Origin of the sequence: Actinoplanes sp. NPDC020271, from assembly GCF_044388125.1 — a bacterium.
In the GTDB taxonomy this organism is placed as follows: Bacteria; Actinomycetota; Actinomycetes; order Mycobacteriales; family Micromonosporaceae; genus Actinoplanes.
Window position 1 is genome coordinate 530,885 of the sequence record NZ_JBIRWQ010000001.1, and the last position, 115,343, is coordinate 646,227.

Below are 115,343 nucleotides of genomic sequence, written 5' to 3' on the forward strand. Positions count from 1 at the left end.
GCACCTGTGTCCGGGATGGCTAATCCTGGGGCCGCTAGTCCTGGGATCGCGCCCGTGTCCGGGATCGCCGGTCCTGGGATCGCGCCCGTGTCCGGGATCGCCGGACGTGGGGGTCCTCAGGGTGGTGACCCGCGGCGCGGTGAGCATCTCTCCGGGCCCTACGGGCCGGACAACCGGACTCAAGCAGTGGACATGCAGCGGATGGGGCCCGGGGCGGCGCTGCCGCGGCGTGGGGTGCCGTTCCCGCCCGAGGAACGGACTCAGGCGATCGACCCTCGGCGGGTCGGCCCGGGGGAACCGTTCGTCGGTGGCGTTCCGGGGCAGCGTGCCGTTCCCGGCCAAGGTGCCGTTCCCGGCCAAGGTGCCGTTCCCGGCCAAGGTGCCGTTCCCGGCCAAGGTGCCGTTCCCGGCCAAGGTGCCGTTCCTGCGCAGGGCGCCGTTCCTGGGCAACGGCCTGGGGATGAGCATGTTGCCGGGGTCGGTGGGACCGCCTACTCGGAGGCGCCCGGATCGCCGTTCAGCGGGCCGGAGACTACGGCTCCGCGCGCGGCCTTCGCGGGCCCGCCTGCTGTCGAGGTCCCGGTCGTGGAACCGGAGCCGATCACCGCGGCAGAGCCGATCGCCGCGGCAGAGGAACCGCGCGGGCTGGGCTGGCTGCTGTCGCTGAGCGGGCTCGGGGCGGAGACGCCCGTGCCCGGCACCTCACCGCTGGCACCGGAACCCGTGGTCGAGGAAGAGGCCGTCAAGCCGGCCGGATGGTTCGCGGCGGACGCCGACGCGGAGAACGAGACCGCACCGGAGACGGACGCGACCGAGGCGACCGTCGTGGACGCCGAGATCACGCAGACCCGCCTGACCACAGAGACCGCCGAGCCCGAGATCACGCAGACCCGCCTGACCACGGACACCGCCGAGCCCGAGATCACGCAGACCCGGCTGGGCGCAGAGGCGGCCGAGCCGGAGAACACGCGGCCTCCGCTGGGCGCAGACGCGTCCGAGGCAGAGACTACGCAGGCCCGGCTGGGGACGGACGCCGGCGAGCTCGTTCAGACCGGCGTGGGCGAGGCTGAGATCACCCAGGCGCGCCTGGGTGAGGATGTCGCTGAGGTCAGCGATGTCGAGGTCACGCAGCCTCGGTTGACGTTGGACAGCGTCGCGGAGCCGGTTGCTGCTGAGGTTCGGCGCGGGCTCTCCCGGGACGAGGACGTTCCCGGCGGGGATGTTCCGGAGTGGATCGCTGCGGTGCAGGCCGGGTACGGGCGGCACGAGCGGGCTGACCCGGACGACCGGCCCGGACGTCACGAGCAGGCCTCGGCTGAGCCTCTGGCGGCCGCGCACCTTGCCGCCGAAAAGATCGCGGCGGAACCGGTCCAGGTCGACGAGCCTGCCGTCGAGACTTACGTTCCGGGCTTCCCCGACAGGGAGCCCGTCTTTGAGGCCGACGTTCCGGCATCTGAGCTCGAAGAGCCGGTCGTGGAGGACGACGCTCGGGCCGTTGCTGCCAGCGAGCCGGTCGTCGAGGTGGACGAGCCGGCCTTCGCCGCCGGCGAGCCGGTGGTCGAGGTCGCCGAGCCGGTTCTCGAGGCTGAGGAACCCGTCTTCACCGTTGTCACGGACCTCGCGGAGGCGGTCGCCGAGGACGTGGCGCCGATGACGTTCGGGGCGGTTGACGCTCCGGTCAGCATCGCGCCCGTCATCGCGGACGAACCGGTCGGCGTGAGTGCCTTCCTCGACGACCAGCCCAGCGTGGATGCCGTCCCGGGCGAGCCGGACAGTGGGATTGACTTCCCCGACGAGCAGCCCAGCGTGGATGCCTTCCCTGACGAGCAGCCCAGCGTGAGTGCTCTCCCCGACGAGCAGCCCAGCGTGAATGCTCTCCTGGGCGAGCCGGACAGCGCGGTTGCCGAGCGGGATGAGCCGACCAGCGCGGTTGCTTCGCCGGACGAGCCGGTTGACTCGTGGGCCGGGTTCGGTGTGGGCGGGCGGCCCGTCGGCGGTGGTGCCTCTGAGGCGGATGTGCTGGCTGGGCCGGCCATTCCGGCCTGGCCGCCGATCGACAGGGTGGCTACGCCTGCGGTTGAGGGTGAGGCGGTCGCCGGAGAAGCGGCGGCTGTCGCCGAGAGCGAGCCGGTCATCGAGAGCGAGCCGGTCGCGGTGGTCACGACGGGCGAGTCGGAGCTGTTCAGCACTGTGGCGACGCCTGCTGCCGAGGTCGAGCCGGTCGCCGCAAGCGCGACGGACGCCGTGAGCGCGACGGGCGAGTCGGAGCTGGGTGGTGCGGTAGCGACGCCTGCTGGTGGGATCGCGCCGGGTGCTCCGGGGGACGAGGTCCTCGAGAACTCGGACAGGGAGCGAGACGGCGGCGCCTCGGCCGACACGGTGAGTGCTGGTGCGGGACCGGCGTCCGGGGACGCCCACGACACGTCCGAACCGGGGTCGACCGTCGCGCACCACCACGACGGGACCGGGCCGGCCTTCGCACTCACCGACAACACCGCGACCGAGGCGTCCGCCGCCGTCCCGACCATGGTGGAGGTGCCGGCGGACGGCGGGACGGACAGTGAGTCCGCAGCCGTCGATCACGTCGCTGATCTTCCGGCCGTCGACGCGGCCGAGATCGCTGAGACTGCTGGAGGCGTCGGCTCTGCGGCGATCGAGGCGGCCGGGGTCGCCGGCGCGACGGACACGGAGACGGCCTGGACCGCGCCGGCTGCGGCTGCTGGAGGCGTCGGCTCTGCGGCGATCGAGGCGGCCGGGGCTGTCGGCGCGACGGACACCGAGACGGCCTGGACCGCGCCGGCTGCGGAGGAGGCCGGGGACGCTCCGGTGGCCGACGTGGGCGGGGACGCCACGGCTTCGGGTGTGGCCGAGAGTGCGACGGCGGGGGTCGGCGCGGGGGCGGTTGCCGCGGCGGACGGTGCTCACGACGTACCTGGGAATGGGTCCGGGTCTGAGGCGGAGGAGACTGTCGCGCCGATCAGGCAGCGGCGGGACCAGCGGGCTCCGGCGGACCGGCGCCGGGCCGACCCGGAGCAGATCCTTGCGGCGTATCCGTGGATGTTCGATCCGGAGACGCTGCGGGAGCAGGTCGACGAGCCGGACCGGCTGTGGGATCTCGTGGACCGGCTCAGCGACCGGCTGGAGTTCGCCGAGCGGGACGCCGTCCGGGCCGGGCTGCTCAGCCTGCGCGCGGTCGTGTCGCGGGTGCTCGGGGAGCTGGACGAGGCGCTGGCCGACGGGCGGGAAGGGCTGCGGCACGCCGAGTCCGCCGGTGACCCGCGGATGGTGTCGGTGGCGCAGACGCGGCTCGCGCACGTGCTGCAGTGGCGGGGCGAGTTCGAGGAGGCGGACCGGCTCTACGCGAAGGCCGACTCGCCGGAGCTGCCGGCTCGGCTGCGCGGCGAGATCTACGAGCTGGCCGGGCGGTCGGCGTTCGAGCAGGGGCGGTTCCTGGAGGCGGTGAACCGCTTCGAGCGGGCCCTGGACCTCTGCCAGGACCGTGACCCGGAGCTGGTGGAACGCATCGAGCTGGCGCTCGACGTGATCGCCCGGCGGTCCGGGGACGGCTGGGGGCCCTACCCGCGGCGGCGGGAGGAACTGCTGGAGCTGCCGGCCGCGCCGATGCCGCTGCCGGACGAGGGTGCCGGGCTGTGGGGCTACGCGGCGGCGGTCGAGCCGAAGTATGCCCAGGCGCAGGCGTTCGCCGAGGGGGTCGCGTGGGTGCGCCGCCCGGACTCGACGGCGTGGGAGCTGATCGACCCGTCCGGTGCGGTGCTGATCGGCGCCGACTCGGGTTATCTGGCCGCCGACCGGTTCTCGGAGGGGCTGGCCTGGGTGAGCCGGGAGGCCGAGGGCGGCTGGTCGGCGATCGACCGGGAGAACCGGCTCATCGTGCCGGGGAGCTTCGAGGAGGTACGGCCGTTCCGCCGTGGCCTGGCGTTGTTCCGGCGCGCCGGCGGCTGGGGCGCGGTCGACCGGCACGGCCGGATCGTCGTGCAGCCGAAGTGGCGGCAGGTCGCGACGGTGCTCAGCGTGGGCGGCCCGATCGACGGTTTCAGCGACGAGGGTTTCCTGGTGGTCGACGGCGGTACCGGGTTCGGGGTGATCGACCAGACCGGGCAGCAGGTGATCCCGCCGGTGCACAAGGCCGTGGTGATCCACCCGTCGGCGTTCCTGATCGCCGACGAGGCCGGGCGCTGGGGTGCGGTGGACCGGCAGGGACAGCCGCTCGTCGAGACGCGGTACGTGGAGCGCGCCGAGGCGATCGAGGAGGTCGTCCGGCTGAGACCGGACGCGCGGCCGGTTCTCTAGTGAGTCGATAGGGTTCGAGATATGAAGTTCCGTCATCTCGGCCGTTCCGGCCTGCTGGTCAGCGAGATCGCCTACGGCAACTGGATCACCCACGGGTCCCAGGTGGAGGAGGAGGCCGCGCTCGCGTGCGTGCGCGCGGCCCTCGAGTCCGGGATCACCACGTTCGACACCGCCGACGTCTACGCCGGCACCCGCGCCGAGGAGGTGCTGGGCCGGGCGCTCAAGGACGAGCGGCGTGACGGTCTGGAGATCCTCACCAAGGTCTACTGGCGGACCGGGCCGGGCGCCAACGACAGCGGCCTGTCCCGCAAGCACATCATGACGTCGATCGACGGGTCGCTGCGCCGGCTCGGCACCGACTACGTCGACGTCTACCAGGCCCATCGGTACGACCACAACACGCCGCTGGAGGAGACCATGGAGGCGTTCGCCGACGTGGTCCACTCCGGGAAGGCGCACTACATCGGCGTGTCCGAGTGGGACGCGTCGCAGATCCGCGCGGCGAAAGCCCTCGCCGACGAACTGAGGATCCGTCTGGTGTCGAGCCAGCCGCAGTACTCGATCCTGTGGCGGGTCATCGAGGCCGAGGTGGTGCCGGCCTCGATGGAGCTCGGGCTCGGGCAGATCGTCTGGTCGCCGCTCGCGCAGGGAGTGCTGACCGGTAAGTACAAGGCGGGTGAGCAGCCGCCGGCCGGGTCACGGGCCACCGACGAGAAGTCCGGGGCCGGGTTCATCGCCCGCTGGCTGGAGGACGACGTGCTGAACACGGTCGCCCGGTTGCAGCCGCTCGCCGACGAGGCCGGGCTGACCATGGGCCAGCTCGCGATCGCGTGGGTGCTCAGCAACCCGAACGTCTCCGCGGCGATCATCGGGGCGTCCCGGCCGGAACAGGTCCGGGACAACGTGAAGGCGTCCGGCGTGAAACTGGAGGACGGGCTGCTGAAGGCGATCGACGAGATCGTCGAGCCGATCGTGACGCGGGACCCCGCGCTGACGACCAGCCCGGCCCAGCGGCCGTAACCCGTGAGGGGTGGCCGGCCCGTGACCGGGCCGGCCACCCGTCAACTCCAGAAGCGCATCAGGTCGAGGCCGCGCGCGATCAGATCCGGATAGAGCTGCAGCCCCTCGGCGATCCAGGTCACCAGCCGGGAGAAGTAGTCGCCGAGGCTGGTCTGCCACAGCGCCACGAACAGCAGCAGGAAACCGAACGGGGCGAACGTGTCCCAGGCCCGCCGGTACGCCGGGCTCAGCCACGGCCGCAGGATGCTGCCGCCGTCCAGCCCCGGGATCGGCAGCAGGTTCAGCACGCTCGCGGTGATCTGCAGGAACGCGACCACGGAGAGCCCCTGCCAGAACTCCGGGTGATCGGTGGTGATGAACGCCCGGCTGCCGACCTCGACGATGTCCGGCCCCAGGCCCACGATGAACGGGAGGGCCGCCACCACCGCCAGGATGACGTTGGTGAGCGGCCCGCTCGCGCTGATCAGCGAATCCTTCAGCTTGCTGTTGATGTAACGGTGATCGATCCACACCGCGCCGCCGGGCAGGCCGATGCCGCCGAGGATCACCACGACCACCGGCAGCACGATGGAGAGCAGCGGGCTCGTGTACTTCAACGGGTTCAGCCGCAGGTAGCCCCGGTCGGCCACGGTCAGATCACCGGAGAAGTACGCCGCGACGGCGTGCGCGTACTCGTGCAGGCAGAGTGAGACCAGCCAGCCCGAGACGACGAACAGGAACGCGTCGAACCCGACGTTGCCGTACCTCGTCCAGAGCAGCACGCCGCTCACCGCGAAGATCGCGACGATGCCGACGAAGACCGGACTGGGGACGAACGCGTTCCGCGGGGTGCGCGTGTAGACCGGTTCGTAGGTCACGTCACTCCGCCGGCTGCAGACTCATCTGATAGTCGACCCGGTCGTCCTCGACCAGCGTGACCGTGCTGACCCCGGCGGCCTGCAACTGCCGCCACTCCTGGCCGATCCAGGACTCGGCATCCGCCTGACTGCTGAACGTCTCGGCCGGTCCGTCGACCGCTTTGCCGTCGACGTCCTCATACCGCCAACTCCACGGCATTCAGCTGCCCCCTCATGTCGTACGTCGGTGGCCTTCCACCCTACGGCGTGCGCGTGTGCGACCCGGCTCTAAGGTACGGGGCATGTCCGAAGATCGGTGGAACACGGTCCTGGTGCTCGGTGGGATCCGCTCCGGCAAATCCGCGTTCGCCGAATCGCTGGTGGCGGACGCGCCCGCGGTGCGGTACGTCGCCACCGCGGTCGGCGGTGAGGACGACCCGGAGTGGCGCGGCCGGATCGAGGAGCATCAACGACGCAGGCCGCAGTCCTGGTCGACCGAGGAGACCGGGGCCGACCCGGCCCGGCTCACCGAGCTGCTGTCCGAGGCGAAGCCCGACGACACGCTGCTCGTCGACGACCTCGGCGGCTGGGTGGCCGCGGTGCTCGACCCGGCCCGCCAGCCCAACGACGACGAGGCCGACGTGGCCGCGCTGGCCGCCGCGGTGCGCGCCTGCGAGGCACGGGTGGTGCTGGTCAGCCCCGAGGTGGGGCTGTCGCTGGTGCCGGTCACACCGGTCGGGCGGGCCTTCGCCGACGCGCTCGGGACCACGAACCAGGCGCTGGCCGAGGCCTGCGACGGCGTGGTGCTGGTCGTCGCCGGGCAGCCCAGCTGGCTGAAGCGCCTGCCGGCCGCCGACGGGCCCGCGGTGGCCGCGGTGCCCGTTCCGACCTCCGCGTCGGGGCCTCGGCCGACGCCGGTCGCCGCGGCGACACCCGCGCCGCCCCCGCCGCCCGCGGTCTTCGTCACGCCACCGGCCGACCCGGTGTTCGTCGCCGCGCCGGTCGAGGCGACCGTCGTCGCGCCGCCGGCCGCCGAGGACCCGCTGCCGCCGGTCGCCGACGCGCTGGGTGGCATGACGATGAGCCTGCCGCTCGTCGCCTCCGGCCTCACCAGGATCCAGCCGGGCATGGACCTGCCGCTGCCGGACAGCGACGCCGGGCCCGACGCCCGCGAGCGACTGGAGCGCATCGACCTGCCCGGCGCCGGGCTGGGCCGGGTCAGCGAGGCCGTCGAGTTCGCCGCCGGCACCCAGGACAGCATCACCCCGCAGCCGTGGTCGTCGGTCCGGGTCGTGGTCATCTCCGGCCGGCACGGCGGTGACGCCGCGGCCGGCGCCGACCCGCTCGACGTCGAACGCCGGGTGGCCGAGACCGAACTCGGCACCGGCCTCCTCGGCCGCCTCGCCGGGCAGGCCGGTGCGGACATCGCCGTGCTGCGCGTCCGGTCCTCCGGCGCGATGGAGGACGGCCCGGTCACCGAGGCCCACGCCGTCGACGCCGCGCTGCGCCAGGGCTGGCAGCTCGCCGACGAGGCCGCCGACGCCGGGCGCGACGCGCTGCTGCTGGCCGGCATCGGCGTCGGCGTGGAAGCGGTCGCCACCGCGGTGCTGGCCGCGACCACCGGCGCCGAGGCGGCCGCGGCCCTGCCCCGGGTGCTGCAGCCCGGTGGGCGGTTCGACGACCACGCCTGGATGCTGCGCTGCGCCGCGGTCCGGGACGCGCTGCACCGCATCCGGCAGGAACCACGCGGGGCGCACGACATCCTGCGCGAGATCGGCGGGCTCGACCTGGCCGTGGCGACCGGGGTGCTGCTCGGGGCGACCGCCCGGCGGATCCCGGTGCTGCTGGACGGGCCGCTCGGCATCGCGGCCGGACTGATCGCCCGGGACCTGGCCGGGCAGACCCGGCACTGGTGCCTGCTGCCCGAGGCGGGGACGCTGGCGCTGGTCAAGCAGGGTGCGGACGTGCTCGGCCTGACGCCCGTCCTGGAGCTCGGCCTCGACCTCGGCGAAGGGGCGAACGCGCTGGCGGCGCTGCCGCTGCTGCGGACGGTGCTGGGGCTGGCGGCGGCGCTGCCGGTGCATCCGGCACTGCTCGACGAGCCGGGCGACGGCGGGCTCTCCGACGACCTGGACGAGTATGCGCCGGGCCTCGACGACAGCTACGACGACGGGATCGACGAGGAGGAGCCGACGACGGTGCTGCCGAGCGGCTTCGGCAACCCCTCCGGCGGTACGGGTGTGGACGGTGCCGAGGACGGCGCGGCCGGGCGCTCGTGATCACCCCGCCGGTCGGTGAGCGGCCGTTCGTGACGGCTGCGCCGGCCGGTGGCCGATCGTGATCACTCCGCCGGTCGGTGACGTGGTCGCTCCGCGAGCTGGTGAAGTGATCGCTCCGCCGGTCGGTGAAGTGATCGCTCCGCCGGTCGGTGAAGGTGGCCGCTCCGCCGGTCGGTGGCCGCTCGTGACCACATCGCCGGCCGGCCGCTGGTGACCGGGGAGCCGGGGAACCGGGTGTTCGACGGGGTACGGCTGGCGGTCACCACGTTGACCGTGCTGCCGTTGCGGGCGGGGCGGGTGGACCGGTCCACCGCGGCCGTCGCCATGGGCGTGGCGCCGATGGTGGGGGCGGTGCTGGGGCTGGTGCTGGCGGGCGTCTCCGAGGGGCTGGGAGCGTTGGGTGCTCCCGGGCTGGTCGCCGGTGGGGTCACGGTGGCACTGGGTGCGTTGCTGACCCGTGGGCTGCATCTGGACGGGCTGGCGGACACGGTGGACGCGCTGGGCTCCTACCGGTCCGGCCCGGCCGCCCTGGAAATCATGAAAAAGCCCGACATCGGGCCGTTCGGCGTGGTGGCTCTCGCGGCGACCGTGCTGGTGCAGGCCGCCGCGATCGCGACTGTCCCCTGGTGGGCGATCGTCGTGGCGTGGGCCACCGGACGGCTGGCCATCTCACTGGCCTGCCGCCGGGGTGTCCCGCCGGCCCGCCCGGAGGGCCTGGGGGCGATGGTGGCGTCCACGGTTCCCTCCCCCGTCGTGCTGGGCGCCACGCTGCTCGTCGCGGCCGCCGCCGTTCCGGCGATCACCGGCCGCCCGTGGCAGGGACCGGTGGCGATGATCGTCGCGCTCGGGGCCGTGCTGTTGCTGCTCCGGCACTGTGTGCGGCGGCTCGGTGGGATCACCGGCGATGTGCTGGGCGCCTGCGCCGAGGTGGCCACGACGCTCGCGCTGGTGGCACTCACCCTTCACTGAACGTCCACGGTTCGTCGCTCTGACCGTGCCCACCCACGGACGTCGCCCTTGGGGGTCTCGCGTTCTGGGCCGGCCACGGCCCTGCGAGGCCCGCAAGGGTCCCCGCGGGAGCGACGGCCTGGACCACAGACCGGAGGGGACATGAAGATCTTGAACTTGATCTTGCCGGGTCAGCGGACGGAGGTCTCCACGAAAGGCGGCTTGACCAGGCGGGCCTCGATCCGCCGGCCGCGGATGTCGATCTCCAGCAGTTCGCCGTCCGGGAGGGCCGGATCGGTGTCGATCAGCGCGAGCGCGATGCCGGCCTTCTTCGTCGGCGAGAACGTGCCGCTGGTCGTCTCGCCGACGCGGCGGTCGCCGGCGAAGACCGGCATGTGGCCGCGCGGGACGCCGCGACCGGTCAACTCCAGGCCGCGGAGGGTGCGGCGCGGGCCGGCGGCCTTCTCGGCGAGGAGCGCGTCGCGGCCCCAGAACGCCGGCTTGGACCAGCCGACGGCCCAGCCGGCGCGGGCCTGGACCGGGCTGATGTCGAGGGACAACTCCTGGCCGTGCAACGGGTAGCCCATCTCGGTGCGCAGCGTGTCGCGGGCGCCGAGGCCGCACGGGCGGACGCCGGCCTCGATCAGCGTGTCCCACACGGTGGCCGCGGCGTCCCACGGGATGACCAGCTCGTAGCCGTGCTCGCCGGTGTACCCGGTGCGGCAGACGACCAGCGGTACCCCGCTGAGGGTGGCGTTGGCGAACGACATGTAGTCGTGGTCGGCGGGCAGGCCGAGCGTGCCGAGGATCGAGGCGGAGGCCGGGCCCTGGACGGCGAGGATCGCGAAGTCGCGGTGCAGGTCGGTGACCGTGATCCCGGCGGGCGCCGCGGCGGCGAGACGGCGGACGACCTCGGCGGTGTTCGCGGCGTTGGGGATCAGGAACACGTCGTCGGGGCCGTAGAGGTACGCGATCAGGTCGTCCACGACCCCACCGGACGGATCACAGCAGAGCGTGTACTGCGCCTTGCCGGGGGCGATCCGGCCCAGGTCGTTGGTGAGGCAGGAGTTCACGAAGCCGGCCGCGCCGGGCCCGAGGACACGGGCTTTGCCCAGGTGGGACACGTCGAAGACGCCGGCCGACGAGCGGACCGCGGCGTGCTCCTTGAGGACGCCACCGCCCGCGTACTCCAACGGCATCTCCCACCCGCCGAAGGGTGCGAGTTTCGCGCCCAGCGCGACGTGGCGTTCGTGCAGCGGGGAGCGGAGAAACTCGGCAGACATGAGACTCAACTTACCGGTGACCTTGGGGGTGGTTAGAGTCGCGGGGAATACCAAGTGTTTCCCACCAGCCGGGAGCACCGCCCACCGGCGGAACCGGCCCAGAACGTCGCGGAGAGCCCGAGTGACCCAGCCCAGCCTGAGCCTGGTCGACACCGACCCGGCCGAATTGGCGGTCGATGCCATCGTCATCGGCCTGCACAGCCAGCCCGACCAGGACGGCGCCCTGCTTCCCGCGCCCGGGGCGGAGAGCATCACCGCCGCGTTCGACGGAAAGCTGACCTCGACGCTCGCCCTGCTCGGCGCGACCGGAGCGCCCGGCGAGGTGACCAAGCTGGCCACGCTCGGCACGATCGCCGCGCCGCTGGTGGTCGCGGTGGGCCTCGGCGACGAGCCGTCCGGCGCGTCACCTGAGCTGGAGACGCTGCGGCGGGGCACCGGTGCGGCGGTCCGTTCGCTGGCCGGCAGTGCCACGGTCGCGCTGGCGCTGCCGCTGCCCGACGACGAGGACGCGCCGCGCGTGCTGCGCGCGGTCCTGGAGGGTGCGCTGCTGGGCGGTTACCGGTTCGCCGGCTACAAGACCAAGCCGCAGAAGGGCCGCCGTGAGCCGGTCACCGCGCTCCAGGTGCACGTGCCGGACGCCGCCGACGAGGCCGCCCGGGCCGAGCTGACCCGGGCCGAGGTGGTCGGGCGCGCGGTGCGTCAGGCCCGCGACTGGGTGAACATGGCGCCGAACCTGCTGCAGCCGGCGCCCTTCGCCGACCTGGTGCAGGCCGCCGCCACCGAGGTCGGGCTGGCCGTCGAGGTGCTCGACTTCGAGCAGCTCAAGGCCGGAGGGTACGGCGGGATCGTGGCGGTCGGCCAGGGTTCCGAGGCGCCACCGCGGCTGGTCAAGCTGACCTACACCCCGGAGGGCGTGACCGAGCCGAAGCGGGTCGCGCTGGTCGGCAAGGGCATCACGTTCGACACCGGTGGCGTGAGCATCAAGCCGGCCGCCGGCATGTGGGAGATGAAGTCGGACATGGCCGGTGCGGCCGCCGTCGCCGCCACCATGCTGGCGGTCGCCGCGGTCAAGCCGGGGGTGGCCGTCTCCGGCTACCTGGCGATCGCGGAGAACATGCCGTCCGGGTCGGCGTACCGGCCGGGTGACGTGATCACCATGTACAACGGCAAGCGGGTCGAGGTCTTCAACACCGATGCCGAGGGCCGCATGGTGCTCGGCGACGCGATCGCCCGGGCCTGCGAGGACGGGGCGGACTACCTGTTCGAGACGTCCACGCTGACCGGCGGCCAGGTGATCTCGCTGGGCAAGCGGATCGCCGGCCTGATGGGCTCGGAGGAGGCGACCGGGCTGGTCAAGACGGCCGGGGACGCGGTCGGCGAGCCGGCCTGGCCGATGCCGCTGCCGGACGACGTGCGCAAGGGCATGGAGTCGGAGATCGCCGACATCTGCCAGACGAACGCGAACCTGGACCGGGCCGGGCACATGCTGCAGGGCGGCGTGTTCCTGCGCGAGTTCGTCGAGCCGGGCGTGGAGTGGGCGCACATCGACATCGCCGGACCGGGTTACCACTCCGGCGAGGCCACCGGTTACTGGACCAAGGGCGGGACCGGCGTGCCGATCCGCACCCTCCTCCACCTGGTGGAAAACCTTTGATCCAGGGTTGGGGGGGGGGGGGGGGGGGGCGGGGGGGGGGGGGGGGGGGGCCCCCCCCCCGCCCCCGCCCCCCCCCCCCCCCCCCCCCCAACCCTGCGCACGCCGCCCGGCTCGTTCAGGCCGTGCGGCGTTTCTGCCGGGCGTTGTAATCGCGCATCCGCTGCGGATAACCGAGCAACCGGACGTCATAGATGGGCAGCGAGAGTTGGTGCGCGAAACGGCGCGCCACCTCCGGCGACTCGATGCGCCGCCGGGTCCATTCGCCGTCGTGTGCCACAAGCAACACGGTGGTTTCGGTCACCGTCGTCCGGGGCTCGACGAACGCCTCGACACCCCGGCGGGAGCGGACGAAATCCGTGAGGTGCTCCAGATCGGCCTGATCCACCCGCCGCCCGCCGGGACCACCGGTACGGGGTCGACGCCGAAACCACGCCACTGCTCCTCCTCGCGCTGAATGCCGCAAGGGTACGACGAGCCGACGTGTCTTGGGGCACCTGGCTGCATTGAGCGGGTCTCCAAGTGACAAGATGTCCGAGACGGGACTGTGACCGTTTCCATTGTGTGACCCACATGGCGACGACTCGACTACTGGAGTCAACGTGAGCCAGCCGAACGGCGGAACCTTCGACATCGTCATTCTCGGCGCGGGCAGCGGCGGGTACGCGGCCGCGCTGCGGGCCGCCGAACTGGACCTCTCCGTAGCGCTGATCGACAAGGCCGAACTGGGCGGCACCTGCCTGCACCGCGGCTGCGTTCCGACCAAGGCGCTCCTGCACGCGGCCGAGATCGCCGACCAGACGCGCGAGAGCGAGCAGTTCGGCGTCAAGGCCGACCTGGTCGGCATCGACATGGCCGGGGTGAACAGCTACAAGGACGGCGTCGTCAGCCGCCTGTACAAGGGCCTGACCGGCCTGCTGACCCACAACAAGAACATCACCGTGGTGGCCGGCGCCGGCAAGCTGGTCAGCAAGGACACCGTCGAGGTCGACGGGCAGCGCTACACCGGCCGCAACGTCATCCTGGCGACCGGCTCCTACTCGCGCTCGCTGCCCGGCCTGGAGGTCGACGGCACCCGGGTGCTGGCCAGTGAGCACGCGCTGAAGCTGGACCGGGTCCCGTCCTCGGCGATCGTGCTGGGCGGCGGCGTGATCGGCGTCGAGTTCGCCAGCGTCTGGAAGTCGTTCGGCGCCGACGTGACCATCATCGAGGCCCTCCCCCGGCTGGTCGCCGCGGAGGACGAGGACATCTCGAAGCAGGTCGAGCGCGCCTTCCGGAAGCGGAAGATCAACTTCAAGGTCGGCAAGCCGTTCGAGAAGGTCGAGAAGACCGCGGACGGTGTGAAGGTCACCATCGCCGGCGGCGAGACCCTCGAGGCCGAGGTGCTGCTGGTCGCGGTCGGCCGTGGCCCGTCCACCGCGAACCTGGGGTACGAGGAGCAGGGCATCACCCTGGACCGCGGCTTCGTGATCACCAACGAGCGCCTGCACACCGGGGTCGGCAACATCTACGCCGTCGGCGACATCGTGCCCGGCCTGCAGCTCGCGCACCGCGGCTTCGCCCAGGGCATCTTCGTGGCCGAGGAGATCGCCGGCAAGAACCCGGCGGTCATCGACGAGGCCGGCATCCCGCGGGTCACCTACTCCGACCCCGAGGTCGCGTCGGTGGGCCTGACCGAGGCCAAGGCCAAGGAGAAGTACGGCGCCGACAAGGTCACGTCGTACAACTACAACCTGGGCGGCAACGGCAAGAGCCAGATCCTCAAGACCGCCGGCTTCGTCAAGCTGGTCCGGGTGGAGGACGGCCCCGTGGTCGGCGTCCACATGGTCGGCGCCCGCATGGGCGAGCAGGTCGGCGAAGCCCAGCTGATCTACAACTGGGAGGCCTTCCCGGAAGAGGTCGCCCAGCTCGTACACGCCCACCCGACGCAGAACGAGGCGCTGGGCGAGGCTTTCCTGGCGCTGGCGGGCAAGCCCCTGCACGCGCACAGCTGAATCCATCGCTTCGAGAAGCAGCGTTAAGGAGTTTGGGGAAAAATGCCGACATCGGTAACCATGCCGCGGCTGGGCGAGAGTGTCACCGAGGGCACCGTCACGCGCTGGCTCAAGCAGGAGGGCGAGCGCGTCGAGGTCGACGAGCCGCTGCTCGAGGTCTCCACCGACAAGGTCGACACGGAGATCCCGTCGCCGGCCGCGGGCGTGCTGACCCGGATCGTGGTCGCTGAGGACGAGACCGCGGAGGTCGGCAGCGAGCTGGCCGTCATCGCGGGAGAGGGCGAGGACGCCCCGGCCGCCGCCGAGCCCGAGCTCGCGCAGGAGGACACCACGCCGTCGACCGAGAAGCCGGTCGAGGAAGAGGCGCCCGCGCCGCAGGCCGAGGCCGCGCCGGCCGCCGCCGCCCCGGCCGCCGGTTCCGCCGAGGGCACCGAGGTGAAGCTGCCGGCGCTCGGCGAGAGCGTCACCGAGGGCACCGTCACGCGCTGGCTCAAGGCCGTCGGCGACACCGTCGAGGTGGACGAGCCGCTGGTCGAGGTCTCCACCGACAAGGTCGACACCGAGATCCCGTCGCCGGTCGCCGGCACGCTGCTGGAGATCCGGGTCGGTGAGGACGAGACCGCCGAGGTCGGTGGCGTCCTGGCGATCGTCGGCTCGGCGTCGTCCGCGCCGGCCGCCGCTCCGGCTCCGGCCCCCGCGCCGCAGCAGCCGAAGGCCGAGCCCAAGCCGGAGCCGAAGGCCGAGGCTCCGATCATCGAGTCGAAGCCGGCTCCGTCCGTTCCGGCGCAGCCGGTCGGCGAGTCCTACGCGACGCCGTCGCCCGCGGCCGAGACCAAGCAGCCGGCCGCCGCGGCCGAGACCAAGCAGCCGGCCGCGCCGGCCGCCGAGACGGTCAAGGCGAACGGGGCCGGTGACGCCGGTTACGTGACCCCGCTGGTCCGCAAGCTGGCGGCCGAGAAGGGCGTCGACCTGTCCGCGCTGACGGGGACCGGCGTCGGAGGCCGGATCCGCAAGCAGGACGTGCTCGACGCCGCCGAGAAGGCCGCTGCCGCCAAGGCCGCGCCGGCTCCCGCGGCCGCTGCTCCGGCCGCCGCCCCGGCGCAGGACACCAAGGCCAAGCCGGAGCCGAGCCCGCTGCGGGGCCGCACCGAGAAGCTGACCCGCATCCGGGCGACCATCGCCCGCCGGATGGTCGAGTCGCTGCAGATCTCGGCGCAGCTCACCACGGTCGTCGAGGTGGACGTCACCAAGATCGCGACGCTGCGGAACAAGGCGAAGGCCGACTTCCAGGCCAAGCACGGCGTGAAGCTCACCTTCCTGCCGTTCTTCGCACTGGCCACGGTCGAGGCGCTGCAGCAGCACCCGGTGGTCAACTCCTCGATCGACGTCGAGGCGGGCACGGTCACCTACCACGGCGCCGAGCACCTGGGCATCGCCGTGGACGCGCCGAAGGGCCTGGTCGTCCCGGTCATCAAGGACGCCGGTGACCTGAACCTGGGTGGTCTGGCCAAGCGGATCGCGGACGTCGCCGACCGCACCCGGAACAACAAGATCGGGCCGGACGAGCTCGGTGGCGGCACGTTCACGCTGACCAACACGGGCAGCCGGGGTGCGCTCTTCGACACGCCGATCATCAACCAGCCGCAGGTCGGCATCCTCGGTCTCGGCGCGGTCGTCAAGCGCCCGGTGATCGTGAACGACCCCGAGCTGGGCGAGATCATCGTGCCGCGGTCGATGGTCTACCTGGCGCTCAGCTACGACCACCGGATCGTGGACGGTGCTGACGCGGCCCGCTTCCTGGGCACGCTGAAGGAGCGTCTCGAGGGCGGGCACTTCGAGGCCGACCTCGGGCTGTAACACGGCCTCGCTCCGCTCGGCGGGCATCGCGCCCCTAGGGGTCGATGTCGAGGGTGCTGGAAACGACCACGGCTTCGCCTAGTCGCTTCCGGCACCCTCGACATCGACGGGCGCGATGCGGACCGGGCGGGGTCAAGACCTGAAGATTTGGGGGGTACGCCGTTATGGCGTACCCCCCAAGTCGTTTTGGTTTGAATCTTTTCCGGGAAAGAATCGAGTTCATGCGGATCGTGATGGCCGGCGCCTCCGGCTTCCTGGGTGCCCGTCTCACCGAACGGTTGCGTCAGAGCGGCCACGACGTGGATCGGCTGGTTCGCCGGCCGCCCACCGGCCCGGGTGAGATCACCTGGACTCCGTCGCAGGGCCGGCTGGATCCGGCCGAGCTGGCCGGCGCCGACGTGGTGATCAACCTGGCCGGGGCGAACGTCGGCGGGCGCCGCTGGACGACGGGTTACAAGAACGTGCTGCGATCGAGCCGGTTGGACACCACCGACACGATCGCCCGGGCGCTGGCGAAGCTGCCCGAGACCGATCGTCCGCGCACGCTGCTGCAGTCCTCCGCGGTGGGGTGGTACGGCGACACCGGCAACCGCGAGGCGAGCGAGGAGTCCCCGGCCGGCAGCACGTTCCTGGCCGACCTGTGCCGGGTGTGGGAGGCGGCCGCCCGCCCGGCCGAGGACGCCGGGGTCCGGGTCGTGCTGCTGCGCACCGCGCCGGTGCTGGATCGGCAGGGTTCGCTGCTGAAACCGCTGCTGCCGGTCTTCAAGCTGGGCGGCGGCGCACGGATCGGCGGGGGCCGGCAGTGGATGTCGTGGATCGCGCTGGCCGACTGGCTGGGCGCCGCCGAGTTCCTGATGGAGCGCGAGGACCTGGCCGGCCCGGTCAACCTGGTCTCCGCCGCGCAGTGCACGAATCTCGACTTCACGCGGGCGCTGGCCCGCCAGGTGCGGCGCCCGGCGCTGCTGGCCGTGCCGGGTCCGGTGCTCGATCTGGCGCTGGGTGAACTGGCCGGTGAGGCGCAGCGGAGCCAGCGGGTGATACCCGGCGTTCTGCGCAACGCCGGGTTCTCCTGGACGTATCCGGACATCGAGACCGCTCTGGTGGCGGCTCTGAAACCGCAACCGGGGATGACCCACTGAACTACAGGTGGCGCTGCTAACCTGCGCGTGATGTCCGTCGCCGCCCCCGCCCCCGCCGCGTCCGCCGATCCTCCCTCGGAGTCCGCCACCACGCCCGGCGCCAAGCCGCGTGAATGGCCCGTGCACCTGAGTTTCGCCATCGTGGCGCTCTCGTTCGCGGTGTACGTCACGAGCGGTCTCTGGCGTGACCCGTTCACGCACGTCCTCGCCGACAACGTCGGAGACCAGGCGTTCTTCGAGTGGCTCATGGGGTACGGGTACTACACCGTCACCCAGGGCTCCGATCCGTTCTTCGCCCAGTTGCTGAACGCGCCGCTCGGCGTGAATCTGGCCGCGAACACGTCGATCACCGTCTACACGGTGCTGATGACGCCGGTGACGCACTTCGCCGGCCCGCAGATCAGCTTCGTGACGGTGCTGACGCTGAACCTGGCCGGCTCGGCCTTCGCGTGGTACATGTTCCTGCGCCGCTGGCTGGTCGGCAACGCGATCGCGGCCGCGGTCGCCGGGCTGTTCTGCGCGTTCGCGCCCGGGTTCATCTCGCACGCCAACGGCCACCTGAACTGGACCGCCGGCTGGGTCGCCCCGGTCGTCATCTGGCAGGTGCTGAAGCTGCGGGAGCAGGGCCGCCTGCGCTGGCTGCGCAACGGCCTGGTGCTCGGCCTGCTGCTCGCGGTCGGCTTCTCGATCGCCGCCGAGGGGCTGTTCTTCACCGCCCTGGGCTGCGCCGTCTTCGTGGTGATGTGGTCGATCGCGAAAGCGGTCCGCGACGAGGCCGAGGCCGCGTTCAAGACCGTCATGGCCGCGCTCGGCGTGACCGCGGTGGTCGCCGGCGCGCTGCTGGCCTACCCGCTCTACATGCACTTCGCCGGCCCGCAGACGTTCTCCGGGACCGGCTTCAACCAGGAGTACTTCGCCGAGGACACCGCGGCGTACCTGTCGTTCGCGAGCCGCTCGCTGGGCGGGTTCTTCGGCTGGCACGCCGACGTGGCGCCGAACCGGACCGAGGAGACGTCGTTCTTCGGCGTGCCCCTGGTGCTCCTGATGATCGCCGCGTTCGTGCTGCTGCGGCGGCAGGCGGATCCCGGGCGCCGGGCCACGCTGCGCGCCGTCGGGATCGTCGGGCTGTTCTTTTTCGTGCTCTCGCTCGGCCCCGTGCTGCACTTCAACAAGCACTCGTACAGCGGGGTGCCGCTGCCGTACAAGGCGCTGAAGGAACTGCCGCTCTTCGACTCGGCCCTCCCGAGCCGGTTCGCGCTCGGCGTGGTCGGGGTGTTCGGCATCCTGCTCGCGCTGCTGATCGACCACCTGCTGGCCAAGCGCCCGTCCCAGGGACTGCTGAACACCGCGCTCGCCTCGGCCGTCGTGGTCAGCCTGCTGCCGATCATTCCCCTGCCGCTCCGCATCCAGCACCGCGCGCCCGAGCCGGCGTTCATCGCCGACGGGCTGTGGAAGAAGTACGTGCCCGAGGGCGGTGCGCTCTCGGCCCTGCCGTTCGCGATGAACGTGACCGCGGACGGGCAGCGGTGGCAGGCGTACACGATGGCCCGGGGCGGTCAGCAGTTCAAGATCCCGGACGGTTACTTCCTCGGCCCGCAGACCACCGGCGAGGACGGCAAGAAGCAGAGCGGCCGGATCGGCTCCCCGCCGCTGGCCACCGACTGGCTGTTCCTGCGCGCCGGTTGGTACGGCTACGTCGCCCGCCTCAGCAACGCCGATCGCGCCCAGGCCCGGGCCGACTTCCAGTACTGGGGGCTGGACGCGGTCTTCCTCGCGCCGGAGATCACCGGCTCGGACCACCAGACGCTGAACCGGGCCGCGGTCGAGGAGACCGCCCGGGACCTGCTCGGCGAGCCGGAAGAGGTCGGCGGCGTGCTGCTGTGGCGCATCCGGCGGGGAGTCGACCCCGTCGACCGTTAGATACCGGTGAGTACGGAGCTAGGCTGGCCGTCGTGACAGCATCCGTACTCACCGTTCTGCGCCCCGGGCTGGTCGATTACCGCGACGCGTGGGACGAGCAGAAGCGACTGCACGAGGCCGTGGCCGACGGCACCCGTCCGGACACGATCCTCCTGCTGGAACACCCCAGCGTCTTCACCGCCGGCAAGCGCACCGAGCCCGCCGACCTGCCGTGGGACGGCACTCCCGTCGTCCAGGTCGATCGCGGCGGCAAGCTCACCTGGCACGGGCCGGGTCAGCTCGTCGGCTACCCGATCATCAAGCTGCCCGACCCGGTCGACGTGGTGGCCTACGTGCGCCGCACCGAGCAGATGCTGATCGACGTGTGCGCCGAGTTCGGCGTGACCGCCGAGCGCGTCGAGGGTCGCAGCGGCGCCTGGGTCCGGGCCACCGACGGCGGGCTCGACCGCAAGATCGCCCAGATCGGCATCCGGGTGTCGCGCGGGGTGACCCAGCACGGCTTCGCGATCAACGCCGACTGCGACCTGGCGAACTTCGACCGGTTCGTCCCGTGCGGCATCCGGGACGCCGGCGTGACGTCCCTCAGCGCCGAGCTGGGCCGCCCGGTGACCGTCGCCGAGGTGATGCCGGTCGTCGAGCGGCACCTCACGACCCTGTTCTGACGATCTTCCAGACCGTGATCCCGCCGTGCTTGCGGCAGGCCAGGAAGTCTCCGGCCGCCGTGCAGCCGTACGGCGCGACCTCGGTCAGCGTGCCGTAAAGGCGGCCGGTGCGCAGGTCGGTGACCTGCGTCCGGTCGCCGTCGAGGCGCAGCATCAGGTCCCCGGCGACCCGGCCCCGCCCGAGGAGACGCACGACCCCGCCGGTCGCCGGGTCGAGAACGGCGTTGCTCCCGTCGGACCGCTGGGCGATGCCACCCGCCAGTCCGGCCGAGCTGCTGTCACTCGACCAGCCCACCCAGCCGGGCCCGGTCCAGCGCAGCGCCCCGGTCGCCGGGTCGAGCCCGCTGACCCCGGACCGGGCGCGGACGCAGATCAGGTCACCGCAGGCCGCGACCACGGTCGGGGTCAGCACCAGCGGCTTCCCGGTCCACGCCGTCGTCAGGTCGTCCAGCCGCAGCGCGATGACCGTGGACGCGCCGAGCAGGTAGACCCGGTCACCGACGATCGTCGGCCCGAGGGTCTCCGACAGGTCGACCAGGGTCCGCTGAGCCAGCAGCCGCCCGTCCGTCACCGAGCGCACCTGAAGGGTCGAGTCGATGTCGAACAGGCACAGGAAACGCCCGCTCGAATCCAGGGCGGCCTCGGCCGGGGAGGTCTGCTGCCGCCACCGCACCCGGCCCGTCTCCAGATCGGCGAACCGGACCCCGCCCTCCTCGCCGGTGATCAGCACGTGATCGCCGAGGACCGTGGTCAGCTCCTGCTGAACGGCCCAGCGCTCCTGGCCGGTCGCCACGTCGAGAACCCGCAGGGTGTCGCCGTCCCGCACGACCAGCACCGAGCCGGACCGGGACAGCTCCACGCCGTCCGAGGCCACCCCCCGGGCCTCGGCCTGCCAGGACGGGCCTCCCGCGACCAGCGGCCGCGCGACGACCGTCACGCCGTCGTCCTCCTCGCGCGCGGTGAAGAGTGCCTCCGGAGTCAGCGTCGAGCTCACCACCGACTCCGCACCGGTCGCGGCCACCTGCGGGAACACCACCGGGCGGGGAGCCACGGCCGCGCCGTCGAGCAGGAGCAGCACGGCGGCGGCGACCACGACCCGGATCGTGCGCCACGGCGGACGCCGGCTCCGCACGGGAACCGGTGGCGGCGCGACGTCCAGATCGATCAGCACCCGGCCAACTTACGGCTAGGGCGCCACCCGGTGCGGATCACGCGGGAACGCCGTGACCTCGCGGACGTTCGCGGCGCCGATCAGCCGGGCGACCAGGCGCTCCAGGCCGATCGCCCAGCCGCCGTGCGGGGGCATGCCGTACCGGAAAGCCTCCAGATAGCCCCGATAGGGCTCCAACGGCTCGCCGGCCGCCCGCAGCGCGGCCACACAGTCGGCGTGCCGATGCAGCCGCTGACCTCCCGTGACGATCTCCAAACCCCGGAAAAGCAGGTCGAAGCCATTGGCGTACGCGGGGTCGGCCGGGTCCGGGTGGGTGTAGAACGGGCGCTTGCGCATCGGGTAGCCGGTCACGTAGACGAGCTCCGAACGGTGCTCCCGCCACGCCCAGTCGCCCAGCGCCCGCTCGTGCGCCGGGGCCAGGTCGGGTTCGTCGTCGGGCGCGCCGGCGATCCGCAACGCCTCGGTGAAGTGGACCGCCGGGATCTCGGACGGGACGGCCGGAACCTCGTACCCACATCGGTCCTGGACCTCGGCGAACATCCCGGCGATCGTGGCCGTCAACGTGACCATCACGTCGCGGTGGCCGGCGATGAAGCCCATCTCGGCGTCGAGCGACGTGTACTGCGTCAGGTGCCGCGCGGTGTCGCTGTTCTCGGCGCGGAACACCGGCCCGACCTCGAAGACCCGCTCCAGGACGCCGACCATCATCTGCTTGTAGAACTGCGGCGACTGCGCCAGATAGGCCGGCCGCCCGAAGTAGTCGAGCTCGAAGACGCTCGCGCCGGACTCGGTCGCCGACTCGACGATCTTCGGCGTGTGGATCTCGACGAACCGCTGTTCCTCCAGCGTTCGGCGGAAACCGGCGGTCGCGGCCGCGGAGATCCGCAACGCCGCCCGGCGCGACGGATGCCGCAACGCCAGCGCCGCATGGTCCAGCTGCGTGGGCAGACTCGCGGCGAGCGTCGGCCGATGCAGCTCGAACGGTGGTGGGTCCGCCTCGGCGAGCACGTGGATCACCGGCTCGGTCAGCTCCACGCCGCCCGGCGCCTGCGCGTTCGGCGTGACCACGGCCTCGACCGCGACGACACTCTCCTCGCCGGCCCGGATCAGGGCCGGGTCGGTGACCACCACCTGGGCCAGCCCGGCGGCGTCGCGGACGATCAGGAAGCTCACCGATTTGAGACGGCGGATCCGATGGACCCAGCCCTCGACCCGGATTTTCTCGTACGGGTGAGTGGCCAATTCGGTGGAGAGGACGCGTTGCACGGCTCGGTACCTCCTCTGGTGCGGCAACGCGGCCCCAGACAGGTGCGGGCGAGCGGGATCCTCGCGGTACCACCGCACCTTCGCGCCCGAACTCACGGGGCGCCTCTTGCACTGCCCGGCTCCGGGGTGTCTTCGCGCCCCGGCGCTCGGGCCACCATCACAGCTGCCGGTGGCTCTCTCGGCCGGCGGATCGGGGCGTTACTCGGTCCCATCACTGCCGTAGGTCCGGACGTTAAACCCGTACTCGACGAGTGTTCAACGGGTTTTCCGCGCTGCATTTCCATACCGGCCGTTATGGGTGACAGCGGTCACAGGTAAGGTCACGTGAGCCTCGTCGCCCATGCGTCGCGACGGGCCGTCGCGGGCGTAATCTCGGGGGCGTGACTATTGCTCCCGAGGGCCGCCGCATGCTGCGCATCGAGGCGCGCAACGCCGAAACTCCCATCGAGCGGAAGCCGCCGTGGATCAAGGTCAAGGCGAAGATGGGTCCTGAATACACCCAGATGCGCGGGCTGGTCCAGAAAGAGGGCCTGCACACGGTCTGTCAGGAAGCCGGTTGCCCCAACATCTACGAGTGCTGGGAAGACCGCGAGGCAACCTTCCTCATCGGTGGTGATCAGTGCACCCGCCGCTGCGACTTCTGTCAGATCGACACCGGCAAGCCGGCCGAGTTCGACGCCGACGAGCCCCGGCGCGTCGGTGAGTCCGTCGCCACCATGGGCCTGCGCTACGCGACCGTCACCGGCGTGGCCCGCGACGACCTGCCCGACGGCGGCGCCTGGCTCTACGCGGAAACCGTCCGCCAGATCCACAAGCTGCAGCCCGGCTGCGGCGTCGAGCTGCTGATCCCCGACTTCAACGCCGACCCGGCCCAGCTCGCCGAGGTCTTCGGCGCGACGCCCGAGGTCCTCGCGCACAACGTCGAAACCGTCCCGCGGATCTTCAAGCGGATCCGGCCCGGTTTCCGTTACGAGCGCTCCCTCGACGTGATCACCCAGGCGCGGGCCGCCGGCCTGGTCACCAAGAGCAACCTGATCCTCGGTATGGGCGAGGAACGGTCCGAGATCTCCGCCGCCCTGCGCGACCTGCACGCGGCCGGCTGCGAGCTGATCACCATCACGCAGTACCTGCGGCCGACGCCGCGGCACCACCCGGTCGAGCGCTGGGTCAAGCCGGAAGAGTTCGTCTCCCTGCGCGAAGAGGCCGAGGCGATCGGCTTCGCCGGGGTGATGAGCGGGCCCCTGGTCCGGTCGTCCTACCGGGCGGGGCGGCTCTACAAGCAGGCGCTCGACGCTCGGGGCTGATCCTCGCCCCTGATTCGTTGCCCGGCCCCGGTCCTTTCGACCGGGGCCGGTAGCGCATCGCCGGGGCGGCGAGCCGGTAAGCGGGCGATCACTTCTTGCCCTTCTTGCCTTTCTTGTCCTTCGCCTTGCCCTTGCTCTTGCCCTTGTCGTCGTCCTTGCCGCGGTCATCGCGTTCCCGGCGGAACTCGGCGAGCCGGCGATCCGTCTCCGCCTCGGCCGCGGCCGCCTCGGGGAACATCACCGGATACATCAGTCGGGCGAACACGATGAGGATCGGCGCGAGCCAGGCCCACCACGGTATTCCGGCGCCCGGCCCGAACAACGCCTCGACCATCCGATAGGCCATGTCAACGGCGTCATCCATCATCGACCCCCCAGGGACGAACGGAACTTGTCGTGCATGACTGCTCCCTAGGCTGTTTGGACGGCCACCCATATCGGGCACCCGCCAAGCCGGATTAGCCTTCGCCGTCGTGCCCCCGGCCGCCCGCTCCCCGCCCAGCGCTGAGCTGCCGTTTTGCCCCCGGGCGGCAACTCCCTGCACCCACCGGGCAACGAAGAACCCGGCCGCCCGGACCGGCCCTGCCACGCCGGCTCAGCACCCCGACACGCCCCGCACGCACTCGCGCCCAACAGCCCGCCCGGACCGGCCCTGCCACGCCGGCTCAGCACCCCGCACGCACTCGCGCCCAACGGCCCCACCCAGCGCACTCGCCACCTCGAGCAGCCCGGCCACTCCGGCTCGCCGCCCGAAGCAGCCCGCCGCGCACACTCGCCGGCCGCGATCGTCCGCCCGTGGGGGCTCAGGTCGTCAGCGCGCGAACCCGAGGCACGGTTCGACGGGCATCCCAGGAGACGGCGGCCGGGGTGCGGCGCGGACCGGCTCGGCGTAGGCGTCCAGGTCGGCGAGGGCCGCGCGGGTCAGGCTCGGCGCCCGCCGCATCTCACCGGAGCGGATCGCGGCGAGCGCGGTCTCCGCCAGCAGGTCCAGGTGACCGGTTGCCGAGCAGCTCGGCGGCGGCCGGCACCAGGTCCCACGGCTCCAGGACGCGGTCGAGGAGTCGCGCATTCTCCCCGTACGCAAATCGCCGGCAGGCCTCGTCGGCCGCGAGTTTCGCAGTGACCAGGGCTTTCGCATGGTTGTTGGCGGCGAATCAGTGGTGGGCGAGCTCAGCCGGCGCGGCCCGGCGGGAGCAGCCGCGGGCCGGCCTCGATCGCCTCCGCGTAGCGCGTGTGCAGGCGGGTGTGCTCGCCGGGGAGCAGGTCATCTTTCGCACTCCTCGACTCGTCGTCGAGGTCGACTCTTCGCCCGACGGCAGGCCCGGGGCATGGGCCGGCGCCTCGTCCCGGGGCCCGGCCCTGCCTTACGAGGACGCGCCCGGGTGCCCGGGACGCCGTAAGGTACCTGAGGCTGACTACACTTTCCGGCTATGGCAAAACCCCAGGAGAAGGTGTCGTTCTTCGAGCGCCTGAAGCAGATCGGCCAGGTGTTCAGTTTCACCGCGAAACAGGACAAGTGGTTCGTGCCACTGGTCATCGCGGCGGTGCTGATCCCGGTCGCGCTGACCGTGGTCGCGGCACTGAACCTGGGCTGGCTCTGGATCCCGGTCGGGGTGCTGGTCACCCTGCTGGCCGTGCTGATCGTGCTGAATCTGCGGTCGAACACCGCGATGATGAACGTGGCCGAGGGCCAGCCCGGCGCGGCGGCCTCGCTGATGGAGAACATGCGCGGTGACTGGCGGGTCCGCCCGGCGGCCAGCTCGACCACGCAGTTCGACATGGTGCACGTGGTGATCGGCCGGCCCGGCGTGATCCTGCTCGCCGAGGGCAACCCGCAGCGGGTCAAGGCCCTGCTCGGCCAGGAGCGCAAGCGTCTGTCGAAGGTGATCGGCAACGCGCCGCTCTACGACTACGTGATCGGCAGCGAGGAGGGCCAGCTCCCGGTCCGCAAGCTGCGCACCACGATGCTGCGACTGCCCCGCAACCTCACCGGCAAGGACGTCAATGCGCTGGACAAGCGTCTCGGCGCCCTGATGGCCCGCCCGCAGATGCCGAAGGGCGCGATCCCGAAGAACATGCGGCCGAGCAAGGGCGCGTTCCGGCAGCAGCGCCCGCGCTAAGCTTCGCGCTCCTGCCGGTGGCTCCCCTCCGCCACCGGGACGCGAACGAAGACGGAGACGAGATGCCCACCGCTGGCTCTTACCGCCTGGAGCACCAGCTGTCGAGTTGCACGGTCGGCGAGGTCTGGTCGGGTGCCGACGAGCAGGGGCGACCGGTGACGGTCGCCCGGCTCAACGAGTTGGCGTCGGCTGACAGCCGGTGGCGCGACGCCTTCGCGGCGGCCACCGAGACGCTCGCCGCGTCCGAGACCGATCGGCTGGCCGTGACCGGCTCCGATCTTGCCGGCGAGCGCCCCTGGGTCGCTTCCGACGGTGACGCGGGCGCGATCTTCACGGTCCTCGGGCAGGATCTGACCCCGGTGGGTGCGGTGCCGGCGACGCTGTCGGCCGCCGGCATGGCGACCGATCACCAACCCGATTCGGTACGTACGGAGTCGCGCCCGTCCGTGGAGGGCGAGCCGCCCACCGAGCCGCTCCGGCCGGTGCTGACCGATCCGGCTCAGCCGGTGTCCGCGGCGCCGGTGTCCGGCCTGCCGACGTCGGGACTGCCCTCGTTCGACCAGCCGGTCTCGGCCGTGCCGGTTTCCGGGGCTCCTGCGCCGTACCGGGGAATGGGCAGCCCACCGCGACCCGGCCGCCTCCTGTTGCTGATCGTCGGCCTGGTGTCGCTGCTCGTCGGCGCCGCCGGCGGCGCGGCGATCGTGGCCGCCGCGAGCGTCGGCGACGACGAGCCGGCGCCGGTGGCGAGCAGCGGGCCGGTGACCTTCACCGATGCCCAGTTGCTGCTGCCGAGCACGCAACCGGCCGCGCCCGGTCAGTCACCGGAGCCGGACGAGTGGCCCGACAACAACTGGCCCACCTTCGGGGATCAGGCCGGCGCGACCGAGGTCAGCGGGCTGGAGGGTCTCGGTTTCAGCTTCCAGACGCCGGAGGGCTGGAAGTGCGTGCTGGCCGAGAAGGCGGACGCCGCCGTGCACTACCGCTGCGGCGCGTTCGACGGCGACACGATCACCGCCGGGGGCGACATCTTCTACCGCACCTGCCCGGCCGTCTGCGACAACACCACCCGTGTGGCCCTGCGCGCCCGGGAAGAGGCCTGGGGTCTACGGTGGACCGGCGGTACCACGGTGCAGTCCTGGGTGGAGAACCCTTCGGTGAACGGCAAGCCGGAGTTCGGGCTGGTCTACGTCGGCTTCACCCGCACCGCCGTCGAGCAGGTGCTGAACCGGGAGGTCGTGCTCCGGATGACCGCACCCGCCGACCGGGCCGATGACGTGAAGAAAGTCGCCGCCAGCGTCCTCGACCACACGTACGCGCAGTAAGGAGCACCCCGTGGCCAGCACCTTGGCGGTCCCCGGCACCTATCCGACGATCCGTGACGCGCTCGAGGTGGCCCCGGACGACGCGGTGATCAGCATCGCGCCCGGCACCTACCGGGAGCGGATCGAGCTGTCCGGGCGGCGGCTCACGCTGCGCGGCACCGGGGAGGAGGGCACGGTCGTCGTCGACGCGTCCACGCTGGAGGGCCCGGCCCTGGCCGTGCTCAGTGGCGAGGTGACCGTCGAGGGGCTGGACCTGACCTCCGGGGACTATCCGGCGGTCGCGGCGACGAGCGCGCGGCTGACCGTACGCAAATGTCGTCTTTCCGCGGGTTACGGGGCGGGTCTCCAGGCCACCGATCTCTCCACCGTGGAGGCCGCCGAGGTGCGCGTGCTCGCGGGGCAGAACGGCCTGGTCTTCTCGGACTCCGGCGGCACGGTCGACTCGTGCGAGGTCCGCGGGGTGAACGACGACGGCATCATCGTGCGGCTCGGCGCCGACCCGGTGATCCGGAACACCACGGTCGCCGAGTGCGGTTACCGGGGGATCTACGTCTACCAGTCCGGCCGGCCGGTGATCGAGCGCTGCGACGTCTCCGGCACCGGGGACGCCGGGATCGTGGTCGCCAACAGCAGCTCCCCCACGATCCGGGAGACCTGGGTGCACCAGACCCGGGGTTCCGGCTTCGTGTTCGGCGCGGGCTGCTCCGGGGCGGTCGAGCAGTGCCGCGTCGAGGGCACCGCCGAGCCGAAGGTCGCGGTCGACCCGCGCGCCCAGGTGACCGTGTCGCTCTCCGAGGGCGGCCCGGCCCCGCGCGCCGGGATCGCCGCCGACGCCGGTGGCGGGCAGGACGCGGCCGAGGTCGACCGGCTGCTCACCGAGCTCGACTCGATGATCGGCCTGGCCGGGGTGAAGGACGAGGTCCGCGCCCTGATCGACGAGATCCAGGTGAACGAGTGGCGGCGCAACGCCGGGCTGTCGGTCGGCGCGGCCAGCCACCACCTGATCTTCACCGGCGCCCCGGGCACCGGTAAGACGACGGTAGCCCGCATCTACGGTCAGCTGCTCAAGGCGCTCGCCGTCCTGCCGAACGGGCGGTTCCGTGAGGTGTCCCGGCGCGACCTGGTCGGGCAGTACATCGGGCACACCGCGGAGAAGACCACCTCGGTGTTCGAGGAGGCGATGGGCGGGGTGCTGTTCATCGACGAGGCGTACACCCTGTCCCGGGCCGGTGGGGCCAGCGCCGACTTCGGCCAGGAGGCGATCGACACCCTGGTCAAGCTGATGGAGGACCACCGCGACCAGGTCGCCGTGATCGTCGCCGGTTACACCCAGGAGATGCTCGACTTCCTCGACGCGAACTCCGGTCTCGCCTCCCGGTTCGCCAAGACCCTGGAATTCGAGAACTACGGTCCCGACGAGCTGGTCATGATCGCCACCCGGATCGCCGAGAACGACGACTACGCGTTCGCGCCGGGGCTGGCCGAGGCGCTCTACGAGCACTTCTCGCAGATCGAGCGGGACCGGAACTTCGGTAACGCGCGTGAGGCCCGCAAACTGCTGGAGGGCATGCGCAAGGCGCAGTCCGGCCGGCTGCGGTCGCTGGGTCGCATGCCGAGCCGCGACGACCTCACCACACTCGTCCTCGACGACCTGCTCACGGCCATCCGCTGACGCATAGAATGGGCTCTCTATCGCCGGGAGGTGACGCGGTGAATCCAGGTGACGGTCACCCGGGGCAGGCGTTCGGCGCCGCCGCGCCATCACCGGCCGCGCCACCCGCAGCCCAGCCGCTCCCGCCACCACCGGCGGTGAGCGCACCCCCGCAGGCACACGCCGCCGCGGCCGCCACCCCGCTGCGCCGGGCCGGCACCCAGGCCCGGGGCAGCGTCCCGGTTCCGGCCCCCGGCCCGCCCCAGCCGGCCGGCGTCGCGCCGCGACCGGTCGCCGCGCCCGGCCCGGCCGACGCGACCGCCGACGCCGGGGTCCGGGCGATCCCGCGCCGCGGCCAGGTCGGGCCGGTCAGCCTCACCCAGATCGTCGTCGCCGAGCTCGCCGTCCTCGCCACCGTCGCCGCCGCGATCCAGGGGCCGATCCCGGGGCTGGTCACCGGTGTGCTCGGCGTGCTCCTGATCGTGATCTTCTTCGCCCGGCAGCGTGGCCGCTGGTGGCTGGAACACCGCCGGATCGCGCGGGACCACGCCCGCCGTCGCGCCGCGGCCCTGGAGACCGGGGCCGGCCCGGTGCTCGCCGCGCTGCGCACCATCGCCCCCGGCCTGGCCGTGCGGGACATGACCGCGCAGGACGGGGCACGCGCCGGCGTCGCCAAGGACGACGCCGGCTGGTTCAGCGTCGTCGCGCTCACCCCGACCGCGCCGGTCCACCACGACGCGGCGCCGATCCCGCTGGACGCGCTGGTCAGCGTGCTCGCCGCGACCGAGCAGCCGGGCGTGGTGCTGGAGCTGGTCACGCACACCGTGCCCGCGCCGAGTCCGGATGTGCACGCGTCGTCGCCGGCCGGGTCGTCGTACCGTCAGCTGGTCGAGTCGCTCAGCCCGGAGCCGGTCCCCGCGCACCGGGAGTCGACGATCAGCGTCCGGGTCGACGCCCGGGTGCTCGCCGAGGCACTGCACGACCACACCGCCGACCTGGAAGCGGCCGCCGCCCTCGTCGCCGGCCTCGGGCGGAAGGTCGCGACCAGCCTCCGCCGGATCGGGATCGGCTGCCGCGTGCTCGACGCCGCGGAACTTGTCGCGGTGCTCGCCCGCTCCTGCGACGTCGAGGCCGGGTCGCTGGCCGAGGGCTCCCAGGTCGACGAGGAGTGGACACACTGGCGGTCGGCGCGGCTGATCCACCGGACGTACTGGTTGAAGACCTGGCCCACGTCGGCCGGCGAGATCGGGTCACTGTTCGCCTGGGCCGCCACCGCCCCGGCCGCGCAGACCAACGTGGCGCTGGTGCTGAACGCGGCGGCCGACGGCGACGACGTGGCCGTGCGGGCCTTCATCCGGCTCGCCACCCGGCCCGACGCCGACCTCGCCGCGCTGGACCGGGTGCTGATCGAAGGCGTGCGGCGGGTCGGCGCCGAACTGTCGCCGCTGGACGGGGAGCACGGGCCGGCCGCATATGCGACGGCACCGACGGGAGGTGGCGCGGGATGACACATCCGGATCGTGACGGGTCGTGGCGGCCCCACCCGCCGGCCGCTGAGGAGCAGTCCTCCTCGGAGCTTCCGGCTCCGCCGGTCTTCCCGCCGCCGGCGGTAGCGCGGGCCCAGGTGCGGCCGCCGCAGCTGCCTCCGCCGCCGGCGCAGTATCCACCGGGCCAGGATCAGCAGGCGCAGTATCCACCGGGCCAGAATCCCCAGGCGCAGTATCCACCGGGCCAGAATCCCCAGGCGCAGTATGCGCAGCGTCAGAATCCGGCGGCCCCTTACTCGCAGGCTCAGTTCCAGCAGATTCAAGACCCGCAGACTCAGTACGCCCAGCAGGCCCAGCCGGCACCGCAGCAGGTCATGCCGTTCGCCCAGCAGCAGGCCGTGCCGTTCGCGCCGCAGCCGCAGGAAGCGGTGCCGTTCGCGCCGCAGCAGCAGGTCCAGGCGGCTGCCGACGCGACCGGTCGTGGCCTGGCCGCCCCGCAGCTCACCAGCGCACCGCTGGCCGGGCCGCAGGGCCGCGCGCTCGCCGCCGCGCAGGCCGCCCTCGCCGCCGAGAACGACAACCCGCCCGACGAGCACTCCACCGATGACGACGAGGCGCGCACCGGCCCGTCCGGGAAGACGTCACCGCTGCACATCGGCTGGCACGCGATCTCCCGGAAAACGTTGCGCCGGGTGACGGTCGCGCCGTCCGCCGGGGCGGGGCTGGTCCTCGGGCGCGACCGGCAGCACGCGCCCGTGCCACTGCACCTCTTCGCGCCCGAGCCGGTCAGAATCGCCCTGGTCGGCGGGGTGTGGGCCGCCCAATTGCTGATCTTCCGGGCGTTCGCGCTGGGCGCCCGGGTCGTCGTCGTGACGACCGAGCCGCGGGCGTGGGCCGGGTTCGGCGAGCGGGCGACCGGGCAGTACAACCGGCTGACCGTGCACAGCAGTGACCAGGGCGTGGCGCTGACCGGCAGTGCGCAGATGCCGACGCTCGCCGTTTACGACCTGGGCATGACCGGGCCGGCCACGACACCACCGCTCGGGCCGTGGCGCACCCAGTTGACCATTCTGCGTCAGCTCGACCGGCCCGGCCTGGCCGCGCTCCAGGAGTCCCAGCTGGCGCTGCTCCAGCGGCTCGGCGGGGACGAGGCGGCGCTGGCCGCGTCCGCGTTGAAGCTGCGTCCGCACAGCAGCCAGTTCCTGCAGTTCATGGCCGATGACATGCTGGCCCTGATCGGGGACGGCACCGACCGTTACCTGTTCCTCGGCCAGACCCCGACCGAGCAGCAGTTCGTCGGTCTCCCCCGCCGCTGAGACGACGCGGGGCACGCCGGCGACGCCTGGTCCGGCCGGTGGGACAGAACCCAGTCCCGCAAACCCATGCCGCGACGGATCGGAGCCGTCGTGCCCGGGTTCGGCAGGGTCAGGACGCTGAGACATCCGTCCCAGGTCGTCGCACCGATGAGCAACCGCTCGTCCAGCGACATCATCACGAACCCCGGGCGTCCCGGCGGGCCGCCGAGCACACAACGACATCGACGCCCGGCACTTCGCCTTCTCCGGCGTCGTCAGCGCGCAATCCGGCAGCTCCACCAGCTTCAGACGCGAGCCGTGGTTGCCGCCGTACGCCTGGGCCGTCCCGAGGTCGACCTGGCCCGGCTTCTCGGCCGGCGGCGTGACCTCAGCAGCGGGCCGAAGACGCCGGCGCGCTCGGCCGCCGACCGTCCAGCACGTGCACCTCGGCGGCGCCCTCCGCCCGGGATCGGGCCCACCCGGGTGCCCACGGCCCGCGCCGTCCCGGATGTCCCGGCCGGCGAGAGCATGGTCCTCGCGGCCGAGGGCAGCTTCGTCGACCGCACCCGGTAGTTGTTCTCGGCGCCGCCGGGTGGCGTGGCGGACCCCATCGCGGATGCCTTCACCCCGGTCACGGCCCGGTCGGGGCTCGGATCGGGTGGTTACGCGGCCAGGGCAGGCACCCGAGACGACCCCGCCGTCCACTCAGCGGACGGGCGGTGTCCAGGCGAGCTGGACCAGCCGGGCGCCGTGTTTGCGGGTGATCATCCAGGCGCGGCCCGGCGGCAGGATCTGCGGTTTGATCGTGCCGAACAGGGGGCCTTCCTCGCGCGGGCCGGACATCATGATGCCGGGTGAGGCGAGTTCGCGGATGCGGCCGATGACCGGGTCGAACATGGCGCGCGCGGCGCCGCCGATCCGGCGGGTGATCACCAGGTGGAGGCCGATGTCGCGGGCCTGCGGGAGGAACTCCAGCAGGGGTAGGAGCGGGTTCTGCGCGGCGGCGGCGACCAGGTCGTAGTCGTCGACGAGCACGTAGAGTTGCGGGCCTTTCCACCAGCTGCGGTTCGCCAGCATCTCGGGGGTGACGTCGGGACCGGGGAGACGTTCGCGCATGGCGACCGCGACCTGGTTGATCAGATCGGCGGTGACCTGGTGGGACGTGCCGTAGCCGATGGTGTTCTCGTTCGGGATGATGCCGAGCAGGCTGCGGCGCAGGTCGACCAGGAGGATGCGGGCCTCCGCCGGGCTGTTCCCGGCGACGATCGACTTCGCCAGGCTGCGCAGGAACGAGCTCTTGCCGCTCTCGATGTCGCCGAAGAGCAGCGCGTGCGGTTCGGCGTCGAAGTCGAGCCAGACCGGTTGCAGGTCGGCTTCGGCGATGCCGATCGGGGCGAGCGGGCCTCGGGCTGGGGGCAGCGCCTCGAACGGCAGCTCGGCGGGGAGCAGCCGGACGCGCGGCGCGGGCGGCCCGGTCCAGTGCTCGGTGGCGTGTTTGACCAGTTCGGCGACGGCTTCGGCGAGGTCGTCGGCGCGCTGTTCGCGGTCGATGCGGGGCAGCGCGGCGAGGAAGTGGTGACCGTCGGGGGTGAGGCCGTGACCGGGTGACTGGTCGGGCACGTTGACCGCCTCACGACGATTGATCACCGAGTCGGAGGGTTCGCCGAGGCGCAGCTCGACGCGGGTGCCGAAGACGTCGCGGATCTGCGGGCGGACGTCCATCCAGCGGTTCGCCGCGGCGACCACGTGGATGCCGAAGCCGAGACCGCGATTGGCCAGCTCGTTGACCATGGTTTCGAGGTCCTCGAACTCGGCGCGCAGCGTCGACCAGCCGTCGACGATCAGGAAGACGTCGCCGAACGGGTCCTCGGCGAAGCGGCCCTGCTGCTTGGCCCGCCGGTACGCCGCCATGCCCTCCACGTTCTGCTGGGCGAACAGGTCCTCACGGCCGCGCATCAGGCCGTGCACCTCGGCGATCGTGCGCCGGACCCGGTCCACGTCACGGCGGGTGGCGATGCCGCCGACGTGCGGCAGGTCGGTGAGACCGCTCAGCGGGCCGCCGCCGAAGTCCAGCCCGTAGAACTGCACCTCACGCGGAGTGTGGGTGAGGGCGAGGCTGGTGATCAACGTACGCAGGAGGTTGGATTTTCCGGATTGTGAGCCGCCGACCACGAGCAGGTTGCCCGCGGCGCCGGAGAGGTCCAGCCACATCGGGTCGCGGCGCTGGTCGAACGGCTTGTCGATGATGCCGACGAGGGCGTGCAGGCCGGCGAAGCGTTCCGCCGCGTCGACCTGGAGGCCGCGGTCGGGCATGGAGATGACCGGGGGCAGCATCTGACCGAGCGTGGGTGCCTTGTCCAGCGGCGGCAGCCACACCTCGTGGGCGGGGGTGCCGCGGCCCTCCATCTGGCGGGCGAGGACGTCCATCAGCGTGTCGCCCTGGACCTTCTCCTCCACCTCCTGGCTCGCCGCCTCGGGCTCGGACCGCTCTTCCTGCAGGGGCGCCGCATAGTACGTGCTGAACTCCCGGATCGGGCTGCCGGCGCGGGTGCTGCCGGCGGCGACGATGCCCTCCCGGCGGACGGCACCCGACACGTAGGCGGCCTTGAGCCGGACCAGCCCGTCGGTGCCGGCCCGCAGATAGCCGTGGCCGGGGTGATGCGGCAGCTCGTAGGCGTCGGGCACCCCGAGGACGGCCCGGCTCTCCATCGAGGAGAAGGTGCGCAGACCGATCCGGTACGACAGGTGCGACTCCAGCCCCCGCAGGCGTCCCTCCTCCAGTTTCTGCGAGGCGAGCAGCAGGTGGATGCCGAGCGACCGGCCGACCCGTCCGATCTGGACGAACATGTCGATGAAGTCGGGCCGGTCGGCGAGCAGCTCGGAGAACTCGTCGACGATCAGGATCAGACTGGGCAGCGGGGCGAGCGGCACCCCGGCCGCGCGGGCCCGCTCGTAGTCCCGCGCCGAGGCGTAGTTGCCGGCCTTGCGCAGCAGCTCCTGCCGCCGGGTCAGCTCACCGGAGATGGCGCCGAGCATGCGGTCGACCAGGGACTGCTCGTCCTGCAGGTTGGTGATCATCGCGGCGGTGTGCGGGAGCCGGTCGAGCGAGGCGAAGGTCGCGCCGCCCTTGTAGTCGACCAGCACGAAGTTGAGAATCTCCGGGTCGTGGGTCATCGCCAGCGCCACCACCAGCGTGCGCAGCAGCTCGGACTTGCCGGAACCGGTCGCGCCGATCAGCAGGCCGTGCGGGCCCATCCCGTCCTGGGCGGACTCCTTGAGGTCGAGCTCGACCGGACGGCCGTCGACACCGATGCCGATCGGCACGCGCAGACGGTCCCGGTTCGGCCGGTTCGCCCACATGTCGGCCAATTCGATCTGGTACGGATCGTCCACCTCGAGCAGCTCGGCCAGCCCCATGTCCTGCGAGATCGCGGGCTGGTCGCCGTAGGTCGCCGCGGACAGCCGCAGCGGCGCCAGCTCGCGCGCGAGCACCTCGACCTCCGCCTGCCCGAGCGTGTCGGCCTTACCCACCTCGGTCGAGCCGTCCATCGTCGTGCCGGTGATCGTCCCGTCGGCGGCGATCTCCAGCACCACCGAGCTGTCGTCGAGCAGCCGGGGCGGCGGCACCGACAGGTCGAGGATGGTGACGCCGGCGACCCCGCCCTCGGTCATCAGGTGGTCGGAGCCGGCCGTCGAGCCACCGTCGATGATCACCATCACGTGCGGGCCGGCCGGGGCCACCGCCATCGGGTCGAACCGGGGCCGGTTGACCAGCACGTCGTCGAGCATCGCCTCGAGCGCGGGCACGCTCGGCGCGACCAGCCGGAGCGGTCCGACCGCGTCGGTCTTGTCCGGGTGCTGGGCGTGCGGCAACCACTTCGCCCACTCCCACCGGGGGCGCTGATGGTCGGGCACGCAGACGCCGAGCCGCAGGTCGTCGGGCGCGTGGAAGGTGGCGATCTGCGCGGTCAGCGCGCGACAGAAGCCCTGCACCGCCTCTTCCGGCCCGCGCACGTAGATGTGCGAGAAGTCACGCAGAGCGACGGAGACCGGCAGGTCCGGCACGACCGAGTAGGTGTTGACGAACTTGCGCAGCGCCATCGCGCAGAGCGGCTCCAGTTCGTCGACCGGTTTGGTCTGCGGCGGGATCAGGCGGGTCGCCACCTCCTGCACGCCGACCGCGATCCGGACGACGGTGAAGTCGGCGTCGTTGCGCCGCCGCTCCCAGAGGCGGCCGCTGTCCGCGAACGTCCAGAGGGTGGCCGGGTCGGGATTGCGATAGTAGAGCGCCTCCCGCTGCTGACGGATCGTGGTGCGCAACTGGGCCCGCAATTGCGACAAATGCCGCAGGTACTGCCGGCGGGACTCGATCATCTCGCGCTTGCCGGGGCCCGAGGTGTTCGTGGCCATCATCGCGATCATGCCGAGGATGGAGACGCCATACATCGCGCCGGCCACATACGTCAACGGGCCGCCGCGCTGAACGCCCATCATCAGGCCCATCGCGGCCGCACCGGCACCCATCGGCAGCACCATCAGCATCCGCGTCCAGCCCTTGCCGGCCGGCGGCGGAACCTCGGGCGGCGGATCGAGCAGCACCTCGCCCGAGGGCATCACCGGCGCGGGCCGGCGGGGCGGACGCTTCACGATGCTGACGGTCACGCTTCGCATCCTAACCAGCCATTCGCCGGGGCGAATCCTCACCGACTCCGCCTGCTAGTTTGTGGGCTGACAAGGCTCAGCTGGAGGTGACCGCGTGACCGCACCGGGTGGCCCGAGTCTGGCCCGGGTGACGATCGCCGCGCCGACCCGCCGGATGGACATCGCCCTGCCGGACAACATGCTCGTCGGCGAACTGCTGCCGCACCTGCTGCGGCACGCCGAGGGTGCGCTGGGCGAGCCGGCCGAGCGGCACGGCGGCTGGGTGCTGCGCCGGGCCACCGGCTCGGCACTCGAGCCCGGTCGCAACCTGGCCGCCCAGGGCGTGCGCGACGGCGAGCTGCTGCACCTGAAACCGGCCCGGGAGGACTGGCCCGAACTGGCCTACGACGACGTGGTCGAGGTGATCGCCAGCGGCGCCCGCCGGGCCGGCCGTTCCTGGGGCGCCGCCGCGACCCGTCGCGCCGGTCTGACCGTCTTCGCCGTCGCGCTGCTCGTCGGGCTCTTCGGCCTGGCCGCCGGCGGCCCGTCCCGGCAGGCCTCGGCGATCATCGCGCTCGGTGTGGCGCTCGGCCTGTCCGTGGTCGGCATCCTGCTGTCCCGCGCGTTCACCGACTCCGGCGCGGGCGCCGTGGTCGCCGCCAGCGGCCTGCCCTACGCGTTCCTCGGCGGCGCCTGGCTGATCGCCGACTCCGGTTCCCGGTTCCTCGGCATCGGCGCCCCGGCGCTGCTGCTGGGCTCGGCAGTGCTGCTGGTCGTCAGCATGATCGGGCACGCCGCGGTGGCCGGGCTGCCCCGGCTCTTCGTGGCCGGCATCGCGGTCGCGCTGACCGGCCTGCTCGCCGCACTGCTCACGCTGGCCGGGGTGCCGGCCAGTGGCGGCGCCGCGGTGGCCCTGACCGCCGCGATCGGCCTGCTCCCGGGCTATCCGGTGCTGGCCAGCTGGATCGGCCGGCTGCCCTTCCCGGAACTGCCCAGCCGCGCCGAGGAGATCCTCAAGGACAAGCCGATGCCTCGCCGGGCGGACGTGTTCGCCGCCGTGGTCCGGGCCGACGAGGTGCTCTCCGGGCTGCTGCTGGCCGCCGCGTTCAGCAGCATCGTCGCGATTCTCTACCTGGCCTGGTCCGGCCCCGGCACGGCCGCGGTGCTGCTGATCGTCGCCGCCGTGACCGCCCTGCTGCTGCGCGCCCGGCTGCTGGCCACCCCGCAGCAGCGCGGTCCGCTGCTCGTCGCCGGGGTCGCCGGTCTGGCCGTGCTCGGCATCGGCGCGGTCGCCACCGACGCCGTCCCGGGGCTGCTGGTGCTGGCCGGCGCGGTGATCGCCGGCGCGGTCGCGCTGCCGGCCGCGGTGATCTACAGCCAGCGGCAGCCCTCGCCCTACCTGGGCCGGGCCGCCGACCTGCTGGACGTCATCGCGATCATGGCGCTGATCCCGCTGGCGTGCGCGGTGATGGGCGTCTTCGACGACATCCGCGGGCTGTTCTCCTCGATCGGAGGGTGACGCGATGGCCTCCCGCCGCGATCAGCTCCAGTCGTACCAGTTCCTGAATCAACGGGTCATCTCCGCGTTCGTGATGCGCGAGACCGACCCGGCGCAGTCCCCGCTGCGGCGCGGCATCGGCGCGCTCTTCGGCGGGCTGATGGTGGCGATCCTGATCGGCGCGGGCTTCGGCGTCTACGGCATCCTCACCAAGGTCGGCGGCGACCAGTGGCAGAGCGAGGGCTCGGTGGTGGTCGAGCGGGAGTCCGGCGCCAGTTTCGTCTACTCGGCGGGCCGGCTCAGCCCGGCGCTGAACTTCACCTCGGCCAAGCTCGCGGCCGGTCGGCCGAATCCGACGGTCTACCGGATCGCGGCCAAGGCCCTGGCCAAGGTCCCGCGCGGGGTCACCATCGGCATTCCGAACGCGCCGGCGTCGCTGCCCGAGGCCGGCCAGCAGGTCGGCCTGCCTTGGGCCATGTGCCTGGTGCCGGGCGAGAATCCGGCCGCCACGCTGCTGGTCGGGCAGTCCGGGCCGGCCGGTGCCGACCTCGCCGAGCGCGGTCTGCTGGTCAGTGACAGCAACACCAACATTCAGCTGGTCTGGCACGGCTTCAAGCACAAGATCCAGGACGCGCAGACCACCCTTCCCGGCTTGTACGGCGCGGTCGACCCGACCGTGGTCAGCACCGCGTGGCTGAACGCGCTGCCGGCCGGTGGCGACATCGCAGCCATCCGGGTGCAGAATCGCGGCGCCGCGTCGAAGCGGGTGCCGTCGCTGACCAACGGCACCGTGCTGGCGGTCACCGTCGGCGTCGACGCCACCCAGTTCTACCTGGTTCTGGACGACGGGATCCTGCCCATCACCGCGCTGCAGAAAGCGGTGTTGAACGCCAGCTTCCCGGCCGAGCCGAAGAACGTGCCGGTCGCCGTGGTGACCGGCGGCGCCGGCCCGGTGCTCAAGCCGGAGACCGGCAACGCCGACGCGCAGCCGCCGGCCAGCCCGCCGACCCTGGCCACGGTTGCCGCCGGCACCACCGCCTGCGCGGTCACCCGGTCGGCGGCCAAGGCACCGTCGATCATCGTGGGCGGGCCGGTCGGCGCGCTCTTGTCGGCCGTGCCGACGATCGGCTCGTCCGGCGGGCGGGCACTGGCCGACGCGGTGGGTGTCCCGGCCGGCCGGTTCGCGCTCGTCCGAGTGCCCGGCTCGGCCGGCTACCAGCTGGTGACGGATCTCGGCCTGCGGCACCCGGTGCCGGACGCGGACGCGCTGGGCCGGCTCGGTTACTCCGCCGACTCGGCCACCGAGATCCCGACCGCGCTGGTCAGCAGCATCCCGGCCGGGGTCACGTTGGACCCGGCGGCGGCCGGCAAGCCGCCTAAGAGCTAGGTTCCGAGGACCGGTCGAGGAGCATGACCGGCGGCCCGGGCTCGATCGGCTCCTCGTACTCGGCCAGAGGCGGCGCCGTGGCCGGCCGCCAGTGCTGCCGCCGGCTGCGCCGGATCGCCGCGGTCACCATAAGCACCGCCACCACCGCGACGGCCGCGATCGCGGCGCCGGTGAACGCCGCCCGGCGCCGCTCGTTCTCCGCCCCGCTGCGGGTAGCGGCCGACGGCACCAGGGCCGGCAGGGCTCGTTCCTTCTTCGCGGTGAGCCGCCCGGTGACGGCCGCGTACGGATTGACCACACCCGCCCCGAACCCGTCCCCCGTCATCGCCGGGCTGGCCGAGGCGGTCAGCAGCCGGGTCAGATCGGCCACCGGCATCTTCCCGGACCGGCCGCGCACCAGTGCCGCCGCCGCGCCCACGTAGCCGGCGGCCAGCGCCGTCCCGTCCGCCTCGACCAGGGCCTGGGCCGCACCGTCGCCGCCCTGCAGGGTGGGCACCGCCACACCCGGCGCGACAAGGTCCACATAGGTGCCGTGCTGCGACTTGCCGTACGTCTTCCCGTCCTCGCCGATCGCGCCGACCCCGATCACATCGGGGTACGACGCCGGGAACGGGGCCGGATTGCCATCCTGCGCCGAGCCGAGGTCACCGGCCGCGGCGATCACCGGCACGTCCTTCTGGACCGCGGACGCCACGGCTTGCCGCAGCGCTGTGGTGTCCTGATAAGCCGGGACGGCCACCACGATCACGTCGGCGCCGCCCTGCAGGGCGAAGTCGATGCCGCGGGCCAGTTGCGCGGGGTCCGCGGCGCTCGGCGCGGAGCCGGTGTCCGGCACCACGCGCACCGGAAGAACGGTGGTCTGCGGGGCGAGGCCAGTGACCGGCCCGTTCGCCGTGGCGGCGGCCGCGATCACGCCGGCGACCTGGGTGCCGGCGCCGGTGCAGTCGGTGTCGGCCGGACCGTTGCCGGTGACCGCGTCACGGCCGGTCAGCACCCGGCCGGTCAGCTGGCGGTGACCGGCTCGGACGCCGGTGGAGAGCACCGCGACCTCGACGCCGTCGCCCCGGCTGAACGAGGTGACCGCGTCTATCGACAGCATCGCGCGGGCCCACGACGTGCCGGCGCTGAGGCGGCCGGGCGCGGCGCAGTCGGCGGCGAGCGCCGGAGCGGGCCCGAGCGCGACCGGTGCCGCGACGCCGAGCAGCGCGGCCGCGAGCAGGGACGCTGCCCCGCGCCTCAGGATCGGTAACACCCGCCGATGATATGCCCGCCGGTGTGACATGCAGGTACCGTGTGGCGTCCCCACCCACCCAGCCATCGGGAATGATTGATGCGAAAGTGGATCTACGGCGCGGTCGCTCTCGTGCTCGCCGGCCTCTTCTGGTACTCGACCGGCAACGTCGACAAGGACACTCCCGAGGCCGCCTACAAGGAGCTGTCCAAGGTCCGGGAGAAGCTGGAGAAGGCCGGCACCGCGCGGGTCGAGTTCACCGCGTCGCTGCGCGGCGGTAAGCCGTTCGGTGAGTGGCAGGGCACCAGCGTGGTGCGGCTCAAGGAGCCGAGCTGGGACACCTCGTACACCAAGATGGCCGGCACCGGCACGGACGGCATCACGGCGCGGCGCGTGCACGTCGGCGGCGCCGATTACTACACCTCGCCGGACCTGGTCGCACCGGACGGACGCCCCTGGTGGGACGCGAGCCGGACCGTGCAGATCTGGGGCGATCAGCTCTCCGACCCGCAGCTGGACGTCGCCGACATCACCACCTGGCTGCCGTTCTTCGGCGGCCTCGACATCCACCTCGCCGACAGCGCGAAGGAAGGCGACCACAAGTACCGGCTGGAGTGCATGAGCGGCCGCAGTGTCTGCCCGCCGCCGTTCGGCACCCGGCTCGACCGGCACTTCGACCAGACGTCCCCGCCGATCCTGACCGCCGAGCTGGACGACGACGGCCGGCTGGTGAAGCTCGACGTCGAGTGTGTCCTCACCAACTCCGGAAAGGTGGAGCAGGACGACGTGGCGCTGCGCCCGAAGGATGCCTATTACGTGAAGGCCAGCTTCAAGCTCAGCGGCTTCGGCGACGAGGCGACGATCCAGGCGCCAGCCGACGCCGAGATCACGGCCTCGGATCGGGTGGTTCTGAAGGGGCGAAGCTGAAGAGCCAGGGCACCTGGTCGGGGCCGAATTCCAGCGGGTTCGCCCCGTCCGGGTCGATCGACATCGAGTAGCCCTCCGGCCAGCACGCCACCACGAAGGAGAAATTCACTTCGACGTACGGCGTGGGCTCGGTGTGACTGGCGGCGAGCGACTCCGCACTGGTGAACACCTCGACGGTTTGTTCCGGGGCGAACCTCCACGGGAAGCCGGGCTCGGCGATCTCCTCGAGCTCGGCGGGCCGGGTGGTGGGCACCAGCACCTGGGTGTCGAGGAGGCGCTCCATGAAGCCGTACACGTCACCGGCCGCGGCGGCGGCGTGCAGCGCGACCACCGGATCCTCCTCCGGGTAGTCGCCGGCCGCCTGCACGGCCCGCAGCTCCGCCTCCACGGCGTCGTCAGCGGTCTCCTCGGCGACGATCTCCTCCAGGGTGGGGACGGTCACGTCGCCGACCGCGGCGTCGGCCAGCGTCTCCACCGGCACGTACGCGTCGATCGGTGTGCCCGGGTTGATGGCGAGCCGCCACTCCGGATCCGGCCACTTGCGCCGCAGCTCCGCGTAGTTGGTCACGGTGTAGCCGTCGATCACGTGCCCGAACGTCCGCGCCAGCGCCGGCACCGAGGTGAAGACCGGCAGGAACACGTGGTCGAAGGCGTGCACGGTGAGGAACCGCTGATGGTCCGACGGGTCGGCGGTGAGCTGCGGCAGGAACAGGTCGGCGACCGCCGCCAGCTGGAAGTAGGTGTGCCGCTCGTCGGCCAGGGCGGCCAGCGCCATCGCGTGCTCGACCTCGTTGGCCGGGGTCCACTCGGGAGGCTGCTCGGTCACGTCGTCCTCCGATGCGACCCGGGCAGCAGGCTCCCGAGACCGTCCGGCCGGGCCACCCCGGCCCCGGCGGCCACGGTAACCGCCAATTCCTCAAGATCAGCCGGTACGGCCCGGAGGGCCAGCCAGAACGACGCGAAGTCCCCGGCCAGCCGGTGCATCAGCCGCGCGCACACGTCCTCGGCGGTGAAGTGGTCCCGATCGCGCGGATCGTCGTCGTCGAGGTAGCCGACCGCGCCCGCGTCCTCGCCGCGGACCCGCAGCGCGAGCAGGCCGCCCTGCACCAGCCCGACGGCCAGCCAGTCGGTGGTCAGCCGGTCGGTGAAGAACGCGTTCAGGTAGCCCAGGTCGTGGGTGCGGTCCTCGCGGAACCCGAAGAGCGGCTGGTCCAGCACGAACCCGTGACCCGGATGCACGGCCGGGAAGCTCGGGGCGCCCCCGTTGGTGCGGCCCAGGAAATCCCGGTAGTGGGGCGGAAGACGTACGCCGAATCGATCGTCGGCGGCGTCGAGCGCGGCCGCCGAGAGCCGTTCGGTGACCAGGATGCCCGGGGGTTCCTCGTCGCCCGCGGCGAGACCGTGCCCGGCCAGCGCCCGCGCCCCGACGCTGACGCCGCCCAGATGACGGAAGCTCGCGTGCAACTCGGCCGGGACCAGCGCGAGATGCCTGGTCCGCGCGGTGTGCGCCCAGGTCCAGCCGCTCGGGGTGCCGACCGCGTCGGTCCAGAGCGGGTCGCCGTCGGCGCGTGCCACCCGGTCGGCGGCGCGCACGTCGACGACGCGCGACTCCTCGACGGTGAGGTCGGCGATCGCCGGTGGCAGCGCGACCAGGATGCGGGCGTAAGGCGTCCAGTCCGGGAAGCCCCAGGGGTCGACCGGCACGCCGTGCCGATACCGCACCCGGAGCATCGGGCTGGCCGGATGCGCGGCCCGGAACGCGTAACGGGCGCCGGCTATCCGCTCTTTCATCCGTGTCACTCTACCGATTCGCGGGCCCGGCCCGGCCCCGAGCTTTCGTACGATGCCTGGATGCTGATTCGCTGGACCGGCCTGGGGTTCCTGGCCTTCCTCATCGCCTGCGGAGCCGTTCCGGCGGCGTACTACACCACGCAGGCCACGTATCGCCTGACCGGAAGCGACAACGTTCAGCTGGCCGAGCTCGCCGTGGCCGTCATCATGCTGCCGATCGCCGCCCTGATGTGGGGCGTCGGCCGGTGGCTGAACCGGGACGACGAGGAACGCCACACGGTCATGGACCAGCCGATGGAGTACGTCGCCGGCCTGTTCCTGTTCCTCGCTTGGCTGCTGCCCTGCGTCGCGCTCGGGCAGGTCACCGCCACCTGGCTGGGCTGGGTGGCGTTCTTCGCCCCGCTCCCGCTGACGGCGATCGGCTACTTCGTTTACATCATGGTGAAAGGCTGGCCAGAGGCCAGGGCCGAGGCGCTGGCGAAACGAGCCGACAGCGACACCCCACCGGCCCCACCGGTCTGAGCCGATTAGGATGGCCCGGTGACCGAACCGGAGGCGGAACGCGATCCCGCCCAGCATCTGATGCTGTGGGCGGACATCCGGCGACAGCCCGACGGCAGCCAGCGGCACATCCCGATCCCGCTCGACGACGCCGCCGCCCAGTTCGCCGCGATGATCGAGGCGGGCCGCACCGTCGAGTCGCGCCTCGACCGTGACGATCCGGACGACGCGGTCGCCTTCTCGCGCAACCGCGGCCGGGTCATCGCCACCCTGCTGAACGAGATGGCCCTGCGCCTGGCCCCCGGCCGCAGCAGCGGCGCCATCCAGGGCGAAGGCTCGATGAGTGAGGTCGCCGCCGAGATCGCCGCCTACCTGCGCGCCGGATACTGAGCGGAGGAGCCGCCGTGACCCCGCCCGACTTGACCCTGCCGCAGCCGGAGCTCGACCCGGCCCGGCATTGGCTGCTCTACGCCGCCGCTGAGCGCGACCCGGACCGGCTCCGCCCGATCCCGCTGGACGAGGCGGCCACCCGGCTCGGCCCGGCCGCCGCCGGTGGCGAGGCCGATCGGCGCACCCCGGGCGACCGGAATCTCGTGGTGATCTCCCGGCAGCGCGCCACCGCCATCGCGGACCTGCTGGACGAACTCGCCCTGCGCCTCGCGCCGGGCGTCGAGGTCCCGGCCGTGCAGTCGGACGGGTCGCTCAGCCGGCTCGCCAAGGAACTGGCCGACGACATGCTGCGCCGCAGCGCCTGACCTCGGACGCCGTCAGAGGTCGGTGCGCTCGCCGGTCTCCGGGTCCAGTCCCATGATCTCGCGGGCCCGGGCGGTGTACTCCCGCTCGGCGTCCGGCGACGCCTCGACGTCGACGTAGTTCGCGGCGTAATCCGGGTCACCGGGATGGTTCTCCGGCCGGAACGGCGTGCTCGGCGCATGCTTCGCGGTCCACTCGGCATGCCAGGCGCTCAACGCCCGCTGCCGCTCCTCCCGCGTCGGCGGGGGCTCCTGGCCAGGCACGTTCGCCTCCCGCACCCGCCCGTCCGGCCCCGCGACGGCCTCCAGCAGCGCCCGCGCCCGCTCGATCACGCTGGGCGCGACCTCCCCCGGGAACAGGAAGGCGCGCGCCCGCATGTGGTAGAAGAACTCGTCCTCGGGCGGGTCGCCGGTCTCCAGTACCTGTTGGGCGATCGTCTCCGGCCAGACCCACATTCCGTCCGTACGGACATTGCCCCGTTCGCCGAAAGCAACCAGTGGCGCCCTCCGCAGGAACCGCGCCGTCTCGGCCCGCGCCTCGTCGTCGAGCCGCCCATACGCCGAGCCGGTGCCCGGCACCGCCAGCCGCAGGGTGAACTCGCCCGCCTGCTGGCGCTCGATCGCCCGCCAAACCGCCCGGAACCGCCGCTGCACGAGCTTCACCAGGACACCCGGCAGCACCGGGCCCAGCGGCTCCAGTGTTCCGGGCAGCTCACCACGCTCGGCCCGGGCCAGCATGTCCGAGCGGCGCCACCGCCCGTCCCGGCCGAGGATCTCGTCGCCGGTGCTCGCCCGGCGCAACACCCAGGACGGGTCGGAGATCGCATCCCCCGCCCGCAGACGTCCGAAGTAGACCGCGCCGTCATCTGCCGATGCGCTCATACCGCCTCCACGAAGTCTCCGGTCACCGAGTCCTGCCCGGCCGCCGCCCGGGCCGCGCGGACCATCGCCCACGCCGACTCCGCCCGGGGCAGCCGATCGTCCGGGATCTTGAACACGTCGTCGTCGATGTCCCAGACGGCGCAACCGGTCTCGGCGCACCACCGGGCCCGGACGCTCTCGGCCGCCGCCGTCCGGCGGTCCCGCTCGGCCGACCCCGTCGGGAATGCGAGACGGATCGCCAGAAGGATCGAGTCGAAGGCGCTGAGCGCGCTCTGGGCGCCGTGCATGCTCGCCCCCGTCGCCACGTCCAGCCCGAGCAGCGCCCGCTCGGCGCGTCGTAGCTCCAGACGCTGGGCCTCGGTCGACTGCCGGTCGTCGTAGACGTCGGTGATCCCGTGCCGCTCGGCCCACTCCTGTCGCAGCTGTGCCAGACGCCGCCGGTACTCCGCGTCCTCCGGCGTTTCCCGGCTCCGCGCCTCGTCGTACCGCGAGCCGGTCTGCTCGAGCCGGGACTCGTAATGGCTGCGCAGGTCGGCCAGCGTGTAACGGTGGAAGCGGTCCTGGCCGGCCGCGGACATCTCCCGCCCCAGCGCCGACCAGAACGCCGACTCGGGCATCTCGTCCGAATCGTCGGTCAGGAACCGCTCCGCTTCATACACCGCCGAGACCGCCGCGTTCAACCTGGTACGAGCAATCCGACGCGCGTCCCCGGTCAGCCCGGTGGCCGGATCCGGCACCATCGCCGCGTAGCGCGCCGCCGCCGCGACCCACTGGCCCGCGTCGAGCAGCTCGGACCGATCCAGCATCCCGAAGTAGACCTGGTCCGGCGGCTGGCGCACCTCCTGCTCCGGCAGACGGAACTCGAACACCCGGCTCCGGCCGCAGGACGGGCACACACCGCTGTACCGAACCCCGAGCGATCCGTCCGGCAGCGTGATCGTGACACCGGACCGGGGCAGCTTCGACTCACCACACACACATGGCGTGAGGTCGATGAAGAGATGCGCCTCCAGGCTGGTACGCGCGAGCGGAACAGTCATTCCCGGAACCCTCTCCCACTGTCGACGCCGGCCACCGCGGCCCTAGCCGTCCGAACCATCTCCCAGACCGTGGCCGCCTCGGGCACCGCGGCCCGCGGCGCCTGCCACACCTGGTCGTTCCAAAGCTGGTCACGCCAGCCGTCATCGGACATCCCAGCTGCGACCAGCCACCCGTGACAGGCCGCCCGCGCCAGCGCGATCCGCAGGTCACGCCCCGCGATGTCATGCGCCCAGCGACTCTCCACCTCGCCGATCAGCTGCCGGAACGCGGCCAGCCCGGCCAGCGGATCGGCCAGCGACAGCCCGGTCACCACATCCTGCCCGGCGGCCTCGCGCAACGCCCGGGTCAGCTCGGCCTTCTGCTCCCCGGTCGGCGAGCGCCGGTTCACGCCGGTCGCGCCACCCTCGACCCACTCCTCGTCGTCGATGTTGTACCGCTCCGCCCACGCCCGCCGAATCCGGTTCTCCCCCGCCACCCGAGCGATCCGCGCCCTGCTCATCCGCGCCGGCTTCTCGTCCCGCAACGCCCGCAGCCGCCGCTCGTAGCCTCGGCGCAGGTCAGTCAGCCGGCCGGTCTGAAAGGCGTACGGCTCCCGCTCGTACCACGCCCGCCCGGGCCCGGTCCAGAACGCCTCCGGCGGGATCCCGTCCCGCCCCTGGAACTTCTCGACCTCGCCGATCGCCGCCACGGCCGCCATCAGCCACCCCCGCGCCGTGATCCGGTCCTTATCGGACAAAAGATCAATTTCCGGCGGTACGGCCGCAGCGTACCTCTCCGCCACCCACAACCACTGCGCCGGGTCGAGCAGCTCCGAGGCCCGCTCGCCCAGCCCGTAGACCACCCGGTCCCGGCCGGGCCCGTCCTGCGCGATCGCCGGCACCCGGAAGACGAGCTCTCGTTCCCGCCCGCAGGCCTCGCACCGCGCGGCATACCGCCGCCCGGCCGTCCCGTCCTCGAACCGGACCGCCTCACTCCGCGCCGTCAGTCCCAGTCCCCCACACTCACACGACACCAGGTCGAGGTAGAGCTGAGCCTCCCGCCCGGTCCGCGCCAGCCTCATGACCGGGGCTCGATGACCCAGGTCGCACCCGGCTCGTCCGGTGCCCGGTACCGCGGCGAGTCCACGATGAAGGTAACCGCTCCCGACTCGGCGAACACACTCATCCGGAACTCGTCACGGGCCGCTTCGACCCGCAGCTTGTCCGGGCTCCCCTCGGCGGCTCCGGCCGTCCAGCCCCGGCGTTGCAGAACCGGCACGACGGCCCTCACCTCGTCGGGCGGCGGCACGTCGTCCCCCGCCCCGGGAAAAACCATGACGTTGAAGCGGAAGCCCCACAGCTCCTCGTGCTTGTACACCGAGGCGGGCGAGAACCGCATCGGCCCGTCGAGCGAGTTCACCTGCGTCGGAGCGCCCGGGAAAGCCTCCTCGAAGGTGTCTTCCAGCTCGGCCAGCATCGCCCGGCCCACCCGCAGGATCTCCGCTCTCATCTCGTCCCAGCCCGGCGGGTCCTGCTGCCCCGGCGGCACGGGCCGCACCGGCAGCGGAGCCCCCTCGACGAAATGCCGCTGCCGGAACTCCTCCCACGTGGGCAACCCGGCAACGGAGCGGTCGGCCGAACCCTCGAACCCGGCAATCGACGAGATGAACCCGCGCTCGGCGAGAGCCGCCGACGCCTCCGAGTGCGCCGCCTCAGCCAGCCACGGCCGCGAATACGCCCGGTCAGCGATGCGGAACACCGGTCGCACGGCATCCGGGGCCTCACCGATGCGGTACAGCGTCACCCAGTCCGGCATCGCCGCCCGGAACGAACTGTCCCACCACCAGTGCGACACCGGCACGAACGCCGGCACATCCTCCGCGTCGGCCGGACCATACTGCTCGAGCTTCGCCCTGACCGCCTCGTCGGCGTCGGCGAAGGTCTCCGCTTCCACCATCCCCGCCACCGCCGTGCCAGCGAAATCATCATTCACGTACTGAAGGGCCGAACGGGCTCGCAGCGCGTCCTCGTGCCGATCCCACCCGGCCTGTTCGATCGCGTCCACCAGATACTCGGCGGCGATGCCCGCGTCACGCCGCAACCGGTTCAACTCAGTGACAACGCTGGGGACGAAGTCACCGGCGGGAAGACCACCGCCAGGGGTCAAGGCATGCAGGTCGACCAGGTAGTCGAAGAATTCCGAAAGATGCGAGTCCACCCTCGGCGTGCCCGGCTCAGCACTCTGAAGAGCCCGCACCGCGAACCTGGTCAGTTCCTCCACGCTGAAAAGACGGCTCGCCATCTCAGGCTTTTACCTTCCCGTAGGTGGCTACGACGAATGAGCCATCGGCGCCACGATATGCCCGGACCACCGCCACGTAGGCACTGTCCGGAATCGGCCTGGTGTAGATGATCGCTGCCCGGCCCCTCGGAAGTGGCTCGACGGCGACGTCCCCGATGAGCATCGTCTTCACGAGGCTACGGCTGTAGACATCGATCGGGTGGCCGTCGAATTGGTCCTCGAGTGGAATGTCGTCCAGATGCTTGTGCGCGTGGTAGGCCTCTGCCTCGGGCATCTCCCATGGCGGATAGCCGATCTCGGAGATCCGCGCCTCGACCAGATCCGGGTGGACGGCTCCCGGAAGCTCGGACATGTGCAAAAGGCTCCTGGCGTATCGGATATCGGCGTCCAGATCGGCGCTCAGCCGGGAAAGACCCTCCGTGGAGGACAACGTCTCAGCGGCCAGCTTCTGCGAGGACTTCTTGGACATCCCGGTCGCCGGGGCCCCACCTCCTTCCTGAGGATGCTCACTCGCGGCCGGCTTTTGATAGGCCTTGGCCAGGTCCTTCAGCTTCTGAACGGCGAACTCGACATCGTTCGCGAAACGACGAGCATTGCCGTCGGCGGCGTCGATGGCCCAATCGAGGATCTGCTTCCGCTGCTCCGCAGCCACACCGCCCGGCCAGTTGCCCAACGCGGTGACGACTTTCCCCTTGGTCGCACCATCGAGGCCGGAGAACATCGAATTGGCCTGCAGAGCATCCTTCGCAACGGCGCCCTCGAATGCCTTCTCTCCCCCAAGCTCCCGGGCGTCACGCTCCTCCTGTCGCTTGGCGGCGTCGGCGTCGGCGCGGGATTCCACATCCGTGAGAGTCTCGGCGCGGGACTCCATCTGGTCGAGGGCGGCGGCCTCCCGGGCCATCTGGTCGGCCAGGCGGATCTGCTCCTGCGGTGCCGCATCACCGAAGGCGGACCTGAGGTCGGCGGCGACTGCCGCCCGCTCAGTCATCAGCCGGATCTCGTACGTGTGCGACAGCCCGTCGGCTTCACCCTTGACGATCAGCGAGATAGCCCGCTCGGCCGGCGCGCGGAGGCCAGGCCGCGGATGCGCGTACGTGTTGTCGACGTTCAGGATGCGGCCGTTGTCGCCGGTACCGAAATGTTCCCGAATGTGGTCGTAGGTGCTGTGCAGGGTGGCCATGTCCGGCGCAGTGACACGGATCCGGACCACGTCGTGGACGTCACCGACACGTGTGCCGGGACGGCCGGGTTCCGTCCAACTGCCCTCGGCGATCCGCTTCACCTCAGCATGAATAGCGGCCGCGTCCCGGGTCTCGTAGGACAGCCGCACACGCTCGCCGGTCCGCCGGGCGACGTCACCGGCGATCTCCCGCGCCTCGGCCCGGGCGACGGGCAGAACGTCGCTCCGCATCCGGGCGGCATAGCCGTCCACCAGCGCACGCCCGGCACCCTCGGGACGGACGCCGACGTCGCGGGCCGGGTCCTCGCCTCGTACCGCGTCGGCGAACTCATGCGTGCGGGGTCGGCCGCCGCTGGTGTGATTGACCTCGGGATCCGTCGGCCGGAACAGCTCGCCCTCGCCCGGGTTGAGCTGGTTGAACTTCTCCAGCCAGCCGTTACTGAGGTGAAGGGCGTCGCCGGACGCGAGCTCGGCCAGCACCCGGCCGGCCCGGTCGATCGCCTCGGGGCTGTTCAAGGTGCGGGCCAGGTCGTGGCCGGTCGCGGGATCGTCGACGAGTCGGCTGATGCGGTCGGCCAAGTCGTCGCCGAGGTGGGACCGCAGAAGATCGGCGATCTCAGGGCCGGCGAGCGGGGCCGGGGCGTCACCGCGCGGATGCTGGACGCCGGTGTCGGTGATCGGCTTGACGCCGGTCCACTCCTGGCCGTGCAGGGTCTCCTTGCCCAGCCAGGTCTCGTGTCCATCGCGGGCGCCGGCCGTCGCGATGTCGTCCGGCGTCGGATAGTCGGCGGTGCCGAAGCCGGCCTCGGCCCGGTTCAGGATGTTCTGGCCGGCGTCGCGCTCGTGGCGCATGTTGGCGGCGATCTCCTGGGGGGTCTCGCCGCCGAACCGGGCCGCGAGCTCGCCGAGATCGGCTGTGCCGTCGTGGAGCCGGTCGAGCGCCTGGTCGATGCCTTCGACCCGGACGCGCAGCTCACCGAGGATCGGCTCGACGTGGTCGGGGCCGCTGTCCGGGTGCCAGTCGTAACCGGCGCGAGCCTGGACGTACGCGTCCCGGCCGACCGCATGCACCTCGATCTGGCTGACTCCGGACTCGTGGTACCAGTCCTCCATGTGCCGGTTGAACTCGGGCGCGAAGCCGGGCGCCTCGGTGTGCAGGTCCAGGCCTGTGTGGCGGACGATCAGGCAGCCGTCCTCCTCGCGGATGAACTGACGTTCCACGCTGCCGGCCGGGTTGCCCTCAGCGTCGTGGATCCGCAGCCGGACGACCACCTCACCGCGGTGCGCGCTGATCGCGGTGCCCGACTCGTCCAGCCGGATCCGCAGGCCGCCGAAGTCGCGTCCCTCCAGGGTGCGGGCGAACTCGTCGTGGATGGCGCCCGACCAGCGGCCGGCTTCGGTGTCGGTCTCGGGGATGAGCTCGTCGAACGACGGGCGGCGGCCCTCCTGCTCCCAGCGGCGTTCGGTCCAGTGCGCGTCCCGGCCCGGATCGCCGGGCTCCGGCGCGACCCCGGAGTCATGGCCACCGTCCACCGGAGGCACGTCCGACCCCGAGGCCGAGTCATGGCCCCTGTCTGCCGGGGGGACGTCTGGCGCCGGATTCTGGTGCGCGCCGTCAGAGGACGGCGCCTCGCCGGAGCCGGCCGGGGCAGACGGCGGCTCGTCCGCGGGCGGGCGCGGAGGTTCAGGTCCCAGGGCGTGCGGGTCCTCCGGCCGTACCGTAATCGGATTCTGGGCCGCGGCGGCCACCCGGGCCGGCGCGGCGGCCTCGTCCACAGCGGACCTGGCGACCTCCGGACCGTGCAGCGTCAGGCCGATCGGGGCCTCCGGCACGGGCTCGCCCCGCAGGATCTGCAGGACGCCGCGCGCCGCGCTGCCGACCTCGAAGCGCCGGTGCAGGTGGTCGCGGAGCGCCGCGGCCCGGTCGTGCTGCTGGTCGAGGCCGTCGAGGACCGTGCGCAGGTGGCCCAGCCAGGCGTCCCGGCGCGCCCCGTTGACCCCGGCCACAATCTCCTTGACCTGCTTGTGGGTGATCGTGTCGGCGTCACCGACCTTGGCGTGCACCGCGTCGAGCAGCGCCTGGACGGTGTTGTGGTCGCGGACCGTGGCGAGACCGCCCAACTCGGCCGGCACGTAGTGGGGATCGCCGAAGAACATGCCGGCGCCGGTGCCCTCGCCCGCGACGACCGGGATCCCGGCCCGGGCCGCCTCGCTGGCGACAAGGCCGAACCCGTCCTGGACGGACGGCATCATCACCAGGTCTGCCTGGTGCAGGTCGTTGAGCAGTTCGGCCTTGCCCTCGGGGGTGCCGGACTTGACGAACGGCCGTACCTCGACCGGGTGGCCGGCGATCTTGGACAGCCGGTCCGTCATGCCCGCCAGCTCGGCTTCCTTGGCGCCGCGCACCACGAGGCGTACGTCGTGGCCTTCCGCCCGTAGCTCCTTGACCACCCCGGCGGCGAACTCGACACCCTTGATCGGGTCGCCGGCCCGGCCCTGCACGTAGACGGTGTACCCGTCCCGGGGGCCGCGCACCGGTGGATCGCCCGGCATGCGCGGCATGTCGGAGATGATGGTGTGCGCCGGCGGGTGGCCGGGCTGCCCGGAGCCGGCCAGCCGCGCCGCCTCCGCGCCGAGCAGCGGGCCGATCCCGGTGACCAGGTCGGCGCCGTCCATCAGGGCACGCTCGGTGTCGGCGTGAGCGCGACCCTCGGCCGGGTTGCCGCGGACCGCGTCCAGCACCTCGGGCGAGGTGTGCAGCACGTGGACGTACTTGGCGTCGGGATAGATGTGCTGCTGCAGGATCCGGGCCGCGCCGCCGCCGAACCGCGAGTTGCCGACCAGCACGTCGACGTGCGGCGGCAGGTTCTCCAGCAGCATCGACATGGCGCGGGTGTCCGGGCCACCCTTGTGGTCGGTGACACCCCAGACCTCGGTCACGCCCCGGACGTGGATGCCCTCGGCCGTCTCGGCCCGGGTCAGCGCGAAGTCACCCTCGTCGACCCGGGTGACCCGGCCGTACACGTCGGCGCCGGCCGCGGCGAAGCTCTCGCTCAGCTCCCGGTTCGCGGTGATCACGCCACCGGCCGTCGAGTTGTACTCGGTGCAGACCGTCATCACCGTGGTGACGTCCTCGGCCGGCCGCGCGCCGTCGTCGTTGCGCAGCACCACCTCGCGCGGATCCAGGGTGCGGTTCCAGGTGGCGTCGTCGACCCGGGCCACCCGGTCACCCAGCCCGCTGATCGCGTCGTGCACCGCGTGGGCCGCGGTGTCCGCGTTGTACCGCCCGATCAGGTCGAGGCGCAGGCTTGCGGCGCGGTCGCGGGCGGCGGGCAGATCATCGATCGTACGGCGCAGATGGTCGGCGAAGCCGGCACGATCGGCGACCGATCCTGATCCGTCGGTCGCCCGCAGCGGATCGGACAGCAGACGCCCGGCGCCGCTCTCCGCGTGCGCCACCACCGGCACGCCGTGCCCGGCCGCCGACGTCACCGCAGGGTCGAGCGCGTCGGTGCCGCGCGGGTCGAAGAGCACGTCGGCGCCGTGCCACAACTCACGTCGCCCGGCCGGATCGTCCGGCAGGCGCACGATGTCCACCTCGGCCCCGGCGATGTCGGACAGCGCCAGCCGGTGCCAGCTGACAGCGGTGTCGTCGGCGTCGCGCATGGCGATCCGCAGACGGGCGTCGACACCCTGGTTCCGCAGCTCACGGATGGTCTCGGCGGCCTCGGCATGCGCACCGAAGTCGTCGTTGGCGACCAGTACCCGGTAGCCGCCCGAGCCCGGGTCGCGGACCGGCGGGGGCGGGCCACCGTCGATCGGCGGGATCACCTCGTGCACCGGCGGGACCGGCTGCCGGCCGTGCGCGTCCAGCGCGGTCCGCAGGCCCTGCGCGACCTCCGGGCCCACCGCGATCACCACGTCGGCCTTGGCGATCACGTCCAGATGCGCCTGGTCGATCGGCATCGCGTCGAGGATCTGCACCACCCGGGCGTCCGGGAAGGCGTCCCGCCGGGCCTCGGCGACACCGGCTGTCTGTCCGTAACCGATCAGCGCGTCGGTGTCCGCGGGCAGGTGGTCGGGGCGCAGCAAGGGGCTGATCCGGCCGGTGATGCCGGGGATCGGGTCGGCCGGGATGCCCCGCACACCCGGGCTCAGCTCGCCGCCCTCGATGCCGGGGATCCGCAGCCCGACGTGGTCGCCGGAGGCGCCGAGTGCGGCCGCCAGCTGCCGCAGCGTGCCATGCTGCATCGGGCCGTCGGCGGTGTCGTCGAAGGCCAGCAGGTGCAGCGGCTCGGTGCTCCGCGGCCGTGCCGTCCCCGGGCCGGCGTCGCCGATCAACTCCCGTCTCGCCGCCGCGCCCGGATCGTCCCCGGCCAGCCCGAGGTGCCGGTCGAGGGCGTCGAGCTCACTTCGCGCGTACGCCGCGTGCTCCGGATCCCGCGCGAGCTCCGACAAGTAGTCGCGTTCGGCGAGCCGGCCCATGTCGTGCGGGCTGAGCTCACGCCCGGGAGCGGCCTCGCCGGGCCGCAACACGTCCGGGCCGGTCAGGTCGAGACCGTCGTGGGCGCGCTGCTCGATCGCGCCGAGCTCGGCCACCTCGTGTGAGATCGCGCGGGGCACGGCGAGGTCGCCGGCCCGGTCCGACACCTCGATCCGGTAGCCGCCGTCGGACGGTGGCAGGTGCCCGTCCGGCAGATCCCGACCGGCGGCGTCGACCGGCACCGAACGGGCGACCGCGCCGTCCGGCAGGCTGTCGGCCGGCACCACGTCGACCGTGTAGCGGGCGTCGATCGGCATGCGGTTCCGCAGGGCGGGCTCGGCCAGGGCGCGGACGGCCTCGGGGTCGGCGGTGTCACGGGCGTGGCCGTGGAAGTCGCTGTCCACCTTGGACGCAGTGATCGGGCCGCGAAGATCCTTGTGGCCGTACCAGTCACCGCCGTTGAGCAAGGCATCCTTGCCCACCCAGTGCGCGTCGGCGCCCTTCTGGTCGCGGAAGCCGACGCGGCGTACCTCTTCCGCGCTCGGGTAGTCCCGGGCCGGCCCGGTCCCCAGCCGCACCTGTTCGGCACGATCGATCAACTTCAGAGCTTCCCGGCGCTGCACGCGCATCTGATCGGCGAGTTGCTCCCGGTCGCTCGCGCCGAACTTCTCGTAGAGCCGGTCCAGCGCGGCGTCACTGAGCCGGTCCAGCCGCGAGAGGTTGCCCTCGATCATGGTGACCTGGTCCTCGAGCGCCTTCATCACCCGGCCGCCACCGCTCGGAGACCAGGTGAAGCCGTCCCTGGCCCAGGCGTACGCGCCGATCTTCACGGCGTGCAGCTCGACCCGGATACGGGGCGCGTCGGACTGCCGGTACCAGTCCTCCATGAAACGGTTGAGCTGGCCGGCCACGCCGTGGCCGTGCACGCCCTCGTCCAGGTAGATGGCCCGGTTGACGACGGTCAGGCCGCCGTCCGGGTCGCGGTCGAACTGCCAGCGCCCGTTGCCGACCGTCTCAGTCCCGTCGGCCGACTTGACGGTGAAACTGACGTGCAGCCGCCCCGGCTCGGCCCGCACGGCGCCGTGCTGATGGTCGAAGTTGCGGTGATTCGCATCCATCAGCTCGATGCGCATGCCACCGAAACGCTCACCGTCGAACTTCGCGGCGAACGCGTCACCGATCGCCGCAGTCCATCCCACCGCGTCCTCGACGGTGTGCGGAATCATCTCGGTGATGTCCGGCGTCTCGCCGGGCCGCCAGGGCGCGGTGTGCTCGCCCGGCCCGGGCAGCACCGGTTCCTGCGCCGCGCGCCACTCCTCGTGGGCGTCGCGCAGTTCCTGCTCGGCACGTTCCCGGAGTTCCCGCTCCCGTTCCCGGTGTTCCTGCTCCCGATCGCGCTGCTCTTGCCACTCCCATTCGCGAGCCTGTTCCTCCCGGAGCCGCCGCTCGAAATCGTGCGCGGTCGGCTCATGCCGGGCCGGCTCGTGCACCGCCGGCTCGTGCACCGCCGGCTCGTGCATGGTCGGCTCGTGCGGTGGCCTGGCCGGTCCGTGGCTCTCCGGGCTCAGCACACTCAGCAGGTCGTTGCCGGCAGCCTGGGCGTCGCGCACCCAAGCGTCCGTTTGATCGTCGGTGTGCGGCAGGTGGAACGCGTCCTCGAGACGATCGTCCAACGCACGCCGTTCGTCCTCGCGGTAGCTCTCGTCCGCCTGGCGGCCCGGCTCCGTCTCGCTCCGCGGCGAAGCGAGCTGATCGTGTCCAGCCTCGTCACGCCGATTCGACGCGTCGTCGAGCGGGCCGCGCGGCGCATCATCCCGCGGCATCGCCGCGTCATCAAACCGATCATTCGGTACGTCCGGACGCGGCGGCTCCACCTCCGGGCGCTCGGGCGGTGGACCGAAAGCGTCCCGGAACCGCTCTTCCATCGCGCGCCGCTGTTCGTCGGTGAACGGCTCGTCCGACCGCGCCGGCTCCTCGCGACGCGGGGACTCGTCGTGCCGGATCGGCTCCTCGGGACGCTGGGGCTCCTCGGGGCGCTGAGGCTCCTCCGGACGCTGAGGAACGTCGGGCGGTGGTGGCCCGTCGGACTCGTGCCGGCCGCGGACCGGCTCGGCCGGACGCGGCTCCGGCTCGACGTGGACCCGCGGGCCCGACTCCCCGCGCAGCGGGGCCTCCGGGTGGAACTCCGGCGCCTTCGACCCGTGCCAGCCCGCGCCCAGCATCGCCCGCTTGCCGACCCAGGTCGCCCCTCGCCCGGTCTGATCGGTGCGCCCGACCTGACTGATCTCCTGAGGCGTCGGAAAGCCTTCTCCCCGGTACGGCCTGGTCCGCGCCCGGTCGATCAGCGAGTTCGCCTCGTCCAGCTGATGCCGCATGCCCTCGATCGCCGAGGCCGCATCCGGGTACCCGTGCCTCGCGACGAGGTAGTCGACGGTCTCCGGCTGATCGTGCACCGTCGCGTTGATCAGCGAGCTGAGGTCCCGATCGAGCAGCTGCACCTCTTTGCCGAGCCGGCCGATCACGTCCCGGGCCTGGTAGTCGGACGTGAGGTGCCAGTCGTAACCGGCCCGCGCCCAGGCGTAACCACCGACCGACTTGCCGGCCTGGATGAGGATGCGGTCCACACCGGACTCGACGTACCAGCCTTCCATGTGACCGTTGAACGCCTGGCTGAACCCTCGGTTCTGGAAGCCGGCCTTCAGGTCGAAGTTCAGGTGCTGAACTTCGAGCCTTCCGGTCTCCGCGTCGATGCTGAACCGGCGAGTGACGTCACCGACCTTGTCACCACTGGCCGGGTCGATGACGGACAGGTCGACCTCGAGTCCGCGGCTTCCCGCGCTGACCTTGTCGACGCGCAGATCCAGCCCGGCGAAGTCGCGGCCGGCGAGCTCCCGGACAAACTCCCGCTTCACGGCCTCGTTGAACTCCGGGCTCGCCTCGGGCTCCCGGGAGAAGAACTCCCGCAACGGCGTCCGAGGCTCCCCCGGCCGCCGCGGCCCATCCGGATCATGCGGCGGCCCACCGTCATGCGGCCCACCGTCGTGCGGCCCACCGTCGTGCGAGGCGCCGTCGTGCGAGGCGCCGTCGTGCGAGGCGCCGTCGTGCGGGGCGCGGTCGTGCGAGGCGCCGGGTTCGTCATGCCCGGCGGAGTCGTGATCCCGAGCCGCGGCTACCTCAGCCCGAGCCCGTCCCTCCGCCTCGGCCCGCTCCCGAGCCTCCCGTTCCTGGGCTTCCTGCCGTTCGCGCGCCTCCTGCTCACGAGTCTCGTGTTCACGCCGCGCCTCGTCCCGCGCGGCGTCCTCACGTCCGCCACGCTCCGGGCGGCCCGCCTCGTGGCCACCGCCTCGCGGCCCGCGCGGCTCGCCGGCCGGCTGTCGGACGTGCTCCAGCGCCTGATCGGCGAGGTGGTCCACGGTCCGCGCGATCTCCGCCGGCGACTTCGGCCGCAGCCCGCCGGATTCGGTGTGCTCGGCCAGGTGGTGGGCGGCCCAGTCGCCGTACTGCTCAGGCCCGGTCCTGGCCCGCAGATGCGAGGCGACCCGATCCTGGTTCAGTCCTTCGGTCGGCGGATGCCCGGTCCGCATGGACGGATGCCGGTCGACGACGTCGGCGGGGTGCTCCGGAGCGTCCTCGCCCCGCAGAATCTCCTGAACCCGCAACACTTCCGGCGCCGCCGGCTCATCGTGCCGCGCCAGACCCGAGTCACGGTGCAGAGCTGAGTCGTGCTGCAGATCCGAGTCGTGCTGCAGACCCGAGTCGTGGGGCGCACCGGAGTCCCGGGACAGGCCGGAGCTGTGGGCGGCCTCAGAAGGATCTCCCCGATCCGTCCCGCCCCGCTCGCCGCCGCTCTCCCCGCTCTTGGCCATCGACCCGTCGGCCGCGGTTCCGTCGTGGCCGCTCCCCCGCCCCGGCACATCCCGGACCGGCTCCGCGGGCGTCTCCCCACGGAGGCCGGCCGCAATCCCGGCAACTTGGTCACGTAGCTCCGGAATATCCGGGAAGTGCGCGTTGGCGAACTCTGCCTTCTCGCCCCACCGCCTGCCGTCAACCTTGCGCTGATAGTCCGCCGCGTAATCGCTCAGGCCCTTGATGTGCTCTTCGAGGATCGGCCGGTCCACGCCGTTGTCGGCCAGCCGGATGACCTCCTGCAGGCGCACGTGGTACTCGACGATGAACATCCGCGAGCGAATGATCTTCGGCGTGTCATTGATCTCCACGAACCGGCCCGGCGAGATCTCCTTCGCCGCGTTCGTGCCCCACGTGGGGCCGTCCGGGAAGCGGCCGCGGTCCTCCATCTGCCGGACGTGGCCGACCTCATGCTCGAAGTCGAGGAAGCGCATGTCCTTGATGACTCGCATGCGCTTGTCGACCCGGAGGAACTCCTCGCCTTTGACCGCGTAGACGTGCCGGTACTCGGTCTCCGGGAACGGGCCGTTGGTCTCGTAGACCTCGAAGCCGGCGTCCTCCAGTTCGCGCATCAACGCCGGGAACTCGGGGTGCTCGCGGAACCGCACGGTGCCTTGGCGGATCGAGTCCGGGGTCGGGTCGACGCCGGTCTCGTGTCCGTTCGAGGCCATCCGGTCGGCACTGGGGTGTTCCGGGGTCGGATCGTGCGGCGGCCCGTCCGGCGGCGGGCGGTCGTCGTGCGCCCGACCGGCGCTTTCGGCATCCCTCGGGGGACGCGCCCCGTCCTCGGAACGCGCCGACTGGTCACCTCCGGCTCGCTCGTGCCGGGCCGCGGGCGCCTCCTCGCGCTGCCGTGCCCCATCCACCCCGTGCCGGGCTGCCGTCTCGCCGAACCGACCGAACGGCGCCGCGTCCACCTCACGCCGCTCCGACCCGGCCCGGTCCGGCGGCTGCCGATCCGACGCCGGATGCTCGGATGCGGGCCGGTCGATCGCCGGCCGGTCGGACACCGGCCGATCAGAGGTCAGACGGTCGGATCCGGGCCGCTCGGTGGCGATCCGGTCCCCGCCGGCGCGGTGCGCCGAACCGCCGGTCAGCGCTTGGTCACCGGACGCGCCGCGATCCGCGAGATGACGATCAAGACCATTTTCCCGTACGCCGTCACGCCCGGCCGTGATCCGATCCCCGGCCCGACCGTGATCGCCGGTGACGTCGTCCCGCACGCCGCCGGGCGCTCCCCGGTCCTGCGCCGCCGCACCCGGCCGATCCCCGGCCGTCGCGTGGTCGCCCGTGGAGAGGTGGTCACCGGTTCCGGAACGATCCACAGTGTCCGGGCCGTCGTCGCGGGTCACGGGCGTGTCCCCGGTCCCACGGGACGGGGCTTCGCCCGTACGGGAAAGGGAATCGTCTCCACGAGCGGACCTGTCGCTCGCGCCGTCGGCCGCATGCCGGTCGCTGCTCGCGTGATCCGGCGCAGCCGGTGTGTGATCGCCGGGAGGCCGCCCGTCACCGCCGTCGGCCAGGACCCGATGCTGGGCCGGCGTGCCGGACCGGTTTCCGCCCGTCTCCGGTTGCCGGCCGCCGCTGTCCGTGTGGGCCGGTGTGTCGCTCTGCTGGCCACCGCCGTCGGAGCGGGCCGGACTGTCCGAACGAGCCGGAGAGTCGGAACGGGCGGCGGTGTCGGAACGGGCGGGGGTGTCGGAGCGGGCCGGGGTGTCGGAGCGAGGGGTCGGCGCGTCGGTTCTCGGGCTGGCCGTCGCGGCCGACCCCGACGGCGTCGCGGCGGCCGGGGTCAGCTGCTCGGGCCGCCCACCGAACGCCGCCGAGTCGTTGAAGCCCGCGCTCTCGCGGAGGATGGTGCCGCTCTTGCGGTCGCTGCTGAAGGAGAACTGGCCATCGCTGGTGAGCGTCAGGCTCTCGTTGTGCCGCGAGCGCGCCGACTCGACGGTGAACGTGCCTTCCTTGGCGCCCGGCAGGACGTGCACGGTCTCGCCGATCTTCAGGCCGCCGAGGTTCATGTGGCCGCGCGCGCCCTCGAGGTGGGTCTGCCCGCTGAAGATGACGCCGGCCTTGGCGCCTTCGGCCGCGCCGTGTTCGACGTTGTGCCAGTTGATGCCGTCCTGGCCGTGGGCGACCTGGTACATCTCGGTGCCGAGGGCCATGCTGCCGCCGGCCAGCGCGCCGCCGACCGCGTGGCCGACGGGGCCGCCGAACATGCCGGCGCCGAAGACCGCGCCTTGCAGGGCGCTGTTGCCGATATGGGCCAGGTCGAAGTCGCCGCGGTTGCCGGACATGGCCTGCAGGGTCTGCCCGAGCATGTCGGTGCCGCCCATGAACATGCCGCCGAAGACGACGCGGGTGCCGACGTACTTGCCGAACTCGGCGCTGAGGCCCTTCGCGGCCGCGGCCCGGATGGCCATCTGCTGGATCTCGTTCGCCGAGAGGTTCCCGACGCTCTTGAGCGCGCTCTTCTTGAGTGCCTCGGCCGCGCCTTTCCGGCCCCAGTTCTTGGCGAGCTGCCCACGGATCTCCTTGGACAACTCTTTCTGCAACAGCCGCCGGGTCCGCCTGGTCAGAGTCTTGTTGATCTCTTTTCGGGCGAGACCACGCAGCTCCTTGGCGGCCAGCTTCTCGGCGACGCCCTTGGAGATGCCCCGGGCGATCAGCTGACGTGGCGACAGGTTCCGCAGCCCGTTCCAGGCCGCTTTGCCCAGCACTTTGGGGCTGAGCTTCTTGGCCGCCGGGGTGAGCAGTTTGGGGAAGGCCTTGCGGCCGAGCCCGACGGCTTTGGGGAGGGCTTTCGGCAGGCCGCGGGCCAGCGCACCGGGCAGCCGTTTGAACAGCTGCCCCATCGACTTGAGCAGGATCTTGAGCGAGATCGCGGCAATCTTCGAGAAGGCTGTCGACGCGGCTTTGACCAGGGCCGTGCGGCAGGCCGCGTAGAGGGGAGGCACGCCGGCGAGCGCGCCACCGAACGTCCCGAACGCCGCGATGATCAGCTGGACGATCCCGACCGCCAGCATGATCAGGTTGACCGCGGCGATGAACTTCATCAGTTCGACTTCGAGGCCGTACTTCTGCACGCCGTTCTGCATCTGGCCGGCGCCCTCGGTGACCTGGCGCAGACCGGACACGTACTCGAACCACTGCTGGGAGAACTGGGTCGCGGCCTCGTCACCGGACCAGTTCTCCAGGATGCCGTTCGCCGACCTGGCGATGTCCTCGTACGCGTCGTTCAGCGTCTGGGCCAGCTCGCCCCACTGGTCGGCGAGGTCGTAGATGTGGTTGGCGCTCCCTTTGGGGACCGGTCCGAGAATGATCTCGCCGACCTTGCTCCGGGCGCCCGGAATGTGCTCCTCGATGGATGAGAACCAGTCGAGGATCATGGTCATGACCTCGTGGTCGTCACCGTCGGACACGGCACACTCCCGAGCTGGCCGGCCCGCCACTCGTCGTCACGGCATCTACCCGGCTTGACCCGCTTTGGCGATGTCCGTGCCGCTCTGTTGGTCGGTGACGTCGTAGGACGCCATCGCGCTGGCTACATAGTCGCCGATGGTCTTCAACTGCGCGCCGCAGAACTCGGCGGCCGCGCGCAACGCCAGGTTCGCGGTGGAACCGGCGCCGGTGACGTCGGTGGTGGCGCCGTGGTATTGCGGCTCGAACTGATTACTGAACTCGTCGCCGGCGGGGAAGACGTCCTCGCGCTTCTCCCGGGCCTCGATGTCGATGCTGTGCCGCTTGGCCGCCTGCTCGAGTGCCTCGCCCTTGTCCCGCAGGGACCGGGCGATGTTGATGATCTCGGCCGGCGAGGTCCGGATCTCGACGAACTCACCCACGGTCGTCCTCCAGCCGTTTACGCACGTCGGCGTCGTGGCTGCCGACGAAATCCCGGGCGGCCGATGATCCCAGCGCCCGTAGGTCGCTGGGAAGGGCCTCGTCCATCACCTCGGTGCTCTGCCGGCCGGCGTCCTCGATCGCGGCGCGCACGGTCTGCACGATGCTCGACGACAGCGCCTTCGAGTTCGGCTGACGCAGCACGCGCGGATCGATCTCCAGCTCCAGGAGGTGGCCACGTGGCCCGACCACGGCCTTGATCATGCGATCCGGCGACCAGGCCGTGCCGGTCACGGCGAGCATGCGTCTCTGGATGTCGGGCAGCTGGGCGGTCGCCTTGTTGAGGTCGGCGATCATGCCGCGCAGAGCGCTCCAGTCGGGACGTCCCGGTACATCCGCCATCGGCGCTCACCTCTTCCTCGTGACAGATCCAGCCTGACATGATCGCGTATCGGCCGCCGGTGGTCACCGGCGGCCGGTGCGAATCACATCCCGGACGCGATCTGCTGGTCGATCTGCTGCATCCGCTCGGCCGAGGCGCCGAGCTTGACGCCGACCGACTGCAGAGCGGCCTTGATCTCCATGGCGCCCTGGTTCCACTTCTGCCGGGCCTGGTCGCAGGCCTCGCCTGCGGAACCGGTCCAGTCCTGCGCGAACAGCCGCGTGAACTCCCCGTAGAGGTCATTCAGCTGCTGGTCCATCTGCCCCTCGTAGGTGCCGATGGCCTGCGCGACGTCGTTGATCTGCCCGAAGTTGTAGGTGATGCTCATGATCCGGTCCTCCGATCTCCGCTACGCGCTCAGCCGCGCAGGATGCTGATGACAGAACTGTCGCCGGTCGAGGCGGCCGCGGAACGGATCTCCTGAGCGGCGTCCTCGTCGTGCTGGCCGTACTGCTTCGACGCGTTGCTCATCTTGCCGGCCAGCTCGTCGAGCGCGTTGATGATCTTGGTCAGTCCGTCGTTGAGCTGCACGGAGACGTCCTGCAGCGCGTTGTTCGCGGTGCCCTGGAAGCCCGCGCCGCCGAGAGACTGAACCCGGTCGAGCAGCTGGGCCATGCCCCGCGCGATGCTCTGCCCGGTGTCCTCGCACCGCTGCGCCATCGCGTTCAACTGCTCCTGAGTGGCATGGACCTGACCCATACCCGGAGTTCCTGACAAGGTGGTTCACCCCGATTCTGCTAGTCGGCGCACGCTGGGAGCGACCCCGAAAGACCCATGATGTCCCGAAGGTAACCAGGATCGGCTCCCCCGGCCACCCCGCTCGGTACGCCGTTCGGTTCTATGCCATCACGTACACCGGCCGGTCGAGAACGGTTCGAACCCGGGCCGAGACGGCGGCGTACTCTATACCGTCACCCGCTCAGCGCTCGGGCGCGATACCGTCCGGGGGCGAGCTGCACGGCCGAACCGGGGGAGGCGCGATGGTCGGCAACGACCCGTATGTAAACCCATATTCCGGCGAGACGAACCTCCACCCGGAGGCGACCGCGGCGAACACGGCCGACATCAAGTGGCTCGACGGCGGGCCACCGCTGAAGGTCGACCTCCAGGGCCTGCGGGCGTACGCGAAGCACATGGTCGACCAGGAGAACGACATCTCCACGCGCTCCATGCACCTGTCCCACCTGCAGTCCATGCCGGGCAACGCGTGGAGCGGGGACGTGCTGGGCGAGGCCGCCGCCGCGAGGGCGCGGGTCGCGGCCAACGCCGCTGAGTTCTTCGCCTATCTCGGCACGCTCCGTCAGACCCTGCACAACGTGGGCATGGCGGCCCAGACCGTCGCCGACTCGTACGAGTCGAACGACGCCATGTCCGCGGCTTCGCTGAACAGCGTGCTCTTCGCCTTCGGCGAGGACGTCGCCCGGCCGGCCGGGCTGCCCAGGGGCATCGGCGAGACGTACTTCGAGCGGCTGGCCAAGGACAAGGAGAAGCCGCTGCAGGACCCGGGCAGCGCGCTGTGGGAGGACGGCGAGACGAAGCAGGTCGGGCCGTACCAGACGGTGCAGACGTCGAAGGGGCCGCACGGCGAGCGCCGCGAGGTGATCACCACCACGGTCAACGGCGGCGGCAAGACCGTCACCACCGTCGTCTACGACAAGAACAACAAGATCACGTCGCAGTCCTCGGTGCACACCACGGTCACCTTCGACGACCGGACCCATACGCAGGTGACGACCACCCAGTCGTACGACGCCAAGGGCAAGTCGACCGGCAGCACCAAGGAGACCACGACTTACCAGGCGGTCACCTCGCCGGAGGGCGGCACCGTGAACAGGGACGTGAGTCACCAGCTGGTGGAGACCCGGGACGCCAAGGGCAATCTGACCAACACCCGCACCACCAGCGTGGACCAGGACGGGATCACCACGGAAAAGGCCGAGAAGGTCACCACCGAGAAGGACAAGTCGGGCGAGACGCACACCACCACCACCGAGACCGACAAGGTCGTGGTCGGCAAGCAGACACAGGGCCAGCTCGGCGTCACCACCGACATCTCGTCGGAGTACGACCCGTACACCAGAGAGATGACGGGCTGATCATGGCCGGTTACTTCGACGCCACGGCCAACCCGAACTACGGCTGGAGTCCGTACGAGCAGTACCCGTCGTACACGAACCCGGACCTGCCCTCCACGCAGTTCACCGACCCGGCCGGCCAGAGCAACTCGCTGACCTTCGAGGATGTCCAGCGCAAGATCTACAACATGCATCCGGAGGACATGGACGCGCTGGCCGACCAGTGGGACAACGCGGTGACCTTTCTGGAGAACATCAAGTACTTCGTTCTGGCCCGCAGCACCGAACTGCAGGAACAATGGAAGTCGCCGAAGGCCGCCGCGGAGTTCCTCAAGCGCGGGCCGGGTGAGACGCTCGCCTATCTCGATCTCTGGATCGAGGCCGCCCAGATCAACCGGAACACCCTCCGGCACGCGGCGCACATCTCGCAGAGCGCGCGCGACGAGATGGACAAGCTGACCGAGGAGTACCGCAGCAAGCTCCACGAGGCCAGCCAGGTCGGCTTCCTGGAGGGTCTCGGCGCCTTCTTCACGCACGGCAACTGGCTTCCCCCGACCCCCGGTCAGGCCGTCAAGGAGGAAGCCCACGAGGACATCGAGGTGGTCAAGAACGACTACCGGACCTTCGCTCAGGAACTCGCCCACAAGTACGGCACTCAGTACTACGACACGCTGAGCTATTTCTCCCAGGGCGTCGGCCCGCCGATCAAGCCGATGAACGCGGTGATGAACAACCCCGGCATGCCGCCGATGGTGGCTCCGCCCAGCCTGGGTGGAGCGCCCCCGCCGCCCGCGGCGCCCCCGGCGATCCCGCCCACGGCGCCACCGGCCGCCCCTCCGGCGAACCCGCCGGCCCCGACCCAGCCGACGTTCAACAACCCACCGCCCGGGCTGATCGAGCCGCCGGGTGGCACGCCCGCGCCGGTGCCTGTCGCCGGGAACCAGCCGGGCCTGCCGCCCGGCACGCCCGGCCTGCTACCGGGGCTTCCGCCCGGGCTTCCGGTCGTGCCGGGTCAGCTGCCGCTGGCGCCGGGCGCCCTCAAGCCCGGAGCTCAGCCGCCGGCCCTGCCCGGCGCCGGCCCGAAGGCACCTTCGCTGCCGCCCGGGGCGACGTCGCCGAATCCCGGCCAGCTCGGGCGTGGCGCGTTCAACCGGACCCCCGGGCAGCCGCCCGGCCTCGGCCAGCCACCGGGCCGCACCCTGCGCCGCGGAGGCGGCAGCCCGGGCCGTACGCCTGGCCTGCCCGGTCGCGGCGACCGGCGGCGGGACGGGGAGTCAAGCCGCCGGCCCCACCTGCCCGGCGACGGCGAGGAGACGTTCGGCCGCCCGCCCGGCAGCACGATGCCGCCGGTGCTCAAGAATCCAGCCGGGAACCGCGATCGGCGGCGGCCCGGCAGCACCGAGGAGCTGCGCCCGGACACCACGGCGGGAAGCGGCGACGCGTTCCGCCCGGACGGTGCCGCCCCGCCGGTGCTGAACCGGCCGAGCACGCCGGCCACCCCGCCGCCGGCCCGGCGCCGCGACGAAACCGACCGGGAGCGGCGTACGACCGCGTGGGCCGACTACTTCGGCACCGAGGCGGCTCGGTCCGAGTCCGGCACCGGCATGCTGTCGGCGCCCGGCGTCCCGCCCACCGGCTCGCGGGTTTCCGGGCTCGAGGAGATCCCCCGAGGGCTGCGCAGCCACGCCGCGAACCGGGCCCACGAGGCGGCCCAGCGCGGCCCGCGGGACGCCGAAGCGCCCGAGCTCGCCAAGCGGCGGACCATCAGCAACCCAGCTCCCGCCCAGCAGCTGGTGGACGACGAGTCCACCATCGTCACCGACGAGCAGGCGTTCGAGGTGCAGACCCCGGGTGGCGGCGTGGTGACCAGCAAGCGCGACGAGCCGGTCTACGAGCCGGAGATCCGCCGCGTGCTCGGTGGCGGCCAGTGAGATGGTGAAGTTCGGCACGCCGGCGAACTACTACGTCCGCGTACGGTTCGCCGGCTGGGAGGACGAGCCGGAGCGGTCGGCCCTGTACCGCGGGGTCTACGCCGTCACCCTCAACATGCTCCCGGAGTTTCTCTTCGTCGACGACCTCACCTGGATCGGGCCCCCGTGGCTGGAGTCGTCGCTTCCGCCCGAAGAGGACGGTGACCTCACCGACCCGGACATGGTCCGCCTGGCGTTGTTGCTGCACTCGCGGTACACCGTGACCCCGAACGTGGCGCTGGCCGGCCGAACCGAAAGTTTCCTCAGGCCTTGGGGATGGGAGGATCAGCAGCAGGGTGTGGTGTTCTACACCAGCCCGCCGGAGTTCGCGATGCTGCTCGACGACCTGGCGGCGCTCGCCGACACCGACGCCGCCCGCGTCCACTCCACGGTGCGACGCGACGAGGTACTGGACCACCCGGTCATCGGTTTCATCGAGGAGCGGATACTGGCCTCGCCGTGGCTGGACCCCAGCGACCTGCAGAGCGCCGGACGCACCGCATCCCGGAAGGACACTCCGTCGTGGTGAAGATCGGCAGTCCGTCCGACTACACCGTCCAGGTGTATCCGGAGGAGTGGGAGTACGACTCGCCCGCGGACCGGACGCTGCGTGAGAACATCTTCTCGCTGGCGCTCAACCTGCATGGCCTCGTCACGTTCGTGCCCGCGGCGCCGGCCCAGCCGCCGCCCCTGGCCGCTGAGCGGCCGCCCCGGGAGGACAAGTTCACCACTGTCGCCGAGGTCCGCTGGTGCGAGCTGCTGCACTCGCCCTACTCGGTCACGCCCGACGACGCCCGCGCCGGGACGATCCGTGAGGTCGGTGTGCCCGGCGAGCCGGCCACCGTCTTCTACGTGACCGGGGAACAGTTCGCCACGTTCACCAGCGAGCTGTGGGAGTTGGCCGAGATCGCCTCGGGCTCGAATCCGCGGGTGCGCCGGAACGACGTACTGGATAAGCGGGTTTTCCAGTTCGTCGAGGAGCACATTCTGGCCTCTGACCGGTTCCGACTCGAGGACGCGGCTGGTCTGGGCCGGTCAGCGAGCTGACGGCGCGCGGATGACCATCGACCCGGCGGCCCGGTCGTGCAGGCCGCGGCCCTCACCGTCGGCGATCAGCGCCGGGATCAGCAGCGCCAGCAGCACCGCGCGGTAGAGGCCGCGCAGCAGCCCGATCGCACCGCCGTCGGTGTAGGAGACGCAGCGCAGCCGGGTCAGTCGCATGCCCGGGGTCTGCGCGAACAATCCGATGAAGATCGTGTTGACCAGTACCAGGAGCACGACCGGCGGCCACGATGCCCGGTACGGGCTGGCGTAGAGACTGGCCACCAGCAGGCAGAGGACCCAGTCGATGAGCAGCGCGATCAGCCGTTGCCCGCCACCGGCCGGTTCCGGGCGGGCCGGGGCGTGCGGGGGGTCGTTCGCGGAAGCTGCCACGACGGCCGAGCCTACGCGATAGGGTCCGGAGGTCGGCCGCGCGCCGTGACGTGCCTGATCATCCGGTTGCGTAACACGACAGAAACAATAGGGATACGCCGGGGCAACTCCGGGCCCCTAACGTCGCGACAAGCCTTGCCAGGTGGCGGCTCATGCCGCCCGGTATCGGAAAACTGTGCCAGGAGGACGTGTGTTCGCCAATCCCGAGGAACTCCTGCGATACCTCAAAGACGAGGACGTCAAGTTCGTCGACGTACGTTTCTGTGACCTTCCCGGCGTGATGCAGCACTTCAACATCCCGGTGGAGTCGTTCGACGACAGTGTGGCAACCGACGGCCTCGCCTTCGACGGGTCCTCGATCCGCGGCTTCCAGGCCATCCACGAGTCCGACATGATGCTGCTGCCGGACGTCGCGACCGCCTTCGTCGACCCCTTCCGGATCCAGAAGACGCTCGCGCTGAACTTCTTCATCCACGACCCGTTCACCCGTGAGGCCTACTCGCGTGACCCGCGGAACGTGGCCAAGAAGGCCGAGGCGTACCTCGCCTCCAGCGGCATCGCCGACACCGCCTACTTCGGCGCCGAGGCGGAGTTCTACATCTTCGACTCGATCCGCCACGAGACCTCCGCGAACCAGGCGTTCTACTACATCGACTCGATCGAGGGCGCGTGGAACTCCGGCCGCGAGGAGGAGGGTGGCAACCGCGGGTACAAGACCGCGTACAAGGGTGGCTACTTCCCGGTCTCCCCGGTCGACCACTACGCCGACCTGCGCGACGCCATGGTCCGCCGTCTCGTCGACACCGGCTTCACCGTCGAGCGCTCGCACCACGAGGTCGGCACCGCCGGCCAGGGCGAGATCAACTACAAGTTCTCGACGCTGCTGCACGCCGGCGACCAGATGCAGCTGTTCAAGTACATCATCAAGAACACCGCGTGGGAGCACGGCAAGACGGCGACGTTCATGCCGAAGCCGCTCTTCGGTGACAACGGCTCCGGCATGCACACCCACCAGAGCCTCTGGCTCAGCGGCGAGCCGCTGTTCTACGACGAGACCGGGTACGCGGGTCTGTCCGACACCGCTCGCTGGTACATCGGCGGCCTGCTGCACCACGCGCCGTCGCTGCTCGCGTTCACCAACCCGACCGTCAACTCGTACCGGCGCCTGGTCCCCGGCTACGAGGCCCCGGTCAACCTGGTCTACTCGCAGCGTAACCGTTCCGCCTGTACCCGCATCCCGGTGACCGGCAGCAACCCGAAGGCCAAGCGCGTCGAGTTCCGTGTGCCGGACCCGTCGTCGAACCCGTACCTGGCGTTCTCGGCCCAGATGATGGCCGGCCTCGACGGCATCAAGAACAAGATCGAGCCCCCGGCTCCGATCGACAAGGACCTCTACGACCTGCCGCCGGAGGAGTGGGGCAGCGTCAAGCAGGTGCCGGGCTCCCTGGACGCCGTGCTCAACTCCCTGGAGAACGACCACGACTTCCTCACCGCCGGTGGCGTCTTCACCGACGACCTGATCTCCACCTGGATCGACTACAAGCGGACCAACGAGATCGACCCGGTCCGCCTGCGCCCCACCCCGCACGAGTTCGAGATGTACTACAACGTCTGATCTGCCCGGAGACGGCGGTCCCGTCCGGCCCTGCGCCGGCGTGGCCGCCGTCTCGTCGTTCCCGGCCAGATCAAACCCAAGATCAACCCCAGTTTCCGGTACGCCGTGAATGCCAGTTCCCGGGCCGCCTCGTGAATTTCGTCGATGTCCCGTCCACGCGCCCGCGTCTCCGGCCCGGCGCTCGCCCGGAGACGCGGGTTCCCCGGGCGACGAGCGAGCAGGCAGAATCGACGGGGTGGACATCGCGGTGCTCGGGCCGGTCGAGGTGCGCTCCGGCTCCGGGGAGGTCATGCCGATCGCCGGCTCGCGATTGCGTACTCTCCTGGTCCTTCTCGCCCTGGAGGCCGGCCGCAGCGTCTCGGTGGACCGGCTGATCGACGGGGTCTGGGGTGACGCGCCGCCGGCCGCGGCCGTGAACGCGCTGCAGGCGCTGGTGTCACGGCTGCGCCGCGCCGCGCCCGGGTTGCGGGTCGAGGCCACCCCGGCCGGTTATCGCCTGGTGATCGAGCCGGATCGGGTGGACGTCTTCCGGTTCGAGCGGTGCGAGCCGGGCGAGGCGTTGCGGCTGTGGCGCGGTGAGCTGGAGTTCCCGGAGGTCGCGGAGGCGGAGGCGGTCCGGCTGCGGCGGTTGCGGCTGCAGGCGGAGAAGGCCTGGCTGATGTCCGAGATGGCCCAGCGGGACGTGACGCCCGAGCTGGAGGCGCTGGCCGCGGCGCACCCGCTCGACGAGCCGCTCGCCGCCCTGCTGATCAGGGCGTTGTGGCGGGCCGGCAGTCCGGGGCGCGCGCTGGAGGTGTTCGAGCGGATCCGTCGTCGGCTGGCCGAGCAGCTCGGGGCCGATCCTTCTCCCGAGTTGGCCCGGCTGCACGTGGACCTGTTGCGGGAGCAGCCGGTCGGGCCGCGCGGGAACCTGCCGGCCGAGTTGAGCAGCTTCGTCGGGCGGGCGGCCGACGTCCGTGCGGTCCGCGCCCTGATCGGAGCGCACCGCCTGGTCACGCTGACCGGCCCGGGCGGCAGCGGGAAGACGCGGCTGTCGGTCGAGGTCGCGGCCCGGCTGCCGGGTCGGGTGTGGCGGGCCGAGCTTGCTCCGGTCCGGGACCCGGCCGAACTCCCCCAGGCGATCCTGACCGCTTTGGATCTGCGCGAGCAGATACACCTGAGCACCGGGCGCGAAAGCATCGGGCGCGACAGCATCGGGCGCGACAGCACGGGCCGCGACAGCATCGGGCGCGACAGCACCGGCCGCGACAGCACCGCGCAGAGAAAAGCCGGACGAGAGGAAGCCGCGCGGGAGAGCGCCGGGCGCGAAACCCTGGCCCGGCTGCGTGACGCGGTCGCCACCCGCGAGATGGTCCTGGTCCTGGACAACTGCGAGCATCTGATCGACGCCGCCGCCGAGGTCGCCGACGTGCTGCTGCGGGCCGCGCCGGGGCTGCGTCTGCTGACGACGAGCCGGGAGCCGCTGGGCCTGCCGGGTGAGGCGTTGTTCCCGGTCGAGCCGCTGGCGCTGCCTCCGGTGGGGGCGGACACGGCGACCGCGAGCGGTTTCGCGGCGGTGCGCCTGCTGTTGGATCGCGCGGCCGGGTTCATACTCACGGACGGGAACGTGGCGCCGGTGGTGCGGATCTGCCGCGCGCTGGACGGGATGCCGCTGGCGATCGAGCTGGCCGCGGCCCGCTTGCGTACGCTTCCGGCCGCCGTTCTCGCCGATCGCCTGGCCGACCGGTTCCGCCTGCTCACCGGGGGGAGCCGGGCCGCGCTGCCGCGTCATCAGACGCTGCGCGCGGTGGTCGACTGGAGCTGGGATCTGCTGTCCGATCAGGAGCGACGCTTGTGGCGACGGCTGGCGGCGTTCCCCGGTGGCGCCGATGTGACCGCGGTCGAGCAGGTGTGCGCGGCCGATCTCGACCTGCTGGGCGCGCTGGTCGACAAGTCGTTGCTGGTCCTGGGCACGGACGGGCGGTACCGGATGTTGGAGACGATCCGGGAGTACGGCCTGGAGCGTCTCGCCGAGTCCGGCGAGGCCGAGCCGTTGCGCCGGTCGATCGCCGCCCATCTGCTGGCCCTGGCCCGGGAGGCGGAGCCGCATCTGCGCCGCGCCGAGCAGCTGGAGTGGATGGCCCGGCTGCGCGCCGAGCACGACAACCTGCACGCCTCGCTGCGGGCCGCGCTCTCCGCCGGCGACCGGGCCACCGCGGTCGCGCTGGTCGCGAACCTGGGCTGGTACTGGTGGCTGTGCGGGCACCGGTCGGAGGGCGCGGCGCTGTGCACCGAGGCGCTGGCGCTGGACGGGCCGGTGGACCGGCAGGAGCTGGCGCTGGCGTACACGCTCGCGGCGCTCAACGGCGTCGAGGGGCCGATGAACTTCGTCGAGGTGAAGGCGTCCTTCAACCGGGCGCTGGAGATCGCCGATCCGCACCGGGACGGCCATCCCGGCCTGCGGATGCTGGGCCTGGTGGCGGCGCTGTACCAGACCCGCCGGGCCGATGCCGAGCGCGCCGCCGCGCAGATCGCGGAGGATCCGGACCCGTGGCTGCGCGCGATCGCCAGGATGATCATCGGGCAGGTGCGGATCAACTTCGGCGAGCCGGCCGAGGTGGCCGAGGCCGACCTGCGTTCGGCGCTGGACGGGTTCCGCGCGGTCGGCGACCGGTGGGGCATCGGGTTCACGCTGAGCGCGCTGGCCGACCTGACCGCCGCTCGCGGCGACTTCGCGCAGGCGGTGGGCTGGCAGCGGGAGGCGATCGAACTGCTGGAGGCGGTCGGCATCCGGGAGGAGGTGCCGCAGATGAAGGCGAAGCTGGCGGTGCAGCTCTGGCTCGGCGGCGAGCGCGAGGAGGCGTACCGGGCGGTCGAGGACGCTCGGCGGTACGCCCTCGACCAGGGTATTCCGGAGATCATGGCGTCGGTGCACCACGCGCACGCGACGATCGCCCGTGCGGAGGGCCGGCTGGACGAGGCCCGGGAGCAGGTGGACCGGACCGACCGGCTGATCGCCGATTCGACGCTGGCGCCGCAGTTCCGGGCGATGATGCACAGCAGCCGGGGGCTGATCGAAGCGGCGGCCGGGAACCTCGGCCTGGCGCGCGCCGGCCACGAGCGGGCGCTGCGGATCGCCGTGGCCACGCGCGACTCGCCGGTGATCGCGCAGGTGCTGGCCGGCTGGGCGGATCTGGTGCTGCGTCAGGGCGACCCGGAGCGCGCGGCGTTCCTGCTGGGCGCTTCCGAGTCGGTCCGGGGCTCGTCCGACCGTACCGTCGACGAGGGTTTGATCGTCGAACGCGAGGCCCGCGCCGCACTGGGCGACGCGGGCTTCGACGTCGCGTTCAGTCGCGGCGACGGGATCACGATGGCCACGGCCCTCGAAGCGGCGGGGTTAGACCCGGCGGCGGAAGGCGCGGACCGAGAGCGGGGCGAAGACCGCCAGTAGCACGGCGGCCCAGATCAGGGAGTGGATCACCGGGCCGGCCACCGGACCGCCGGTGAGCAGGCCACGGGTCGCCCCGGCCAGCACGCTGGTCGGGTTGGCCTCGGCGAACGTCCGCAGCCAGCCGGGCATGGTCTCCGGCCGGACGAACGCGCTGCTGGCGAACGTGACCGGGAAGATCAGCACGAAGCCGAAGATCTGCACCTTGTCCGGTTCGTCGACCAGCATCGCGACCAGCACCGAGATCCACGAGGCGGCCACCGCGAAGAGCAGCAGCAACGCGAACGCGGCGAGCGCCTGGAGCGGCCCGGTGCCGATGCGGAAGCCGAGCAGCGCGCCGACCGCCAGCAGCAGTACGAGCGCCCAGGCCTGCTTGATCACGTCGGCCACGATCCGGCCGGCCAGCGGCGCGAAGCGGGCGATCGGCAGTGATCGCAATCGGTCGAAGACGCCCTTGTTGATGTCGGTGTTCAGGCCGACGCCGGTGTTCATGGTGGCGAAGAGCATGTTCTGCACGATGATCCCGGGCAGCGCGAACGCCAGGTACTCCTTCGGCGAGCCGGCCAGCTGACCACCGAAGACATACGTGAAGAGCAGCAGGAACATCACCGGCTGGAGGCTGAAGTCCATCAGCTCGAACGGGTTGTGCTTGATCTGCACCAGCGTCCGCCAGGCCAGCGTGCCGGTGTTCCGCAAAGCCGTCGTGCTCACGCCGTGCCTCCGATCGCGTGCTCTCCTGGCCCTTGCTCCGCTGCGGTGCGGCCGATCACGCGGATGCTCCCGTCAGGCTCAGGAAGACCTCGTCCAGGCTGGGGTTCCGCAGCGACAACTCGGCGACCACCAGCCCGGCGTCGTCCAGCCGCCTAACCAGGACGGCGAGCGCGCCCGGGTCGGCGACCGGCGCGGCCACGATCTCGCCGCTGACGTCGACCGGCCCGGAGGCGACCCGGCGCACCTCCGCGGCCACTTTCTCAAGATCATTCAAACTGCCCGGGCGTACGGTCACGGTCTGCGCCCCCGTCCGGGCCTTGAGCTGCTCGGGCGTGCCGGTGGCGATCACCCGCCCCTGATCGATCACCACGATCTCGTCGGCCAGCTGGTCCGCCTCGTCCAGGTACTGCGTGGTGAGCAGCACGGTCACCCCGTCGGCGACCAGCCCGCGGACGATGTCCCACACGTCGTTGCGGCTGCGCGGGTCGAGCCCGGTGGTCGGCTCGTCGAGGAAGAGCAGCCGCGGGTCGCCGACGAGGCTGGCGGCGAGGTCGAGGCGGCGCCGCATGCCGCCGGAGTACTTGCCGGCCGCGCGGTCGGCGGCGTCGGTCAGGTCGAAGCGGCCGAGCAGTTGCGTCGCGCGGGCGCGCGCCGAGCGGCGCGAGAGGCCGAGCAGCCGGCCGATCATCAGCAGGTTCTCGAAGCCGGTGAGCTGCTCGTCGACCGAGGCGTACTGCCCGGTGAGCCCGATCAGCTCGCGCACCTCGTGCGCCTGCCGGACGACGTCGAACCCGCCGACGGTGGCGCGCCCGGCGTCCGGCTGGATCAGCGTGGCCAGAATCCGGACCGCGGTGGTCTTGCCGGCGCCGTTCGGCCCGAGCAGCCCGAGCACGGTGCCGGGGCGGACCGTGAGGTCCACCCCGGCCAGCGCGGTGGTGTCGCCGTAGCGTTTCACCAGGCCCTCGACCTGGATCGCGGTGGTGTCATCTCGCATGCGTCACACCGTGCCGGTGACCGCTGACACGGCGCTGACATGCGTTGACGTACGCGTCAGAGCAGGGTGCCCAGGTCCCGGCGGACCGCGGTCACCGCGTCGGTGCGCCCGTTGCCCCCACCTGGCTCTCCAGGACATCCTCCGGTACCTCGGCAGGAGCCGAACTGCGGATGCCGACCGGTGTCCAGACCAGCAGAGCCAGGCTCAACAGGACATAGATGTTGCCGCCGAGGATGTGCACGGGCGGGAACGGCGGGTTCTCCCAGAGCCAGGTCAGGTGCGAGGTCATCAGGACGTACGAGCCGATCGCCACGAACAGGGGCAGGCGGCTCGCCCCCCGCCAACCGAGTGCCACGCAACGGACCAGTGCCGGGATCAGCCAGACGCAGTGGTGGATCCAGGTGACCGGGCTGACCAGGCAGCCGATCACGCCGGTCAGGGCCAGCCCGCCGACCACGTCGTCGCGCGTCTTGTAGCAGCGCACACCCCACCAGACCAGGGTGGCCAGCACGAGGACCAGCCAGATCTTGGATTCCCACTCGTCCCAGGGCAGCCGGGCGACCATGCCGCGCAGCGACTGGTTGGAGAGGAACTCCAGCGAGCCGACCCGGTTGGTGTCCCACAGCGCCGACGTCCAGAACTCGCGGGACGCGTCCGGGAAGAGCGCGCCGGCCAGCACGGTCGCGCCGGTCGCGGCGCCGATCGCGGTGCCGGCCGCCTTCCACCGGCGGGTCACCAGCAGGTACAGGATGAACACGCCCGGGGTCAGCTTGATCGCGGTCGCCAGCCCGATGCCGATACCGCCCCACCAGCGGTCACGTGCCACCCCGAACAGCATGTCGGCGGCGACCAGGGTGAGCAGCAGCATGTTGACCTGACCGAAGCTGAACGTCTCCCGCACCGGCTCGAACGCCAGCACCAGGCAGAACGTCACCCCGTAGCTGAGCCAGAGCGGGTACTTCAGGGTCTGCAGGAACGGCCCGGCCAGCCAGTGGACCAGCACACCGGCGGTGATCACCGTGCCCGCCGAGGCGAGCACCACGACGACCGGGAACGGCAGCACCGACATCGGTGACATCACCAGCCCCGCGAACGGTGGGTAGGTGAACCCGTACGGTGTCAGCGGCTTCAGCCAGTCGTAGACCATTCCACCGTCGCGGAACCAGTACTGCACCGCACCGTAATAGACCTCGGAATCGAAGAAATTGTTACGGTTCCAGGCCACGAACATCAGCGCCACCGCGGCCAGCGCCGACACGACCAGGATCAAAATTCGCTTCATGCAGCACTTTCCACATTAGATATCCGGCGAGCACAGTCATACCGACGGCGCCCGGCGCCTTGGTGGCGAGGGCGAGGTTGTATCCGTCGGGCAGGCAGAGCACGGCCGCCACCGCGACCGGGACGATAAGCCATCGTGTCTCCCGGCTCAGCGTCGCGGCCAGAAGTGTAAAGGGCCAGATCGCGTACCACGGATGGAAGACCGGTGCGAGTAGCACCGTCGCGGTCATCGCGAGCGCGGCGTGCCACAGCGGGTCGCCGCCGCGCCAGGCCCGGCGAAACAGCCACACCAGCACCCCGGCCAGCGCGACGATCCCGAGCACCCGGGTCACCGCGACGGCGTGCGGCACCCCGATCAGTTCCAGCGTCATCCCGACGGCGGTCGGCGGCGAGGTCCACTGCACCGAGACGCCGCTGTCGGCCAGCGCGCCGACCCAGCCCAGGCCGAGCCCGGAGCCGAGCGAGACCGCCACCAGCGCGCCGACCGCTCCCCCGGCCAGTTCCAGACCCGCCCGCCACCAGGGCCGGGGGATCCGGAACAACGCGAAGGGCAGCGCGACCACCGCGGTCGCCTTCACGCCGACCGCGAGCCCGAACAGAACGCCGGCCGACCGGCCCCGACCGGTCGCGGCCACGGCGAGGCCGCCGGCCAGCAGCGCCACCATCACCGCGTCATTGTGCGTCCCGGACACCAGGTGGATGAGCAGAAGCGGACATGCGAGCACCAGCCACACCGCCCGTTCCGCCGGGACGCCGGCCCGGCGGGCCAGCCGCGGCAGGCACGCGCCGATCGCCACGACACCCAGCACCGCGATCAGCCGGAGCAGCGCGACGGTCCCGGCCAGCGAGCCGCCGAGCTTCGCCGCGGCCGCCGCCAGCACCAGGAAGACCGGGCCGTAGGGCGCCGGGGCAGCCCGCCAGGTCGGCGCGACGGCGTCGGCCCAGGGACAACCCAGAAGATCAACCCCGCCCGCGTACGGGTTGAGCCCGGCCGCCTGCTGCCACCCCTGACAGGCGTAGGAGTAGGCGTCGTAGCTCCCCAGCGGCAGGAACGGCAGCAGTGGCAGCGCCCACAACCCGGCCGTCACGTAGGCCCACCGCACCGACGGCACCGACCGCCGCCCGGCCACCCACGCGCCGAGCAGCAGCGGGACGCCGAGCACCCAGCAGAGCGGCAGCAGCACCCCGTTCTCCCCGCGGAAGACGGTGAGCGGAGTCACAGTCGGTTCCCACGGCCGGTGGGCGCCGCCCAGGCAGGCCGCGCCCGCCAACAGGGCGCTACCTGCGAGCCCCGTGTATCGGACGAGGGACGGACGGGACATGGCGACGACCCTACCGTGACAGGCAGCAACGTACGGGGCAGCCGGTGCTGTCGGCGCGATGAGGTCTGTGCGCCGGGTCGCACGGCTGGTCACGGTGGTGGCCACCGTCCTCGCCGGCTTCTACCCGGCCGCACCCCGGATGGGCTCCGACCTGGCCGCCCGGGTGGCGCGGGCCGCATGCTTCGCCGCGCACGGGTACACCCCGATCGACCTGCGGTGGTACGGCGGGGGTGAACCAGCCCGGTGTCGCAGCCCGTGATGGCCCTGCCCGGGGTACGGGTCACCGGAGCGCTACACCGTGACCCTCGGCTCGGTGCTGCTCGTCACCCTGCTCCGGCGGGGCGGCTGTGGGCGGCCGGGCCGCTGGGCGTGGCGGGACTCACCGGGAAGCTGGGGAGCGGGCGGGTGACGTACGGGCGCCGCGCGCGCTGGTCGCCCTCACGTTCCGGCCCGGTCGCGCCGCGACGGCCGCCGCGGTGGTGCCGGCCGCGTTCGCCTCCGCGACCAGTCCCGTCGTCGCCCTGTTCCCCGGCCTGACCGGCGCCGCCCTCCGCTTCACCCGCCACCGCCCGCCCCGGACACCCCCACACCCGGCTGGGCGGTGGGGTGCCTCACGCCACGCGCGGCACCGCCACGGGCCGGCCGCGCGTGGGTGCCCAGCCCCTCAGGGGTGCCCCATGGCCCGCGAGACGCACCCACAGCGCGTGCGGGTGCGCGTCCACCGGGACCCGCCGGCTGGCCGCCCCGGACGGCGCTCGAGTGATCAAAGACGGACAGTGGAGGATCGTGCGGGCGCACCGCCGGGACGGTACGCGGTGTCCGGTTGGGCTCCGCCGGTGTTCGACGGGATGGACGACATCGCCTGCCCGGCCGGGCGCCCGACCCGACTCGAGCCCGGCCGAGCCGCCGGCCGCGAGCAGTTGGCCGCCCCGGCCTACCGGAGCGGTCGGGCTGCTCCAGGCCGTGGACGGGTTTACTGCCCGGACCGGGACCACCCACGGACGTCGCCCTTGCGGGCCTCGCGTTCAGGGCCGGCCACGGCCCTGCGAGGACCGGAAGGGTCCCCGCGGGAGCGACGATCTGGACCACAGCGGACCCAGGACATGAAGATCTTGAAGGTGCTCTAGGAGCGCGCAGCGCGCTTGCGTTCCCGCTGCTCACGCGTGTACTGCTTGCGGCGTTCGAGGTCCGCCTTCCAGCCTTCGCGGGCGAATTCGTCGCAGCCCTGGACCGCGCCCTTCGTCTGCGCGGGGCCGATCATGGAGCGGAACCACATGTCGTCGAAGGTCTCATGGAACCACTGGGCGAACCGATCCTGGAAGTTGGCCACGACGCCCTCCTCAATAGTTTGTGCCCCAACTATTGGTACACTAACCCACGACCTGAGGAGAATCCCAAGTGAGTGATGAAGACCCCCTGGCTCTGGAGCGGCAGGTCTGCTTCGCCCTCTCGGTCGCCGCGCGCAGCGTGGTGGCGATCTACCGCCCGCTGCTGGAGCCGATGGGCCTGACCCACCCGCAGTACCTGGTGATGCTGGCCCTGTGGGGGGAGTCGCCGCTCACCGTGCGCCGGCTCAGCGAGCTGCTGGCGCTCGACCCGGGCACGCTGTCCCCGCTGCTCAAGCGCCTCGAGGCGATCGGTTACCTGCGCCGCGAGCGGGACCGGGCCGACGAGCGCAGCCTCGCCATCACGCTGACCGGCAGTGGTCAGGCGCTGCGGGAGGAGGCGCTGAAGATCCCGCCGGCGGTCGTCGCCCGGCTCGGCCTGCCGATCGAGGACCTGCAGAAGCTGCACGCCTCCCTGACCACGGTGATCGCCGCGGCGCTATGAGAAGCGCACCGCGAGAAGCCGCACCATGAGAAGCCGCGTCATGAGAAGACGCGTCATGAGAAGACGCGCTCCATAGCGGCCCGCGACCTCCGCGTCGTCCGCAGATAGCCGTCCACGAACTCGCCCGGATCACCCCCGCCGAGCAGCAGCACCGTGCCGGCCAGCTCCACCCCGTGCGCCGGCAGCTGATCGGTCGGGCGCCCCTTGACCAGCGTCAACGCGTTGCGCACCTGCGCCGCCAGGGTCCACCCGGCCGCCATCTCCTCGGCATCACCCGGCGTGACCAGCCCGGCCTCGCGGGCGGCCGTGAGCGCTTCCAGCGTCTTCGTGCAGCGCAGCCCCGGCACCTCGAACGCGTGCCGCAGCTGCAACAGTTGCACCGCCCACTCCACGTCGGCGAGCCCGCCCCGGCCCAGCTTGGTGTGCGTGTTCGGGTCGGCGCCGCGGGGCAGCCGTTCGGTCTCGACGCGCGCCTTGATGCGCCGGATCTCCACGACCTGTTCGCGGCTGAGCCCTTCGCCGGGGTAACGCTTCGTGTCGGCGAGCGCCTCGAACGCCCGCCCCAGCTCCTCGGAGCCGCAGACGAACCGGGCCCGCAGCAGCGCCTGCGCCTCCCACAGCTTGGACCAGCGGTCGTAGTACTGCTGGTACGCCTGCAGGCTGCGCACCAGCGGCCCCTGCCGCCCCTCGGGGCGCAGGTCGGCGTCGATGCCGAGCGCCGGGTCGGGCGCGGGCGCGTTGAGCAGCCGGCGCATCTCCTCGGCGATGGCGTGGGCGGCGGACTCCTCCCCGTTGTCGAAGACGAACAGCACGTCGGCGTCCGAGGGGTAGCTCATCTCGTAGCCACCGAGCCGGCCCATGCCGATCACCGCGAACCGCATCCCGGGCGGACCGGGCTTGGCTCGCCGGGCGATGACCAGCGCCGCGTTCAGCGTGGCGTCGGTGACCGCGGAGAGCGCCTCCCCGAGCTCGTGCACGTCGAACGGGTGAGCCGGGGCGAGATCACCGGCCTGGCTGAGAATGTCGGCGCAGGCCAGCCGGAACAGCTCACGACGGCGCAACGCCCGGACCGCCGCGATCGCCTTCACCGGGTCACCGGCGTGCCGCTCGGCGGCCGCGGCGAACCCCTCGATCAGCTTCTCGCGGGAGCGGGGCTGCAGCTCCGGGTCGTCGGCGAGCAGGCGCAACGCTTCCGGGTCGCGGGTGAGCAGGTCGGTCGCGTACCGCGAGAGGCCGATCACGCGGGCCAGCCGCCGGGCGACCGGGCCACCGTCGCGCAGCAGGCGCAGGTACCACGGCGTACTGCCGAGCTTGTCCGACACCTGGCGGTAGTTGAGCAGGCCCCGATCCGGCTCGGGGGCGTCGGCGAAGTCCTGCAGCAGCATCGGCAGCAACGTGCGCTGGATCGCCGAGGTGCGGGTCACGCCACCGGTCAGCGCCTCCAGGTGCCGCAGCGCGCCGGCCGGGTCGGCGAACCCGAGGATCTCCAGCCGTTTCCGGGCCGACGCCGGGGTCATCCGCAGCGCCTCGGCCGGCACCCGGGCCACCGCTTCGAGCAGCGGCCGGTAGAGCAGCTTGACGTGCAGGCGCCGGACGTTCGCGGCGTGCCCGACCCAGTCGGAGCGGAACGCCTCGACCGCGTCCTGCCCGGGCAGCGCGGTGTAGCCGAGAGCGGCGGCCAGCCAGCGCACCCCGGCCGGGTCGTCGGGGACGGTGTGCGTGCGTTTCAGTTGTTGCAACTGCAGCCGGTGCTCGACGGCGCGCAGGAACCGGTAGCCCCGGAGCAGCGTCTCGCCGTCCTGCCGGCCCACATATCCCCCGGCGACCAGCGCACGCAGGGCCGGCAGGGTGCCCGGCAGCCGCAGCGTCTCGTCGACCCGGCCGTGCACCAGCTGCAGCAACTGGACCGCGAACTCGATGTCGCGCAGCCCGCCAGGTCCGCGTTTGATCTCCCGGTCCAGCTCCTTGGCCGGCACGTTGTCGATGATCCGGCGGCGCATGTCGCGCACGTCGGCGACTGCCTCGGGCCGCTCGGCGGCGTGCCAGACCAGCGGCGCCAGGTCGGCCAGCCACTCGCTCGCCAGGGCCAGGTCACCGGCGGCCGGGCGGGCCTTGAGCAGCGCCTGGAACTCCCAGGTGCGGGCCCAGCGCCGGTAGTACGCCTGGTGGCTGGCGAGCGTCCGGACCAGCGGCCCACGGCTGCCCTCGGGTCGCAGCGCGGCGTCCACCGGCCAGGCCACCTGCCCGCAGATCTCCATCAGCCGCGCCGCAATCGTGGTCCCGGCCTGCAGGTCCTCGTCCCCGGCGGCCACGAAGATCACGTCGACGTCGGAGACGTAGTTCAGCTCGTTGCCGCCGCACTTGCCCATCGCGACCACCGCGAGGCGCGGCTCGGGCAGCCCCTCCAGCGCGATCGAATACGCCGCGGCCAGCGTCTCGTCGGCGAGGGTGGACAGCGCCGCCATCGTCGGCTCCAGCCCGCGCCCGCCGGTCAGGTCCGCGGCCGCGATCCGGAGCAGGGAGATCCGGTACGCCCGCCGCAACGCCGGAACCGTCAGGGCGTCGAGCTCGAGGTGGCCCTCCGGGTCCGGCGGGAGGCCGCTCTTGGTCGTTGCCAGCGCGCGCCACTCCTGCTCGTTGGCGACCAGGTGATCGCCGAGCGTCGACGACGCGCCGAGGACCGCGATCAGACGCCGGCGCAACCCGTGATCGGAGTAGAGCTCGTCGAGCAGCTCACGGGTCGCCGCGTTCTCGGTGATGTCACCGGCCGGGCCGGTCGGGCGCCCGCCGTTGGCCCGCTCGGCGGCCCGCGACACCGAGTCGGCCAGCCGGTGCAGCTGGCGCAACGCCAGGTCGGGGTCGGCGGCCCGGGACAGGGCGTGGATCAGCTCGGCGGCGGCCGTCCCGGCCGGGCCGTCGGTCTCCCACAGCCGCAGGCCGCGCGGGCCGAGAAGCTCGGCACCGCTGTCGGCGAAGCCGTACCGCGCCAGGCGCGTGGGCCGGGCCACGTCAGTGCCCCAGCAGCGGCAACGTCTTGGCCGGCGGCAGATCCGCGTCCGGCAGGGTGCCCAGCGCCAGCGCGGCGAACCGGGCCGCGAACGGCTGCCACACCTCCTCGACGTCGGGCAGGATGTCGGCGACCGCCATCACGACCGCCTCCGCGTCATAGCCCAACTCGTCCAGGTCGTCGGCGCCCAGGCGGGTCCAGTCGGCCATCATCGCGGCGTCGCACTCGATGTGGAACTGCGTGCCCCAGGCCCGGTCACCGATCCGGAACGCCTGATGCGGGTAGCGGCTGGAGGCGGCCAGCAACGTCGCGTTCAGCGGCAGCTCGGTGATCTCGTCCCGATGCCACTGGATCACGTCGGGCAGCAGCGGAACCCACTTGAACAGCGGATCCGTGTCGGCCGCGTCGCGCTTGCCGACCAGGCCCGGCCCGATCTCCGGCCCGGACGGGCTGCGCTCCACCTGACCGCCGTGCGCCCGGGCCAGCAACTGCCCGCCGAGACAGACGCCGAGCGTCGGCACCCGGTGCCGGACCGCCTTGCGCAGCAGCCCCTCCAGCGCCGGGAACCACGGCGCACCCGGAGTGCCGGCCGCATCCGGACAGGCACTCTGATCGCCGCCGAGCACGACCAGCGCCGCGAACGCCTCCAAGCTCTCGGGCAGCTCGTCCCCCGCGTGCGGACGCAGGACGGTGAGCGGAAGACCGGCCTCGGTCAGCCAGTCCCCGAGGCGGCGGAGATCGTCGGTCGGATCGTTCTCGATGACAAGCGCAGTGACCACCCGTCGAGGCTAACCCGGCAAACACCGACAGGACGTTGTCGGGGCGACCCCGCAGAGTTCCTTCCGACGAACTTCCCCGTGAAGGAGACATCATGAGCATCGGTTGGATCGAAGTCGGCGCGGACCGCCCGGAGGAGTCCGAACGCTTCTACGGCGACGTCTTCGGCTGGACCTTCGCCGACGACGGCAACTCGATCGGCCCGGACGGCAAGCCGTACCGGATCGTCACCGGCCCCGACGGCGGCGCCCCGCTCGGCGGCTTCTACGGCACCGGCGGCAAGGTCCCCCAGCAGGCGATCTTCCTGATCCTGGTGGCCGACACCGAAGCCGCCTGCCGCCAGGCCGAAGCCCACGGCGGCAAAGTCCTGGTCGGGCCACAGCGCGAACCCAGCGGCCTGACCTTCGCCCGCCTCAGCGACCCCACCGGCAACCTGTTCGGCGTCTTCACCCCGCCGCCTCGCCCCTGAAAGATCGAATTCTTCATGTCCCACGTCCGCTGTGGTCCTTCTCCGCCGCTCCCGCGGGGACCCTTGCGGGCCTCGCAGGGCCGTGGCCGGCCCTGAACGCGAGACCCTCCAGGGCGACCTCCGTGGGTGGTTCCGCTCAGAGCAACGAACCCGTCCACAGCTCCCGCCCCGGCCCCGGTCCCGCCGCGGCCACCCGTCGACCGGCTCGGCCGGGCCGGAGAGTGCCGCTCGTCCGAGCCCGCGAGGTGGGCGGTCGGTCACTGTTGCGGCCGCGGGGCCCCCGGGCGGGCGCGCCCCCCGCCCCCCCCCCCCCCGCCCCCCCCGCCCGCGCCCCCCCCCCGGGGGGGGGGGCCGGGCGGGGGGGGGGGGGGGGCGGGCGCCCGGGGGGGCCGGCGGCGGCCCCCCCCCCCCCCCCCCCCCCCCCCCCCAACCCCGGGACGAGCACGCGCAGTGGGCTCACGCGAGGGCGTGACCGCGACGGCAACCCCCGCGACGAGCTCCCGCCAGGACTCCGCCGCGACCGGGCCACGAGCCGGTGCAGCGGGCTCGAGCCAGGCGGATCGGTCCGGCAGTCATCCGGCGATCCTGACAGGCCCCGCGGGAGTCGAGGCACCGGGTGCGAGCACCAGCGCCAGCCGCTCCCGCATGGCCCGCGGAATGTCCAGATCGTCTTCCGGGAACGTCCGTGGTGGTGCCGGCTCCCGCGTCGGGGTCACGCTGGTGATCCGGTCGGTCCGGAAGATCCGCACCGACTCGCGCAGCCGGCACCAGGCGATCAGATACCACTGCTCGCGGATCCCGACGTAGCCCAGCGGCTCGATGTCCCGGGTGGTCACCGCGCCGGCCCGGTCGGCGTAGCCGATCCGCAGCACCCGGCCGACCGGGAGCGCACCGACCGCCGCGCGGGGCATCGACGCCGGCGCCGACCCGTCGACCAGGTGAATCCGGTCGGCGAGGGCCTGCGCGGCGGCCGCGTCGTCGGCCCGCATCGCCGCGACCAGTTTGCGCAGCGCGCTCGCCGCGGCCTGACGGAACGGCGTCCCGTCGAGCCGGCGCAGGGCGAGCGCCATCGCGACCGCCTCCTCGGGCGTGAGGTTGACCGGCGGCAGCGTGTGCGCCCGATCCAGGCAGTAACCCCCGGTGCGGCCGGGCTCGGCGTAGATCGGCGTGCCGGACTGCTGCAGGGCGGAGATGTCCCGCTCGACCGTGCGGACGCTCACCTCGAAGCGCTCGGCGAGCCAGCGGGCGCTGCGCGGGCGGGGCGCGACCGCCCGTAACTCCTCGACGAGCGCATACAGCCGGTCAGTACGGTTCACACGGGGCACGTTAGACCGGGGGTACGACATACTCTCTCGGTCATGACGCAGGAGTCCCCCGGTGTCCGGGTGTCCACGCTGGAGCTCTTCTTCGATCTGGTCTTCGTCTTCACGGTGACCCAGCTCGCCGGCACGCTCGCTCACCATCTGACCCTGTCCGGCCTCGTCGACGTGGTGCTGGTCCTGTTCGTGGTCTGGTGGATGTACTCGGGGTACGCGTGGCTCACCAACGCCGTCGCCCCGACCACCACCACGCGGCGCACGCTGCTGCTCGCCGGGATGGCCGGGTTCATGGTGATGGCGCTGGCCATCCCGGAGGCGTTCACCGAGTACGGATGGCTGTTCGGCCTCGGCTACCTGGTCGTCGACATCGCTCATTCGGTGCTGTTCCTGCAGGCCGGTCCGGCCGCGGTGCGGATGATGCGCACGCTCGGCCCGCTGAACCTGCTGGCCGCGCTGCTGGTGCTGGCCGGCGGTCTGCTGCCGGAGCCGTGGCGGCACCTGTGCTGGCTGGCCGCCCCGCTGGTCCAGGTCTCGGCGGGTTACCTGCATCCGGTGGAGATGCACACGATCTCGGCCGGTCACTTCGTCGAACGGCACAGCCTCGTCATGATCATCGCGATCGGCGAGTCGGTGCTGGCCATCGGGGTCGGCGCCACCGGTCTGGAGCTCGACGGCGGCCTGATCCTGGCCGCGCTGCTGGCCCTGGCCGTGGCGTACTACCTGTGGTGGGCCTATTTCGCCGACGGCGACCGCCGCTCCGAGCACGTCCTGGCCGAGGCCGACGACCCGGCCCGCCGCGCGCGGCTGGCCTTGAACGCCTGGGGCTACGCCCACCTGCCGATGCTCCTGGGCATCGTGATCACCGCGGTCGGCATCAAGAAGACGCTCGGCCACGCGTTCGACGCCCTGCACTGGGACGAGGCCGTGACCCTGGGCGGCGGCGTCGCCCTCTATCTGGCCGGCCACGCGATCTTCCTGCGGGTGCTGCGCCTGCCCGGCGCCCCGTACCGTCTCGCGGTGGCCGCGTTGTGCCTGGCCACCATCCCGCTCGGCCACTACTTGGCGGTGGCCCAGCTCGGCGCGGTCGCCGTCGTCCTCGCCGCCGGCGCCATCACCGAGGACATCCCCCGCGTCCGCCGCGCCGGCCTCGTCGACGCCATCGGAGACTTCGGCCGAGGCGCCTGAAACCCCTGATCCGGTACGCCGCGAGCCCGCGCCCACGCGCCCGCAAGTTGGTCAGTGCTCCCGCCGGCACGGCGACCACGCCGGGCTTCGCGCAGCGGGCGGCTGGGGCGGGAGCGGGAGCAGGGTCGCGTGGGGGTGCCACGGGACCCCGCTCACGACGTACGCGCGAAGGGTTTTACGCGATGCAGGCGCAGACGATCAGAGCGGCGCCGAAGTGGGATGCCGCGCTGACCAGGGCGCCGCCGTGGAAGGTGTCGGTGCAGATGACCTCGCCGAGCTTGCCGGGGGTCATCCAGTCGAGCACCTTGAAGGCGAGACCCATGATCGCGATGCCGAGGAGGCCGAAGAGCAGCGTCGACGCCAGGCCCTGACCGAACGAGTCGTAGGTCGTCCAGATGGCGGTGAACACGATCGCGGCGATGCCGAGCTGGTTCGCGGCGAGCAGCAGGGACGCGTTCGGGTTGCGCTCGGCCCAGATCAGATCGCGCAGTTTGCCCGGCGTGAGCAGGTCGATCAGCACATAACCGACGGCCATCAGACCGATCCCGATCAGGCCGAAGACTATGCTCCGCCCGGCCCCGTCCAGCAGATCCTGCAGCACAGCCACTCCCCCTTGTCGCATGACGTCAGAGGAGACCGTACCCCGTGTGACAAAACTTCGTGGCACGGCGCTGTAGCAATGGGGCCCGGCTGCCCGCCTGGCCGGACGGCGGAGGCCTGAGGTCGGCACCGGAGGACCCCGACGCTGTCGTGCGCGCCGCGCAGGGCAGCGACGAGGACGCGTTCCGGCAGCTCGGCGAGCGGCAGGCCCGGCCCGGCCGGCCCAGCGGCTCCCGCGCACATCGCCGGAACCGAACCAGCCAGCGGCGGCGGTCCGCACGGGCCGTCGCCGCCTGGCGTTCACCTCGACATCAGAGGGCGGCAGAGACTCAGAGCGCGCCCAGGTACCGCTGACGCTCGTACGGCGTGACCTCGCGGCGGAACTGCTCCCACTCGGCCCGCTTGTTGCGCAGGAAGTAGTCGAAGACGTGCTCGCCGAGCACCTCGGCGACCAGCTCGGAGCCGGCCATCACGTCGATCGCCTCGGACAGGTTCTCCGGCAGCGCTTCGTACCCCGCGGCCTTGCGCTCGGCCGGCGACAGCGACCACACGTCGTCCTCGGCGCCCGGGGGCAGCTCGTAGCCTTCCTCGATGCCCTTGAGGCCGGCACCGAGCATCACCGCGAACGCCAGGTACGGGTTGGCGGCGGAGTCGATCGAGCGCACCTCGACGCGGGCCGAGCTGGGCTTGCCGAACGCGGGGACGCGGACCAGGGCGGACCGGTTCAGGTGGCCCCAGCTGACGAACGCCGGCGACTCGGTGATCCGGTCCGGCAGCTGCATCGGGAAGAGCCGCTTGTACGAGTTGACCCACTGGTTGGTGATCGCCGTGTATTCCCGGGCGTGCACCAGCTGGCCGGCGATGAACGCGCGAGCGGTCTTGGACAGCCGCTGCGGGTCCTCGCTGTCGTAGAACGCGTTGCGCTCCCCCTCCATCAGCGAGAGGTGGGTGTGCATGCCGGAGCCCGGCTGGTCGGTGTACGGCTTCGGCATGAAGGTGGCTCGCACGCCCTGCGAGAGCGCCACCTCCTTCACCACGTGCCGGAACGTCATGATGTTGTCGGCGGTGGTCAGCGCGTCCGCGTAGCGCAGGTCGATCTCCTGCTGGCCGGGGGCGACCTCGTGGTGGCTGAACTCGACGGAGATGCCGATCCGCTCCAGGGCCAGCACGGCCTGGCGGCGGAAGTCGCGCGCGACCGCGTGCGTGGTGTGGTCGAAGTAGCCACCGGCGTCGACCGGGACCGGCACCGAGCCGTCGTTCGGCCCGTCCTGCACCAGGAAGAACTCGACCTCGGGGTGGGTGTAGAAGGTGAAGCCCTTCTCCGCCGCCTTGGCCAGGCCGCGGCGCAGCACGTGGCGCGGGTCGGCCCAGGCCGGGCTGCCGTCGGGGAGCAGGATGTCGCAGAACATCCGGGCGCTCTCGCCGCTGCCGCCGCCCTCGAACGGGAAGACCTGGAAGGTGGTCGGGTCCGGCATGGCGACCATGTCCGACTCGAAGACCCGGGCGAAGCCCTCGATCGCCGAGCCGTCGATGCCGATACCCTCCTCGAAGGCGGACTCCAGCTCGGCCGGGGCCACCGACACGCTCTTCAGCGTGCCGAGGACATCGGTGAACCAGAGCCGGACAAAACGGATGTCGCGCTCCTCGAGCGTACGAAGCACGAACTCCTGCTGTCGGTCCACTTCCACCCCTTGTCCGGTGTCGATCCTTCTGGGCCGAGACTACGCTGACCTCGGCCTGTGACGTCGGCCCGGGTCGGGATCCCCACCCGGCCCGTTGGGGAAGAATGAACGCATGCCAACGTTGCGCATCGCCCTCGCTCAGGTGAATTCCACGGTCGGCGACATCGCCGGCAATGCGGCCGCGATCCGCCGCTGGTCCCGGGAGGCCGCGGACTCCGGCGCGCACCTGGTCGCCTTCCCGGAGATGATGCTGACCGGCTATCCGATCGAGGACCTGGTCTTCCGCAACTCGTTCGTCGACGCCTCCCGGCAGGCACTGCGGTCGCTCGCCGCCGGCCTGGCCGCGGACGGGCTGGGCGAGCTGGCCGTCGTGGTCGGTTACGTCGACGCCGACGGCCCGGCCCGGATCAGCTCGGACGCCACGCCCGGCACCGGCCGGCGGGACGCCTCCGCGCTGCTGCACCGGGGTGCGGTGGTGGCGACGTACTTCAAGCACCACCTGCCGAACTACGGCGTCTTCGACGAGGACCGTTACTTCGAGCCGGGTGACTCGCTGACCGTGGTCCGGCTCGGCGGGGTCGACGTGGCGCTGACCGTCTGCGAGGACATCTGGCAGGCCGGCGGGCCGTTCACGGCGGCGCGGCGGGCCGGGGTGGGGCTCGTCGTCAACATCAACGCTTCGCCGTACGAGTTGAACAAGGACGACGTCCGGCTGCCGCTCGTGCAGCGCCGGGCGGCGGAGGCGGGCGCGACGGTGGCGTACGTGAACATGATCGGCGGGCAGGACGAGCTGGTCTTCGACGGGGACTCCATGATCGTCGGGCCCGATGGTGAGCTTCTCGCCCGGGCGGGACAGTTCACCGAGGAACTGCTGGTGCACGATCTCGATCTGCCGGCGGCTGATGCCGTACCGAACAATTCCGGGTCGACCGATGCGGCGAAGCCGCGAGTCGAGCAGGAGATCCCGCAAGAGATGCCGATAAATCGGACTTCGGTCGACGGCTCGTTCGGCGCGCTCACCGATCGTCGCGACGCGGGAATCACCGACCGCGTCTCCGACGAGGCCGAGGTCTGGTCCGCCCTGGTCCTGGGCCTGCGTGACTACGTGAACAAGAACGGCTTCCGCTCGGTGATCCTCGGCCTCTCCGGTGGCATCGACTCCGCCGTCGTCGCCGCGATCGCCGTCGACGCGCTCGGCCCGGAGCGGGTCACCGGCGTCTCCCTGCCCAGCGGCTACTCCTCCGAGCACTCCAAGGACGACGCTGCCGACCTGGCCAAACGCACCGGCCTGACCTACCGCACGGAACCGATCCAGCCGATGGTCGACGCGTTCCTGGCCAACATGACGCTCTCCGGCGTCACGGTGGAGAACCTGCAGGCCCGCGTCCGCGGAGTGATTCTGATGGCACTTTCCAACCAGGACGGGCACCTCGTGCTCACCACCGGCAACAAGAGTGAACTGGCGGTCGGCTACTCCACGCTCTACGGCGACTCGGTCGGCGGCTTCAACCCGCTCAAGGACGTGCCGAAGTCGATGGTCTGGCAGCTCGCACGCTGGCGCAACACGCAGGGCGAGCCGCCCATCCCGGAGAACTCGATCACCAAGGCGCCCAGCGCCGAGCTGCGGCCGGACCAGAAGGACTCGGACTCGCTGCCCGACTACGCCGTGCTTGACCCGATCATCAAGGGGTATGTGGACCACGACCTCGGTCGCGACGAGCTGATCGCGGACGGCAACGACCCGGCGCTGGTCGACCGGGTGCTGCGGATGGTCGACCTGGCCGAGTACAAGCGCCGCCAGTCGGCTCCGGGCACCAAGATTTCCGGCAAGGCTTTCGGCCGCGACCGGCGTCTTCCCATCACCAACAGGTTTCGCCAGGGGGAGAGCCGTTAGTCCGCTCCAGGGGCGGGGCCGGGGTGGTGGGACGGGGTGTGACGCCTTCCACTGAGCCCTCGTTCTACCGGCCGCACTGGTGCGACGATTCTCCCCAGACCCGGGGACCGCATCAGGCGGCCTCGAGGGAGGAGAGTGACGACATGTCGGAGATTCCGACTTTGTACGGAGGGCCGGCCACCCGCCGCGTCCGCACCCGTGACCTGGTGAACGCGAAGATCCGGGGCGACCGCTGGCCGATGCTCACGTCCTACGACCAGTACACCGCCTCGATCTTCGACCAGTCCGGCGTACCGGTGCTGCTCGTCGGCGACTCGGCGGCCAACAACGTCTACGGCTACGAGACCACCGTCCAGATCACCGTCGACGAACTGTTGCCGCTGGTCAAAGCCGTGGTCCGGGCGACCAAGACGGCGCTGATCGTCGGTGACCTGCCGTTCGGCAGCTACGAGGAGAGCCCCGCGCAGGCGCTGCGCACCGCCGTCCGCTTCATGAAGGAGGGCGGCTGCCACGCGGTCAAACTCGAGGGCGGCCGCCGGATGGCCCCGCAGATCGAGGCGATCACCAGCGCCGGCATCCCCGTGATGGCGCACATCGGCTTCACCCCGCAACGCGAGCACACCATCGGCGGCTACCGCGTCCAGGGCCGGGAGAACGAGGGCGCCGAGGTGATCTCCGACGCTCGCGCGGTCGCCGACGCGGGCGCGTTCGCCGTCGTCCTCGAGATGGTCCCCGGCGAGGTCTCCAAGCAGATCACCAAGGAACTGGCGATCCCCACGGTCGGCATCGGCGCCGGTCCCGACACCGACGCCCAGGTGCTGGTCTGGCAGGACATGGCCGGGCTGCGCACCGGCAAGGCGCCGCGCTTCGTCAAGCGTTACGCCGACCTGGCGGGCGCGCTGACCGAGGCGACGCGGCAGTTCGCGGAAGAGGTCCGCAGCGGCGAGTTCCCGGCCGCGGAGCACACCTTCTGAAACCCGACCGATTTTCCCGTACGCCGTGAGCCCGGCCCCGCGGCACGCCTGCGCGGGGCCGGGCCACCTCGAGTGAGCGGCGCGGCACCGGGTTCCGGCTGGTTCTCACGGGCGTGATCCGTGCCTCATGACGCCCCTGCGAACCAGCCGATCAGGCCCGCTCGAAGCGCACGGTCCGGGTGGCCGGGTCGGCGACCGTGAGGCGCACCTGCACGCGCGCCCCCAACGGCAGATCGCCCAGGCAGCGCGCCCGCACCGCGGGATCGTCCAGGGCGACCGTGCCACCGGCCGGGCGCTTCGCCGACGCCTCCTCGCGGTCCAGCACCGCCGCCTCGAACACCTCACCGACCCGGCCCTGCAACAGGACCGCCTCGGCCAGGTCGATCGCGCCACGGTCGGCCGCCCCGGCGAGCCGGTCGGTGGTGGTCATCTGCTTCGGCAGGCGGGGCAGGGCGTCGAGGACCCACGGCGGGGCGGGGCGACCCTCGTACAGGGAAAGGCAGGTTTCCGTGACATAACGGTCGGCCAGCCTTCGCAGCGGCGCGGTGACGTGCGCGTAGGGCGCTCCCACCCCACCGTGGCCGACCTCCTCCGGCGGCGGACCGGCCTCGCCGCCGAACACCGTGTAACCGGCGCCGCGCAGCAACTCGGCCGCCTGATCCAGGAACGCCGCACCACGCGGGCTGCCCGGATCGACCGAGGCGACCACCGCACCGACGGTCGCCCCCTCCGGCCAGGCGACGCCGAGCGGCTCGGCGGCGGCCCGCAGCTTCGCGACCGCCTCCGGCTTCGGCGCCGGCATCGTCCGCAACATCCCGATCCCGCCGTCGAGCATGATCCGGGCCGCGGCCATGCCGGTGAGCAGCGAGATCTGCGCGTTGTGCTCCTCAACCGGCAGTGGCGCGGTCAGCACCAGCCGCCAGCCGTCACCGTCGCGCTCCACCTCCTGCGCCGGCAGCGGCAAGTTCACCGCGCCGCGCCCGGCCGCCCGGCGGGCCAGCAGCATCCCGATCTCGGCGAGCAGCGCGACCGGCTCCGACGGACTGCCGCCGTCCAGCTCGCGCTGCACACTCGGATAGTCCAGCTTGGCGCGGCTGCGGACCCGGGCCCGTTCCAGGCTCACGCCGGTCGTCGCGCCGTCCGCGTCCAGGTCGATGGTCCACACCACCGCGGCCCGGTCGACCCCCGCGAACAGGCTCACCGCGCCCTCACTGAGCACCGGCGGGTGCAGCGGGACCCGCCCGTCCGGCAGATACACGGTCTGCCCGCGCGCCCAGCTCTCGGCTTCGATCAGACCATTCGGCCGGACGAACGTGGCGACGTCCGCGATCGCGTACCGCACCCGGTAGCCACCGCCCTCGCGGCGACTCAGGTGCATGGCCTGGTCGAGATCCTGCGACCCGGCCGGGTCGATCGTCACGAACGGCACATCGGTCCGGTCCACACCACCCGGCACCGTGCCCGCCGCCTGCTCCGCCTCGGCCAGCACCCCGGCCGGGAACTCACCCGGCAGCCCCAGCTCCCGCCGCAACACGGAGAAGTCGATCTGCGGCGCCCACACTCTTTTGATCGGCACCGCCCATTCCTACCCGTACGCGACGGGCCGCGCCATGCCGGCGCGGCCCGTTCAGCGGTTCGGTAGTGCGGTTATCGGCTGCGGCGGGCGCCGGACGGGGCGCGGACCGCACTCGCCCGCGCCGCCGACGTGGCCTTGGCCGCACTCCGCGAGCCACGGGTGCCGCCGCCGTTCGTCCCCGGCGTACGGCTGACCGTGCTGGTCTTGGCCGCGTTCCCGGTGGACTTGCCCGAGGTCGCCGCCGTGGCCTTGTTCGCCGCCTTCCTCGCGGGGGCCTTCTTCGCCGGAACACCCGCGTTCGCGGCCGAGGCGGCCCGCGACGCCGGAGTCCGCGCGCCGGCCTTCGTCGCCTTCGCGGCGGCGGACCCGGTCGCGCCCTTGGCTTGCGCACCCTTTGCCGGGGTGCTCGCCTGCGCGGCCTTCGACCGGCTGCCCGCCCCCGCACCGCTCGCCTGCGTGGCCTTCGACCGGCTGCCCGCCCCCGCACCGCTCGCCTGCGTGGCCTTCGACCGGCTGCCCGCCCCCGCACCGCTCGCCTGCGCGGCCTTCGACCGGCTGCCCGCCCCCGCACCGCTCGCCCGGCCGGCCGTCTGCTTGGCCGACGTCCCGTCGGAAGGGCCGGCGGCCCGGGACCGGGCACCGGCCCTGGACGCGCCGGAACGGCTCGCTGACCGGGCCGAAGACTCGTCGCCCACCGTATCGGCGACCTGCGCGGCCTTGGTGGCAGCCGCCTTGGCCGTCTTGGCCGCCTTCGCCGCAGCAGCCCGGGTGGTAGCGGCAGTCTTGGCCGCCTTGCGAGCAGCGGTCTTGGCCGCCGTAGCGGACACGGCCGCCACACTCGCGGTGGCCATCGCCTCCTCCGCCCTGGCCGCCGCCAGCTCGGTGGCCGCCGCCTCAGCCGCAGCCGCCTCAGCAACCATCGCCTCCGCCGTAGCAGCCGCCCGTGCCGAGACAGCACGACCCGGCGCGGCCTTTCGCCCCGTCGCCTTGGCCGCAGTCGCCCTGGTCCCGGTCGCCTTGCTTCCGGCCGCGCCGCTCGCCTTGCTACCAGCGGCCCTGGCACCGGTCGCCTTAGTCGCGGCAGCCTTGGCTCCAGTCGCCTTCGCCCCGGTCGCCCTTGACCCGGCGGCCTTCGTGGCGGACGCTCTCGACCCAGCGGCTTTCGTCGCGGTCGCCTTGCTCACGGCCGCCTTCGTGCCGGCAGCCTTCGTCGCGGTCGCCCTGGTGCCGGCAGCCTTCGTCGCGGTCGCCCTGGTGCCGGCAGCCTTCGTCGCGGTCGCCCTGGTGCCGGCAGCCTTCGTCGCGGTCGCTCTTGTAGTGCTCGCCTTGGCAGGCGCCGACTTGGCAGCGTTCCTCGACGTAGCTGCCTTGCTGGGCGCAGCCTTCGCCGTCGTGGCCTTCGCCGCCGTCACCCTCGTGCCGGCAGCCTTCGCCGCCGCGGCCTTCGTGCCGGCAGCCTTGCCAGCGGTGACCTTCGACGCCGTGGCCTTGGAGGCCGTGGCCTTGGAGGCCGTGGCCTTGGAGGCCGTAGCTTTCGAGCCAGTCGCCTTACTGGCCGCGGCCTTCGTCGCAGCAGCTCGCGACCCACTCACCTTGCTCGGTGCAGCCTTTGTAGCGGCGCCCCTGGTAGCAGTCGCTTTCCCGGCGCCCGCCTTGACCGGCGCGGTCTTAGCCGCCGTAGCCCTGGTCCCGGTCGCCTTCGCGGCACCCGCCTTGTTCGGCGCAGCCTTCGACACCGCGGCCTTCGTCGCGGCCGCTTTGGTAGCGGTCGCTTTCGCCGTGCTCGCCTTGGCGGGCGCAGCCTTCGTCGCCTTGGTGGTCGTGGCCTTGGTCGCCGTCGCCTTGGCCCCGGTCGCCTTGGCCCCGGTCGCCTTGGCCGCGTTCGTTTTGCCGGGCGCAGCCTTCGCCCCAGCCGCCTTCGTCACGTTCGTCCTGCTGGACGTGGCCTTGGTCGCCGTCGCCTTGGCCACGTTCGCCTTGGTGGCCGCAGCCTTCGTCGCGGTGGCCTTGGTGGCCTTGGTGGCCGCAGCCTTCGTCGCGGTGGCCTTGGTGGCGCCCGCCTTCGAAGCCGTCGCCTTGGACGCAGCGGCCTTCGAAGCCGTCGCCTTGGACGCAGCGGCCTTCGAAGCCGTAGCCCTGGTCCCGGTCGCCTTGCTCGCCGTCGCCTCGGCCGCGGAACCCCTGGTCCCAGCCGCCTTGGCCGGCGCCGTCCTGGAAGCACTCGCCCCGGTCGCCTTCACCGCAGCCCGGCCGGAACCAGCCTTGGTCGCCGCCGACTTCGTAGCGGTCGCCCTGGCCGGAGCCGCCTTGGCACCGGCAGTGCTCTGGCGAATCCCCGCCGCTTCTTCCGCCGCAGCCGCCGCCCGGTCAGCCGCCGCAGCCGCCCGACCGCTGGTAGCCCGTCCTCCGACAGCTTTCACCGGCCCGGCCGCCCGGCCGCGGGCCGCTTTCGATCCCACCGTCTTCACCGGCGCCGACGCCCGGCCGCCGACCGCGGATCCGACCGCTTTGACCGGCCCGCGAGCCTGTTCGGCGACTGCGGCCTTCGCCGCCTCGTCGGCGAGTTCGGCCGCTTGGGCCGCGGCCTCGGCCGCTTCCGCGGCTTTGGCGGCTGCACCTTGTGCCGCTCCGACGGTCCGCTGTGCCGATCCTGCGACGTCCGCGGCGGGCCGGGTGTCCTCGGCGGGCCGGGTGTCCTCGGCGGGTTCCGGCCGGCTGTTCGCGGCCCGGGCCGCGGCCCGCTGGGCTGCGGCCTCGCGCCGGGTCATCCGGGACGGCGCCGGTTCGGCACTGGCCGCCGCCTCCTGCGCCGATCCGGGTTCGACCGTCGAACGCCCGATGTCTCCGGGTTCCCGGGACAGCACGGTCGTCGGCCCGTTCGGACCGGGCCGGCTCATCCCGGCGTTCACCGGCAGCGCACCGCCGCCGACGGCGACCTGGGCGGCCGGCGGTTCCGGCTGGTCCGGGGCGATCTGTCCGACTGCCGCGGTTCCGGCCTGCGCCGCCCGGGTGGCCGCCGTCTCGGCCTGTGCCGCGCGGACGGCCGCTGCCTCGGAGGGTTCGGTCTCACCGCGTTTGCGTACCGGGGTGCTCCGGACCACGCCGCCGTCCTCGACGACACCTTCGTCGTCCGGTGACAGGAACAGCTGGCCGCGGGCTCGCGCGCTCTTGGCGAACGCCGCCATCTGCGCCGACACCACGTCCGAGTCCTCCTCGTCGGCGTCGGCGTTCTCCGTCTCCGGGGTGCCGAGCGCTTCCAGGTCGGGCCGGTCGGCACCCCACTGGTCCGATTCCCGGTCCGGGCTGGGGTTGTCCCGCGGCGGCGCGAACCATCCGCCGAGGAACGGCCGGTCGGTCAACTCGCTGGGCGACACGTCCGCGTCGCCGGGCCGGTCTCCTTCGGCCGTCGACGCGGGCCAGGCCGATCCGGTCCGGTTCCAGTCCTTCTCGGCGTCGGTGGAGACCGTCACCTGCGTCTTGTTGGGCACGTTGCTGCTGGCCGCCGCGACGCGCCGACCGCTCCGGGCCGCTGCCGCGCCACTGCTTCGCTGCGGCACGACACCCTTCTTGGGTACGTTCACAGCCCGCGCCGCCGGCACCTTGACGCGCCCGCTCCCACCCCGTCCTGCCGTACCTTTCACGGGGTTCGAAGCCGCTTTGCCCCCGCCCGCCTTGGTCGCCGATTTCGCAGCCACCGGCTTGCCCGCTGCTGCCGTCGTCCTGACGCCAACCGTCTTGGCCGCCGTCGACTTGGCCGCCGTCGACTTGGCCGCCGTCGACTTGGCCGCCGTCGACTTCGTCGCGGCCGACTTGGCCGCAACCGACTTCGTAGCGGCCGCCTTGGTCACCGCAGACTTCGCAGCCGTCCCCTTCACCGCCGCGGCTTTCGTAGCGACCGCTTTCGTCGCGGCAGTCCTCGTCGCCGTCGCCTTGGCCACCGCAGACTCAGCCGCAGTCACTTTCGTCGCGGCGGGCTTGGTCGCCCCCGTCTTGGTCCGAGCAGCCGGAACCCGCCCGGTCACCGCCTTGGCCGCCCCGCTCTTGACCGAACTCCGAGCCGCAGCCACCGCCTTGCCCGCCGCCGCACCGCGAGCCGCCGGCACACCCGCGACCACCCGCTTGGTCGCCGCGGCCCGGCCCGCCGGAACCTTCGTCGTGGACGCCGCTCTCGCCGCCGGCACCTTCCTACCGGCAGCACCTGAAGCTGTCCTGGCCGCGGCCACCTTCGGAGCAGCGGCCTTCGACCCAGCACTCGTCTTCACACTCGACGTCTGCACCGCGGCAGGCTTGGCCGCAGCCGTTCGCGTCGCCGCTCTGGTCACCGCGACCTTCGGAGCCGCGGCTTTGGTGGTCGCCGTCCGAGCCGCCGTCACCTTGGACGCAACCGTCTTGACCGCGGCCGGCTTGCCCGCGGCCGTCTTCGCAGCGGCCGTCTTCGCAGCGGCCGACTTGGTCGCAGCCGTCTTCGTCGCCACCGTCTTGGCCGCGGACGATTTCGCCGCAGTTCCCTTGGCCACAGCCGTTTTCGCCGGGGACGGCTTCACCGCCGCCGTCTTGGCCGCGGACGGTTTCGCCGGGGACGGCTTCACCGCGGCCGTCTTGGCCGCGGGCGATTTCGCCGTCACCGTCTTGGCCGCGGACGATTTCGCCGTCACCGTCTTGGCCGCGGACGATTTCGCCGTCGCCGTCGCGGCGGCCACCTTCTTACCCGCGCCGGAAACCCGAGCCGTCACACCCGACGGAACCTTCGACCTGGCACCCACCGCGACTCCACTCCCCACCTTCGCGGCGGCACGTCCCACCGCTGCCGTCTTCGACGCGCTCTCCCGCGGCGCGGGCGCCCGCCCGGTCGCGCTCCGGCCCGCTGCCGCCCCGGCCGCGGTCACCGCTTTCCCAGCCCTGCGCCCGGCCGCGGTCGTGGACGCGCCGGCCTTGCTCCCGGCCGCATTCGCAGACGCGCCGGCCTTGCTCCCGGCTGCGGTCGTGGGCGCGCCGGCCTTGCTCCCGGCTGCGGTCGTGGGCGCGCCGGTCCTGCTCCCCGCCGCGGCGGTTGCCTTGCGGGTGTCCGATGCGGCCCGGCTGCCCGTTCCATTGCGGCCGGTCGACGACCCGGTCGCCGCCGGCCGCGCGTTCACGCCGGTGCGGGGCGCACTCGCGGCCACACTTTTCGCCGTACGGGAAACGGATTTTGATCCCGCGCCGGAGGCGGCGGGTCTGATCGGAGTTTTCTTGGCAGGGGGCATCGGGGTGTTTCCTCCTTGCGAATGACTGCGGGCACGACGGCGCCGGGGAAGGTCGGTCATGGAGCGAGGGTGACGGTCTAATCGCTCTCCCCGGTCCAGCGGACGTCCTCGGCTTCCCAATCGGCGTTGCGCTTCTCGACCGTTTCGAGGGCCCGTGTCGCTTCGTCAGCCGTGGCGAACGGGCCGAGCCGGTATTGGGCGGGACACACGTCGTCGCCGTTCTCGACCCGGTGGTGTCGGAGGCACCAGAAGTAGCCCGCCCCGCCGAGCCCACTGTCGTTCATTCCATCACTCTGCAACTAAAAACGACCATGCGCTACCGATTCGGGCAAAATGCCCAAGATTTCCATTGTGGAGTCCAGAGGATTGACCGTCATACCTCATCGGAACGAGCCACCCGGTCAATTCGCCCGGCTTCCCCTTCGCATTCACACCAGAGAGACCTTCGATGGGCCGGAAAACGCCGCCGCCCCGGCCGCAGAACGCGGCCGGGGCGGCAGTGGAGAACGACGGATCAGCTCAGTTCGGCGGCGACCAGCTCGGCGATCTGCACCGCGTTGAGGGCGGCACCCTTGCGCAGGTTGTCGTTCGAGATGAAGAACGCCAGCCCGTTCTCCGCGGTGGGGTCGACGCGGAAACGGCCCACGTACGACGGGTCGCGGCCGGCCGCCTGCAGCGGGGTGGGCACGTCGGAGAGTTCCACGCCGGGCGCCGACGCGAGCAGTTCCTGGGCCCGGGCCGGCGACAGCGGCCGGGTGAAGCGCGCGTTCACCTGGATCGAGTGCCCGGTGAAGACCGGGACGCGCACGCAGGTGCCGGAGACCAGCAGCTCGGGCAGCCCGAGGATCTTGCGGCTCTCGTTGCGGAGCTTCTGCTCCTCGTCGGTCTCGAAGCTGCCGTCGTCGACGAACGAGCCGGCCTGCGGGATCACGTTGAACGCGATCGGCTTCGGGAAGACCTTCGACTCGGGGAACTCCACGGCGGATCCGTCGTGGACCAGTTCGAGGGCCCGGTCGGCGACCTTCTTGATCTGCTCGTCGAGCTCGGCCGCGCCGGCCAGCCCGGCGCCACCGACCGCCTGGTACGTGGTGGCGACGAAGGAGACCAGCCCGGCCTCCTCGTGCAGCGGCCGGAGCACCGGCATCGCGGCCATGGTCGTGCAGTTCGGGTTCGCGATGATGCCGCGGGGGCGCACCTTCGCCGCGTCCGGGTTGACCTCGGCGACGACGAGCGGGACGTCCGGGTCCATGCGCCAGGCCGACGAGTTGTCGACGACGACGGCACCGGCCTCGGCGACGCGCGGCGCATACTCCTTGGAGCCGCCCTTGCCGGCCGAGAAGAGCACGATGTCCAGGCCGCTGTAGTCGGCGGTGGCCGCGTCCTCGACGGTGACCTCGCCGCTGCCCCAGGGCAGGGTGCGGCCCGCGGAGCGCGCGGAAGCGAAGAGCCGGAGCTCACTTACCGGGAAAGCGCGCTCGGCCAGGATGCGGCGCATGACGCCACCGACCTGTCCCGTCGCGCCGACGATGCCGATCCTCATGTCGACCAAAATACGGCCTGAACTGCGTACCAAGAAATCGTCTTGTTCAAATTATGAGATGACTGTCCCACATTAGAGGACAACGGGGCTAGCTTCGAAGGCATGGCGACGTACACCCACGGGCACCACGAGTCGGTCTTGCGCTCACACCGCTGGCGCACCGCAGAGAATTCGGCGGCATACCTGCTGCCGCATCTTTCCTCCGGATTCACACTGCTGGACGTCGGATGCGGCCCGGGCACGATCACCGCCGACCTGGCGACACAGGTCACACGCGTCACCGCGCTGGAACGCACCGCCGACGCGCTGGCCCTGGCCCGCGCCGAGGTCGCCGGCCGCGGCCTGGGCAACGTCGACTTCACGGTCGGCGACGTGCACGCCCTCGACTTCCCCGACGACACGTTCGACGTGGTGCACGCCCACCAGGTGCTGCAGCACGTGACCGACCCGGTCGCCGCGCTGCGCGAGATGCGCCGGGTCACCCGGCCCGGCGGGGTGGTCGCCGCGCGCGACAGCGACTACGCCGGTTTCACCTGGTTTCCGCTGGTGCCCGAGCTGGACGAGTGGCTGGCCCTCTACCAGCGGGTCGCCCGCGGCAACGGCGGTGAGCCCGACGCCGGGCGGCGGATGCTGTCGTGGGCCCGGGCCGCCGGCTTCACCGACGTGACCGCGACGGCCACCGTGTGGTGTTTCGCCGACGATGACGACCGCGCGTGGTGGGGCGGGATGTGGGCCGATCGCATCCTCGAGTCCGACATGGCGGCGACGGCGCTGCGCACCGGCGCCGCGTCGCGGGAGGATCTGGAGCGCCTGTCGGCCGGCTGGCGCGAGTGGTCGCAGTCCCCCGACGGCTGGTTCACCATTCCGCACGGCGAGATCCTCTGCCGCGTCTGACGGTGCCGGCTGGTCGGCACCGGGCCCGCCCGGGCCGGGTGACCACGGTGCGAACCGGCCCGGCGCCTGGCGGGGCGCCGCGGCCGGATCGGCGGCGGGCTCGCGGACGACCACTCGGATGACGGCCGCAGGCTCGCGGCGGGCCGGCTCCGGGCGTACCGCGGAAGGGGTCTAGGTGTTGGGTCGGAACGCCCAGTGCCAGCTCTCCCGTTTGACGTTCTCGACGAAGCCGTAGCGGTCGCCGTTCTTGCGCATCCAGGCGAGCGCTTCCGGGTTCAGGTCCAGGTCGGTCGCCATGCCCCAGCCGTGTTCGCTGGTGCCGGGTTTGGCGGCGAGCCCGCCCTGTGAGTAGAGGCCCTTGCGGCGGGCCAGGTCGACCTGTTCCTCGTAGGGCCGGTACGAGTCGGTGATACCGATCTTCACGCCGTCCCGTCTGGCGTCGTCGATCAGCTGGGTGAGTTTCTCCGCGGCCGGCGCCCACAGTTTGTGCCGGGTGCCGCCGACCTGTTCGAGTGCGTTCGCCGGGATCTTCCCGTTGCCGTAGGCGATCAGGTCCTCTGGAATGCCCTTGGCGTTGAGTTTGTAGGTCTGGCCGGCTTCCGGCCCGTTCCGGGCAGCGATCGCCCCTTGCAACTGGCTGGCGAAACTGGCACTGCTACTGCTTCCCGACTCCGATGTCCGGGCCGCGGTCGTCGCTGTGGTGGCCTGCTGAGTCTGCAGCGCGATGATCCGGCTCTGGATGTTCGCGATGCGTGCGTTCACTCCCTCGATTCCCACGCTCTTCTGGTTCGGCGTGGCCACGGAAATCTGAGTTGCTCCGGGGAATTGACCCGGCGGGAACCCCTTCGAGACGCACGGTCAGGTCGAGATCGACCTCGGACGTGCTGTCCTTCCGGTTCGGCGCGACATTCGTGATCAAAACCAGAAGACAACCGATTACCGCGTACGCCGCGAGCACCCACAGATGTGGTCCGATCGGCGCGTCCGGGAAGTAGAGGTCGTCGCGTACCGCCTGCACCCCGGCGCCCGTCGGCAGGTTCTCGCCGAGGTGCTGCCCGAACGAGGGAAGGAACTCGGGCAGGATGCTGGCGCCGGAGATCACCGTGCCGATCGTGAAGTAGAACGCGCCGACCGCGGCGCCCGCCGGGCCGACCAGCGCGACCGCGCCGGCCGTGGAGCCGGTCACGGCCAGGGAGATCAGCGAGAAGATGCCGAGCATCTCCCACCGGTTCGCCTCGCTGCCCACCCCGAACCAGCTCATCGACCAGAGGACCGCGGCCGCCGAGCCGACCGCGTAGAGGATCAGCGTGGAGAGGTGCGCGACGCCGCGGCGCCAGCTCCGGCGCGTACGGGGAATGAGCCGCCCCAGCCCCATCGACGCGATCGTCCCGCCCAGCGACAGCGCCTGGGTGAGGAAGCCCAGCGACACCCCGTTGACGTCGTCGCTCGGCAACGGCACCACGTCCGTCACCTGCGGCGGGGTGATCAACGCCTGGACAGTCGCGACCGGGATGTCGTCGTGCGACTGGGCCAGCGTGGTCACCTTGCCGGCGGTCCGCTGCTGGATCACCGACGTGTACGTGCTGCGCAGCAGGGTCGCGGCGGCCGGGCCGGCGGCTCCGGCCACGTAGAGGTGCGGGGCGTCGCCACTGAGGTCGACTCCGCCGTACACCTCGCGTCTTCTGATCGCGACGGTCAGCGCGTCCGCCGAGGCGAAGTCGCCCACCTCGAACCGGCCGCCGTCCTCCAGCATGGCGACGACCTGGGCGCGCTGCTCGGCGTCCGCGACCAGGCCGACCGGGAGGTGGTGGGGCGCCGCCTTGTGGCCCATGCCCAGGTAGTACGCGGTCAGCCCGAGCTGGATGACGACGCCGATCGCGCAGACGGCGAGGGCGAAGCGCCGGAACTGATGCACTGACTGGATCTCGTCGGCCACATCCCTGAGCCTGCCCTCTTCTTGCCGGAGATCAGCCCAGATCGGCGGGATTGGTGTTGGCGCCGCAGAGCAGGGTGGTGACGCGTTCGCCGGGCGCCGGGCGGTAGGCGCCGGAGATCAGCGCGGCGTAGGCGGCGGCGGTGCCGTGCTCGACGACGATGCGGTAGTCGTCCCAGAGTTTGCGGCGGGCGTGGATGATCGCGTCGTCGTCGACCAGGATTGAGTCGATCTTGGCGTCGGTGGCGAGTGCGAAGGCGATGTCGCCGACTCGTCGCGCTCCCAGGGAGTCGGCCGCCACCCCCGAAACTCGGACATCTATCGGTTTTCCGGCTTTCAGTGCCGCGTGCAGCGCCTGAGAGTCGACCGGCTCCACCGCGACAATCCGGGCACGGTCCCGCAGCGCGGCGACCAGGCCCGCGACCAGGCCTCCGCCACCCACGGCGACGAGCACCGTGTCCGAGACCCCGGAAATCTCCAGACCTGTCGTGCCGTTGCCGGCAACCATCGCCGGATCGTCGTAGGCGTGGACGAAGAGCGCGTCGGTGCGTTCCTGCGCCGCCGCGTAGGCCTCCGCGTACTCGTTCCCGGCCTGGACGACCTTCGCACCCAGCTCGGCGAGCTTGGTCACCTTCACCGCCGGGGCGGTCACCGGCACGAACACCTCGGCCGGCACGCCCAGCTCCCGGGCCGCGTACGCCGCCGCCAGCCCCGCGTTGCCGCCGGAGGCCGCGACGACGCCCGCCGCCGGCACCGTACTGCTGAGGATCTTGTTCATCATGCCGCGGGTCTTGAACGAGCCGGCGTGCTGCAGGTACTCCAGCTTGAACCACCGGCCGGGCTCGACCTCGACCAGCGGGGTGCGCCGCACCCGGCCCTCGATGCGCCGGGCCGCGTCTTCCACGTCCGCAAGATTGATCACGCGGTCCAACCTATGCGACGCTCCAGCTGACCCGGCCGGTCGGAACCGGTAACCGTTCACCGATCAGCCGCGCGAGATCGAGTAATCGGTTCGAGAAGCCCCACTCGTTGTCGAACCAGCCGCGCACCTTCACCCCGCCGTCCGCGGTGGTCTGCGTTCCCGACGGGTCGAACAGGCACGACGCCGGATTGTTCTTGACGTCGATGGAGACGGTCGGGTCCGGGTCGTACGCCAGGATGCCGCGCAGCGGCCCGGCCGCGGCCTCCGCCATCGCCCGGTTGACCTCCTCGACCGAGACCGGACGCCCGGTCTGGCCGGACAACTCGGCCAGCGACCCGATCGGCGTGGGCACGCAGTAGTAGCTGTAGCGCATCTCGCCGATCTCCGGCAGCGCCACCCGCACCAGGTCACCGACCACGTGGTTGTGCGGGATGATGCTCTCCCCGGTCGCCCGGCCCAGCCGCGGGTCGTCGCGTGAGGCGCCGATCAGCGAATCCTGCACCCGGCCCCAGCCCTGGGTGGCCAGCATCACCGACGTGTTCACCGAGCCCAGCCCGAACCGGTCGAGCAGCACCTTGGCCATCACGGTCAGCGCGTTCACCCCGCAGGAGGCCGGCGAGACCACGTCGTGCACGCCCGGGTCGTAGCTGGTGTGGTTGGCCCCCATCACCAGGAACGCGTCCGGGTCGTCGGCCGAGGCACTGATCACCACCTTGCGGGCGCCCCCGTGGGAGATGTGGGTGCGGGCCGTGCCGCCGGCCCGGAACCGGCCGGTCGCCTCGATCACCACCTCCACCCCCTGGTCGGCCCACGGGATGCGTTCCGGCCGCTCGTGGCGGTAGGTGCGGATGGCGTGGTCGTTGACCACCAGGTAGTCGCCGCGGGTGGTCACCGTGCCCGGGAACGAGCCCCGGATGCTGTCGCGGCGTAAGCCGTATGCCAGTTTCTCGGTGGACGCGATGTCATTCACCGCGACGATCGAGATGCCCGGATTGGGCGCGGCGGCGACGATCCTGGTCAGACTGCGACCGATGCGTCCGAGGCCGTTGATCCCGATCGCGACAGTCATCGAGCGCTCCTCGACTCCGTTGCTGTTATGTGCTCCCCGTCCGCCAAGGACACCCCTGTTTTGCGCAAGGGTCCACCCGGCGTTACGGGTTCGACACTAAGAGTTGTGCAACTTGCACGTCAACGGATGACAATGTCACACCATCCGAGTGATGTCCGTCGACGCCCTATGCCCAATGTGGAATAAGTTACGGCATGCTGGAGACGTGCCGGTACTCGTCTCCCACGCCCCCGCGGACACCGTCTGGGCACAGTGGATCAACGAATCACTGCAGGCCGCGGGTCATGCGGTGGAAATGCTGCCGGCCGGGGTCGACTTCGCCGATCGGCTAGCCCTCGCGCTTTCCGGCTCCGATCGAGTGATCGTTCTCGTCTCCGCCGAGCACCGGGCATCCGAATCGGACTGGTCCCAGGTGCCGATCACGACCGCTCTCACGGTCCTGCGCCTGGATTCCGTTCCGACACCCGCCCCGCTGCGTGCGGCCGACTGCAAAAGCCTGCACGACCTGGACGAAGAGGAAGCCTTGGAGGTCCTGATGACGACGATTCAAAGCCCGCAAAACCCTTTTTCGCGTACGTCGTGATTGCGGGCCCGTTTGATGCCGGACCCGCCTGGGTAGCGAAGATCATCGCTCTCGCGCGCGACCGGAATCGGACTAGCGGAACGCCCGGTACAGCAGCAGCAGACCGATGGCCGTCCCGAACGTGACGATGAGGTACTTCAACACCCGGGCCGGCAGCCGTCGCGCCACCCGCGCCCCCGCATAACCGCCGACGATCGTGGCCGGCGCCAGCGTCGCCACCGCCGCCCAGTGCACGTCCGCGAAGAACGCGAACACCAGCACCGTCACCAGGCCCACCGTCGCCGACAACACGTTCTTCAACGCGTTGATCCGCTTCAACGGCTCGTCCAGGACCAGGGCCAGGGCCGCGACATACATGACGCCGAGCGCCGCACCGAAATACCCGCCGTAGATCGCCCCCACGAACACCACCACCTGCAGGGTGACCGCCGCCCGGCGCGGTGACATCGCCCGCGGGTGCCCGACCAGGCCGCGCAGCCGCTCCTGGAACGCCAGCGTCGCCGCCGCCCCCAGCACCAGGAACGGCACGATCACCTCGAACACCCGCCCCGGCGTGACGAGCAGCAGCACACACCCGCCGACGCTGCCCGCCACCGCGGCCGGCACCACCGACCGCACCCGGCCGCCCTGCCCGGCAAGATCGGCCCGGCTCCCGGCGACACTCGACACATACCCCGGGAAGACCGAGACGGAATTCGTCACGTTCGCATCCACGGACGGCAACCCGGCCGCGATCAGACCCGGAAACGTGATCAGCGATCCCCCACCGGCGATCGCATTCACGCCACCGGCCGCGACCCCGGCCACCACCAGCAACAAGATGTGCGAAAGATCCATGATGCGAGCGACCTTACGGCCTCAGCCCGCCCCCGGTCGCCTGCTTCCCGCCGACGTCACACCGCTCCCTTCCCACCCCTGGCCGCGCCCCGCTGCTCACCCGCGCCCGCTCCCTCACACCCCCACATCCAGCGCTGTCCCGGCCGGCCGCGAGAAGCCCTACCCGCCGACCGGCACACCCCTCGCGCGCAGCCGCGCCGCCTCGGCCGGCTCCCAGGGTCTTTCACGGCGGCGGACAAGCCATAAGCGCCCAGCCGGGCCGCGTCAGCCGGGGTAACGAGGTTCAGGGCGAACGCCACAAGATCCGGATCGCCACCGGGCCGCGAGGCCCCCGCGGGGCGGCACGTAGAATGGGGTCGCGACGGACGAGTCGGCTGGGCGGCCGCGTCGGTGCCGAAAGGCATCGCCGAGGAACGTCCGGACTCCGCAGAGCAGGGTGGTTGTTAACGGCAACCCGGGGCGACCCGCGGGAAAGTGCCACAGAGAACAGACCGCCGGCGTGAGCCGGTAAGGGTGAAACGGTGAGGTAAGAGCTCACCAGCACCCCGGGTGACCGGGGTGGCTCGGTAAACCCCACCCGGAGCAAGGCCAAGCAAGGCCGCGACCGCGAGGTCACGGCCGGCGCAGGGTTCGAGGGCTGCTCGCCTGATCCTGCGGGTAGGCCGCATGAGCCTGCCGGCAACGGCAGGCCGAGATGGATGGCCGCCACCGGGGTACACGCCCCGGCCACAGAATCCGGCGTACAGGCCGGCTCGTCCGCCGCCCTCTCACCGGGGCGGATGCCGCATACCGAGAGCCCCGCCCCACCGGCCGGGTCACCGGGCGGGGGCGCTCGGCCTCGCCCAGGCCGGATCACCGGGTGGAGGCGCCCGACCTCACCGGCTGGGTCGCCGAGCGGAGGCCCCGCGGGCCGGATGAGGGTCACCCGGTGCCGAACGGCGGAGTGGATCACTGCCGGACGCGGACCGGCTGGGTCACCTCGGGGTAGCTCGGCTGGTACGGCTGCTGCGCCGCGAAGAAGCCCTCGAGCTCGGCCTGCTCCAGCACGTCCTTCGCCGCGCGCGCCCGCGCCTTTTCGGCGGCCTTGGCCCCGCGTGACCGGGCCGCGTCCTCAGCCACCTTCGCCGCCTGGTTGGCGCGCCGGGTGAGGGCTGCTTTCGCCGCTCGCTGCCGGGCGACCTCCGGGTCGAGGCGGCGGGCCGGGCGGACCTCGGCGGTCGCCTCGACCTCGCGGGCCTCGATCGCGGCGAAGTCCGGGCGGATCTTCGCGGCGACCCATTCGACGCCCGCGACCAGGCCGACCACCAGGGAGAAGATGATCCGCAGGCCGAGCGGGCCGGGCGCGGCGAAGTTCACGGCGGCGGAGATGGAGACGACCACGACGAGGACTTTGAGGGCGGCTTTCTGCGCGTCCTGGGCCATCCCGGCGGTCTGGCTGATCGTCAGCATGGAGACCATGGCCAGATCAAAAACGGCCGGGACGATCCAGGCGAAGAGTCCGGCGCCGAGGCTCACCAGGTAGTGCCCCTGGTGCAGGTAGCTGGCGGCGAGCGCACCCATGAGGATGCCGTTGTTGGCGCGTTTGATGGTCCGGATCGCCTTCAGCATGCCGGGCACCGCGCCCTTGGCGTACTCGGCGGCGAACTGCTGCGTCAGCGTCATCTGCGCCGGCAACGCGGACCTCCCCAGCGATTCGGATGCGAAGAACCCTCGGAACAGGGCAGACGCTACCGAAGATGGGTCGAACGGGGGCAAGGTTCGCAACGGACCGCAAGGTCCGCAATAAAAGCAAAACCCGATCCAAGATCCGAACCCGATGTGGGTACGCCGTGAGCGCGCCACCACCGCAAGGCCGGGGCACGCCCGCCGGACTCGCGGCGGGCGTGCTCACGACGTACGGGAAAATCGTGGTTGATTTCGGTCAGGTGGAGGAGACCGTGCCGACCGTGGTGGCCCGTTCCCGCTCGATCCTCGGGTCGCCTTCGTCGGCGAAGTAGTCGCTCGGCGTCGTCCCGTCCTCGCCGGGGGCGACCTTCATGACTCGCAGCCACCAGGTGACCAGCACCGCGACGATCAGGTTGACCAGCACCGCCACGAACCCGACGTAGATCGTCTTCTTGGTGTCGAGGCCGAACTCGGAGAGCGCGAACGCCGAGCCGCCGAAGTGCTTGCGGCCGGTCGCGGCGTTCGGGATCTGCCACAGCATCCAGAACGCCAGCACCATGCCGGCCGCCCAGCCGGCGATCAGCGCACCGCGGTGCAGCCAGCGGCCGTAGAGGCCGAGGATCACCGACGGTGCCGTCTGCAGGATGATCACCCCGCCGATGAGCTGCAGGTCGATGGAGAACTGCGGGTCGAGGAAGACGATGAACGCCACCGCGCCGATCTTGACGACCAGCGAGGTGATCTTCGCGACGCTCGCCTCCTGGGCCGGGGTCGCGTCCTTGCGCAGGTACTCCTTGTAGATGTTGCGGGTGAACAGGTTCGCCGCGGCGATCGACATGATCGCGGCCGGGACCAGCGCGCCGATCCCGATCGCGGCGAACGCCACCCCGGCGAACCAGGCCGGAAAGTGCAGGTCGAACAGCAGCGGCACCACCGTGTTGCTGTCCACGCTGCCGGCTTTCGCCCCGGGCAGCGGCTTCACACCGGCCGCGATCGCCATGTAGCCGAGCAGCGCGATCAGGCCCAGCAGGAAGCTGTACGCCGGCAGCGCCGACATGTTCCGTTTGATCACGTTACGGTTCTTGCCGGCCAGCACGCCGGTGATGCTGTGCGGGTAGAGGAAGAGCGCCAGCGCCGAGCCGAGCGCCAGCGTGAAGTACTGCACCTGATTGTTGGCGTTCAGCAGGATCCCGTCGCCGGGCGCGGCCGACGCCTGGAACTTCTTGTCCGCGGCGTCGAAGATCGCACCCCAACCCCCGAGTTTGTACGGCAGGTAGAGCACCGCCACCGCGATCACGATATAGATGAGGGTGTCCTTGACGAACGCGATCAGCGCCGGCGCCCGCAGCCCGGACTGATAGGTGTAGGCCGCCAGGATCGCGAACGCGATGATGATCGGCAGATGCCGGGCGATCGCACTGTCCCCGGTCACGCCCATCGTCTTGAGCACCGCCTCGATCCCGACGAGCTGCAGAGCGATGTACGGCATCGTCGCCACGATGCCGGTGATCGCGATCAGCAGGGCGAGCGTCGGCGAGTCGTACCGGGTCCGCACGAAGTCGGCCGGCGTGACGAATCCGTGCCGGTGCGACACCGACCAGAGCCGGATCAGGATCAGGAAGAACAGCGGATAGATCACCACGGTGTACGGCACGGCGAAGAACCCGGCCGCCCCGGCCCCGAAGATCAGCGCGGGGACGGCGACGAACGTGTACGCCGTGTAGAGGTCCCCGCCGACCAGGAACCAGGTGATCCACCCACCGAAACTGCGCCCGCCCAGCCCCCACTCGTCCAGATGCGCCATGTCCTGCGGCGCCCGCCACCGGGCGGCCACGAAACCCATCCCGCTGACCAGCAGGAACAGCACCGTGAAAACGACGATCTCAGTGACGTGCCCGCTCATGACGCCACCTCCGCTGCGCTCCGGCGTCGCCCTGAGTTTTCGGCTGAACCCAAGGATTCGCTCGCAAGCTCGCTCATGACCGGCCCCGCTTCTTCGTCATCCGATACACCAGCGAGGTGGTGCCGACGCCGAGCAGGATGAAGGCGAACTGCAGCCAGTAGAAGAGCGGAAAGCCACCGAGCCGCGGCTCGTCATAGTTGTAGAGGAACGTTAGCAGCGGCACCACGATCGGCACCAGGAGCAGCCAGTTCCAGGGGCTTCTATCGGTACGTGGTGGGGATTCCGGCTCTGCCATGATCCGCCTCCCTCAACAGCGTGTGCGGTTTCCGTCACGCTAACGAGACAGCCACTCCCCAGGCGATCAACGTGCGCCGAGCGGGCCGGGCGGTGCGCCGAACGGCTTCACACCGGGCCGACCGGGATCGGGCCGTCGGTGCCGTCCCCGTCATGGGCTCCCCGGCGGGGAACGGTGAGGCTCGTTCATCCCGGTCGGTGCTCCCGGAGAGCCGGTGACGACAGGGTGGCCCAGACGACCTTGCCGCCGCGGGCGGGCAGCGCTCCCCATGCGTCGGCGGTGGCGTGAACCAGCAGCAGTCCCCGGCCGCCCTCCTTCAGCCCGCTCTCCCGGCCGTCGCGAGCGGAGGGGCGCACCCGTGGATAGCGTGTGTCGGCGTCGCGGACAGCCAGGTGGAGCCGCCGGTCACGGCGGGACACGGTGACCACCAGATCGGTGCAGGCGTGCTGCACCGCGTTGGACGCCAGCTCGGACATGATCAGGCCGGCGTCGCGGCGCAGCCGGGAGAGCTGCCAGTCATCACAGGCCTGGATGACCAGACCGCGGGCGGCCGGCACCGAGATCGGCTCCGGGGCCAGCCGGATCTGCAGCCGGTTGTCGTGCGGCAGACGCGCCGAGGTTGCCCGGCGGGCATCCGGCAGGGTCTCGAATATCGATGGCCGATGCACGTCGTGATGGCGTAACCGGTAGCCCAGCATGGTCGTGGCCGGCAGGCACAACACCACCTGGACGGGCATCGGCCGCAGACGTGCCGCACGCACCGCCGTCATCCAGAACTTACGGCTGACCCCGTGCCGATCGGTCAGGTCATGAAGATCGACGATGATTGTCGCCGCCGGCCCGGCCACGCACAGCTGCAGCATGGCGGTCACCTGATCACCGAGGGCCGGTGACCACTGGCCGTGCACCGTCATCTCGATCACCGAGGTGCTCGCGTCGGCGGTGACGCCCACCGAGATGCCGCGGCCACCGGTCGCGGTGGTGACCAGGAAGGGCGGCTGCGCCCAGCGAGCCCGCAGCGCCTTGCCCTCGGTCATCGCCGCTCGATCATGCTGACCAGGTCACGACCGGGACTCGCGACAACAGGGGGACGATCAACGATCACAACGGCTCCAGGGCGCGCGGCGGGACGGCGCGCTGCCGAGGTCTGGAGCAGCGGACGGCGACGACGGGCATCGCCAATGGCTCAACGGTACGTCAACCCGACCCTGATCGCCTGGCTCGGTTTCAACTTTTCGCACGGGCCACGCCGATCGGGTGATCCCGCGCCGGAGGCATAGTCACGTGACCCTGTCGTGGATACCGTGCGAACGAACTTTCATCGCCCGCTCCGGCCCCCGGCGGGACGGTATCCCGTCGCCAGTGGAGGGCCGTTCACGTGGATCCTGTTCCCGTCGCCGTTGATCTGTGCATGCTGGTCGACCGGGTGGCACGCCGGGACCGGCGGGCGTTCGTAGCTCTCTACGAGGCGCTGTGCCGCCCGGTGACTCAGGTGGCCTGCCGGATGCTCTGCCGCGACGAGGACGTGCGCGCGGTCGTTCAGGGCACGTTCGTCGAGGTGTGGTGGATGGCCCGGTTCCACACCGGCGCCGGCACCCGCGTGGCGGCCTGGACGGAACGGATCGCGATCCGCCGGGCCCTGGACCGAACCGGCGGGGACGATCCTGGTCGTGACGCCGACGACGGGACCAACCGGGTCGCCTTCGCCGCGCTGCTCAGCCGCGGGGCGTCACGGCCGGCTTCCCGGTGGCGGACCCATCAGGTCAGGAACGCCGGATCGGCTGGCGACCACGGCCCGGGCGACTTCCACCAGGCGTAGGTTGCGGCTGCGCGCGTACACGCGGATCGCGGCGAACGCCTCGTCGACGCTGACCCCGCGGGCCTGCGCGATGACCCCCTTGGCCTGCTCGATCACGACCCGGCTGTCCAGTGCGTCCTGCAACTGGCCCGCCAGCACCTCGCCGCGGTGGATGGTGCGCTGCTGGAGCAACCCGATCGTGGCGATGTCGGCCAGGGCCTGCATGACGGCCACGTCGGGCGCGGTGAAGGTGCCGCCGGGGCGGGCGCCGAAGACGTTGAGCGCGCCGATGACGTCGGAGCGCAGCCGCAACGGGAAGGCATGCACGGAACGGAAGCCGGCTGTGGCGGCGTGCGGTGCGAACATCGGCCAGAGATCCGCGGCCTCGAGCAGATCGACGTTGACGACCGGCAGGCCGGTACGGAACGCCTCGAGACACGGCCCCTCCCGGTTCTGCACCTGGAAGACCTCCACCAGGCGGGCGCTCTCGTCGGATGCCGCCAGCAACGTCATCTCACCGCTCTGATCGGCCAGCAACACCCCCACCGCGGCCGCGTCCACGAGAGTGGCGGCCCGGTCGGCCAGCATGGTCAGGAACTCCAGAACGTCGAACTCGGCCACGAGGGTGTCGGCGATCTCGACGAAGACCGCCGCGAGGCGTTCGGAGGAAAGCGATGACATGGTCGTGAATCCTCACCGTCGTGGCCCACCGCACATCACGCTCGCGGGCGCCTCGACCCTCTCACGAGCCGAGGCCGCCCGCACTCGGCGGCCGGCAAGGCCGCAACGAATCTGATCAGTGACGGGCGCGGAGCACCGGCGGGCCGGCCTCCGTGGTAGGCGTAGTCTGTAGACGAATCTGCCGAACCCGGTGGGTGGCCCGATGGGATGCCGGCGAAAACGACGCCGGGTCCGAAGCCGAGCCACAGCTCACCCGGCAGGGGTCGGAGGTCTGGTCATGGTTACCTCCCGGTGTCTACGTGTGTCCGGGGTATGCCGTGATCGATGTGGATGACGCCGGACACCGGTTGCAGGTGGAGCAACTGGTGGCGGCGTACGGTCCGGACATCGACGGCTTGTGCCGCGCGTGCCTGACCGACCTTCCCGGCATCGGCGGGGTCGGCGTGACCATGATGACTCCGCAGACCCAGCAGGTGCGCTACGCCAGTGACCCGGTGAGCGCCCGGGTGGAGCAACTGCAGTTCCTGCTCGGCGAGGGACCCTGCCGTGACGCGTATGCGGCGGCGGCCCCGGTCCTGGCCGATGATCTACGTGAGCCGACGTGGTTCGAACGGTGGCCGGCATTCACGCCGGCCGCCCTCATGGCCGGAGCGCAGGCGATCTTCGCCCTGCCCCTGGGAATCGGCGCGACCGGCATGGGCGTCCTGGATCTGTACCGCGACACGCCGGGGGAGCTGCCCGCCTCGAGCCTGGCCTACGCCCGGGTGCTCGCCGGGGCGGTCATCGAGCTCATCCTGGCCGAGACGGCGGCGCACGAGGACAGCGACGACCCGCCACAGTACGGCGGTGCCGGCGACCCCCGGCTCCACCGAGCCGCCGTGCACCAGGCAACCGGCATGATCAGTGTGCAACTCGGAGTTCCGGTGGAGGAGGCGTTGGCGCGGCTGCGCGCGCATGCCTTCGCCGCCGGGCGTGATCTCGACGAACTTGCTGCGGACGTGGTCGCGCGGCGCTTGAGGTTCGACACCCTGGCCGACGATGAAGACAGGTGACTACCGGTGAGCGCAGCGCAGGGTCCGGCGACGCTGGATCTGTTGGTGGAATTGTCCGATGCCCTCGTCACCGACCTCGACGTGGACGGGCTGCTGGAGAAACTGACGAACCGGTGTGTCGAGCTGGTCGGCGCGCAGGTGGCGGCAATCATGCTGGCCGACAGCCGTGGCACGCTCCGCCTGCTGGCGGCCGCACCGGAGTACGCCACGTGGATCGACCTGCTCGAGGCCTCCCACACGCCCGGCAACTGGAGCTTCGCCACCGGGCTGCCGGTGTCCGACGCCGACCTGGACGTTCCCGATCCCCGGTGGGCCGCCTTCGCCCGGCAGGCCCGCGAAGGCGGATTCCGGTCGGTGACCGCGGTGCCGATGCGGGTGCGCGGAGAGGTCATCGGGGTGTTCAACGTGCTCCGGCACCGTGCCGGATGGCTCACCCCCGAGCAACTGGGCCTGACGCGGTCGCTGGCGAACATCGCCGCCGCGGGGCTGCTGATGCAGCACGATCAGAGATATCGCACGGTGCTGGCGGCGCAGTCACAGCGGCTGCTGAACGGCCGCGTCGCCATCGAGCGGGCCCGGGGCATCCTGGCCGAGTCGCTCGGCATCGGCGTCGACACCGCTCTGGACGAGATGCGCCGCCACGCGGCCCGGATCGGTGAGGGCCTGAGCACCGTCGCCGACCAAGTCGTGGCCGGCGTGCCCGTCACCCGGCACTTCGTCACCGACAAGCCGATCCAGTTGATCCACCGCATCACCACCGACACCCTGACCGTGCTCCGCACACTGGTCCGGCAGCAGATCACCGGCGCCGGTCTGTCCGGTTCGGCAGCCGACGCGTTCCTGCTCGCCGTCCACGAGGCCGCCGTGAACGCCGAAGAGCACGCCGGTGGCGGCCGGCTGTGGCTGTGGCGTCATCGGGGAAACCTGTGGTGCGAGGTCAGTGACGACGGCCCCGGCCTGGAGATGGGCAGCTGGAACGGCACGAACACCCCTCAACCCGCCGACATGCGCCACGCCGGCCTGTGGTTGATCCGCCGCATCTGCCCTGACGCCCAGGTCACCAGCACGCCGCAGGGAACCCGGATCCTGCTGCGCCAGCCGATACCGAGTCACCCCGGCTCGTCGTTCCCGTTCGTCGACGCCGGGGGATAGCCGAGGAGCCACGCTGTGCCGGTGACTTCCATCAGCAGGCGCACGGCGCCGGAGGCCGCGACCACGCGGACCGTGCGGCCGGCGGCGGCGGCGCGTTCCTGCAGGTCGACCAGGACGCGGAGACCCGCGAGGTCGCAGAAACGCAGCCCGGTCAGGTCCAGCTTCCATACCCGTGCCGGCTCGTCGAGGAGAGCGGTCAGCCGGGTCAGAACGTCGATGTCGAGGGGCGCCGCCACCTCGCCGGTCAGCGCGACCAGCATCGTGCCGCCGACGGCCGGCGCCGTCGTGACCTGCACTCCGGAGCCAGGAGCAGGCATCACCGCGGCAAGCACCTCCGTCGCCGCCACGGACAACACGGCCGACCGGGCGGTGGCCCGTTCCTGCAACATGCGGCGCGCCTCGGCGGCGTCGCTGCCGTCCCACGCCATCAGGACCCCGAGGGCCCGCTGAATCGTCACCCGGGCCTGCAACGCCAACCCCAGCCCGACGAGCAACTGCCGGGTACCGGCATCGTCACAGGCGTCGAGCGCGCTGCCCGGGATCTGCTCGGCAGCGAAAACGGCGTGCACCCCGGCCAGCAGAGCGGACAGCGCCGACGGCTCACGCCCGTACAGGTTCAGCACACCCACGGGGACGCCCCCGCCGGCGAACAACGGCACCGAGACCGAGGCCCGCAGCCCCAGAGCAGTGGCCTGCCGGTAGAACCCCGGCCAGGCCATCGTCGCGGCGATGTCCGGCACGTTCACCGGCTTGCCGGTCCGCGCGGCCTGCACACAGGGACCGGCTTCCTCGGCATGCTGCGCATCGTCCACCGCCCGAGCCAGGTCGCTGCTGGCCGCGACGGTCGTGAAACCAGCGCCTCGCCAGGCCGTGATGGACGCATAGACGACTCCGGCGATCGTCCCGGCGGCTGACGCCGCTATCGCGGCGAGAAGCTCGTCGACGGCCGGATCGTCGTCCGGCAGCTCGGCGAGCGACACCATGAGTGCGGTCAGCGGAGCCCGCAACTCGTCGTCCGGCGCGAACGACGACTCAGAACCGCACATCGTGCTGCTCTCCTCTCAGCACGGAATCCGGCCGCTGCGGGCCCATCAACAGGACGTCATCACAGGACGGCACCGCGAGGTGCGACCTCGATCGCGGCGACACCCCGGCCGTAGAGGACGACGAGCCGATCGCCGTGCCGGGCCCGGAGAACCCCGGAATCCTGCGCCAACGTCGCGATCACGTGCTCCACCAACTGGTCCTCGCCGGAGATGTCGGCGTGGTCGTACGAGATGTCCATCCGATCGCCGCCGACAAGCCGGACGCGTAGAACCGTAGTGGCCATGTCACCAAA

At 71.7% G+C, this 115,343-nt stretch carries 89 protein-coding genes and 1 other RNA gene; 42 read left to right on the forward strand and 48 right to left on the reverse strand.

The features are described from left to right. The first annotated feature begins 585 nt into the window (after window positions 1–585). Complete coding sequence (locus tag ACH442_RS02340) at window positions 586–4,311, forward strand: WG repeat-containing protein (protein WP_396120734.1); 3,726 nt, start codon at window positions 586–588, stop codon at window positions 4,309–4,311. 21 nt (window positions 4,312–4,332) lie between these two features. Beyond that, window positions 4,333–5,331 (forward strand): aldo/keto reductase family protein, encoded by a 999-nt coding sequence (locus tag ACH442_RS02345; protein WP_396120735.1) that lies wholly within the window; start codon window positions 4,333–4,335, stop codon window positions 5,329–5,331. 41 nt (window positions 5,332–5,372) lie between these two features. On the opposite strand, the gene ACH442_RS02350 is transcribed toward ACH442_RS02345, so the two are convergent. Together ACH442_RS02350 and ACH442_RS02355 are read right to left on the reverse strand one after the other, a co-directional pair. Further along, window positions 5,373–6,188, reverse strand: a complete 816-nt coding sequence (locus ACH442_RS02350) for a site-2 protease family protein (RefSeq protein WP_396120736.1) — start codon at window positions 6,186–6,188, stop codon at window positions 5,373–5,375. Window position 6,189: 1 nt separating this feature from the next. After that, window positions 6,190–6,387, reverse strand: a complete 198-nt coding sequence (locus ACH442_RS02355; protein WP_396120737.1) for a hypothetical protein — start codon at window positions 6,385–6,387, stop codon at window positions 6,190–6,192. A gap of 82 nt (window positions 6,388–6,469) precedes the next feature. Here ACH442_RS02355 and ACH442_RS02360 point away from each other — a divergent pair, with 82 nt between their 5' ends. Together ACH442_RS02360 and ACH442_RS02365 are read left to right on the forward strand one after the other, a co-directional pair. Further along, window positions 6,470–8,446 (forward strand): bifunctional adenosylcobinamide kinase/adenosylcobinamide-phosphate guanylyltransferase, encoded by a 1,977-nt coding sequence (locus ACH442_RS02360; RefSeq protein WP_396120738.1) that lies wholly within the window; start codon window positions 6,470–6,472, stop codon window positions 8,444–8,446. A 210-nt stretch (window positions 8,447–8,656) separates the two neighbouring features. Further along, window positions 8,657–9,415, forward strand: a complete 759-nt coding sequence (locus ACH442_RS02365; RefSeq protein ID WP_396121025.1) for an adenosylcobinamide-GDP ribazoletransferase — start codon at window positions 8,657–8,659, stop codon at window positions 9,413–9,415. A 170-nt stretch (window positions 9,416–9,585) separates the two neighbouring features. Here ACH442_RS02365 and gcvT read toward each other — a convergent pair whose 3' ends face one another. After that, entirely contained in the window at window positions 9,586–10,677 is a 1,092-nt protein-coding gene (gene gcvT, locus ACH442_RS02370; RefSeq protein WP_396120739.1) for a glycine cleavage system aminomethyltransferase GcvT, read from the reverse strand. A 121-nt stretch (window positions 10,678–10,798) separates the two neighbouring features. On the opposite strand from gcvT, the gene ACH442_RS02375 reads away from it, so the two are divergent. Next, a complete protein-coding gene (locus ACH442_RS02375) occupies window positions 10,799–12,331 on the forward strand; it encodes a leucyl aminopeptidase (protein ID WP_396120740.1) in 1,533 nt (510 codons plus the stop codon). Between the two features lie 115 nt (window positions 12,332–12,446). Here the strand turns inward: ACH442_RS02375 and ACH442_RS02380 are convergent, their stop codons facing one another. After that, on the reverse strand, window positions 12,447–12,767 hold the full coding sequence (locus ACH442_RS02380; RefSeq protein WP_396120741.1) for a hypothetical protein: 321 nt from the start codon (window positions 12,765–12,767) through the stop codon (window positions 12,447–12,449). A gap of 163 nt (window positions 12,768–12,930) precedes the next feature. Here ACH442_RS02380 and lpdA point away from each other — a divergent pair, with 163 nt between their 5' ends. The 5 genes from lpdA (at window position 12,931) to lipB (ending at window position 19,900) form a co-directional block, all read left to right on the forward strand. After that, window positions 12,931–14,322 carry a dihydrolipoyl dehydrogenase gene (gene lpdA / locus ACH442_RS02385; RefSeq protein ID WP_396120742.1) on the forward strand — a complete coding sequence of 464 codons (1,392 nt, stop codon included), beginning with the start codon at window positions 12,931–12,933 and terminating at the stop codon, window positions 14,320–14,322. A gap of 42 nt (window positions 14,323–14,364) precedes the next feature. Beyond that, window positions 14,365–16,179 carry a 2-oxoglutarate dehydrogenase, E2 component, dihydrolipoamide succinyltransferase gene (gene sucB / locus ACH442_RS02390; protein ID WP_396120743.1) on the forward strand — a complete coding sequence of 605 codons (1,815 nt, stop codon included), beginning with the start codon at window positions 14,365–14,367 and terminating at the stop codon, window positions 16,177–16,179. Window positions 16,180–16,400: 221 nt separating this feature from the next. Then, the gene (locus ACH442_RS02395; RefSeq protein ID WP_396120744.1) at window positions 16,401–17,318 is read left to right on the forward strand and encodes a TIGR01777 family oxidoreductase; all 918 of its coding nucleotides are present in this window, start codon (window positions 16,401–16,403) and stop codon (window positions 17,316–17,318) included. Window positions 17,319–17,348: 30 nt separating this feature from the next. After that, complete coding sequence (locus ACH442_RS02400; protein ID WP_396120745.1) at window positions 17,349–19,238, forward strand: DUF2079 domain-containing protein; 1,890 nt, start codon at window positions 17,349–17,351, stop codon at window positions 19,236–19,238. A gap of 32 nt (window positions 19,239–19,270) precedes the next feature. Then, entirely contained in the window at window positions 19,271–19,900 is a 630-nt protein-coding gene (lipB, locus tag ACH442_RS02405; RefSeq protein ID WP_396120746.1) for a lipoyl(octanoyl) transferase LipB, read from the forward strand. On the opposite strand, the gene ACH442_RS02410 is transcribed toward lipB, so the two are convergent. Then, window positions 19,884–21,071: a PQQ-binding-like beta-propeller repeat protein gene (locus tag ACH442_RS02410; protein WP_396120747.1), complete on the reverse strand. Its 1,188-nt coding sequence runs from the start codon at window positions 21,069–21,071 to the stop codon at window positions 19,884–19,886. The two genes, lipB and ACH442_RS02410, sit on opposite strands and share 17 nt — an antisense overlap. A 15-nt stretch (window positions 21,072–21,086) precedes the next feature. Further along, entirely contained in the window at window positions 21,087–22,337 is a 1,251-nt protein-coding gene (gene aspS, locus ACH442_RS02415) for an aspartate--tRNA(Asn) ligase (RefSeq protein ID WP_396120748.1), read from the reverse strand. Between the two features lie 407 nt (window positions 22,338–22,744). On the opposite strand from aspS, the gene lipA reads away from it, so the two are divergent. After that, complete coding sequence (lipA, locus tag ACH442_RS02420) at window positions 22,745–23,641, forward strand: lipoyl synthase (protein ID WP_203738851.1); 897 nt, start codon at window positions 22,745–22,747, stop codon at window positions 23,639–23,641. An 88-nt stretch (window positions 23,642–23,729) separates the two neighbouring features. On the opposite strand, the gene ACH442_RS02425 is transcribed toward lipA, so the two are convergent. Together ACH442_RS02425 and ACH442_RS02430 are read right to left on the reverse strand one after the other, a co-directional pair. After that, entirely contained in the window at window positions 23,730–23,987 is a 258-nt protein-coding gene (locus tag ACH442_RS02425) for a hypothetical protein (RefSeq protein WP_396120749.1), read from the reverse strand. A 465-nt stretch (window positions 23,988–24,452) separates the two neighbouring features. Beyond that, entirely contained in the window at window positions 24,453–24,710 is a 258-nt protein-coding gene (locus ACH442_RS02430; protein WP_396120750.1) for a hypothetical protein, read from the reverse strand. A gap of 361 nt (window positions 24,711–25,071) precedes the next feature. Between ACH442_RS02430 and ACH442_RS02435 the strand changes: the two genes are divergently transcribed. From ACH442_RS02435 to ACH442_RS02460, 6 genes are all read left to right on the forward strand, one after another. After that, window positions 25,072–25,761 (forward strand): DUF4191 domain-containing protein, encoded by a 690-nt coding sequence (locus tag ACH442_RS02435; protein ID WP_396120751.1) that lies wholly within the window; start codon window positions 25,072–25,074, stop codon window positions 25,759–25,761. A gap of 62 nt (window positions 25,762–25,823) precedes the next feature. Further along, window positions 25,824–27,083 (forward strand): hypothetical protein, encoded by a 1,260-nt coding sequence (locus ACH442_RS02440; protein WP_396120752.1) that lies wholly within the window; start codon window positions 25,824–25,826, stop codon window positions 27,081–27,083. A 10-nt stretch (window positions 27,084–27,093) separates the two neighbouring features. Continuing rightward, window positions 27,094–28,755, forward strand: coding sequence for a right-handed parallel beta-helix repeat-containing protein (locus ACH442_RS02445; RefSeq protein WP_396120753.1), 1,662 nt, complete (start codon window positions 27,094–27,096; stop codon window positions 28,753–28,755). A 38-nt stretch (window positions 28,756–28,793) separates the two neighbouring features. Then, the gene (locus ACH442_RS02450) at window positions 28,794–30,242 is read left to right on the forward strand and encodes a type VII secretion protein EccE (protein WP_396120754.1); all 1,449 of its coding nucleotides are present in this window, start codon (window positions 28,794–28,796) and stop codon (window positions 30,240–30,242) included. Further along, window positions 30,239–31,537 (forward strand): hypothetical protein, encoded by a 1,299-nt coding sequence (locus tag ACH442_RS02455; RefSeq protein ID WP_396120755.1) that lies wholly within the window; start codon window positions 30,239–30,241, stop codon window positions 31,535–31,537. Before ACH442_RS02450 ends, ACH442_RS02455 begins: the two co-directional genes overlap by 4 nt. 297 nt (window positions 31,538–31,834) lie before the next feature. Further along, the gene (locus tag ACH442_RS02460) at window positions 31,835–32,089 is read left to right on the forward strand and encodes a hypothetical protein (RefSeq protein ID WP_396120756.1); all 255 of its coding nucleotides are present in this window, start codon (window positions 31,835–31,837) and stop codon (window positions 32,087–32,089) included. A 132-nt stretch (window positions 32,090–32,221) separates the two neighbouring features. Here the strand turns inward: ACH442_RS02460 and eccCa are convergent, their stop codons facing one another. Beyond that, the gene (eccCa, locus tag ACH442_RS02465; protein ID WP_396120757.1) at window positions 32,222–36,178 is read right to left on the reverse strand and encodes a type VII secretion protein EccCa; all 3,957 of its coding nucleotides are present in this window, start codon (window positions 36,176–36,178) and stop codon (window positions 32,222–32,224) included. A gap of 94 nt (window positions 36,179–36,272) precedes the next feature. On the opposite strand from eccCa, the gene eccD reads away from it, so the two are divergent. Further along, on the forward strand, window positions 36,273–37,676 hold the full coding sequence (eccD, locus tag ACH442_RS02470) for a type VII secretion integral membrane protein EccD (RefSeq protein ID WP_396120758.1): 1,404 nt from the start codon (window positions 36,273–36,275) through the stop codon (window positions 37,674–37,676). Between the two features lie 4 nt (window positions 37,677–37,680). Further along, the gene (gene eccB / locus ACH442_RS02475; protein ID WP_396120759.1) at window positions 37,681–39,042 is read left to right on the forward strand and encodes a type VII secretion protein EccB; all 1,362 of its coding nucleotides are present in this window, start codon (window positions 37,681–37,683) and stop codon (window positions 39,040–39,042) included. Here the strand turns inward: eccB and ACH442_RS02480 are convergent. Further along, entirely contained in the window at window positions 39,032–40,294 is a 1,263-nt protein-coding gene (locus ACH442_RS02480) for a S8 family serine peptidase (RefSeq protein ID WP_396120760.1), read from the reverse strand. The two genes, eccB and ACH442_RS02480, sit on opposite strands and share 11 nt — an antisense overlap. 78 nt (window positions 40,295–40,372) lie before the next feature. Here ACH442_RS02480 and ACH442_RS02485 point away from each other — a divergent pair, with 78 nt between their 5' ends. Beyond that, window positions 40,373–41,200 (forward strand): hypothetical protein, encoded by an 828-nt coding sequence (locus ACH442_RS02485; RefSeq protein ID WP_396120761.1) that lies wholly within the window; start codon window positions 40,373–40,375, stop codon window positions 41,198–41,200. Here ACH442_RS02485 and ACH442_RS02490 read toward each other — a convergent pair. Together ACH442_RS02490 and ACH442_RS02495 are read right to left on the reverse strand one after the other, a co-directional pair. Then, on the reverse strand, window positions 41,160–42,026 hold the full coding sequence (locus ACH442_RS02490) for an SseB family protein (RefSeq protein WP_396120762.1): 867 nt from the start codon (window positions 42,024–42,026) through the stop codon (window positions 41,160–41,162). The two genes, ACH442_RS02485 and ACH442_RS02490, sit on opposite strands and share 41 nt — an antisense overlap. Next, window positions 42,023–42,991, reverse strand: coding sequence for an HNH endonuclease (locus ACH442_RS02495; RefSeq protein ID WP_396120763.1), 969 nt, complete (start codon window positions 42,989–42,991; stop codon window positions 42,023–42,025). The genes ACH442_RS02490 and ACH442_RS02495 overlap by 4 nt, the downstream gene beginning before the upstream one ends. Window positions 42,992–43,051: 60 nt before the next feature. On the opposite strand from ACH442_RS02495, the gene ACH442_RS02500 reads away from it, so the two are divergent. From ACH442_RS02500 to ACH442_RS02510, 3 genes are read left to right on the forward strand one after another with little or no spacing between them, the layout of a single operon-like run. Continuing rightward, the gene (locus ACH442_RS02500; RefSeq protein ID WP_396120764.1) at window positions 43,052–43,513 is read left to right on the forward strand and encodes a hypothetical protein; all 462 of its coding nucleotides are present in this window, start codon (window positions 43,052–43,054) and stop codon (window positions 43,511–43,513) included. An 18-nt stretch (window positions 43,514–43,531) separates the two neighbouring features. Then, window positions 43,532–43,882 (forward strand): hypothetical protein, encoded by a 351-nt coding sequence (locus ACH442_RS02505; protein ID WP_396120765.1) that lies wholly within the window; start codon window positions 43,532–43,534, stop codon window positions 43,880–43,882. 14 nt (window positions 43,883–43,896) lie between these two features. Then, complete coding sequence (locus ACH442_RS02510) at window positions 43,897–44,247, forward strand: hypothetical protein (RefSeq protein WP_396120766.1); 351 nt, start codon at window positions 43,897–43,899, stop codon at window positions 44,245–44,247. A 12-nt stretch (window positions 44,248–44,259) separates the two neighbouring features. Here the strand turns inward: ACH442_RS02510 and ACH442_RS02515 are convergent, their stop codons facing one another. The 9 genes from ACH442_RS02515 to ACH442_RS02555 form a co-directional block, all read right to left on the reverse strand. Next, complete coding sequence (locus tag ACH442_RS02515; RefSeq protein WP_396120767.1) at window positions 44,260–45,126, reverse strand: hypothetical protein; 867 nt, start codon at window positions 45,124–45,126, stop codon at window positions 44,260–44,262. Then, window positions 45,123–46,166 (reverse strand): hypothetical protein, encoded by a 1,044-nt coding sequence (locus tag ACH442_RS02520; protein WP_396120768.1) that lies wholly within the window; start codon window positions 46,164–46,166, stop codon window positions 45,123–45,125. Before ACH442_RS02520 ends, ACH442_RS02515 begins: the two co-directional genes overlap by 4 nt. Next, a complete protein-coding gene (locus ACH442_RS02525) occupies window positions 46,163–47,227 on the reverse strand; it encodes a hypothetical protein (RefSeq protein WP_396120769.1) in 1,065 nt (354 codons plus the stop codon). The genes ACH442_RS02520 and ACH442_RS02525 overlap by 4 nt, the downstream gene beginning before the upstream one ends. Continuing rightward, a complete protein-coding gene (locus ACH442_RS02530) occupies window positions 47,224–48,447 on the reverse strand; it encodes a hypothetical protein (RefSeq protein WP_396120770.1) in 1,224 nt (407 codons plus the stop codon). The genes ACH442_RS02525 and ACH442_RS02530 overlap by 4 nt, the downstream gene beginning before the upstream one ends. Window position 48,448: 1 nt before the next feature. Beyond that, window positions 48,449–61,435, reverse strand: a complete 12,987-nt coding sequence (locus ACH442_RS02535) for a glycosyltransferase (RefSeq protein ID WP_396120771.1) — start codon at window positions 61,433–61,435, stop codon at window positions 48,449–48,451. A gap of 45 nt (window positions 61,436–61,480) precedes the next feature. After that, entirely contained in the window at window positions 61,481–61,855 is a 375-nt protein-coding gene (locus ACH442_RS02540; RefSeq protein WP_396120772.1) for a hypothetical protein, read from the reverse strand. Continuing rightward, window positions 61,848–62,255: a YbaB/EbfC family nucleoid-associated protein gene (locus tag ACH442_RS02545; protein ID WP_396120773.1), complete on the reverse strand. Its 408-nt coding sequence runs from the start codon at window positions 62,253–62,255 to the stop codon at window positions 61,848–61,850. Before ACH442_RS02545 ends, ACH442_RS02540 begins: the two co-directional genes overlap by 8 nt. A gap of 83 nt (window positions 62,256–62,338) precedes the next feature. Further along, a complete protein-coding gene (locus ACH442_RS02550) occupies window positions 62,339–62,623 on the reverse strand; it encodes a WXG100 family type VII secretion target (protein WP_396120774.1) in 285 nt (94 codons plus the stop codon). Window positions 62,624–62,652: 29 nt separating this feature from the next. Next, a complete protein-coding gene (locus tag ACH442_RS02555) occupies window positions 62,653–62,994 on the reverse strand; it encodes a WXG100 family type VII secretion target (RefSeq protein WP_396120775.1) in 342 nt (113 codons plus the stop codon). 281 nt (window positions 62,995–63,275) lie between these two features. Between ACH442_RS02555 and ACH442_RS02560 the strand changes: the two genes are divergently transcribed. The 4 genes from ACH442_RS02560 to ACH442_RS02575 are packed head-to-tail and all read left to right on the forward strand — an operon-like array spanning window position 63,276 to window position 67,387. Beyond that, entirely contained in the window at window positions 63,276–64,391 is a 1,116-nt protein-coding gene (locus tag ACH442_RS02560; RefSeq protein ID WP_396120776.1) for a hypothetical protein, read from the forward strand. 2 nt (window positions 64,392–64,393) lie between these two features. Next, entirely contained in the window at window positions 64,394–66,301 is a 1,908-nt protein-coding gene (locus ACH442_RS02565; RefSeq protein WP_396120777.1) for a hypothetical protein, read from the forward strand. Next, on the forward strand, window positions 66,288–66,869 hold the full coding sequence (locus tag ACH442_RS02570; RefSeq protein ID WP_396120778.1) for a hypothetical protein: 582 nt from the start codon (window positions 66,288–66,290) through the stop codon (window positions 66,867–66,869). The genes ACH442_RS02565 and ACH442_RS02570 overlap by 14 nt, the downstream gene beginning before the upstream one ends. Beyond that, window positions 66,863–67,387, forward strand: a complete 525-nt coding sequence (locus tag ACH442_RS02575) for a hypothetical protein (protein ID WP_396120779.1) — start codon at window positions 66,863–66,865, stop codon at window positions 67,385–67,387. Before ACH442_RS02570 ends, ACH442_RS02575 begins: the two co-directional genes overlap by 7 nt. Here ACH442_RS02575 and ACH442_RS02580 read toward each other — a convergent pair. Continuing rightward, complete coding sequence (locus ACH442_RS02580; protein ID WP_396120780.1) at window positions 67,376–67,774, reverse strand: RDD family protein; 399 nt, start codon at window positions 67,772–67,774, stop codon at window positions 67,376–67,378. The two genes, ACH442_RS02575 and ACH442_RS02580, sit on opposite strands and share 12 nt — an antisense overlap. Window positions 67,775–67,964: 190 nt before the next feature. Here ACH442_RS02580 and glnA point away from each other — a divergent pair, with 190 nt between their 5' ends. Both glnA and ACH442_RS02590 read left to right on the forward strand, forming a co-directional pair. Next, window positions 67,965–69,389 (forward strand): type I glutamate--ammonia ligase, encoded by a 1,425-nt coding sequence (glnA, locus tag ACH442_RS02585; protein ID WP_396120781.1) that lies wholly within the window; start codon window positions 67,965–67,967, stop codon window positions 69,387–69,389. A 235-nt stretch (window positions 69,390–69,624) separates the two neighbouring features. Beyond that, window positions 69,625–72,819, forward strand: a complete 3,195-nt coding sequence (locus ACH442_RS02590) for a BTAD domain-containing putative transcriptional regulator (RefSeq protein ID WP_396120782.1) — start codon at window positions 69,625–69,627, stop codon at window positions 72,817–72,819. Here the strand turns inward: ACH442_RS02590 and ACH442_RS02595 are convergent. The 4 genes from ACH442_RS02595 to mptB all read right to left on the reverse strand — a co-directional run bounded on the left by ACH442_RS02595 (window position 72,766) and on the right by mptB (window position 77,124). Continuing rightward, window positions 72,766–73,527, reverse strand: a complete 762-nt coding sequence (locus ACH442_RS02595; RefSeq protein WP_396120783.1) for an ABC transporter permease — start codon at window positions 73,525–73,527, stop codon at window positions 72,766–72,768. The two genes, ACH442_RS02590 and ACH442_RS02595, sit on opposite strands and share 54 nt — an antisense overlap. 55 nt (window positions 73,528–73,582) lie before the next feature. Next, window positions 73,583–74,521 carry an ATP-binding cassette domain-containing protein gene (locus tag ACH442_RS02600; protein ID WP_396120784.1) on the reverse strand — a complete coding sequence of 313 codons (939 nt, stop codon included), beginning with the start codon at window positions 74,519–74,521 and terminating at the stop codon, window positions 73,583–73,585. 91 nt (window positions 74,522–74,612) lie between these two features. Continuing rightward, on the reverse strand, window positions 74,613–75,803 hold the full coding sequence (locus tag ACH442_RS02605; protein ID WP_396120785.1) for a glycosyltransferase 87 family protein: 1,191 nt from the start codon (window positions 75,801–75,803) through the stop codon (window positions 74,613–74,615). Next, window positions 75,730–77,124, reverse strand: a complete 1,395-nt coding sequence (gene mptB, locus ACH442_RS02610) for a polyprenol phosphomannose-dependent alpha 1,6 mannosyltransferase MptB (RefSeq protein WP_396120786.1) — start codon at window positions 77,122–77,124, stop codon at window positions 75,730–75,732. The genes ACH442_RS02605 and mptB overlap by 74 nt, the downstream gene beginning before the upstream one ends. 58 nt (window positions 77,125–77,182) lie before the next feature. Here mptB and ACH442_RS02615 point away from each other — a divergent pair, with 58 nt between their 5' ends. After that, window positions 77,183–77,383 carry a hypothetical protein gene (locus ACH442_RS02615; protein WP_396120787.1) on the forward strand — a complete coding sequence of 67 codons (201 nt, stop codon included), beginning with the start codon at window positions 77,183–77,185 and terminating at the stop codon, window positions 77,381–77,383. A gap of 864 nt (window positions 77,384–78,247) precedes the next feature. On the opposite strand, the gene ACH442_RS02620 is transcribed toward ACH442_RS02615, so the two are convergent. Continuing rightward, a complete protein-coding gene (locus ACH442_RS02620) occupies window positions 78,248–78,454 on the reverse strand; it encodes a hypothetical protein (RefSeq protein WP_396120788.1) in 207 nt (68 codons plus the stop codon). 68 nt (window positions 78,455–78,522) lie between these two features. Here ACH442_RS02620 and ACH442_RS02625 point away from each other — a divergent pair, with 68 nt between their 5' ends. Continuing rightward, window positions 78,523–78,954, forward strand: a complete 432-nt coding sequence (locus ACH442_RS02625) for a MarR family winged helix-turn-helix transcriptional regulator (RefSeq protein WP_396120789.1) — start codon at window positions 78,523–78,525, stop codon at window positions 78,952–78,954. Window positions 78,955–79,007: 53 nt separating this feature from the next. Here ACH442_RS02625 and ACH442_RS02630 read toward each other — a convergent pair whose 3' ends face one another. Both ACH442_RS02630 and ACH442_RS02635 read right to left on the reverse strand, forming a co-directional pair. Further along, window positions 79,008–81,962, reverse strand: a complete 2,955-nt coding sequence (locus ACH442_RS02630) for a bifunctional [glutamine synthetase] adenylyltransferase/[glutamine synthetase]-adenylyl-L-tyrosine phosphorylase (protein WP_396120790.1) — start codon at window positions 81,960–81,962, stop codon at window positions 79,008–79,010. A gap of 1 nt (window position 81,963) precedes the next feature. Continuing rightward, window positions 81,964–82,740: a type 1 glutamine amidotransferase gene (locus ACH442_RS02635; protein ID WP_396120791.1), complete on the reverse strand. Its 777-nt coding sequence runs from the start codon at window positions 82,738–82,740 to the stop codon at window positions 81,964–81,966. Window positions 82,741–82,832: 92 nt separating this feature from the next. Between ACH442_RS02635 and ACH442_RS02640 the strand changes: the two genes are divergently transcribed. After that, entirely contained in the window at window positions 82,833–83,207 is a 375-nt protein-coding gene (locus ACH442_RS02640) for a VOC family protein (RefSeq protein WP_396120792.1), read from the forward strand. Between the two features lie 572 nt (window positions 83,208–83,779). On the opposite strand, the gene ACH442_RS02645 is transcribed toward ACH442_RS02640, so the two are convergent. Then, window positions 83,780–84,523 (reverse strand): helix-turn-helix transcriptional regulator, encoded by a 744-nt coding sequence (locus tag ACH442_RS02645; protein WP_396120793.1) that lies wholly within the window; start codon window positions 84,521–84,523, stop codon window positions 83,780–83,782. A gap of 42 nt (window positions 84,524–84,565) precedes the next feature. Between ACH442_RS02645 and ACH442_RS02650 the strand changes: the two genes are divergently transcribed. Next, window positions 84,566–85,711: a low temperature requirement protein A gene (locus ACH442_RS02650; protein WP_396120794.1), complete on the forward strand. Its 1,146-nt coding sequence runs from the start codon at window positions 84,566–84,568 to the stop codon at window positions 85,709–85,711. Between the two features lie 175 nt (window positions 85,712–85,886). On the opposite strand, the gene ACH442_RS02655 is transcribed toward ACH442_RS02650, so the two are convergent. Next, on the reverse strand, window positions 85,887–86,312 hold the full coding sequence (locus ACH442_RS02655; protein WP_396120795.1) for a DUF350 domain-containing protein: 426 nt from the start codon (window positions 86,310–86,312) through the stop codon (window positions 85,887–85,889). Window positions 86,313–86,640: 328 nt separating this feature from the next. Then, entirely contained in the window at window positions 86,641–87,993 is a 1,353-nt protein-coding gene (locus ACH442_RS02660; RefSeq protein ID WP_396120796.1) for a glutamine synthetase family protein, read from the reverse strand. A gap of 112 nt (window positions 87,994–88,105) precedes the next feature. On the opposite strand from ACH442_RS02660, the gene ACH442_RS02665 reads away from it, so the two are divergent. Then, window positions 88,106–89,887 carry an NAD+ synthase gene (locus tag ACH442_RS02665; protein ID WP_396120797.1) on the forward strand — a complete coding sequence of 594 codons (1,782 nt, stop codon included), beginning with the start codon at window positions 88,106–88,108 and terminating at the stop codon, window positions 89,885–89,887. A 143-nt stretch (window positions 89,888–90,030) separates the two neighbouring features. Next, window positions 90,031–90,861, forward strand: coding sequence for a 3-methyl-2-oxobutanoate hydroxymethyltransferase (gene panB / locus ACH442_RS02670; protein WP_396120798.1), 831 nt, complete (start codon window positions 90,031–90,033; stop codon window positions 90,859–90,861). A 151-nt stretch (window positions 90,862–91,012) separates the two neighbouring features. Here the strand turns inward: panB and ACH442_RS02675 are convergent, their stop codons facing one another. Further along, window positions 91,013–92,437: an RNB domain-containing ribonuclease gene (locus ACH442_RS02675; RefSeq protein ID WP_396120799.1), complete on the reverse strand. Its 1,425-nt coding sequence runs from the start codon at window positions 92,435–92,437 to the stop codon at window positions 91,013–91,015. Between the two features lie 71 nt (window positions 92,438–92,508). Beyond that, window positions 92,509–95,994, reverse strand: coding sequence for a hypothetical protein (locus ACH442_RS02680; protein WP_396120800.1), 3,486 nt, complete (start codon window positions 95,992–95,994; stop codon window positions 92,509–92,511). 178 nt (window positions 95,995–96,172) lie between these two features. Between ACH442_RS02680 and ACH442_RS02685 the strand changes: the two genes are divergently transcribed. Next, window positions 96,173–97,705, forward strand: a complete 1,533-nt coding sequence (locus ACH442_RS02685; RefSeq protein ID WP_396120801.1) for a hypothetical protein — start codon at window positions 96,173–96,175, stop codon at window positions 97,703–97,705. Window positions 97,706–97,757: 52 nt separating this feature from the next. Here the strand turns inward: ACH442_RS02685 and ACH442_RS02690 are convergent, their stop codons facing one another. Then, window positions 97,758–97,964 (reverse strand): hypothetical protein, encoded by a 207-nt coding sequence (locus tag ACH442_RS02690; RefSeq protein WP_396120802.1) that lies wholly within the window; start codon window positions 97,962–97,964, stop codon window positions 97,758–97,760. Window positions 97,965–98,194: 230 nt separating this feature from the next. After that, the gene (locus tag ACH442_RS02695) at window positions 98,195–99,220 is read right to left on the reverse strand and encodes an aspartate-semialdehyde dehydrogenase (protein ID WP_396120803.1); all 1,026 of its coding nucleotides are present in this window, start codon (window positions 99,218–99,220) and stop codon (window positions 98,195–98,197) included. A gap of 102 nt (window positions 99,221–99,322) precedes the next feature. On the opposite strand from ACH442_RS02695, the gene ACH442_RS02700 reads away from it, so the two are divergent. Continuing rightward, window positions 99,323–100,114, forward strand: coding sequence for a class I SAM-dependent methyltransferase (locus ACH442_RS02700; protein ID WP_396120804.1), 792 nt, complete (start codon window positions 99,323–99,325; stop codon window positions 100,112–100,114). Window positions 100,115–100,285: 171 nt separating this feature from the next. Here ACH442_RS02700 and ACH442_RS02705 read toward each other — a convergent pair whose 3' ends face one another. The 4 genes from ACH442_RS02705 to ACH442_RS02720 are packed head-to-tail and all read right to left on the reverse strand — an operon-like array spanning window position 100,286 to window position 104,038. Continuing rightward, window positions 100,286–100,885 carry a D-alanyl-D-alanine carboxypeptidase family protein gene (locus tag ACH442_RS02705; protein WP_396121026.1) on the reverse strand — a complete coding sequence of 200 codons (600 nt, stop codon included), beginning with the start codon at window positions 100,883–100,885 and terminating at the stop codon, window positions 100,286–100,288. Then, window positions 100,770–102,050 carry a hypothetical protein gene (locus ACH442_RS02710; RefSeq protein ID WP_396120805.1) on the reverse strand — a complete coding sequence of 427 codons (1,281 nt, stop codon included), beginning with the start codon at window positions 102,048–102,050 and terminating at the stop codon, window positions 100,770–100,772. Before ACH442_RS02710 ends, ACH442_RS02705 begins: the two co-directional genes overlap by 116 nt. 31 nt (window positions 102,051–102,081) lie before the next feature. After that, window positions 102,082–102,969, reverse strand: coding sequence for a serine/threonine dehydratase (locus ACH442_RS02715; protein WP_396120806.1), 888 nt, complete (start codon window positions 102,967–102,969; stop codon window positions 102,082–102,084). A gap of 10 nt (window positions 102,970–102,979) precedes the next feature. Beyond that, complete coding sequence (locus ACH442_RS02720; protein WP_396120807.1) at window positions 102,980–104,038, reverse strand: type I glyceraldehyde-3-phosphate dehydrogenase; 1,059 nt, start codon at window positions 104,036–104,038, stop codon at window positions 102,980–102,982. 205 nt (window positions 104,039–104,243) lie between these two features. Between ACH442_RS02720 and ACH442_RS02725 the strand changes: the two genes are divergently transcribed. Beyond that, on the forward strand, window positions 104,244–104,621 hold the full coding sequence (locus ACH442_RS02725) for a toll/interleukin-1 receptor domain-containing protein (protein WP_396120808.1): 378 nt from the start codon (window positions 104,244–104,246) through the stop codon (window positions 104,619–104,621). Window positions 104,622–104,693: 72 nt separating this feature from the next. On the opposite strand, the gene ACH442_RS02730 is transcribed toward ACH442_RS02725, so the two are convergent. Beyond that, entirely contained in the window at window positions 104,694–105,458 is a 765-nt protein-coding gene (locus tag ACH442_RS02730; protein WP_396120809.1) for a sulfite exporter TauE/SafE family protein, read from the reverse strand. Between the two features lie 366 nt (window positions 105,459–105,824). Here ACH442_RS02730 and rnpB point away from each other — a divergent pair. Then, an RNA gene (rnpB, locus tag ACH442_RS02735) (RNase P RNA component class A) lies at window positions 105,825–106,217 on the forward strand. Between the two features lie 189 nt (window positions 106,218–106,406). On the opposite strand, the gene ACH442_RS02740 is transcribed toward rnpB, so the two are convergent. The 4 genes from ACH442_RS02740 to ACH442_RS02755 all read right to left on the reverse strand — a co-directional run bounded on the left by ACH442_RS02740 (window position 106,407) and on the right by ACH442_RS02755 (window position 110,358). Then, window positions 106,407–107,120, reverse strand: a complete 714-nt coding sequence (locus ACH442_RS02740; protein WP_396121027.1) for a hypothetical protein — start codon at window positions 107,118–107,120, stop codon at window positions 106,407–106,409. Window positions 107,121–107,379: 259 nt separating this feature from the next. Beyond that, window positions 107,380–109,026, reverse strand: a complete 1,647-nt coding sequence (mctP, locus tag ACH442_RS02745; RefSeq protein ID WP_396120810.1) for a monocarboxylate uptake permease MctP — start codon at window positions 109,024–109,026, stop codon at window positions 107,380–107,382. Between the two features lie 73 nt (window positions 109,027–109,099). Next, window positions 109,100–109,321 (reverse strand): DUF3311 domain-containing protein, encoded by a 222-nt coding sequence (locus tag ACH442_RS02750; protein WP_396120811.1) that lies wholly within the window; start codon window positions 109,319–109,321, stop codon window positions 109,100–109,102. A 185-nt stretch (window positions 109,322–109,506) separates the two neighbouring features. After that, on the reverse strand, window positions 109,507–110,358 hold the full coding sequence (locus ACH442_RS02755; protein ID WP_396120812.1) for an ATP-binding protein: 852 nt from the start codon (window positions 110,356–110,358) through the stop codon (window positions 109,507–109,509). Window positions 110,359–110,699: 341 nt separating this feature from the next. Here ACH442_RS02755 and ACH442_RS02760 point away from each other — a divergent pair, with 341 nt between their 5' ends. After that, window positions 110,700–111,140 (forward strand): sigma factor, encoded by a 441-nt coding sequence (locus tag ACH442_RS02760; protein ID WP_396120813.1) that lies wholly within the window; start codon window positions 110,700–110,702, stop codon window positions 111,138–111,140. Here the strand turns inward: ACH442_RS02760 and ACH442_RS02765 are convergent. Further along, window positions 111,051–111,800, reverse strand: coding sequence for an ANTAR domain-containing protein (locus ACH442_RS02765; protein ID WP_396120814.1), 750 nt, complete (start codon window positions 111,798–111,800; stop codon window positions 111,051–111,053). The two genes, ACH442_RS02760 and ACH442_RS02765, sit on opposite strands and share 90 nt — an antisense overlap. Window positions 111,801–112,117: 317 nt before the next feature. Here ACH442_RS02765 and ACH442_RS02770 point away from each other — a divergent pair, with 317 nt between their 5' ends. After that, window positions 112,118–112,852, forward strand: a complete 735-nt coding sequence (locus ACH442_RS02770) for a GAF and ANTAR domain-containing protein (RefSeq protein ID WP_396120815.1) — start codon at window positions 112,118–112,120, stop codon at window positions 112,850–112,852. 6 nt (window positions 112,853–112,858) lie between these two features. Beyond that, complete coding sequence (locus ACH442_RS02775; protein ID WP_396120816.1) at window positions 112,859–114,004, forward strand: GAF domain-containing protein; 1,146 nt, start codon at window positions 112,859–112,861, stop codon at window positions 114,002–114,004. Here the strand turns inward: ACH442_RS02775 and ACH442_RS02780 are convergent. Continuing rightward, the gene (locus tag ACH442_RS02780; protein WP_396120817.1) at window positions 113,962–115,050 is read right to left on the reverse strand and encodes a GAF domain-containing protein; all 1,089 of its coding nucleotides are present in this window, start codon (window positions 115,048–115,050) and stop codon (window positions 113,962–113,964) included. The genes ACH442_RS02775 and ACH442_RS02780 overlap by 43 nt on opposite strands. 59 nt (window positions 115,051–115,109) lie before the next feature. Continuing rightward, on the reverse strand, window positions 115,110–115,334 hold the full coding sequence (locus ACH442_RS02785; protein ID WP_396120818.1) for a hypothetical protein: 225 nt from the start codon (window positions 115,332–115,334) through the stop codon (window positions 115,110–115,112). Window positions 115,335–115,343: the final 9 nt, after the last annotated feature.

Coding starts and splice junctions, on each gene's coding strand:
- ACH442_RS02600 (WP_396120784.1), bottom strand. CDS start 74,521: ATGCGAGATGACACCACCGCGATCCAGGTCGAGGGCCTGGTGAAACGC.
- ACH442_RS02555 (WP_396120775.1), bottom strand. CDS start 62,994: ATGGGTCAGGTCCATGCCACTCAGGAGCAGTTGAACGCGATGGCGCAG.
- ACH442_RS02785 (WP_396120818.1), bottom strand. CDS start 115,334: ATGGCCACTACGGTTCTACGCGTCCGGCTTGTCGGCGGCGATCGGATG.
- ACH442_RS02400 (WP_396120745.1), top strand. CDS start 17,349: ATGTCCGTCGCCGCCCCCGCCCCCGCCGCGTCCGCCGATCCTCCCTCG.
- ACH442_RS02750 (WP_396120811.1), bottom strand. CDS start 109,321: ATGGCAGAGCCGGAATCCCCACCACGTACCGATAGAAGCCCCTGGAAC.
- ACH442_RS02500 (WP_396120764.1), top strand. CDS start 43,052: ATGCTGATTCGCTGGACCGGCCTGGGGTTCCTGGCCTTCCTCATCGCC.
- ACH442_RS02605 (WP_396120785.1), bottom strand. CDS start 75,803: ATGAAGCGAATTTTGATCCTGGTCGTGTCGGCGCTGGCCGCGGTGGCG.
- ACH442_RS02640 (WP_396120792.1), top strand. CDS start 82,833: ATGAGCATCGGTTGGATCGAAGTCGGCGCGGACCGCCCGGAGGAGTCC.
- ACH442_RS02530 (WP_396120770.1), bottom strand. CDS start 48,447: ATGGCGAGCCGTCTTTTCAGCGTGGAGGAACTGACCAGGTTCGCGGTG.
- ACH442_RS02720 (WP_396120807.1), bottom strand. CDS start 104,038: ATGACTGTCGCGATCGGGATCAACGGCCTCGGACGCATCGGTCGCAGT.
- ACH442_RS02515 (WP_396120767.1), bottom strand. CDS start 45,126: ATGAGCGCATCGGCAGATGACGGCGCGGTCTACTTCGGACGTCTGCGG.
- ACH442_RS02560 (WP_396120776.1), top strand. CDS start 63,276: ATGGTCGGCAACGACCCGTATGTAAACCCATATTCCGGCGAGACGAAC.
- gcvT (WP_396120739.1), bottom strand. CDS start 10,677: ATGTCTGCCGAGTTTCTCCGCTCCCCGCTGCACGAACGCCACGTCGCG.
- ACH442_RS02780 (WP_396120817.1), bottom strand. CDS start 115,050: ATGTGCGGTTCTGAGTCGTCGTTCGCGCCGGACGACGAGTTGCGGGCT.
- ACH442_RS02565 (WP_396120777.1), top strand. CDS start 64,394: ATGGCCGGTTACTTCGACGCCACGGCCAACCCGAACTACGGCTGGAGT.
- sucB (WP_396120743.1), top strand. CDS start 14,365: ATGCCGACATCGGTAACCATGCCGCGGCTGGGCGAGAGTGTCACCGAG.
- ACH442_RS02395 (WP_396120744.1), top strand. CDS start 16,401: ATGCGGATCGTGATGGCCGGCGCCTCCGGCTTCCTGGGTGCCCGTCTC.
- panB (WP_396120798.1), top strand. CDS start 90,031: ATGTCGGAGATTCCGACTTTGTACGGAGGGCCGGCCACCCGCCGCGTC.
- lipA (WP_203738851.1), top strand. CDS start 22,745: ATGCTGCGCATCGAGGCGCGCAACGCCGAAACTCCCATCGAGCGGAAG.
- ACH442_RS02495 (WP_396120763.1), bottom strand. CDS start 42,991: ATGAAAGAGCGGATAGCCGGCGCCCGTTACGCGTTCCGGGCCGCGCAT.
- ACH442_RS02425 (WP_396120749.1), bottom strand. CDS start 23,987: ATGGCCTATCGGATGGTCGAGGCGTTGTTCGGGCCGGGCGCCGGAATA.
- ACH442_RS02455 (WP_396120755.1), top strand. CDS start 30,239: ATGACACATCCGGATCGTGACGGGTCGTGGCGGCCCCACCCGCCGGCC.
- ACH442_RS02700 (WP_396120804.1), top strand. CDS start 99,323: ATGGCGACGTACACCCACGGGCACCACGAGTCGGTCTTGCGCTCACAC.
- ACH442_RS02485 (WP_396120761.1), top strand. CDS start 40,373: ATGCGAAAGTGGATCTACGGCGCGGTCGCTCTCGTGCTCGCCGGCCTC.
- ACH442_RS02730 (WP_396120809.1), bottom strand. CDS start 105,458: ATGGATCTTTCGCACATCTTGTTGCTGGTGGTGGCCGGGGTCGCGGCC.
- ACH442_RS02525 (WP_396120769.1), bottom strand. CDS start 47,227: ATGAGGCTGGCGCGGACCGGGCGGGAGGCTCAGCTCTACCTCGACCTG.
- eccB (WP_396120759.1), top strand. CDS start 37,681: ATGGCCTCCCGCCGCGATCAGCTCCAGTCGTACCAGTTCCTGAATCAA.
- ACH442_RS02755 (WP_396120812.1), bottom strand. CDS start 110,358: ATGACCGAGGGCAAGGCGCTGCGGGCTCGCTGGGCGCAGCCGCCCTTC.
- ACH442_RS02765 (WP_396120814.1), bottom strand. CDS start 111,800: ATGTCATCGCTTTCCTCCGAACGCCTCGCGGCGGTCTTCGTCGAGATC.
- mptB (WP_396120786.1), bottom strand. CDS start 77,124: ATGTCCCGTCCGTCCCTCGTCCGATACACGGGGCTCGCAGGTAGCGCC.
- ACH442_RS02355 (WP_396120737.1), bottom strand. CDS start 6,387: ATGCCGTGGAGTTGGCGGTATGAGGACGTCGACGGCAAAGCGGTCGAC.
- ACH442_RS02435 (WP_396120751.1), top strand. CDS start 25,072: ATGGCAAAACCCCAGGAGAAGGTGTCGTTCTTCGAGCGCCTGAAGCAG.
- ACH442_RS02550 (WP_396120774.1), bottom strand. CDS start 62,623: ATGAGCATCACCTACAACTTCGGGCAGATCAACGACGTCGCGCAGGCC.
- ACH442_RS02440 (WP_396120752.1), top strand. CDS start 25,824: ATGCCCACCGCTGGCTCTTACCGCCTGGAGCACCAGCTGTCGAGTTGC.
- ACH442_RS02690 (WP_396120802.1), bottom strand. CDS start 97,964: ATGAACGACAGTGGGCTCGGCGGGGCGGGCTACTTCTGGTGCCTCCGA.
- mctP (WP_396120810.1), bottom strand. CDS start 109,026: ATGAGCGGGCACGTCACTGAGATCGTCGTTTTCACGGTGCTGTTCCTG.
- ACH442_RS02740 (WP_396121027.1), bottom strand. CDS start 107,120: ATGACGCTGACGCAGCAGTTCGCCGCCGAGTACGCCAAGGGCGCGGTG.
- ACH442_RS02545 (WP_396120773.1), bottom strand. CDS start 62,255: ATGGCGGATGTACCGGGACGTCCCGACTGGAGCGCTCTGCGCGGCATG.
- ACH442_RS02520 (WP_396120768.1), bottom strand. CDS start 46,166: ATGACTGTTCCGCTCGCGCGTACCAGCCTGGAGGCGCATCTCTTCATC.
- ACH442_RS02665 (WP_396120797.1), top strand. CDS start 88,106: ATGCCAACGTTGCGCATCGCCCTCGCTCAGGTGAATTCCACGGTCGGC.
- ACH442_RS02650 (WP_396120794.1), top strand. CDS start 84,566: ATGACGCAGGAGTCCCCCGGTGTCCGGGTGTCCACGCTGGAGCTCTTC.
- ACH442_RS02345 (WP_396120735.1), top strand. CDS start 4,333: ATGAAGTTCCGTCATCTCGGCCGTTCCGGCCTGCTGGTCAGCGAGATC.
- ACH442_RS02695 (WP_396120803.1), bottom strand. CDS start 99,220: ATGAGGATCGGCATCGTCGGCGCGACGGGACAGGTCGGTGGCGTCATG.
- ACH442_RS02360 (WP_396120738.1), top strand. CDS start 6,470: ATGTCCGAAGATCGGTGGAACACGGTCCTGGTGCTCGGTGGGATCCGC.
- ACH442_RS02615 (WP_396120787.1), top strand. CDS start 77,183: ATGAGGTCTGTGCGCCGGGTCGCACGGCTGGTCACGGTGGTGGCCACC.
- ACH442_RS02430 (WP_396120750.1), bottom strand. CDS start 24,710: ATGCGCGACTCCTCGACCGCGTCCTGGAGCCGTGGGACCTGGTGCCGG.